The organism is Neobacillus sp. SAB-20_R2A (assembly GCF_049568635.1).
Classification (GTDB): Bacteria; Bacillota; Bacilli; order Bacillales; family Cytobacillaceae; genus Neobacillus; species Neobacillus citreus.
This window is the reverse complement of sequence record NZ_CP145895.1, coordinates 2093921-2209263: the sequence shown is the minus strand read 5'-3', so window position 1 is coordinate 2209263 and position 115343 is coordinate 2093921. Positions and strand designations below refer to the sequence as shown.

Sequence of the window (115343 nt, the reverse complement as noted above, 5' to 3'; positions counted from 1 at the left end):
CCAATAACGGTTGTATCGATATGACCACCCCGCATCATTCCAAAAGAGATAGAACTATCAAAAAAGGACACATGAGGCAAAACTGTTATCGGAGCTTTTCCGGCATTAACTAAATCAAGGTCGATTTGATCCGGACTAGGATCCGGTCCCACCCCAAGAATCCCATTCTCCGAGTGGAGCGTCACCAGACCTTGCGGAAGATAATCAGCAACTAGAGTAGGAATACCAATTCCAAGATTGACGATGCCTGATGTTAATTCTTGTGCACAACGCCATGCAATATACTCTTTCATTGATTTTCCCATTACAGCTCCTCCCTTTGAACCACAATATCTACAAATGCAAAAGGAGTGACAATCGATTCTGGATCAAGCTCACCTATTTCAACGATTTCTCCTACTTCAACAATTGTAAGATCAGCTGCCATTGCCATGATTGGATTGAAATTTCGAGCGGACTTCCTATATATGAGATTACCGGCCTTATCTGCTTTATAAGCCTTTATGATGGCAACATCGGCAAATATGGTTTGTTCAAGAACATATTCCCGCCCCTTGAAGGTCCGCGTCTCTTTCCCTATTGCGAGTTCTGTCCCAGCTGCTGTAGGAGTGTAAAAGGCAGGAACTCCTGATCCGCCTAAACGAATCGCTTCTGAAAATGTTCCTTGTGGTAATAATTCGATTTCTATTCGGCCATCCCGATAAGCCTGAACTACCTCTTTATTGGTAGTAAAATACGACCCAATCGCTTTCTTAATCCGGCCTTGTTGAAATAGAACATTCAAATTCGTCTCTTTTGTAATATTGTTGCTAATGATGGTCAGATCTTGAAGTTCCGCTCTATCGATTACTCCTTGCAGTAAATATTCCGGAACCCCTGTTGCACCAAATCCCCCTACTAACATAGTTGCACTCTTTGGAATTTGCTTAATCGCTTCGTCTACTGATAGAAATTGAACATTCGTCTTAATCGGATTCTCCAACTCAGAATGCAAATTTCTTCCCCCTTTTCATTAACAAGACCACTCTGACCTAGAATGGAGAAGTTAGATAATTTTAAAATTTTAGATATTTTAATTTTAAAATAATATATGATTTGAGTCAATCGTATAGATTTTAAAATAATATATGATTTTGACAAATCATATATTATTTATTTAAATCATATATTTTTTATTGACAATATTCTGAAATTTAATTATATTTTCAAATAAGAATAATATTTTCATAGATTAAATAGGAGATGAATCGGAAATGCGATTCAGAGGTATGTGCTTTCGGCAGAATTAAGTGAAGGAGTTGATATATTCTAGTTTTTAACAAACTTTAACTAATAAAAATAAACTGGTTGGCAAAGAGGCTGGCCCATAACATTATTTTACAGACTTTTAATGTCGGTATCAGCAATTATGCATCTTAGATTTTTTGGGCTCTGGACGAATATTTAATAGGGGGCTATATAATGCAAAATGCACAAAAAATTCAGGTAAGCAATGATGGTGTCACGCCTTTTGAGTTAGAAAAACCTAGCAAAGCGGAAATTTTCGGATATGGACTTGGGGATTTCGGCTATATTCTACTATGGACAATAGTAGGTTCATTTTTATCATTTTACTACACTGATGTAGCAGGTATATCGGCTGGTGTGGTTGGTACAATCATGTTATTTGCACGAATTTGGGATGGTGTAAGCGATATTGCCATGGGGGTTGTTGTAGACAAAACGAAATCAAAACATGGCAAGGCACGCCCTTACTTACTTTGGATACCGATCCCTCTCGCGCTTTCAACGATATTTTTATTTACCGTTCCTGATTTCGGAATGAACGGTAAGATTGTGTATGCGCTAATCACTTACAGTCTATTTATATTAATGTATACGATGTTAACAATTCCTTTTAAGACATTGCTTGGGCTAATCACTCAAGATCAATATTCCCGTTCACTGATTGGTGTCGTGGGCGCCCTTTTTATTCAGTTTTCCGCATTGGTTGTAAATGTTTCCACCCAGCCACTTGCTAGTTCAATAGGCGGACAAAAGGGATGGACGATTTCAGTAACTTTATTCAGTGTCATTTCGGTCATTATGCTTTTTCTCACATTTCGCTTCACTAAGGAAAGAGTCCTAGATACTAGTGCCTTAAATAAACAAAAGAAAGCTCCTTTTTCTATCACAATGAAAGCGTTATTAAAAAATAAATATTGGAGATTGGTAACTGCCTTTTGTATTATTTATTACATTCTTCTAGGTCTCGGAGGCTCTGAACTTTATTATGCTTCTTATGTTCTTGGCAGTCCGTCATATTTTTCCATCATCAGTATGGTCAAAACAATACCAGGTCTAATAATTCTTCTCCTCATAAGTCCATTCATCAAACGCTTTGGGAAGCGAAATACTGCCATTTTGGGTGCAGCACTTGTTGTCTTGTCTGCATTGATAAAATTTATTGACCCTTATAGTTTAACTTTCTTTTTGACTGGCAGCATGTTTTACGGTATTGCCAAAGGACTTTTTTCAGCAACGGTTTATGCAATGATTAATGACACCGCAGAGTATGGAGAATGGAAATCAGGAATACGTACAACTGGTCTTGTAAACAGCAGTGCAAGTTTCGGGATGAAAATAGGGACAGGTGTTGGAGCAGCCATGGTTGGCTGGCTACTAGCCTTTGGAGGATATGTTGGGAAGGCTGCCGAACAATCTGAATCGGCCCTTCAAATGATTTTCGTACTAAATATTCATCTTCCCCTTATCATTGGTGTATTTCTACTCATTATCTTATCGATGTATAAACTGGATAAGCTTTATCCAGAGATTATTGCTGATCTTCAAAAGCGTACATAAAAGCAGCTTAAAATAATACAAAAAAAAGTCCCCACTGGGACTTTTTTCTTGGTTTACTGGTACTTACATTACTTTTTACTCTAATTTAAGAATCTGCTAAATATCCATTGACCTTACAATTTCGGTTATTTTGGGAATTACCTCGAGTAAATGTTTTTTTGTCAGTTGTTCAGCTAATTCTCCATCTCGTTTAGAAACCGCCTTCAAAATTTCTTTATGATCATTAAGGGACTTTTGCATTGTCTCTTTATCCTGATAGTAAATTGGATACCTTGCTGCTAGACTAGTTATATCTTTAATCATTTTAACGAGCATTTGATTATTACTGTGTCTATATAAGGAATTATGAAAGGTTTCGTTTATATGAAAATACCCTTTAAAATTTTCCTCTTCACAAATTCCGATTGAATCCTCTATGATAAGTTCCAATTCTTTTATATGAGCATTTGAGATGTGTTCAACAGCAAGTCTTGTTGCTAATGATTCAAGATTGGCACGAATTTCAAAAATTTGCCTTACTTCATCTTCCGTTAAGCTAGTCACTGTTGGCCCTGCATGGGGATGCAATTTAACATATCCTTTTTGGGCAAGTCTCTGCATAACCTCGCGTACTGGAATTTCACTCACATTAAATTCTTTCGCGATTTGTGAAATGACTAATCTTGAACCAGGGCGAAAGACTCCCTTAACAATTTTCTCATGTAATTGTATATATACTTTATCGGTCTTTGTCATAGACATTGTCTTTGCCCTCGCGTTCTATAATAAATACTCGTTTTCAATAATAGAAAAATACTTGTTTTCACAACTATTATACAAAAATTTGTACAAAAGTAATATAGCTGTAATCGGATATTTACAAAGATTAATGAACTAATAAAGACGACTTATTTACTGTTTTTCTTCCAACTGTTTACTAGTTCGATCACCAATATTTGAATCAGTGATAATACAGTGGATCTCTAACACAGGGGCAATTTTGGACAAAGCGCGTTTTGTTTGTATGTTCCTAGAGATACTTATTATTCCCGAAGCAGTTAACACGCCTAATATAACCAAAATACATCCAATAATTTGAAATGCCGCTATTGGTGTTCCGGTGGCAAATGCAATAATCATTGTTACAACAGGAACAAGATTGAAAAATACAGAAGTTTTACTAGCCCCAATCTCCTTCATCCCCTTATTCCACCATAAATAACCCAACACACTTGTAAAGAAAGCCATAAAGGCAATCGCGCCCCATGCTTCAATTGGAATCTTTGATAATGGAACCGGGTTAGGCGAGAAAAAGGAAAGTGCGATTAAACTTATAGCACCAATTATCATTGTATAGGTGGTTGTAGATAGCGGAGTGGCATCCTTAATAAAACGACGGCTTAGTACACCATAAAGGGCCCAACACACGTTTCCAGTTAAGATTATGAAATCTCCTCCTGAAATAGCTAGAGTCCTAATGGTATGAAAGGAACCTTGTGTAATGACTAACATTACACCGAAAAATGCGAGAAATATACTTATTAATTGTTTCCCGGTAATTTTATTCTTTAATATTATTCGAGCAAAAATTGTTGTTAATAAAGGATTTAACCCCATTATTAATGCCCCATTAATGGGAGATGTATATTTTAGGCCTACAAAGAATAAAGCGTTGAATCCAAAAATGCCAATTATCCCGAGAACAATATAAACAGGCGCATTTTTCCTTAATTGGTTGATGTTTATCCCTTCAGTAAAAATTAATATCATGATCATCGCAGCGGCAGCCAAGCCAAATCGCCATGCTGCCGCGGATGTTGGTGAAAAATAGCTGACAGTATATTTTGCTAGATTAAACGTAACCCCCGTAAAAATTGAGAAGCCAAGTAACATCAGGTAGATTCTCATATTTTTCATTTGGCATCATCCTCTTTCAAAAGAGAATAATAGATATCTAATTTTTCTTTTGTCGCTGAAATTACTTCATCCAGCTCCTTTTTTTTCATTTCCATTTTCATTAAATGCCTAGTTAAAATCTCAATTCGGTTATTTAATGACGGGTTGAGTTCTAACGGATTAATATCTGTATTAATTTTTTCCATAACACAGCCGTCTTTCACAAATTCAATCATATCCTCCAAAGACATACCAGTATCCTTTAGGCTTTTTAAGAAAATCATGAATTGAATATCTGATGACGTATAATAACGACTTCCACCACTTTTTCGTTTGGGCGGTGGCAGTAACCCGATTTTTTCATAATACCTTAATGTGTAGGCGCTAATTCCAGATTGATCAGCTACTTCACCAATGGAAAACAATTACATCAACCCTTTCTATATAATTTAAAGCCAGTTTATAACTTAGAGCTAACTCTAAGTCAAGTAAATTTAAGGAAAAATTTTTTATAAAGTGAAATATAAAAATTGTAGTAGGGAATCAAACTTGTTTGGAGTGAACAGACATTTACAATGCCAAGGAGTCATGGATGTATACAAAAGGGTCCAAGAAACAGTAGCTGCCGGAAAACAGCTATGCCTCATGGACCCTCATACCTTTTTAGATTGCCCAATCACCATTCCGGAAGATTGGCACGATCGTACCGTCTTGTTTGATGCCGTCTATATTCATTTGGTTAGAGCCAATCATGAAGTCCACATGAACAGTTGATGTATTCATCCCGTTTTGCTGCAGCTCTTCCTGGCTCATTTTTGTTCCGCCTTCAATCGTCGTCGGGTAGGCCGAGCCGATTGCCAAGTGGTTCGAAGCATTCTCATCAAATAGAGTATTAAAGAAAATAATCCCAGATTGAGAAATCGGTGATGGATCCGGCACAAGTGCAACTTCACCCAGGCCTGTTCCGCCTTCGTTGTCGAATACCAACTTCTTGATGGCATCTCCACCTTTTTCAGCAGTGATATCGACAATTTTCCCGTCTTTAAAATGGACTTCAATTCCTTCAATTAACGTCCCTGCATAGCTTAACGGTTTAGAACTGCGAACTACCCCGTCCATGCGGCGAGTATCAGGAGCCGTGAACACTTCCTCCGTGGGCATGTTGGCGATAAATTCTTCTCCTTTTGGGTTTTGGCTTCCCGCACATGCCCAAATATGGTTTTTCGGCAGGCCGAGCGTTAAATCGGTGCCAGGTGCCGTATAGTGAAGTGCATCAAATTGGATTTCATTTAATTTATCAGCTTTTTCATTCAACTTGTCTTTATGCTCGTCCCAGGCAGCTATCGGGTCTTCTTCGTATACACGGCAGGTTTTAAAAATTTGATCCCAGAGGGCATCAACCTGTTCTTCAGGGGTTGAGAGATCAGGGAATACTTTGGCCGCCCATCCTGCTCCGGCAGCAGCAGCAACTGTCCATTTTAAATCGTCGTTCTGGGTCGCCTTACGTTGGGCATGGAAGGCCTTACCAGCAACCTTTTGATACTCCGCAACTTTAGCAGGGTCGACTTCATTCAACAAGCCCGGATCGCTTGAAAGAACGGAAAGACGGCTGACACGGTGGTTTAATACATGGTCCTCAGATTCCTGAAGTTCATAGTCAGGAATGCTGGTCAATACTTCCACCGGTTGATGCAAGTAATGTTCTTTTGTAATTTCGTCATCGGACCATTTGATAATTACCTTTTCAGCCCCCAGGGCATAAGCCTCTTTCGTGATGTGGCGGGCTAAAGGCGCTTGATCAACGTTAATGGTCATTTTCACCCAATCACCAGGCTGAACATTAATCCCTTTCGCCACTAAAAGCTTTGCATACTTATGTAGGTTTTCTTCAAAGTTAGGCAGCACTATTTATTTACCTCCTGAAATTATTTGTCTCGGTATTATAGTAGCATAATTGGGAGAAAAAGATGCAACGTGGGACTCTACAGCTGTTGGCACGCTGGCATTTTTATTGATTTTTGCTATCAGGTTCTTATTTTTTAAAAATAACTGCAAACTAACAAAAAACTAGGTTGAATTTTTAGGCAGATTTTTTGAATGTTACATAATATCTTGCTACAATATGATTATGTAACATGGATTAAGGAGCGTTTAGCATGGAATATGTTGAAGCATTAAGGGATGTTAAGCAAATCAATGCAATTAAGAAATATTTGAAAAAGCATTCCGAGCGTGATTATCTTCTCTTTGTATTTGGCATTAATACTGGGTTAAAAATTACCGAAATGCTTGAAATTAGGGCGGCCGATGTTTTAGAAAATGATCACACAGCGAAGAATTTTTATCAGTATTCACACCTCGATACTATGAAGGAGGTTTACCTTAACCAAAAGGTCAAAAAAGCCCTCCTCCATTTTGTCCAAACCAACCAACTGGACACGGAAGACTATTTATTCAAATCCAACAAAACAGAAAAGCCTATCACTCGCCAACAAGCCTATCGAATCATTCACCAGGCAGCTGAAGCCATTGGTATTGGGGGGAAAATCGGGACCAATTCAATGAGGAAAACATTTGGATATCATGCGTATAAACGCGGGGTGGCCATCTCTATTCTCCAAAAACATTTCAATCATTCAACCCCGTCTGAAACACTAAAATATCTTGGCATCTCTAAAGAGGAAAAAATTAAAACTGAGATTGATGTAAATCTATAATGTCAAAACCCGCTTAATCCATGAAGCAAATTTTTAGAGGAGGATTCAAAAAATGAACGTTCGCGAAATTGAACTCCCGGGAATTGGGAAAAAATTTGAAGTCATCACCAAAAGCAAGGATAAAATTGTGGTGATTATTCACGATGACGGCAGAAGGGATATTTATTATTTTGATCAAGATGATTACGAGGAGGCAATTGCCAGTACAACATTTGATGATGCCGAAGCACGACAGATAGCTGCAATTATCGGCGGAATGACGTATGCGCCAAAGGCATTGGAAACCATTGAAATGGCCTTTGATGAATTGGTTATAGAATGGTTTAAAGTGCAAGACGGGTCGGAAGCAGCGGACCAAACGATCGGGCAGCTCGATATCCGTCAATCCTATGAAGTCAATATCGTCGCTATCATTAAACAAAAAAATCACAAAGAAATTCATACCCCAGGACCTGAAACACTTTTAGAGGAAGGTGATACCGTGATCGTATCTGGACAGCGGATGCAAGTAAAAATGTTCGTAAAAGAAGTTCTCACAAGAAGGGACGGGTGATACTAGATGACTAACACTTTACTTTTTGAAGTTGGAACAGCTCTGGTCTTGGTTGCATTTACCGCCTTTCTGGCAAACAAATTAAAATTCTCCTTCATCCCATTTCTCATCCTTTTAGGGATGGCACTTGGCCCCCACGCCCCTGAAATTGGTATATTTGATTTCACATTTATTGAAAGCGCAGAAATCATCGAGTTCTTCGGGCGCATTGGTGTTTTGTTTTTATTATTTTATTTAGGAATTGAGTTCTCAGTCGGAAAATTAATACGCTCTGGGCGTTCTATTGTTGTCGGCGGGACCATTTATGTAGCGATGAATTTTTTCCTTGGCCTGATTTACGGGTTTGCTACAGGATTCCCGATAATGGAAACGTTAATCGTTGCCGGACTCCTAAGTGTTTCTTCAACTGCCATTGTGGCAAAAGTGGTTGTTGATTTAAAAAGAACCGCCAATTCCGAAACAGAATTGATTCTAGGAATCATTCTTTTTGATGATATATTCCTGGCGTTATTCCTCTCTGTCATGTCGGGCCTCTTGTTAGGCGGCTCAACTACTATATTAGGTACCATCATATCGGTTCTCATTTCTCTCGGTTACATGCTGCTATTTTTCGTTATCGCCCGTAAAGGTACCCCGGTTCTAAATAAACTGTTAGATATTAAATCGAATGAAATCTTTATCCTCGTCATCTTTGCTTTGCTGTTTTTTGTAGCAGGCTTTTCTGAAAAACTCCATGTTGCTGAAGCGATCGGTGCTTTATTATTGGGTTTGGCCCTTTCAGAAACAAAACATCGGGAACGAATTGAGCAATTGGTTATTCCCTTTAGAGACTTCTTTGGAGCCATCTTTTTCTTCAGTTTCGGTTTAAGCATTGACCCATTTAGCTTAGGCGGGGCCATATGGCTTGCTCTAGGTGCCGTGATTCTCACGATCATTAGTAACTTTGTAGCTGGAATGATTTCCGGGAGAAAAGCAGGTCTATCACACAAAGCTTCCTCCAATATCGGATTGACAATCGTTTCAAGAGGCGAATTTTCGATCATTGTTGCTAATTTGGGACTTGCCGGAGGGCTGATGCCTATTCTCAAACCCTTTACCGCAGTATACGTTTTAATTTTGGCGATCCTCGGACCGTTGCTGGCGAAGGAATCTAAGAATATATACAAATTTTTGAACAAGATATTCAAATGGGAGAACAAGGCAAAGAAACGACTCACCCCTGTCCCACAAAAGTCTGTAGAGGATCAAAACAACACCTTTTAAAGGAGGGCTCATAAAAGTGGGCATCGAGTTAGCAATTGCATTGTTAACATATATCTTATTGGTTGTCATGGCGTATCTTGTCTTTGTCTTATCTAGCGAGAAGGAGGAACGCGGCTCTCTCATTATTAACCAGGCCTATAACTACGCGTTTGCCATACTATCCTTCGGCATTCTTGTCGTCATTGCCTTGGTCAAACTGCCAAATGTCACGTTGAATAATCAAACAAAGACCTACTTAATTTTGGCGAGTAAGTTTATTTCGGTAATTACGCTTGGGGCCAGTGTTTTTATACTGAATAAACAATACAGAAGGTGATGATTAACAGGTTAAATAGGTATCTTTGGTGAAGATGAGATTTCTACTTTTATATTATTGGCTCATGAGGACAGTTTCGCCTTTGAATTTGCGGGACTTGTCTTCATGACTCACTAATGAAAGAATTTACTCTGTAGATCCGAGATGCTGACCCTTTATTTTTACCGTGTACTCACTTTTTAAACTTTTTTGAGCAATATAACTATTCTATTTTTACCTTTGGCATCCTCTCCAACACCTTGCGGGCAATATAACCGCTCTATTTTTACCACTGACCCTCTCTCAACACCTTCTCGGGCAATATAACCGCTCTATTTTTACCGCTGACCCTCTCTCAACACCTTCTCGGGCAATATAACCGCTCTATTTTTACCGCTGACCCTCTCTCAACACCTTCTCGGGCAATATAACCGCTCTATTTTTACCGCTGACCCTCTCTCAAGACCTTCTCGGGCAATATAATCGCTCTATTTTTACCGCTGACCCTCTCTCAACACCTTTTCGGGCAATATAATCGCTCTATTTTCACCGCTGCCACCCTCTTCAACACCTTACCAGGCAATATAACTACTCTATGTATACCATTGGCACCCTCTTCCACCATCCTCGGGGATAACCACGCCCCTTTTTCCCCCACAAAAAAAATCTGCCTCAAACAAATTGCGAGGCAGATTTTTTTAAACTTAAAGATCATTAATAACAATATAAGTTGCTTTCACCGGTCCATGCACTCCAACCACGAGGTTCAGCTCAATATCCGCCGAGTTGCTTGGTCCAGTGATAAAATTGATGCATGACGCGACGCGGCCCGTTTTTTCGTGGATTTCCCGCATTTTTTGAGCGGCCTGCGTCATTCTTGGGACTAACGAGCTCTTTGGAATAAGGACTACCGAAGCAGCAGGTAAAAAGCTTACAGTCCTCCCCTTATTCTCGTCACTAAATAAGACAGCTGTACCAGATTCAGCAAGCGTAACCTCACTGATTGTGATGCCAATATTGGCGTTTTCCGCTTTTGAAATGTTCTCTGCTCCTTTTGCAGGATCCCATTCAAAGACATCAATATTCTGTGATGGCCATTCTGACTTCATTAGGGAATTAAGGCCCCATTCCGTGAATCGCTCATCTCTCCAAGCCACAATTGGACCTCCGCCAAAATCAGCTACCACTCCATTGAGGGTAGAGCCCAAATTGATAAGATCAGTGGTATAAATCGTTGTATGAATCCTTTTACACTGCTCTTTTAACACCTCTAATAATTCATCCTGAGAAGCGTCTTTTAACACCTCATCCTGCGGACGGAATTTCCAGTGAGGGCGCTCAACTGGTGTGGTGATTCTTGAACGGCCAAGCTGTCCGGCAATTTTATTTAAAAATGCATCGCGATTTTGGATTGTACCAGTCATCGTTCTATTTGCCCCCCTTCTCGCGATTTTTAAACCAATCTCTGAATCTCTCTTTATTCGGTGCTGGGAATTCACGAATCTCTGTCCAGGCCTTCAATAGTCCGGGGCCCTTCGAGATTTTGTCCCCGACCGTAAATGGATTCATCGCCGTTGGTGCAATTTTTGAGCCAATTTTATATAAAGTCGGTGACGCTGCTCCTAAACCGAAAGCCTTCATGGCCAGCTTTTCCGAAATAGGTGCTTTGCCTTCCCTTTCCACGATCACTTCACGATGTTTATGAAGCAGGTTATGCAGCGGAATTTTTACAGGACAAACCTCTGTGCAGGCACCGCAAAGTGTCGATGCGTAAGGCAGTTCTTTGTATTCGTCATAACCGCCAAGCAATGGAGACAACACGGCCCCAATCGGTCCAGAATAAATAGAACCGTATGAATGTCCGCCGACATGGCGATAAACTGGACATACGTTAACACAGGCCGCACAGCGAATACATTGCAGGACGGATTGGAATTCCCCGCCTAGAATATTGGAACGGCCGTTGTCCACGATTACCAAATGAAACTCTTCAGGACCATCCACATCCATTTCCTCACGAGGCCCAGTCAACACAGTAATGTAACTAGTTAGTTTCTGCCCGACTGCACTCCTTGTTAATAAAGAAACGAGCACTTCCATTTCCTCGAAGGTAGGAACAATCCTTTCCATTCCCATCACGGTTATTTGCGTTTTTGGCAATGCGGTAACTAAATCCGCATTGCCTTCATTCGTAACTAGAGTAATCGAGCCTGTTTCTGCCACCGCAAAATTACAGCCGGTGATACCAATATCAGCAGAAAGGTATTCCTGGCGCAGCATTTGCCGGGCGTGTCCAGCCAATTCCACTGGTTCAGAGGATTTATTATAACCCAGTTTTTTTTCAAAAACTTCACGGATTTCCTCTCTATTTTTATGTAGAGCAGGAGCAACGATATGGGAAGGGGGATCGTGATCATCCACCTGGAGGATGTATTCGCCAAGGTCTGTTTCAATAACGTCGCAGCCTTCTTCCTCCAGCGCCTGATTTAAGCTGATTTCTTCGGTTACCATCGATTTCGATTTCACGATCTTTTTGGCGTTTTTCCGTTTAGCCACTCCACGAATATATTCAACGGCTTCTTCCTTCGTTTGGGCAAAAAAGACATGACCGCCCCGCTTTGCCACATTTTCACTTAATTGCTCCAAATAATAATCCAAATGCTCAAGAACATGCTGGCGAATTTCTTCGCCGTGTGAGCGCCATTCTTCCCAATTCCCCAGCTCCTCGGCCGCCAGGCGTCTCTTCAGGCCCATTCCGTCCTGGGCACTTGAAACCGCACCGCGCATAAAGTCATTATGGATTCCCTTATCAACACGTTCTTTAAATTGCTCATTGCCAATTTTCATAGCCATCCTAAAATCCCCCCATTTCTATCAATCTTGCAACAACTATTAACGGCTATTCAATACCTCAGCAATATGCAAAACCTTCACTGGTTTTCCTTTTCTATCGATACGGCCGCCGATATTCATGAGGCAGCCGGCATCTGCGCCAATCAAATAATCCGCACCGGTTTCTTCGACGTGGCACACTTTTTCATCGACCATTTGCTCAGAGATTTGTGCCATTTTTACAGAAAAGGTCCCGCCAAAGCCACAGCATTGTTCCTTGCCAGGCAACTCAGTAAAGTTTAAACCTTTTACATGTTTTAATAGAGTCATAGGGGCTTCCTTTACTCCTAGCAATCTCGTCATATGGCAGGAGGTATGATAGGTGGCATTCCCTTCAAATGTGGCCCCGACATCCTCGACCTTCAAAACATCTACAATGAATTGAGTAAGTTCATAGGTTTTATCAGCCAATTTCCTTGCTTTCGGTTCCCAAACAGGGTCGCCTTTAAAAATATGAGGATATTCCTTAAACATAAACGCGCAAGAACCGGAGGGCGATACGACATATTCAGCATCCTCAAACGTTTCAATCATCCGTTTCATGGCTTCCTTCGATTCTTTTACATACCCGCTATTATATGACGGTTGTCCGCAGCAGACTTGTGATTCTGGAAAATCTATCTCGCAGCCAAGCTTCTCGAGCAGTTCAACCGAAGATTTCCCTACATTGCCCTGAAACATATCAACCAGGCAGGTTGCAAATAGACTCACTCTCATTGTTGTATGCCATCCCCTTTATCCGAAAAATTTGTTAAAAATCGGATCTGTTTTTGTTTTATTATAATATATTTCAGTTTATTTTGAATTGTTATATGTGAAATTATTAACCTTATGTCGAAAAAGCCGCCTTAACGATACCGTGGCAGCTCTAATAGTTCTATTATTTTTGAACAATTTTCCCTTTTTCAGTGATAAAGATAGCCTTTCGGTTGTTGTAATCTTCCGTTTGAAAGAAGATTCTCGTAAGAACAGGTAAATGAATTGACTGGAGATAGGTTGCAAGCTTTTTAATATTTTCCATATAGATTTGTTGTTCTTCGGGAGTTTTCAAATACCAATCTTCTGGCAGATTGATAATCAATACACTTTGATAGCCCATATCATAATGAAGGGACCTGTATGTCGGTATATGTGGACCTACGTCCTCACTCAATTGACGGTCGATGATAAAACTGGATTGCTCTAGATGTGGAAACAGTTGGAGAATATATTCTTTGATGGGTTTAGCTTCAGGAGAATTCCACAAAACCGCGGGATACAAATCTTCATATCCTGAATTTGAATCGTGTGAAACAGCTACCTCAAAAACTAACTCAGGATTGCGTTTAGGTGCGGCCTTTGCATAATAGCCAGAACCAAGGCTATTATATTGCATACTTTTAATAGAAAAATCCATTTGATATTTTGCATCCAAATAAGAAAGCATCACCTGCTTTTGCTGGTATTTACCCCAAGGAGTTCCGTTAAAAATCGAATAAATGTAAAATCCTAATACTACAACCAAGCCGAAAAAAATAGTCATAACAATCTTACGAGACTTCATAAATTATCACTCCCTTTTTACCATTTTATTCGAGGCTGATTTCCTTAACAATAAAAAAAAGAAGACCCGACGAGTAGCCGGGTTTCAACTGTACTTTTATCTTTCAATCGCCTTTTGCAATACATAATAATAAAGAGATGATTGATCACTTTTCCTTAAGGATGTTGCCATCCAGCCATTATTAAAGTAATGGGTGAATACCTCCCGCGTCCGTATCCTCCACTCTAAGGCGAGAGACATCCGCTGGATTTTAATTTCCTGAATATTACCCGGAACTGGAACATATAAAAGCTCTGCCTTATTTCCGTAATCAAGGTGGACGGACTCTGGCACAGGAAATCCCAGCTCATCATAGATCACATTTATCAATCGTGGAACGTCACCAGTTTCGTTCACATCAGGGTCCACTTCAGCCTTTTCTTCGGCAATACGCCACTCCACTAGAAACCGGTCGGACGGCATGCCGGCATTAAGAACATCGGGCATATCCCCATAGCAATTTTCAATATATTTCTTACAAACCCCGCCTAACTTGCTTAAATTCAAATATCCGTTTACGGTTTCAAGCGGATCATATGTCCACTCAATATGCTTGTAGCCTTTTTCCAAGGCGACTTCCCGCTGCTTTCGTTTTAATTTTTCGCCAATCCCGATTCTTCTATAATCAGGATGAATCCCCATACTATGTGAGCATAAATAGACGCTCGAGCCGTTAAAGCCTGGAAAGCTGTATTGGAAACCGATTAGTTTTTCATTCAGGAAAGCTCCAATGACCAGCCCTCCGTTTTTTACTACTGCAACGTAATGGTTGACAGGCACGGGATCATCATCTGCCCAAACAATGCGTTCAAGGTTGGTGACTAAAGCCAGTTCCTCGGGGGTAGTTATTGTTCGTAAAGAAATCGGTTCTGTTATTTCTTTCAAAGATTTTCCTGCTTTCTATATATTATTTGCATACCCATAAGTTAATTTTGAGTATACCAAAAAGACTGAGCACGTGTCTCAGCCTTTTTTCATTTCTATTAGCAGGATATGGGATGTTTCATTTGCTTTAATTTGAATATCTTCTTCAACAATTTCCATGGCATCTCTCGTATTTAAAGAAAGATCATTGATTGTTGAGCTTCCTTCGATTTGTACCAAATAGGCTTGTCTTCCTGCACTAACTGGAAAACTGATTACTTTGCCTTCTTCAAGTTCCAATGAATAGATGTTTGCATCCTGGTTTATTTTGATTGGGGCGTCCCCTTCCTTATTTGAAACCATATGAAGCCACTGGTTGTGCCGGTCTTCCCAATTAAATCGGTAATCACCATAATTCGGCTCATGCCCCGCCCTATCTGGGAGAATCCAGATTTGCAAAAATCGTAATGTCTCGCTGCCAAGATTGTGCTCGCTATGGAAGACACCTGTCCCCGCACTCATATATTGGACATGGCCGCGGGTAACCGTATTTTTGTTTCCCATACTGTCTCCATGTGTAAGATCTCCATTCACCACATAAGAAACAATCTCCATTTCTTTATGGGGATGAAGATTAAATCCAGTACCGGGTGCAACCAAGTCGTCATTGATGACTCTCAACTGCCCGAAATGGATATTTTTCGGATTATAGTACTCTGCAAATGAGAAATGGAAAATACTATTTAGCCAGCCTAAATTACTTCTTCCCATTTTTTCGTTATCTAATTTTCTGAGCATATCATTGGTCCTCCTTCATTGTCTCTATTAAAATCTCAATTTAAATCATTTTGAATTCGAGATAATTCTAGTACTTTTCTTAGTGTTTGTCAAACTCGCCAAAATACTCACTTGATTTAAAATGGACGGATATAAAGACCTTCTTATTTTGAAAAAAACTAAATATATTGTCTTATAACCTTCATTAAAGGGGTGTGGACTTTCGTGAAAAAAATAGCTGTTGCCATTATTCATGGGATCGGCAGACAAGACAAGGACTTTGCTTCAGGCATGATTGGCATGCTAAAAAAGAATTTTGCCAAGAAAATAGGAAATTTGGTAACAGACCCTTCTTCCCAGCTGATATTCCAGCCCATACAGTGGTCAGAGGTTTTAGAGGACAGAGAGGAAGAACTTTATGAGAAAATCGTTTTGAACCACAAGTTGGATTATCAAAAACTTCGTCATTTTCTTATTCATTATATGGGAGATGTCATCGCCTATCAGCCTGTGGAGTCAGCAAAGCATAATTACGAAAGAGTCCATGAAAAAATTGCCGAAAATCTTCGTGAGCTTGCTAATAATGCCGGCGGGAATGCCCCATTATGCGTGATTTCCCATAGTTTAGGGTCGGTCATCACGAGTAATTATTTCTATGATTTGCAGTATAAAGAAAATGACGGCACTGTAGATGGGAGTCAATTTTCACCTTTAGAAAATGGGGATACAATCACGCTTTTTTATACATTAGGTACTACCCTTCCATTATGGAGTCTGCGTTATTTTAACTTTGACCAGCCCATCAAAATCCCTTCGCCCAAACTGAAGGAATTCTATCCCGGCTTAAACGGTGAATGGATCAATTTTTATGATAAAGACGATATTCTAGGCTATCCATTACGACCAATCAATGACATTTATAAAAATGCGGTTACTGAGGATAGGCAGGTAAACGTAGGAAATATTTTAACAAGCTGGAACCCTTTGTGCCATATGAGTTATTTTAGAGACAAGGATGTAATTGAAGGAATTGCGGATGGATTGGTTCGGACGTGGAGGCATATAAATAATCGGTAGTTTGTTTTGACTCGTAAATTCACTTTGTTTCATATGTTCGTGCGTTATGTGCCTTTTATAACGACCGGGACTTCTTCTTGTTTCCTCCTTCGGGCGTTATGAACTTCTCATAACGACTGGAACTTACTTTGGCTTCCGCCTTCGGGCGTTATGACCACTTCATAACGACCGGAACTTCTTTTTCCTTCCGTCTTCGGGCGTTATGAACCTTTTTATAACGACCGGGACTTCTTCTTGCTTCCTCCTTCAGGCGTTATGAACCCTTCATAACGACCGGGACTTCTTTTTGCTTCCTCCTTCGGGCGTTATGACCACTTCATAACGACCCGACCTTCTTTTTGCTGCCTCCTTCGGGCGTTATGACCTTTTCATAACGACCGGGACTTCTATTTCCTTCCTCCCTCGGGTGTTATGAGCCTTTCATAACGACCGGGACTTCTACTTTTTTCCTCCTTCAGGTGTTATAAACGTTTTATAACAACCGCAACCTTTATCGATAATGCTTGTTATCGGATAAAACAAATCAAAACTGAAAAAAATAAAAAATAATGTCAACATACAATTAAACAATCGGGGTAATATTCAGATGAATGAAAACCAAATTCAAGCCATTAAAAATCACGCCATTCCACTAAAAGAAATGAATAACTTCCAGCCGTTAATAGAGGAAATCAATCACCAGAAATATGTATTATTAGGAGAATCCTCACACGGGACTTCTGAATTCTATAAGATTCGGGCGGAGCTAACAAAAAGGTTAATCCAAGAAAAAGGATTCACATTTATTGCAGTTGAAGGTGATTGGCCGGCATGCCAACAGGTTAACCGCTATATCAAGGGTTACGATAACGAATATACCAATGCCCGCGAGGTTTTAGCCGCGTTTAACCGCTGGCCGACATGGATGTGGGCAAATGAAGAAATTATTGATTTGATTGAATGGTTAAAGGACTACAATCATAACCTGCCAACAGACCAACGGATTGGCTTTTATGGAGTCGATGTTTATAGCTTATGGGAATCGATGGACGAAATCATTAAATATCTTGAAAAAACAAATTCTTCAAGCGTCGAAGCAGCAAAAAAGGCATTCGCCTGCTTTGAACCCTTTAACCGCGAGGGGCAAATGTACGGCGTATCGGCTTCCTTTTATGCAGAAGACTGCCATGATGAGGTCATTAACCTTCTGACAGATATTGTGACAAACAAAAAGAAATATTCAAGCTCCGAAGAAGGCCAATTAAACCTGGAAGTTAACGCAATCATCACAGCTAACGCCGAAAACTATTACCGGACGATGGTCGTAAATGATAATGAGTCTTGGAATATCCGCGACAGGCATATGGTGGAGGTCATTACCAAAATCGGTTCCTATAATGGTAAAAACGCAAAAGGCATCATTTGGGAGCACAATACACATGTCGGTGACGCACGAGCGACTGACATGGCGGATGAAGGACTTGTGAATGTTGGGCAGCTATTAAGGGAACAGGAAGGACAGGAAAATGTCTATATTGTCGGATTTGGCACCCATCGCGGGACCGTTATTGCAGCAGATTCATGGGGTGTAGATTTTAAAAGAATAATTGTTCCTCCCGCCCAAAAAGGTAGCTGGGAGGACCTGATGCACGAAGCCGGAAATCATGACAAGCTACTTCTTTTCAACGAAACCATTCGGCAGCATTTTTCCAGCAGGATTGGCCACCGTGCAATCGGAGTTGTTTACGATCCAAGGTATGAACACTTTGGAAACTATGTACCATCAGTAATGGCGGAACGATATGACGCCTTTATCTATATATATTCTACAACCGCACTTGAGCCGCTCGCGGTCGAAAGAGTGTTTGTATAGGTTCACTTATTTTTTTGAAACATATGAAGTCTTATCCTTAATTATGTATTCAGTGATATTTAAAATAAGCGGAGGTTTTTCGGTTAAATTCCAGAACAGAGATCGGTTCGGGGTATATAAGCGGAGGTTTTCCGATTAAGCAAAGCAAAAATATGCATTTTGCGTTTTTTTGAGTCAATAGCCGGAAATTTTCCGTCTATTTAAGCTATTTTCAGTGCTATTTCATAATTAAGAGAAATTTCTCCGCTTATTTATCCAACTCGCTTTAGTGGCTAATGAACTTGTACAACTTACGGGTGCTAGTAAAAAAATTCAAGAAAGGCTTAGAGATATTTGCATCTCTAAGCCTTTTTACTATGATGTTTACTACTACAATTATCCTGTAAATTTTATGTAATTTGCTAAATGATTTGGTCTGCAATTTAACGTTTAGCACCTCACAAAAAACCTGTTACACCACGAGCGGCTCTTTATACAGTTGCGATATTATCTTGCCAACCAGCCGCCATCAATCGCCAGGATATGGCCATTCATATAATTAGAGGCGTCACTTGCAAGGAATACTACAACACCCATTAAGTCAGACGGGGCCGCCCAACGTGCGGCCGGGATGCGGGAGAGAATCTCGGCATTGCGCTTTTCATCCGCCCGAATTGGCGCTGTGTTGTCGGTCGCAATATATCCTGGTGCAATCGCATTAATTTGAATATTATATTCTGCCAGTTCGTTAGCAAACGCCTTCGTCAGGCCGGCAACAGCATGTTTGCTGGCTGTATAAGGAGGAACGAACTTGCCTCCCTGGAATGACAGCATGGAGGCAACATTGATAATCTTCCCGGATCTTTGCTCCACCATGACCTTCGCCACTTCTTGACTGAGCAAGTATATGGAATTAAGATTGATTTCCATTACGGCATCCCAATCCTCTTCCTTATACTCGAGGATAGGAGCACGGCGGATAGTACCGGCGTTATTCACCAGAATATCAATCCTGCCATATTCTTTCATACATTCTGCAGCTGCCTGCTTAACTTTTGCCCTGTCGCTTAAGTCCGCCTTGAAAAAGACCGCACGCTGTCCAGTCTCTTCGATTAGCTCCTTTGTTTCATTCCAATCTTCACTGCGAGACACTACAAAAAGATCGGCCCCGGATTTTGCAAGGGCAACGGCGTATGCCTGCCCAAGTCCCTTGTTCCCACCTGTAACGATGGCGACTTTTCCTGCTAGATTGAAAAAATCGAGAGAGAAGGATCTTAGATTATTCGTCATGTCATTAGCCTCGCTTTTTTATATTTTCATACTGCCGTAAAAACTAGCGCAAATCTTCCATTTTCACAAAATCCATGTCAGTGTATGTGATATTCTCACCGCACATACCCCAAATAAATGTATAATTGCTTGTGGCTGTACCTGTATGAATAGACCAGCTAGGAGAAATGGCCGCCTGCTCGTTTTTCAACACTAAGTGTCTTGTTTCATCCGGTTTACCCATAAAGTGGAAAACACGTGTTTCGGGTTCCATATCAAAGTACAGGTAGACTTCCATTCTCCGTTCATGGGTGTGGCATGGCATGGTATTCCAAACACTGCCCGGCGCAAGCATCGTTAACCCCATTTGCAGCTGGCAAGATTCACAAACATTTGGGTGGACATACTGGTGAATTTTCCGTTCATTTAATGTGCCCGGCTCGCCCGTTTCAAGGGGAACAATCTTGTTAATATCAATTTTGACTGTCGGATAGGTATGATGTGCTGGAGTCGAGTTGATATAGAATTTGGCCGGATTGTTTGCATCATTGGAACGGAACAGGACTTCCTTTGTTCCCTTGCCGACATACAGGCCATCTCTTCCCTGCATCTCATATTCCACCCCATCTAGAATAACCGCACCATCGCCGCCGATGTTGATAATTCCCAGCTCACGGCGTTCAAGGAAATACTCCACTCCAAGCTCTTTATCCAATTTGATTGTCAATTCTTGCTCAGCAGGAGTGACCCCTCCAAAAATCATCCGGTCATTATGTGTATAGGTTAAGTGGACCTGCCCAAGCTCAAATAGGGTTTCCACTAAAAACTCCCTTCTTAATTCTTCCGTTGTGTATTTCTTCATATCCTCGGGGTGAATTGCATAACGAGTTTCCATTATTCATTACTCCTTCATGAAAAATTTATTGTTTCAAAACCTGCCGGCCATTTGCCGGCAGGTTTTGTCAAACGCGGATTCTTCCTACTGTTAAGATACTTTGCAAACGTTAACATTTACCGTTTATCTATAGTCTATCAAAACTAGTAATATATGTAAACGTTTATTGTTAACGTTAACATTTTTCGATCATGTCAATAGAAATCCTTGCAAAACAAAAAAGAAGCCACCAAAAAATTGACAGCTCCAAAAAGCTTGATTTCCAAATTAGTTTAAGTACATTCGGAATCCAATGATGATTAGCAATACAGATAACATTTGAAGGACCACTTTACCTGGTATTTTTTGTGACAAAATTACCCCAAGCTGAGCACCAACCATAACGCCCAATCCTCCCCAGATGATCGTCATCCAATCAAAACTGCCATAATAAAGATGCAGAAGAACACCTGCAGATGAGTATATGCATAAGGAAAAGATGGATGTTGCTGTTGCCTGGTGAGTAGAAACATGAAACAAATAAATTAAAATCGGAACCAGCAGCCAGCCCCCGCCAATTCCCAAATAGCTTGAGAGAATCCCCATTATGAAACCTAAAGGAAGCAGCCATTTTGACTGAACAAGGGGAATATCTACTGATTCAATCTCTGCTTTATGTAAAGAAAGACCATCCCTATCTCCTTCTGAAATAGCTAGTTTTCTCTTTAATGTAACCGAGGAATTTTTCATCATTAAAAATATGCCCAGACAAACTAGAATACTCGCAAAAAGAATATAGAAAAAGTTCGAAGAGTATAATTGCAGCAGCCAAAATCCGATGAATGAACCAGGCAATGCTCCAAATGCAAGTGTCATTCCCATCCGATAATTTATCTGTCCTTTTCTGGCATACCCTACAACGCCGGATATTGCATTGATTAGGACAATTACCAAACCTGAACCAGCTGCAACCTCTGGTTTTAAATGAAAAACCATTAATAGCACCGGGACAAAAATAAATCCTCCGCCGGCCCCAACAATGGTTCCGTATCCTCCAGCAATGATTCCAATTAAGAGAAGCAGCAGGCCTGTTGAGATATCCATATTTATGCCTCCTTTAAGAACGAAAACCGGGAATAATAACATATTCCCAGTTTTTTATACTATTTAAATGGTTAGTAAACCTTGGGCATACATTTTCTTCAATTCTTTCTTATCAATCTTTCCAATTGGTGTTAGTGGGAACTGCTCCTGGAAATAAACCACTTTCGGCACCATATACTTTGAAGTGCGCTCCTTACAGAACTGAATAATGTCCTCCTCCGTGCAGTTGCTTCCTGCTCTTAGTGAAACAACGACACAGACCGCCTCGCCCCAATCCGGATGTGGAACACCAATACACGCACTCACGGCAACCGCCGGATGCTGATTGACGACCCGTTCAACCTCAGAGGAATAGACGTTCATGCCCCCGGAAATGATCATATCCTTTTTCCGGTCAACAATATAAAGATATCCATATTCATCCCACTTGCCAATATCTCCCGTGTAGAACCAGCCATCACGAATGGCTTCCTGGGTCTGTTCCGGCCTTTGGTAGTAGCCTACCAACATGGAAGGTGATTTTACGATAATCTCTCCCATTTCGTTTTGTCCCACATCATGCCCATTATCGTCAATTACTCGAACTTCAGTAAACAGGCACGGTTTGCCGCAGCTTTTCAAAACTTCCTGGTTATGGTGATAGGCCCAAAAGTGGGCACTTTTTGATAGCCTGGAAATAACGATATTACACTCTGTCATGCCATATTGCTGGCGCATAATCGGACCAAACACTTCGAAGGCTTCCTTAAGTCGCTTGGGTGAAATGGGTGAAGCACCATAAAAGATATTGCGCATGGAACTGACATCATATTCCATGGTTTTCACCTGGTCGAGAAGTCTGTACAGCATGGTCGGGACCACAAATGTAGTAGTAACCTGATATTTTTTAGTGGCCTTTATAAAATGTTCTGCATCAAAAGCACGCATGACATAAACATGGACCCCGGAAATCAGGGCTCTCCACAGCAGGGAGCCGCCCGCGTGAACGATTGGTGTACTTAGCAGCAGCCGGTCACGGTCATCAATTGGATCCTCTATCGCAGCAGACAGGATGCCCGCAGCCAAACCTGCCTGGGAATGCATGACGCCTTTTGGTGTACCTGTTGTCCCGCCAGTGTAAGAAAGAAGTGCAATATCTTCCCCTGCCGATACGGGGAAATCCAAATCTTTATTTTCCATAGGCCATTCGAATATCATAAATTTTTCTGGATAGTCGACACCAAAGCCCGGAAGCCCGATCACATGAACATTAGGATCATTTTCCTCTTCCAAGTATTCGAGAATGGTCGTAACATGCGGCTTAGTTGCCATGATCACCAATTTCGGTTTGGCTTCCCGCAAAATAAAACCAACTTCCCTTGTTCCCAGCTTTTCGCCGAGCGGGACTAAGGTTGCGCCAAGCCGCTGGACAGCAAGCCCAAAGATAACCGCTTCTAGGCTATTGGAAATAAGGGTAGCGATATGGGTCCCCCTTCTGGCACCTAAATTGTGTAAATAGGTTGAAACATGCTCTATTTTTTCTAACAGCTCCCGATAGGTTAGCGTTTCCTCAGACGGCAGTAATGTGACTGCCGGGAGTTCTGCGAATCTCCTTAATCCCTTAAGGAGCAATGCCTGAAAAGTCGTCTGCTGCATAATAAGTCGTCCCTCCACAAAAATTGAATTAATCCCTCAAAAGTTCCTTGGCAATTGTATTTTTTTGAATTTCCGAAGTTCCGGTCAGGATTCGGTACATTCGCGAGCTTCTGTACATTTTTTCAACCGGGTGCCCTTTCACCAAGCCTTGGGAGCCGAATATTTGAATGGCCTTATCGGCGACACGGTTATTTACTTCTGATGCAAACAGCTTTGCCATGGAAGCCCCTGCCCGCTCTTCTTCGCCCCGGTCGATTTTTTCCACCACATCATAGACCATGCTTCTGGCCGCATAGGTTTCTGTGGCCATTTCCGCAAGCATATGCTGGATTGCTTGAAATTCACCAATTGTTCGTCCGAATTGAACCCTTTTTTTGGCCTGTTCTACTGCTAAATCTAGAAGATGCTGGGCCATTCCTACGAAACTGGCAGCATGAGAGGCGCGATTCGTATTGATTCTCTTTAAGCCCAGCAACAAGCCTCTTCCCGGTGCACCGATAATATTTGCGGCAGGCACCCGACACTGATTGAAAAGTAATTCAGCATGAATCCGTTCTCCTGAAATCGGGACTTGGATGTTTCCGAGTTCAAAACCGTCATTTTGCGGTGTCTTTTTATCAACTAAGAAAGCTGTAATTCTAGGTTTCTCATCTTCTACTAATTCTTTTGCTATGACAATCGCAAAATCAGCATAAGGGGCAGCGCTGATAAAATGCTTTTTCCCTGTTAATATGTAGTCATCTCCAGCTCTTACTGCTGTTGTTTCAATGGCAAACGCATCTGAACCGGCATTAGGTTCTGTCAGCGCGAAACAGCATCCGATATCTCCGGCAACTACGGGAATGACATATTTTTCGATTTGCTCTTTTGTAAAGCTTTCGAGCATCTGGCCAATTCGGAGCGGCCCGCCGATTTCTCCAAGTACCTGGCCCCATAAAACAGCACCGGATCGGGCCAATTCCTCTTTTAACAGACAAAGGCCTTTTAAACTGATATCCTGGCCTCCATATTCCCTTGGCAGATTAATTCCATAGAACCCTAACTCTCTAGATCTTTTTCTGACCCACTTAATCGCCTCCATCGGGATGTCTTCTTCCGCATTTAGGCGCTGCTCTTGTTCATATGTTAGTAATTCATTTTGGATAAACTTGCGTAATTTTTCATGAAGTGTTTTCAAGTCGTCTCCCACAGTCATTAACATTTTCGGTCCCTTCTTTCAGAAAGAATTTTATTTAATATTTTAAATCTTAAATTAATTATATTTATAAATTATTTTTAAGTAAAATAACCATTTATTATATTTACTTAAATAAAAATTATATTAAATTTATAAAAAAAGCCCCCTATTTTTAAATAGGGAACTAGTATTTTAAGGTCGTCGTGTATACTTCAAGACATTTAATAAACTCTTTAGCTGCTTTGGAAAAGTGCTGTTTCTTTGAGCGCACATATCCGAGTTCCATTAAATCATGATGAAAATTCGTCAATGGAATGGGGACGAGCTCACCGCTCAGGTAATAAGGATCACTGTTGATCCCGATTTCATAGGAAAGGGTAATCGCCAAGCCTTCTGCAACTGTTTTCTTAATCACTTCTGTATTATTGGTTAAAAACAAAACATCCAGTTCTCCATATTTTGCGAAAAAATCATCGAGATAAGCTTTCATATTCGGCCCATTGTAAAAAACCAGGGTTTGATCCTGCAGTTCTTGCGGTGTGATACTTTTTTTGCCGGCTAAAGGGGAGTTCCTGCCTACAGTTACAACCACCTTTGCTTCCATCAGTTTGCAAAACTCCAGTTCGTCCTCTTTAGGATTTTCTTTAGGCATATTTAGTAACCCGATGTCTATTTTATTTTGCAGAACATCGTGGATAATTTCTTGGCCGCCTTTTTCATCAATGACAATTCTTACTTCGGGATACTTTTTCTTAAATAAAGCCAACGATTTGGGCAGGACTGTCAGAAACAGGCCCTGTGTAGAGGATAGGCGCAATTCTTTTTCAATTGTGTCCGAATGTGCCTGGGCGCTGTCCTTCATTTCCTCAAGCTTACTCATTACTTCATAGGCTTTTTGAATGATGTCCATGCCTTCCTCAGTCGGAATCGTCCCCAATCTCGACCGTTTGAAGATCTTGATTCCTAATTCTTTTTCAAGGCTCGTAATCGCCATACTGATACCGGCCTGGGAAATATGAAGACTTTCCGAGGCGTTAGAAATCGAACGTGTTTCGGCAACTTTAATGATATATTCCAATTGTTCAATATTCATGGATGATTCCCCTTCTGTTTCTCTTTCTAGAATCATACCGCGAATTGTAAGCCCATTCAATCAAAGAGTTTAAGCATAGCCTGATGGATTTGGCTTAATAGAATTAAATAGCCGCCGATTCATTTTTAAATTCCTTTGATGATTGTGAAGCATTATTTTTAATCGAAATGACAATAACCATTGCTAGTAGCGCTGAAATGACTAAAAACCAGAAAGCCGCATTATAGGAGCCTTTAAATAAACTAATGATCAAGCCAATTGCTGTTGGAGAAACTGCGCCGGCAATTTGACCGGCAAAAGTGACAACACCAGAGACCGAACCGGTAAGTTCCTTTGGTGAATATTTGATAATAATCGTATAAAGAACGGTTCCGAAAAACGAAAGAGCGATGGAATTTAACGTAAGATACGTAATAAACTGTGCGACTGACGTAGCATTTGCCATAAAGTATAGGAAAATTGCACATAAAAGTGCACCGGCAGCGGCCAAGTATTTCTCACGGCCGACCATCCATTTATCCAGTACCACTCCGCTCACATTAAACATAAAGAACCCAAGAATGTAAGGGATAGCCAGTAAACTGCCGGCGTGAACTAAATCCACTCCTTTTTCCTTTACAAGGTAGATTGGCATCCATGTAATCAATCCATAGTTAATAATATTAAATAAAAATTTAAAAGAGATGAGTTTCCATATGTTATCTATTTTTAATAACAGCTTTAAAGGAACCTTTTTTCGAACTTGGGTGACTTTCGTTTTGTGTGCTTCTTTAGGCTTTAAGATAAACCAAAAACCGATAGCAACAATCATGCCCAATATACCTGCGACCGAAAACATGCCTCTCCATCCGAACGAAGCGATCATCGCAGCAGCAAGGGCTGTACCTAGGATTCCGCCTATATTTTGCGCAGATAGGAAAAAGGAATTGGCCCGGCCGCGTTCTTCTTTAGGAAAGTTATCCCGGATGGTTGACATACTGGCCGGATAAAAAGGGCCTTCTCCCAATCCGAAAATAAATCGAATGAATAATAAAGATACAAAGGACCAAGCGAAACCGGTCATTAAGGTAAACAAAGACCAGCCAAACAGGGATAATGTAATCATGACTCTTGCACCGTACTTGTCCGTCATCCATCCGCCAAGCGGCTGCATGAGTGAGTAACTGATGAAAAATATACTGACCAGCAAACCAGTCTGAGAGGTATTTAGGTGGAACTCATCGCCTATTGGGATCACCGCTACGTTGATGGCGACACGGTCAAAAAAGCTTAAAACCATCCCTACAAATAAAAGACCGCTTATAATTATTTTCCGTTTTTTACTAGCATATATCTCCATTTCCACTCACTCCATTTTAAGTTCAGTTTAAAATACAACATTAGCAAACCTAGGGCCCACCATTCACTAAAACCGAGGCCAATAGGAAGCGTTTTCAATTTATAAATAATGACTAGCTAGTTGAACAAAGTTGATACGTCTGATTGATTATGTTAGATTAATAGTTGGAAATATTCTTAATCTTGGAATTAATTTTACCATAAAATAAATTTAAGAAAATTAAGTGATTATTATGATGATATAAATTAAATTGATAAATAATCATTCAATCAAATTTGAGTTGTGCCGGTTCCGCATAAATTTGGAACCGGCACATATTTAAATTTTTATGGTGTCACGATATTTACCTTAGGATCAAATTTATCCAGTAAAGATAAAAATTCTTTAAATTGTTCCTTGTTTCCCGTAACGGATACCTTTCCGGAAGCCTCCATTTTATCCAAATCTTCTTTTCCTAGAGCGATAAGATAGAATGTTACTCGATCTAATGCTAACGTGGCATCAGGCTCTGAAGACGTTTGGCCTTTCTTATAATTGACAACAGAGTTTCCTAAGGTAATCGTATAGTTCATTTTTAAATCTGTGAACGACACATTAAAAGTCATATTTTTACCTTCAGCCTTTGTTCCGTTTAACTTAATCGAGACTAAGTTTAGGAAATCATCCATCGGCATGTTCAGAAGCGTATCGAGATTCATCATGCCGCCCGAGCCTTTCGGTTCTGCCACTCCATTTCTTAGCTCCTGGGCCCCTGTCAGATAAAAGTTTCTCCAGACAGAGGATTCTGCCATATATCCTAACTGCTCATATGCTTTGGCAAGTAATTCTTTTGCTTCTTCATTATTGGGATTTGCCATCACCACATGCTTTAACACTTGCGCAACCCAGCGGTATTCACCTTTGGCGTAGTCTTGTTTTGCTTGTTTAAGGACATTTTTCTCGCCGCCCATGTATTTAACATATTTAGCCCCCGCTTCCTCCTGCGGCAACGGGTCCAAATCGGAAGGATTTCCGCTGAAATAGCCTAAATAATAGTTATATACCGCCTTAACATTGTGCTTTAGTGTCCCGTAATAACCACGATTCGCCCAAACCTGGTCCAGGCTTTCGGGCAGCTTTATTTTTTCGGCAATTTCATCCGCGGTGTAGCCTAAATTAGCCATATGGATGGTTTGGTCATGAATGTATTTATACAAATCACGCTGGTTTTTAAGTTGTTCGAACACACGATCTTTACCCCACGTTGGCCAGGAATGGGCGGTCACCATGGCGTCAATTTCTTCACTACCATATAAATCGATTGTTTCATCAAGTGCCTCTACCCATTTTAAAGTATCCCTGGTCTTGGCACCTCTTAACGTGTAAATATTGTGTAAGGTGTGTCCTGTATTCTCTGCTACTACCAGTGTTTTATAATCTTTAATATAGTAGTGCATTTCAGCAGGAGCTTCCGTGTTTGGTGTTAATAGAAACGAAAAAGTAATCCCGTCTATTACCATTGTTTGTACAGGATCCTTTATTTCTGCGGTTGGTGGCATATAACTAAAAGTTCCATTGCTTAATCCTGGTCCAATGCCGGACGTGACAAAACCTTGTTCATTGGCAGGCAAGAGATTGCCAAACATGTAGCCCGCCCGCCGGGACATGATGGTGCCTAAAAGAACGTTTTCACTTAGTGCCTCTTTATTGAATCCGTCCGGTACAATAATGGGAACTTTTTTTGGATCGGCAGCATATTGGGCTACCCCTTTAATTCCTCCGAAGTGGTCAACATGGCTATGACTTATGACAATGGCGCTAACTGGTTTTTTAGGACGATGTTGAAAATAAAGTTCCATTGCCGCTTTAGCCGTTTCCACGGTTGAGAGCGTATCCAAAACAATTAATCCTGTTTTCCCCTCGACAATGGTAAGAACAGACAAGTCTTGACCACGAACTTGATAGACTCCGTCGACGACTTTAAACAAGCCGGAAATATTTTGTAATTGGGCTTGTCTCCATAAACTTGGGTTTACCGTATGCGCTGCCGGGACATCCTCTTTTATAAACGAATACTGATTGCTGTCCCAGATCACATTCCCAGCTGGATTCTTTATTGGATCCATTTGTAAAGGCGCAATAAATCCTTTATGGGCATCTTCAAAATCTTGCCTGTTTGAAAAATCCAACTGGTTGTACACTGCCTTATTGGCCAGGATGGTAGTGCTAGATGCAGGCATCGGCTTACTTGTGTCAGCACTTGCATTAGTTGAACCTAGCAATAACATAAAAGCAACTGGAACCAATACCGTCCCTCTCATAAACGACTTTTTCGCCAATTTGTTATAACCTCCCCTTGAAAGTATCCTTCCTTCTAGCTGATACCTTAGTTTTTGAAATTATCTAAATTCATTTTATAATTAAAATATTTTTAAGTAAATTTACTATTATTGATAGTAACTTCAGTTTTGTTTATATATAAATTAGGTCACATTTGGATTCGCTGATAAAATGGGGAAATCCGCTGATATATTTTAGAATTCGCCGATATAATGGGGAAATCCGCTGATATATTTCAAAATCCGCTGATTTAGGGAGAAAATCCGCTGATATATTTTTTATATTCATGAGAAGGTATACCTTGATTTGATAGATACACGGTATTCTCTTGTATTTTCCTAAAAAAACAGCTTTTCAAAGAAAAAAGGGGCCCAAACTATTTCAATTTGGGACACCCTCTAAATTATTTTCGTTAAATTTTACAAATCCGCTAAACCTTTGAATAGTTCTACACCTGTCTCGATGATATCATCACGGAAGTTATACTCATAGCTGTGCAGATTCGGATATTCTTCCCCGTTGCCAATATACGTATAGGCTCCCTTTGTGAGTTTTGTGTAATGACCAAAATCTTCGGAACCGCGGAACGCTTCCTCTAGCTCAATCAAATCGAATCCTTTATCTTTACAAACCTGACGAATCTTATCGGAGCTTTCTATGTCATTCGCTGTTTCCGGGAATTCATCTTGGTATTCAAAGCTTACCTTTAGACCATACTTCTCCGCTTCCGCAAGCGCCACATCCTCAAGCTTCTTCTGAAGTTTATCCATTTCTTCTTCGTAAAGGGCGCGGATTGTCATTCTAAGCACACCTTTGCTGGCGTTAACACCGAACGCTTTGGTACCGATATCCACTTGGACAATCGTGCATAGAACAATACCTTTGTTCACAGCTGGATCAATGAATCCAGGAATCGCATCGATGACCTTGGCAATCGCAAAGGATGGATTGATTCCCTTCTCCGGTTCGCTGGCATGAGAAGGTACACCCTCCATATGTATGCTCATTCCCTTGGATGCACAATGGGCTGTACCGTCAATGACTAATACGGAATTGTGTTTAAAACCGCTCATATTATGCCAAGCAAAAATTTCTTCAATGTTATTTTCCTCGATAAAAACAGCACACTCTGCTGCACCGTCACCTGTTTCCTCCGCATGCTGGAATAAGAAGTAGACGTTGTTGTCGCAGCCCTTCTGATCAATTTCCAACGCAAATCCAGCAAGGGTTGCGGAGTGCCCGTCATGCCCGCATTTGTGTGACACTCCAGGAATTTGCGAACCGTATGGAAGATTAATAGTTTCCTCTATCGGGAGGGCATCAAAGTCCGCACGGAAGGCAACGTTTCTTTTTCCTACATTAGAGTGATAGATCGCATAGAACCAACGGCCCCGATCAACGATTTCAAGCTTTGTGTTTGCTTGTAGGAAATCAATTAAATGTTGTTTCGTCCATACTTCATAATTGGATAATTCAGGATGTGCATGTAGTTCATGACGAAGCTGCACCGCCAATTCAAGGTTTTTCTTTTCCAATCTGTTTCTCTCCTCTCCATTTAAGGACAAATCCCTAGTTTACATATTAGCAACTAGGGACCAGCCTTACACAGTACTAATATGAAAATTTGTGAGATTCATTATTTTATTTCTGTTTCTTTAATGTGGGCCTCTAAGAAAGGCTTGTAGTCCGAATCTTTCAGTTTTCCCTTTTTATACAAGATGGTACCAATAATGGCATACAAGACTAGCATTGGTGCTCCGATATAGAATGAAAATCTTGTATCAGGACTATAGGCCGTATAAGCGGCGATCGCAACTAATGCGATTAAACAAATAATGGTTGGAAGTGGATAAATATTCATTTTGAACTTTAGTTTGTCCACTGAGCCGCCATTTGCCACCAGCCATTTTCTGAATTTATAGTGAGAAAGAAAACTACCGAACCAGCCGAGTAACGTATTGAAACCAGCGATGGAGATTAACCAAACAAACACCTTATCAGGTGAAACGAAGTTTGTAATGAGAGAAACTTGTCCAAGGAACAATGTTAGGATAACCGCATTCATCGGGATCCCGCGTTTATTTACTTTACCCAAAGCTTTTGGAGCCTTTCCTTCTTTTGACAAGGCGACCAGCGTTCTGCTAATGGCATAAATCATCGAATTTGCCGCAGATGCGAGTGAAGTCAGAATGACAATATTCATAATTGCAGCAGCGCCAGGAATTCCTGCCAAACTAAACAGACCGGCATAGCCATTGTTTAAAACGCTTACTTCTTTGTAAGGAACGACCAATCCCATGACCGTCACGGTACCAACGTAAAAAAGCAATACCCGGAAGAAAATAGTATTGATGGCTTTAGGTACATTTTTTTGAGGATTTTCTGTTTCTCCAGATGCAGTAATAACGGTTTCAACCCCAAGATAGGACCAGATTACGCCAGTCATCATCAAAATAACTGCTGCAAACCCGTTAGGGAACATGGACTTGTCTGTCCAGTTGGATAATCCAATAAACCCTTGATGTCCAATCAATCCAAAAATCATTAACACACCAACAATTAAGAAGATAATAATAGCAACAACCTTGATGCCGGCAAACCAGTATTCGGCTTCCCCGTATGATTTTACATCGATTAAATTCAAGGCCAAGATCAGTAAAGAAATGATGATACAGAAGACAGTAGGAGGTACACTAGGGAAAAATTGATTTAGAATCATTCCTCCCCCAACGATTTCAGCACCAAGGCCGAGAAATCCGTTGATAGATAAATTCCAGCCTACCATAAATCCCAATACAGGATGAACAAAGAGGCCCGAATAGGATGTATAGGCACCCGGAACTGGCATGAAGGTAGACATTTCGCCTAGACCTTTCATTAAAACAAACACTAAAAGCCCTATCACTAAATAGGCAATCGGGCCGCCTAGGGCGCCAGCTTTCGAAACGACATTACCAGAAGCGAGGAACAGACCTGTACCGATTGTTCCGCCAATGGAAATCATCGTAATATGCCGCTGTTTTAAGCCGCGTTGAAGGTCATTGGTGTTATTTGCCATAGATTAATTTCCCCTTTTTTTAATTTACTAGTTTAATAAAATAAACCCCTTTCAATTTAAATACCTTTTCAAATATTCAGTTATTTGTATACTTTATATTATATATTTTATTTTTATCTGTCAATAAAAAAAAGATTCTGTCGAATAATCAACAAAATCTTTCAGGTTTTTCTTCTTATAGTGGCAGGTTTTCTACCTTTTTAGGGTTCCAATGGACTTCTTTCAATAATCTTTCCAATTCAGCCGTATCTTTACTTTTAAAAAGCTCCAGCATTTTTCGATGCTCATTATTGGTTTGCAATAGTTTTTCTTTCAAGCCTTCCTGTGAGCCGGCTTCCCCTAAATTTTTCAAAAATTTCTTTTCCCATTGAAGCAAAAGGTTGACTAAGCTTTTGTTGGGACAAACGGATAAATAGACACCATGAAAGGCTTCCTGCATCTTATCATACATTCGATAATTCTCGGTATTCAGCGCCAAATCAATGCTCTGTATGTAGAAATCCATTTCACTCAAGTGCTTCTCGGTTAAAAGCGGTGCAGCCAAGGAAGCAGCGAGACCATCCAATGCTCCGATGATAAAATAGGTTTCTTCAGCCTCTTCTTTTGTAAGACTTTTTATGACAAACCCTTTCCTTGGCACATTGTCAATCAGCCCTTCTGACGCTAGTTGGATGAGTGCTTCCCTTACTGGGGTCCTGCTGACTTGAAGGCTTTCGCAAATATTGTTTTCATTTAACTTTGCCCCTGCAAGCAATTTCCCACTGTTAATTTGATCCACAATATAATTATAAACATGGTCTTTCAGTGATAAATATTCCATAATTCATTTCTCCAATACATTCTTTATTATATATATTGTATATAAACCTGCGGAATAAGAAAAGACCCACGCTTTCCGCCCGGGTCTATCTCAAAGTACCAGCACATATTGAATTTGATTAGAAGAGATAGGTGTAATGGCCGCAACAGAATAGCCGATACTTAAAAGCTGCGATAAAGTTTCTGCACAGTTGAGTCGGGGAGGCTCAATCGGGGCGTGATAGCTTTTATAAAGCTGCAGGAATTGATTATTATTTGTACAATGAAGCAGGATCACATGTTTACCTGTCCATGCCTGCCCGATGATGGGGTGTATTTGCACTTCATTCATGTTTCTCATATTGAACACCTTTTCTAGTTGATACAATAGATTATGAATGATATCCAGTCCATTGTTCGCAATATGGATATTTAATAAAAAAACTGACTCCAATAGTTGAGTCAGTTTTTCCACCTTTATTTTATCCTGCCATCAAACAACAACCAAACCTAGTCTCTCTTTCGCTGCCATATACTCCTGATAAAGCTTGTCAACGAATTCTCCAGCACCGCTAACTTTATTAATGACGCCAATTCCTTGGCCAGAACCCCAAATTTCCTTCCATGCCTTAGGTTTCGAACTGCCGTCTGAAAAACTCATCTGAGACGGATCACTTTCAGGGAGCGCATTAGGATCTAACCCTGCCGCACGAATGGATGGTGCTAAATAGTTTCCATGAACACCTGTGAACAGACTGCTATAGATAATATCGTCAGATGTGGAATCGACAATTGCCTGCTTATACTCTTCTACAGCATTCGCTTCGTGTGTCGCAATAAATGGCGAGCCAATGTAAGCAAAATCGGCACCCATCGCTTGAGCGGCGAGTACAGCACTGCCGGTAGCAATCGAACCTGCCAAAGCCAGCGGACCATTGTACCATTCGCGGATTTCCTGAACTAAGGCAAACGGGCTCTTCACACCAGCATGGCCACCGGCACCTGCTGCAACAGCAATCAATCCATCCGCCCCTTTATCAACAGCCTTATGAGCGAATTTATTATTAATAACATCGTGCAGCACAATACCTCCGTAACTATGTATTTCGGTATTTACTTCTTCACGTGCCCCAAGGGACGTAATAATGATAGGAACCTTATACTTCTTGCACATTTCCACATCATGTTCTAGCCGATTATTGGACTTGTGAACAATTTGATTGATCGCAAATGGGGCTGCCGGCCGCTCCGGATGACGGGCGTTATGTGCCGCGAGCTCCTCCGTGATTTCGTGCAGCCATTCATCAAGAAGTGATGCCGGTCTTGCATTCAGCGCCGGCATGGAACCAACTATGCCTGCCTTACATTGGGCAATAACCAGCTTAGGATTACTAATAATAAAAAGTGGTGAACCAATTACGGGTAAACGCAAGTCCTTCAGTACTGTTGGAATATTGGACATTTTTTCTTGTCCCTCCATTCAAATTTTTAACATTCTACTAAATTTTAATTCTCCAAATAATGTTTATTTTCCTTCTTTTATTTTTAAAACAGATTCCGTCTCAAAATTTCCATCCTTTATGATTAATGCATTTAACTGGCCGTCGAAGGCACAGCCTCCATCGATTCCGATTACCCGGTTTGGACCAAAATAAACATTGTTTTGTTTATGGATTCTTCTTGTCGGGGTATGGCCAAAAATGACCGTTTCCGGATGCTGATATTCGTAAATAAATTCATCCCGAATATTTAGAAACTCCACTTTTGTCGTTTTTTCAAGCCCTTTTTTCGGATGGATTCCTGCATGGACAAAAACAAAATCCTGTTCCTTGATAAATAAAGGGAGAGATTGCAAAAATGAAATTTGCGAAGAAAAATGAGCTAGGATGATGTTTCTTATGTCATTTTCCTTTTTCATATCATTCAGCAATTCTGAGTATTCAACCCGCTCCATACCAAGTCTATGTAAACAGCTGTTTATCGTCGCTATTCCGCCAACCCTGCCATAATAAAAGATAATTTCTTTCTCAGCTAGCCATTGCAAAAACATATCATCATGGTTGCCAAGTAAAGCAGCAGCCCCTTGACTGCACCATTCTCGTACTCTATCAAGGACAGCCATACTGTCGTGGCCTGTATCAACATAGTCACCTAAAAAAATAACCTCTTCCGGTTGTGCATTAGTTTTTGTTAACAATTGATCCAGCTCCGCTGCACAGCCATGAATATCAGATATCACAATTTTCCTCAAGGTTTCACCTCATAAAAATCGACTTGTCCATTACATCTATAACAATTTAAGTTCAATAATAAGTATGGAAATTCCTTTGATATTCTTATTTTTATACGCACTTACATAAAAAAAAGAGCCCCTAAGATACTCGGGGCCCCGCAGAATGATGTTCTATGTGAGCTTTTTGCTTCAGTAATCTAAGTTTCTGGTTTCTTGTTAACAATCTCCAGAATGCTACCTTGAATACCATGTAAACCCCTCCCTCAAACCAATCATTTTCTTAAAAAATTTTTTATCGATTCCTCCGACATTCCTTCACGTTTTTTATTGTAACAAACTTCGCAGGTTATTAAAATTTAAAAATTCCGACTACTTAAACCCTTTTTTTACAAATTAATTCCTTATTCTATGTGGGACCTTCATCATAAGAATGAAAAAAACAAGAACTTTGTATGTGAGTGTCGAAATATACAACAAAGAAATTGATAAAATATGTCAATAGTGTGAATGGAATATTCAGCATTCACTGAAAGTTCTTGTCATAATTTCTCCAAAAGTCAGAAAATTGTACTAATTTCCCTGAAATTCCAGCATCTTTTTCGCTAAATTATAATTAATAGCACTTTACATAATTTTCTATTTTAAGATTATGATTTTAATAGATGAATAGTAAAGGAGGCGAACCAAATGGAATTTTCAGATCTGAACTGGGCTTTAGTGGCACCGCTTATTGGGATCCAGCTTCTTCTAATCATTATTGCATTGGTTGATCTTTCAAAAGTCGAGCAGACAAATGGCCCGAAATGGATGTGGGCGCTCATCACTCTTTTTATAAGTATTCTTGGCCCAATTTTATACTTCATCTTTGGCAAAAAACATTCATAACTAGCTTCCTTAAAAAGGGGTGTGTAAAAAATGAATATCATGGAAGTTAAGTCGTTGACCAAGGCATTCGGCAGGCATTTGGCCGTAAATGACCTGTCCTTTTCCATTGAGGAAGGCCGCTGTGTGGCGATGATTGGTCCGAACGGTGCAGGAAAAACCACGACGTTGGAAATGCTCGCTGGACTGCAAAAACCAACAGACGGAACTATTACATTTTTGGGTGTTGAAAAAACTGATTTTCGAGAGCACATCGGATATATGCCCCAGCAACCGGTATTTTTCCCATGGATGAATGCTGTTGAGTACCTTGTTTTTATGGGGGAGCTCTCTGGTTTATCCAAGACCAAGGCAGCAAAGCGTGCTGTGGAGTTACTTGAACTTGCGGGAATAGCCGGTGCCAAGAAACGTAAGATTGGCGGTTACTCTGGGGGAATGAAGCAGCGGCTTGGAATCGCCCAGGCATTGATTCACGAACCAAAACTGCTAATGCTTGACGAGCCGGTTTCCGCATTGGATCCCGTCGGACGCCGGGAAATTCTTGAGATGATGAAAATGTTGAAGGAGAACATGACGATTCTGTTTTCAACCCATATTCTCCATGATGCAGAGGAAGTTTGTGATGATGTGCTCATGATCCATAATGGCAAACTGGCCATCACTGGTTCTCTTCCCGATCTTCGCAAAAATTATCAGGAAGACGTCATTATTATTTCCGCGGCTGAAAACCTGGAAGGCTGGGCCCGCAGCCTTGAATCATGGGATGTAATCACAAAGGTCATCTCCAAAAATGAAACAGTGGAGATTTTTGTCAAGGATGTTTTATTAGCAAGAAGCCTGATTCTCGCTGAAATTACCGAAAAGCACCTTCTTATCACGAGCTTTACAGTAGGGAAAACCACACTTGAGGACCTATTCATGAAGGTGGTGGGAAAATGAAAACGTGGTTTGTTTTATTTCGAAAAGAATGGCTGGAAATGAGCCGAAATTATAAAGTAATCTGGATTCCATTGGTCTTTATGTTATTCGGGCTTATGCAGCCAGTATCAAGCTACTATATGCCAGAAATCATGAAAAACGCCAGCAACCTTCCGAAAGGAACAGTCATTAAAATACCTTTGCCTTCAAGTGGTGAAGTCCTTGCACAGACACTGGGACAGTTCAACCAAATGGGCGTACTCATCCTCGTGCTTGCTTTCATGGGGATCGTGTCCGCCGAACGGAGAAGCGGGGTTATGAAAACCATCCTAGTCAAGCCGGTAAGGTTTGCCTCCTATATCACAGCAAAATGGGTAAGTGCGCTGCTCCTGAGTGCGGGGTCAATCATTCTTGGCATGCTCTCAGCATGGTATTATACAGAGCTATTGATTGATGATTTCCCGTTTATCAATCTAGTAAAGGGAACCGGGCTTTATTTCATATGGATTTTATTTTTGCTTACATTCACGGTTTTCCTCAGCAGCCGTTTGAAAAGCAGCGGTCTTGTAGCCGCTTTTGCGCTTGTTTTTAGCATTCTTTTGTCTTTGTTGACCTCTCTTCTCGATAAATGGACGGAATGGAGCCCGGCACAGCTGACAAATGCCGCTGCCTCTCTATTGACAGCAGGAAAAGTAGAAGGTCCCTTCCTTCTCCCGCTTGGTATTACCTTTGCGCTGGCACTCGTTTTCCTTTATCTGGCATCCGTCCGTAAATAAAGCTGACACTCTTTTTCACTCTGATTTTACTTGTTAAAGCTTAATAAAAAGGTTGTCCTCATGGTTAAGGACAACCTCTTGTTTTTATTTTACGATCAGAACAGGACATGTTGCCTTCTGTACAACATAATGGCTTACACTTCCCAAGAACATTTCCTTCAGTCCGCTTAATCCTCTGCTTCCCATGACAATGAAATCGGCGTCATTCTTCCTAACAAAATCTATGATGGTTCCTGCAGGGTCCCCTTCCAACACAAAAGTTCTTGTTTTATTTGGAAGTTTAAGCAGCTTTTGGTTTATTTCTTCTCGGACAGGCTCAATCGCTTTAAGCTGAGACTCACGCCGATCTTGTATCGGAACTGCGTAATGGTAACCTAGGTAGTTTTCTGGTTGAATAACCATGACAACATATAATTCAATTTTTTCGTCTTGCTTTACTAGATTCATTGCCATTTTTAAAGCTTTTTTGCTTAATTCGGAATGATCGTAAGGAACCACGATTCTTGAATAATCAGTCAGCATTTTGTTATCCCCCTCGTTTTGGTATAAATACCATTTATTCACTTTCATTATATAATTTTTTCACACTTCCGATCGTGAGTGGATTAGAACATTATGTGAATTTTTTCATATTTTGCTGGAACATATTGTTCATTAAAATATAGAACTTTCTGTATTATGATAGATTTATTAATACCTATCTGCTTATAGGGGAAATGTCTATGCTTAAGAAAATTATTACAGCTTTGCTATCATTCTCATTTTTACTTTGTGGAAATTTTCCCGTATTCCTATTTGACATAGAAGAGGCAAAAGCTTCTTCCTATAATAGTCTAGGAGACCGGCCATTTATGGGCTGGAGCAGCTGGAGCTCGATCCGGAAAAAACCTACGGAGCAAAACATCAAAGATGCAGCCGATGTAATGGCTGCAAAATTCAAGTCGCACGGATACCAATATGTTAACTTGGATGATTACTATATGCTTGATTGGACCACCGCCGTTGATAAATACGGCCGGTGGGTGGTAGATTCAAAGAAGTTTCCAAACGGGATGAAAGCACTTGGAGATTATATCCACCACAAAGGCTTAAAGTTTGGTCTCTATGTTACACTAGGTATTCCAAAAGGCGCGGTGGATCAAAACACGCCAATTGAGGGAACGCCCCATCACGCCAAAGATATTGTGGATTTTAGTAAAGGGCAAAAAGTAAATTTTAATTTCAAGAATATGTATGCCATTGATTTTTCCAAGCCGGGGGCACAGGAGTATATTGATTCGTGGGCTCAGCTGTTTGCTTCTTACGGGGTGGATTATCTAAAAATTGATGGTGTCCGCAACCAGGATATTCAAGACGTCGAGGCCTGGGCAAAGGCGTTGAAGAAAACTGGAAGACCGATACATGTGGAGCTGTCCAATAATCTTGATATCAAACATGCTTCAACATGGAAGGAATTATCGAATGGCTGGCGGACCGATCACGACGTAGAGGCATATGGAAAGCTAACTCTCACAAATTGGAAAAAGGTGTCTAGAAGGTTTAATGATGCCGCAGAGTGGCACGAGCATGCCGGTCCTGGCGGGTGGAACGATTTTGATTCACTCAATGTGGCAAACGGGGTTAAGGATGGCCTGACAGAGGAGGAAAAACGATCTTATGTAACTCTCTGGGCGATCGCGTCATCCCAGTTTGTGATTGGGAATGACCTAACGAAGCTAGACGATTATGGGATCAGCCTGTTAACAAATGACGAAATTATTGGGGCCAACCAAAGTGGAGCGGCAGGGAAACGTTTATACAAAACCGCTGCCTCTCAAGTATTCTATCAAAAACTACCAGACGGTTCTTACAATATCGGACTCTTTAATACCGGACCATCCTCACAAAACGTAAGTGTGAAATGGGCAGATTTGGGAGTTGAGGGATCAGCAATGGTGCATGATATGTGGAGCCATCAGGATTTAGGCAGCATGGATTCAGGATTCACCACAGAACTTTCCACTCATGCTTCTCGTATGGTTCATGTAATTCCCACTTCCTTGAGTGGAAACCGATATACTCCCTATCATGCAAAAATATCGACAGTACCTGCTGCCCCAGATTGGGTAATGGTTGACAGGAAAGATCAAAATTCCGTTACGATTACTTGGAATCCCGTATATGGAGCAGAATCCTATACCGTCTATCGTAAAACCATCAATAGATTTGGATTCAGCAGCGGCTACACACCTATTGCAGCAAATCTAACAGAACCCAATTTTGAAGATAAGACAGCTACATTCCGTGCCGGTGGCAGTTATTCGTATGTGATAACCGGAAAGAATGCAATTGGAGAAAGTGCAAAGTCTCCGAAAGCTCAAACAGACAGCCAATCCTTCGTGCTTGTTGCCATTCCAATGATGTTATTTATTACTTTTATCATCTTATTAAAACTCTTTAGTATGATAAGGGACAAATATCAACTCTATAGAACAGCTTGATCTCAATACTAAAAGCCGCACTAAATGGTGCGGCTTTTATTTATGATGTTGCTACTCGATGGTTTAATTTTAAAATTCCACTTCTTCGCCTAAAATTTTTATCTTCGTTCCGTCTAATATTAACCGATCTTCCTCAGCTGCTACCATTAGTTCAACGCATTCAATAAACTCAAGTGGACTTACTTTCATTTCATACACCTCTTTTAGTGTTTTTTTTTCATAAATCCCTTGCAACCAAATCCTCTTCGCGTCACCAATAAAGCGCTTACATTGTTTTTAAAACCCAATTTCTACATTTTATTAACGTGTTTATATTTTAATTCTGTAAAATTTTTCTATTTCCTCTATTTTAGTTTGATTTTTCTAAAATTAAATTGTTCTAAACAAAACTAGTTCAATTGCCCTAATATCATGAATTACTCGTTTAGGAAATAGCCCCCATGTCCATAACAATACAGTATGAATAAATTGGAGGCAGCTCATGAGTTACGTGGATATTATTTTTGAACTGGTAGTTGGATACATTGCCCTTTTTATTACGGTGAAATTTTTAGGAAAAACGCAATTAAGTCAAATTACTCCATTCGATTTTATTTCAGCATTAGTCTTAGGCGATTTATTAAGTAGTGCCGTCTTTGATGATGGTGCCGGCATTTTGAAAGTCCTTCTAGCTATTGGTGTGTGGGGATTCCTTATTTATTTTACAGAAATGCTTACACAGAAATCGCGAAAATTACGCGTGTTTTTTGAGGGTAAGCCTTCGATGATTATTAACAGAGGGAAGATTGACTGGAGAGAAATGAAAAAGAACCGGTTAGATTTAGACCAATTAAAGCAAATGCTGCGTTCCAAAGACGTTTTTTCTCTCGAAGAGGTAGAGTATGCCATTTTTGAAAACAGCGGCGGAATTAGTATCCTCAAGAAGCCTGAGGCGGATACACCAACATGCAAGGATTTAAAAATCAAAGCGGAACAGAAAACAATTCCACTTACCATTATCAGTGACGGCGAAATTTTAGAAGAGAACCTTAAACAAGCCGGGTTAGATGAGAATTGGCTTTACAAGGAATTGGATAAAGGCGGAGTTAAAAATCCGAAGGAAGTCTGTTATGCTGAATGGCAAACAGGGAAGCCGCTTTTTTTTCAAAAATATTGATACTATTTTTAGAAAAAGGACCTCTAGGGGTCCTTCGGACAAAACTGCTTGAAATAGAGGGCAAAGTGTCCGAACCTGGGCTACCTTCGGACAAAACACCATGAAATTGAAGGCAAAGTGTCCGAACCTGGGCTACCTTCGGACAAAACACCATGAAATTGAAGGCAAAGTGTCCGAACCTAGGCAGCCTTCGCACAAAACATCCCACGAAAGACCGCAAATGTAACCGTTTTGGATATATTCTTTCAAACGTTCGGGCTCATATAAAAGGTATATGAACCCGAAAAGGCAGAATCTTAAATTGTTCCGTAAGATGGTATATAAGCTGTATATGCCACCGAAATGCGAGGCAATCCTTATTCCCTCCGAATTCTTGGTCCGGCAAGCACTAATAATCCGAAAATAACGATTAGAATACCAGCGCACAAAAAAGTATACATATTTGTAGCAGTATCAGGTAATTTGTGCCCTGCTGCAGTACCGGTCCCTCCATTATTATTAACCGGCTTTGTTACGCCGCCGTTCACGGCAGGAGCACTATCATCATATGTCACATGCAATTCAGTTACGGCCAAATTGCCAGCAGCATCCAGAGCTGCAATGGTGATTTTATTTGCCCCTTTTACAAGACTTACTTCCTGACTGAAAGCATTATTTGAATCTAAAGAAACAGGAGTATCATTTACTTTCACCACTGCACCGCTTTCACTGGTACCATTCACAGTGATTTTATCAGTCTTAGATACAAAATTGTCAGCAGGAGAGGCAATGACCAAAGCTGGCGCCGCATTGTCATACGTCACTTTTACCACTTTAACAGTTTGGTTATCCTGCGCATCCGTAGAAGTAATTTCGATGTTGTTTAATCCAGCTAAAAGGGTAATCTCTTGGCTAAACAAGCCCTCAGCATTTACACTTACATCCGTATTATTAATGGTTACTACACTGCCTGCTTCCGTACTTCCTGATACTAAAATCTTACTTTGATTTGTTAGGGTTAAATCAGCAGGTTCCGTAACCGTTAACACAGGCGCCGTCACATCCGTTTTCACCGTGAATGTCACTGTCTGTTTTTGCCCTAGTGTTGATGTATTATTGGCAGTTAAGGTGCTTTTAATCGTGATTGTGTATGTTTTTCCTAAGGTTAAAGGAGCCTTTGGACTGATAAAAATGTTCCGTTTCTCATTCGGATTTGAATTAGCGCCTTCATCTGGAATTCTATCAACGTTAATGGCAACCTGATTTTTATCGGTATCCTCCATCGTAATCGCATTTTGATTAATATCCCAAACGGTTGAGTTGACAACATTTTTATTAAAAACTAGTTTAATCATGTCATTGGGACCAACATACTGGTAACCATTAACACTTTTCCCGGTGGTAGAAACATTTTCCGTAATTGTAGTAAGGTACGCACCCTCAAAGGTTACCGGGTCAGTCCCACCACCACTGCCAGTTCCCCCTCCGCCTCCTCCAGCAGCAAAGGCTGCCGAAAAGCTGCTAAAAATAAGGCCAAGCATTAAAATTCCTGTAAAGAAATGTTTAAGAATTTTCATCTGGATTTCTCCTCTAAAGAAGGATTTGGAAATTGCTTGTAGCATGTAAAGCCTTCTGGGTTCCAACGGCGGTAGCGGCAGTTGTAGCAGGTCGTTACATTTTCATAAACGATCTCATCCTCAACATCCAGTCGAAAATCAGGGCAGTTTTTCGCCACGGAAACAGTCGTTTCAAATACTTCAGGCAGTTCAGCATTGCCCGAAAACAACTTTAAACCGTTAACTAACTTTAAATAAGAATTATTCATAAGTACCCTCTAATATTTTTTTAGCGTACCGCCGGCGCACGGCTGCCACACTTTTTTCTCGTCAACTTCGACTGCTTCCACCAATAATGCGGAATGATGGTTGAGATAAACACTTTTTAATTTTTCGCCTAGAGTGATTTGTTCTTCATCTTCCAAGATTAGTCCAGCCTCTGTCCGAACGATATCGATGGAAGTTTGCTCAAGGATTTCTTTAACGGTAACGGACTTTTGCGCCGATTTCAGCTTATGCTGGCCCTTAAAACGGCCGTCATTACCGGTCAACTTTAAGCCTACTCCCGCTAAAGCTCCAATCACACCCTGGCCGGTGCCGCCATGCTCGGATAAATGAATCGATAAACGTTCTGCAAGCTGGTAGGCATCATTCTTGGATAGAACCTCCCGTTTCGCTTTTAGGCCAAAATCAATAATTTCTTGATGCTGCAGCTGCGATATTCTTTCAGGAACGAAGATACACAACCCCGGGTCGGAGCCTTCCGCACTTTCCGTTTCCAATACATGAATGGCGCCTTCGATGACAGATTCCAGGCAGCCGTCAGCCAATTCAGCTGTGAAACACATCGAACTATTATGAGAGGTATAAGGCACATCCGGATGGATCAGCAATTGATGCCGGGTAATATTTCCGCATTTTCCAAAGCCATTTTCCTCGATAAACTCTGCAATCTCGGCTGCAATCGAGCCTGTCCCTTTGCTATCAATGTTGTCAGTATCATCAATACATAAATAGATTTTCATAGAAATCCCCGTTTCTAAAATTATTTTGGTGTACGCATGTCTTTTCCAGATAGAATTTTTTCAATCATTTCTGGCGCTGGATTATAATCGAAAAAATCTTTATAAAATTTTGCAGTAACTTCCGTCATGTCAGTGTCTTTAAATCGATCAGGATACAAGGTTTTTGCGGTCCAAAGTATCGCGAGCGGAGTTTCCAGTCCGCCCGGATGCCCCCAGCGGGAAACGCCATTCGGCATCTGATAAACCTTTTTGTTTTTCACGGCTTTTAAGGATTGCCAGGGCTTACTATTTAGGATGTAGTCCGCCACTCCGTCCTCGTTGACGAGAATGACATCGGAATCCCATAGTAAGATTTGTTCTAAATTGGCAAAATACTTATTCTCAATGATCTTTAAATTTTCGCCGGCGGAAACGTTGACCGCACCGGCGACTTTCATCCATTCTGCCGGCAAGGAATCTTTCGTGTCTGTTCTCGTCGCCTCCATCACAGAGTGATAGACCCTTACCCTATTTTTCTCAGGAATGTCTTTCACTTTTGCGGAAACCTGCGTTATTACCTCTTTGTAAAATTCGTTGAATTTTTCCGCCCGGTCGGACCTGCCAATCGCCTTTCCAATCATCGCAATCGATTGCTGCTGTTCTTTAATAGAATTGAAGTTAACAACTAAATAGGGAATCTTTAATTCTTCCAGTTTCCGAACTTCACCATCATTTTTTGCCAAGGATTCCTGAATAAAAATGACATCGGGAGCGGCATTGGCAAGCTCTTCGATATTTATTTTGTCACTTGTGTTTGGGACGAGCGCATCCTTAATCGCAGGGTTGATTTCCCCCAATAAGGTGTCGCGCTTAAGGCCGTTGTTGACCGCCACAATCTTTTTCCCTTCTCCTAGCATGGTGACAACATGTCCCGTATAGGCATATAGGCAGGCTATCCGGTTAATCTTTTTCGGCACCTCGACCGACCGCCCCATATAATCAACAACCGTAGTTTGGCTGCTGTCTTTACTTGCAGCCTTTGGGGCCTCAGCGTTGGAACATGATGTTAAGGCCAACAGTACTAGGATTATTACTAGAAAAATATGAAATTGATTTCGTCTTATCCGCACATCATCACCTCGTTGCTGCTACTTCAATCGGAATGATTCCTTTAACCTCTTTTTGAAAATCGGTCGTTGACGAAACTAACCTTGAATGAATTTGAAAGATTTTCAGCATATTGGCTTCCGTCAGGACTTCCGTTGGTGTCCCGACTGTTTCAAAAACTTGCTGGTTCATTAATGCCACCTTCGTGTTAATGCCGCTATTTTCAAAATAAAAGGCATGATTCGGAAAATGGGTGGCCATGATAATGGAAATATTCTTTTCATTTATCAATTTCACAATGGTTTCTAAAATAATGAGCTCATGCCGAAAGTCTAAATGTGCTGTCGGTTCATCCATTAAGATAATCGGGGTTTCTTGTGTCAGCGCTCTGGCCAGCATCACTAGCTGCGTCTGGCCGCCGCTTAATTGCGTATATGGTTTATCTCTTAAATTCATTAAACCTAACGTTTCTAAAGCGGCTTCCGCAATCATTCGATCATCGGCAGATGGCGGTGAAAAGGTTCCAGTGTAAGCTGCCCTTCCCATTAAGACAATATCAATGACCTTATAAGGGAAATTTTTCGTATGGCCCTGCGGAACATAACTGATATATTTGGCTAACTCGGCAGGTTTAAAACGGCTAATAGGCTGATTGTTTAAAAGAATCCGTCCTTCTGACGGCTTTAAAGAACCCAAGATACATTCTATTAACGTCGACTTGCCGCAGCCGTTCGGGCCAAATAAACAGAATATTCCCCCCGTTGCGATTTCAAAATTAATCTGCCTAAAAATATTATTTTTTCCATAATGAAAGCTTAAATCTTCCACTCTTAGAACTGTCATTAGACCCAACCCCCTGCTTTTCTTTTTAATAGATAAACAAAGAATGGGGCACCAATGATGGCTGTTAGAATCCCTAAAGGAATTTCGGAACCGGTTAATATTCTTGAAATACAATCAACGATCACGAGGTAACTTGCCCCCATGGATAGGCTTGCCGGGATGAGCAGCCTATTATCATTTCCTACGAGCATCCTGCTGATATGGGGGATGATTAGCCCTACCCAGCCAATAACACCGCTTACACAAACAGCCCCAGCCGTGGCTAATGTGGCGGATGCGATCAAGATACCTTTTAGAAATCTCAAGTTTATGCCTAATGCACGCGCTTCTTTGTCACCCATGGATAAAATATTAATCTGCCAGCGGATGGCTAGCAGGCCAATCATTCCGAGCAGCATCGGAATGCCCGCGATCATAATATCCTTGTAACTGGCTGAGGCTAAGCTGCCCATTAGCCAAAATGTAATTTTCGGCAATTGGTCGTACGGGTCAGCCCAGTATTTGACCAAGGAAATAAGAGACGAAAAAACAGATGAAACAATCGTTCCCCCAAGCACCAGCATGACCGCAGGAGTCGTTTTATAGGTTCTGGCAATAAAATAGCTTAAAATCACAGCAATAACCCCGAACCCGAAGGCAAAAATATAAATCATGAAACTATTTTTGAAAAGCAGGATCGCAAGCGCTGCCCCAAAGCCTGCGCCCGGACTGACTCCCAAAATACTCGAACTGACTAATGGATTACGGAAAACTCCTTGGAAAGCCGCCCCGCTTACAGCTAAGCTTGCGCCGACAAGAGCTCCTAACAAGGCACGCGGCAACCGAATATCAAGCACAACCGATGCGGCCATCGCCGTTGAACCGGTGCCGGACATGCCAAGTTTATGGAGTATCACTTTTAAAACAGTGCCCGCCGCCACTGGGTATCTTCCTAATAACAGCGAGATGAACATACAAAGAATTGGTGCGATGATTAAACTAGTAAGAAATATGTACTTCTTGATCTCCTTCACCTGCTCGCTTTTTTCTTCTTGAAATAAAGATAACTAAAGCCAAACGCGATTACAGCTAATAAAACAAGTAACCATCCGATGAATGAGCTGTTTGAAGCCCCTTGAGTTGTGGGACTTTCCTTTGTTTCCGCTGCTGATTTAACAGCTTTATAGGGTGTTGGTTTCTCTTTTTTCACTTCTTTCTCTTCGCTAACCCCTGCTTTCTCTTCAGGTTGTGTTTGTGATTCTGTTGTCGTATTTTGGTTTTGATCAGATGTTGACTTTTCATCTAAATTACTTGTGGTGTTGGCTGGACTTGTTGTGGTTTTAGATGTAGGTGATGTACTTGGGACTGCCGTCTGTGTTTGTGTCGTTGTCTCAGTCTTTGATACAGTTAGTGCTGTATTGGTTGATGGTGTTGGTGTTGTAGTATTGTTCGTGACTGGCGGTGCCCCTTCCGTTGTAAACGTAATTTTTATCACCTGCCCAGTCGTAACCCCGCTTTTAGAGGTAAGATTTGGACTAATTACAACCGAATAGCTGCTGCCTTGTGCCAGATTTGATTTAGGAATAAGAACAGCATCGTTTCTTTTTTCAAAATCAACTTGATCGTCGGCCAAAATCACATCTATTGGCACATTTGTACCGTTGGCCGCCAGCAGTGAAAAACATTTCAAGTTGTTATCACGGACTGTCATATTAACAATATTTTTGCTGAACGTTAATTTGATTTCCGGCTTCAGCGGCACACCGGTTGCTCCATTGGCGATAGAGGATGACACCAGCATTAAAGGTTCACTTTTTCCTCCGCCGGTACCATCGACTTCTGCAAAGGCATTTTGCCCATAAAAAAAGCTCAGCAAGACAACCAAGAAAAGAAGTATTTTTGCTTTCGAAAAACTCCCTTTTTTCCGTTTCATTAAAACTTTTTCACTCCTCTATCCTTTTTATGAAATGAGCACCTAGTACTTTAGCCCCTATTTAAAATCTATAATCATAGTTTAAAAGATGGTTAATAATACCATCTATGTATTTTATCACACAACTATTTAGTTTTGTTTAGTTTCGTTAAGTTTTGTTAGGATTCTGTCACAAATAGAATGCAAAAAAGGACCCCTAAAGGTCCCATTTCAAACGCCAAAACACTAAAACGCGTTTAAGCACTAAAGTATTAAACTAAAAAAATATTAACATTCAAAATCAACGACAATAATGTCTTCGACGCCAATTTCCTGTAAATAGGCAAAAACCTCTTGATGGGCCGGATGTGGTCCGTAGTTTTCCAAGGACGTTCTGTCCTCAAATCGGACCGTTAATCCAATTTCAAAACCTTTGCTCCTATTTGAAAAATTAATTCCTTGTTGTATATCCATAATACCGGGAATCACTTCTTTTAGCAGCAGGGTCCGGCTAATTGCCTCTTGCTTTTGTTCTATGGTTGTCTCTGGTGAGAATTTCAGTAATACAATATGTTCTACCATTACTGTTTCCCCGCCTTGCTGTTTAATTTTTCGCGATCAAAACCGGCAATTTGCTTGTATTGATTGGCGATATCCTGTAATTCCTGCTGGGAAATGACATCACTTAATTCGTCAAAACCATTAGGTGCGCGGTCTTCGACGATTTGCATGACCATTTCAGGCCCATTTTTCCGGTTTGCCATAACAATGTTGGCTGTTGGTTCTAATCTGGCTTCTTCATATGCCTTCAATGCCTGTTCTGCAGTCGGGTGTGCTAAAATAGCCTCTCCCAGGGCATCAGCATCCAAAATCGCCTGTGAAGCACCGTTTGAACCAATTGGATACATAGGATGGGCTGCATCTCCAAGTAAAGTGATACGTCCGAAGGTCCAAGCGGGAAGCGGATCACGGTCGACCATCGGGAACTCATACACTGCCTCTGTTTCCTCAATTAACTGCGGAACATTCAGCCAGCCAAAATCCCATGCTGCAAAATGCGGAGCAAACTTTTCCTTATCAATTTTCTTATTCCAGTCCGCACGGTCAGGCATTTCGTCTTTAATCGCCAATTCCGCAATCCAGTTAACTAAAGAGCTCCCTTTTGCTGCGGTTTCGGGACATACCGGATAGGCGACAAACTTTTGATCTTGGTAACCCGCCATGATCATGGATCTTCCGGTCAAAAATGGATCAGCTTCAGTAATTCCGCGCCATAAGATCCGGCCGCTGAATTTTGGCAGACCTTCTCTTGGATAAAATGTTTTTCGGACAACCGAGTGGATGCCATCGGCGGCAATCATTATGTCCGCACTGTAAGGGCCAAGAGACTCTCCTGTTTGACGATTGATAAATCGAGCCGTTACCGTGTCTCCAACCTGTTCAAACGATTGTAAATGATGCCCGGTTAAAACGGCATCCACCCCTAATTTTTGTATGACAGCATTTAACAGCAGCATTTGCAGGCGTCCGCGGTGAATCGAATATTGCGGCCAATGGTAGCCGGCAGCTTTGCCACGTGGTTCCTGCCAAATTTTCTTGCCGAATTTGTTAACATACATGAGCTCGGCGGTTGGCAGGCCAGTTTTTTCAAGTTCATCTGCGAGGCCTAGCTCGGTGAGGACCCTGACAGCATGAGGCAAAAGGTTAATCCCGACTCCCAGCGCTCTTATCGTTTCGACACTCTCGAAAACGCGGACAGACACTCCGGCCTGATTAAGTTTAAGAGCCGTTACAAGGCCGCCGATTCCGCCGCCGATAATGAGTGCGGTTTTTATCTCTGACATTGCGTTCCCTCCTATAAAATATACTGCTTTAGTATTTTGATATTTCTTAATTATTGCAACAAAATAAAAATATATCAATATATTTGTTCACCAGCCTGTACATACAAAAGACCCACTTAAAAGTGGGCCCGCAAAGGATTATATTAATACTTTATAAATATTCATATCTGTACTTTCTCGTCTTTTCCTAAGTTCTGGCACAATTCTCCGAACGTGTTCACTATTATCGTGCTGTCTCAAAGCCTCTTCATCTTCCCATTCCTCGATTGTTGCGAAAATGGCCGGATCGTTGATATCACCATGAAGCGTATACATGAAGCAGCCTTTTTCTTTTCTCGATTCGGTAATCACTTCACTCGCCAATTTAAGATATTCCTCAACATTTACGTCCGGTTTTAATTTAGATTTGCAGACAACTCTTATCATGTAATTAGCTCCCTTTTTATAAAAATTCTCACTAATTTTAGGCTTCTATTTGATTTTAGCATTTTTTAATAATAAAAGTTATCTACTTCTTTTGGGTTCAGTTGTAATTATTTTAGGTCAAAAATGATCATGACTGAAAACTAATCGCCTGTTTACCCATCTGAATCCATGACTCTTCAAAGCTATCTCTTGGAATTGTTTTATTTCCCTGCTCCGCTAATGGATCGTTGAGATAAACATAGTTTTCGTCATAGCCTACTAATAAAACACTGTGCTCTCTATAAGTAATTTGTACTTTCCCAGATGCTGTATCCCAAGTAGAAAATTCACTTTGAGGAAGTGATGCAAATCTTGAATTGGTGATGACCCACACAGGGGATCCTTTTATTAGCATATTATAAACAGAGTCAATATTTTGTCCTGTTAAATCTATTATTCTACCTGGCAAATATATTTCGGCTAAATCCACGATTGGCCCATGGTATACTCCATATCCCGAATTTTTAAATGAGTAAATATCGCCGACGAATCCGTCATTCGGATTTCCTTTCAAGCCATTTTGATCACGAAAAGGAATGGTTTTAATTTGTTTTGCTAGAGTCATTTTATCGACTGCCACACCTGCGTATTGAAGGAGCATGGCAAGGCTGGTGACTTCACATCCACGTGCCAGTTCCGGCATTTGCTGGATATGAGGAACATTGTTGATGATGATTTTTCCGTTTTGTGGTTGGATTTCTTGCTGGGTTTGTGTTGCATGCTGAATTTGGGTTTCTTGTTGCGTTTGAGTTTCTTGATGGGGCTCCGTTGCTGCCTGGACTTCATTTTCCTGAGATTCAACCGAGCTGGTTTCAGTTAAACCTGAAATCTTTTGTTCCTCTTCGTTTGTTGCTTTCGTTTCAGTAGTATTTTCTATTGTATTTGATGGAAAGTCGTCTTTTTGTGCTTCTGCATAGCTAACACTTGCGAGTATCCCCAATATAAAAATTACGGCAAAAATTTTTAGCTTCAATTTTGATTGGCCCCCGATTTCTCTCTATTTCCGCTTGGATGACCTTATTATGATAGGTATTCCTTAATTTTTTCTTAATAAAATGATGCATGAGAACCGTCCCCATGCATCATTTTTTTCTTATTTTTATTAGTTGATTTTCTAATACTGTGTCCGTGTCTAGGAGGTTTAGGGTTTTTAATTCTTCAATAGAAATGGCAAATTCTTTAGATATTTTGTATAAGGTGTCTCCTTTTTGGACTTTGTAGGTTTCGTATCCATCAAAGGAATGAAAGAATAGTATTTCTCCTTTCTCTTTTGCTGCATGTCCCCTATTTTTTGCGAGGATGCCGTTTTCCATTAATGTGTTGATGATTTGTTGTGCCCTAAAGGTATAGGAGTGTGCTTCAACCGCTTTTCGGCCCTGCTTTTGGATTTCGGAGCGTTGTTCTGGTTGATTCAGGTAGAATTTCACTTTCTGTATGGTTTCTTCCGGGGTTAGAGAGACTTCTAAATCTTTCCCTGGTAGGAAATTTCGCCTGACTCCCGGCGTATCCATGGTAAGCAGAAAGCCGCGCGACCCTAATATTTCGTAGGTCCGTTGGGTCAATAACTCAGGATAATTTTGCAAACCCAAGATAATTTTCGAGGAACTGTATACTTTATTTGCCTCCTTATAGTTTAGAAAACCGTGAATCCAGTCCTTCGGAATTTTTACGCCTAAATAATCATCCATCCTGTCCCAATTTGCTCCCCAAAAATCAATCCGAATATTCGCCTTAAGAAGCGGCTTAATTAAAATTTCTAACGACTGATGGCGAAAATGTTCTGGATACTTTTCTAAAATATCTGGATACGCATTCGCAACGATTGCAATCTCTGCTTCAAACTCTGGATGGCGGCTAATTGGATGGTGAAGGCTCTCCTCAAAGCCAAAATCTAAATGCTCCGAAGGAATACCTAATTGTTTATACGTGTCTACCTTGTCAGGGCTTAATGTAAAAACAAAGTCAGGCTGAATGGTTTTTACTAATGGAATGGACCAAACGTCGGTATAAGCGGGGTCTTCCACAGCCCAATAGACTAACGGAAGGTTATGCTTTGCCATCTGTTCACGGATGGTGATTTGTTTATCCTTTGTATGTTCCTCTCCCCAACCAATGGTAATGGCGAAATCGGGCCGAAAACTTTCAATCATATTAGATAGAACTTCCCTATTGATTGGACCCGAAATAAGAATGTCATGTCCGTGGGCCGTAAACCCCTTTGTTAGATTATTACTCCAGATTTCCCCACTTTCTATAAAAAGAATTCGCACCTTTTTCACCTATTTCTTTTTAATTTTTAAAAACTCATTCACGTTGATGATATCTGATTGGAGGCCATTTAATTTCTTGATTTCTTCGACACTGACGCCGAATTTTCTTGAGATGCTCCACAATGTATCCTTTGGCTGGATGGTATATATTTCATAGTTTTCCTTTAATGTATCCACATAGTGGATGAATCTCCCTGCCCCCGAACTTTCCGAGTCTTTTGGAAGAATGCCTGCCCCGATAAGTGTTTCGATGATAAATTCAGCCCGATGCTTGTACGAGTATTTTTCAACCGCTTTTATTCCGGCAGCTTTAACTTTCTTTACTTCTTCAGGATGGCTTAAATAGTATTTTACAAGATCAATGGTTTCTTTAGCTGAATTGCTGACTAACAAATCTTGGCCGGGAGTAAATAATCTCCTAATCTCAGATGTTTCATTTGTAAGCAAAAGACCGCCCGAACCAAGCACTTCATACGTCCGCTGGGTTACCTGGGTATCATGATTCTGGACACCTAGAATGATGCTTGCCGAACTGTACACCTTATTTGCTTCTGTATAGGGTAGAAACCCATGAATCCATTCATCGGGTATCTTCTTGCCAAGGATATGGTCCATTTGATCCCAATAACGTCCCCAAAAATCAATTCTGATATTTTCTTCTAAAAATGGAGCAAGAAGATCTTTAAGCGCTTTAAAACGGTAGTGGTCCGGCCTTTTTTCATAGAGCATTGGATAACCATTTGCCACAACGGCAATGGACACTTGATACGTATCATCTGAATTGTCGGGATAATGAACATCTGAATGATAGCCGAAATCCAAGTGCTCTGACGGAATCTTTAAGTCCCTGTAAAACTCCACTCTTGGGGGACAAATGGTAAATACAAAATCTGGTTCAATCGTCTTAATGAGGGGAAGTGAAAAAGTCAGCGTATAGCCAGGGTCTTCTGTTGCCCAATACACATGAGGAATGTTTGTGGGAGTGACATGCTTTCTGACCCACAATTGTTTTTCCTCTGTATGCTCGGCGGTATGCCCCATTGTAAATATTAAATCGGGTTGAAAGGTTGAGAGCATGTCAGGAATACTTGCCTCAGTCAACGGACCGGAGACCATGACCGTATGCCCAGCATCACGAAAGCCGTTCGGCAGACCATAAATCCACATTGGATTACTTTCTAAAAACAATATTCGCATTCTCAAACCCTCCCCTTTAAAAAGTTTAGTCCCATAGCATGTCACTTACTTTTACTAATTGATAGCCTTGTTTTTTGAGTTCCGGTATCACAAGCTCCATCGCCTCTGCTGTTGGTTTTCCATTTAAATGTGCTAAGACAATGTCATTACCCGTAAGGTTTGAAAAAATCCGTTGATAAATAAACTCTGCCGTTGGTTCCTTCCAGTCTAGAGTATCAATGCTCCAATAGATGGTAAAGGTGAGGTCCATTTCACCTGCTGCTTCCAGAAGGTTTTTATTCCAATAGCCAAATGGCGGCCGCAATAGTGGGCACCCTGTTGTTCCAAGGACTTTTTCAAAACTAGCGGAAGTGGACTGTAATTCTGCTTGAATCTCATGTTTCGATTGTTTTGTTAAATCTGGGTGGCTATACGAATGATTGGCTATTTCATGTCCGTCTGCAATCATTCTTTTAGCGAGCTGCGGGTATTTTTCTATCCATGCTCCCGTTAAAAACATCGTTGATTTTACATTGTATTTTTTTAAAACGTTTAGGATGTTTTCAGTATTTTCGGCACTGTCACCCGCATCAAATGTTAGAGCAATCATGTTATCATCTTTTAAACCTTTCGATATAAAAACCGAAGGCATTTTGTGGGAGTTGGTATAATCCTTTTCAATCTTTAACGATTGGCCGGCATAAATAAAATCTGAAGTTAATTGGTTATCTTGTTTGAGCTTTTCTAGTGAAATACCAAACTCCTTGGAAATCTTAGCTAATGTTTCTCCATGGCAGATTGTATATAGGTCATATTTTTCATAATCGAGATTCTTTCGTACTCTAATTTTTAGAGGCAGTCCGGTATCAATGATATCGGTGGTTAGGCTATTTAATTCCCTTAACCTAGCAATGGGAACTCCAAACTCTCTAGAAATAAGGGACAAGGTATCCCCATTTTGAACTTTATAGATTTCAAATTCGCCCTGTTGAAAAGTTGTCCTATTTTCCATTTTAAGAGTGTAAGTACTTTTCCCTTTGCTGAAGATTCCTTCTTTCTCTAAAACCTCTACCATAAATTTAGCTCTTTCTTTATAGGAATGTTTACCGACAGCTTCAAGGCCGGCTTGGCGAATTCTCTCTCTTTCTTCATGGTGCTGAAGAAGATGGGTCACGATTTCGAGTGTTTCTTCAGGTGATGATGATGTCAGTAACTCCCTTCCTGACTTGAAAAGCCGATTAATTTCCGGTGTGTTATTCGTAATAAATAGACCGCCTGACCCTAGGACTTCATACGTTCGCTGCGTCAATTGTGTTTGCAGGTTTTGCAGCCCAATGGTGATATCAGAGGAACTATACACTTTATTTGCATTCGTGTAATCAATATAGCCACGGATCCATTCCTTAGGGATCTCCACCCCCAAATGCGGACCCATGCTTTCCCAATTGTTCCCGTAGAAATTAATTTGAATATTGTTTTCAAGTAATGGTGTAATCAAGCTTTTCATCGACTGATGCCGAAAATGACTTGGAAAATAGGATAGCTTTTTTGGGTATCCATTGGCTACGATTGAAACTGGCGCATAATAGTTCGGGTCGACATCCACGGGGTGATGTACTTTAGGATGATAGCCGAAATCCAGATGTTCGGCAGGAATTCCTAGTCCCCGGTAGTAAGGAACCCGTTCCCGGCAAATAGTGAAAACAAAGTCCGGATGGGTTCTCCGAATATAAGGAATAGTAAAGATTTGTGTCGATGTCGGGTCTTCTGTAGCCCAGTACACATGAGGAATATTGCTATTTATGGTGCTTTCGTAAATTTTCTTCTGCTTTTCCACAGCGGTGTTTTCTGGTCCCCACCCCATCGTGATGATTAAGTTAGGCTGAAATTCGGAAATAAGTTTGCCAATATCGAGATTGTTGATTGGACCGGAAATTTTCACTTCGTGCCCTGCATCTATAAAGCCATTCGGTAATCCGTGAATCCACATGGGATGACTTTCTAAGAATAAAACGCGCATTATTTTCCTCCCACTCCCCTTTTGTTGCTGTTTGTCCATCATTTTTTTTAGCAGATTTATAAATAAACACACAAATCCAATATTGTAGAATCTAAAAGCATAGTATGCATTTTTTTGAAAAATGCATAGAGTGATTGCCCAATACGGGAAGAAATGAAATGTTTTTTCAGAAAAAGCAAGTCGGTTAGGAAGCCACCAATCTATTCATATCATGACATTAATACATGCGTTTTTATTATTTCAACATATATTAAATAATGATTAAATAAGCAAAGGAGACCACCATGGAGGATAATAAAAACTCGTTTCCCCTATATCATGGCAGCGAATCAATTCCTAAGATTTCTTTTATGGTAAATGTGGCATGGGGAAATCAATATTTAATAGACTTATTGGAATTGTTGAAGGAAAAAAATATTAGCCTTACTTTTTTTCTAGAGGGGAGATGGGTTGAAAATTTTCCTGAATTGGCACTCATGGTTAGAAATGCGAAACATGAGATTGGCAACCACGCCTATTCTCATCAGGATATGAGTACTATATCAACAGAAGAAATTCAAATGGAGATTACGAAAACCAATGAAATCATCAATAGAATACTAGGGGTTAGCCCTAAATATTTTACTCCGCCTTATGGGTCTTTTGATCAAAGAACGATTGACCATGCAGCGCAGCACAATATGACAACCATCATGTGGTCATTAGATACGATTGATTGGCGAATTGAAAATCCTGATGAGATTGTTGAGAACATAGCCCCTAACCTTAAGAATGGCGATATCATTTTAATGCACCCAACTAACTCCTCTTTAAAAGCACTTCCAGTTTTGATAGAAAAAGCTACCGAAAAAAATCTCCAAATTGTAAATATTTCCGAGTTGCTGAAGTCGAAGTGAGATTTTTTTAAATTTGGTAGAAAGGAGCCTGATTTTAATTAGATGAAAGATAAGGAGAATAAAAAATACCAATTATATATTGTGAACCCTTCAGACACACTTTGGGGAATATCGAAAAAATTCGGTGTTACAATTGACCAGCTAATGAAATTAAATAATCTAACTTCCGAAGAAATATTTTATGATCATGTCCTAAAAATCCAAGAAATTTTCGAAGATGATGTGTTTTTTGACAAAACGATTAGTGAGGTAATCCCTGATCAAATTCCTGGCGGAACGCAGGCCAAAAGGTGGGCTAAAGCTATCTTGGAATCGGCTCAAAAGCACCAAGTTCCTTTTCAGATTCTCTACAGCATCATGGTCACGGAAAGCCGTGGAAATCCCAATCTAGTATCTAATCGGGGAGCAATTGGATTAATGCAATTGCAAATTGAAACTGCGAATTTCCTTGGGGTTAACCCCTGTATTCCTGGGGAGTCAGTAGATGGCGCCGCTCGTTATTTAAAATCCCTTTATACTGAGTTTAATGATTGGACTCTCGCCATAGCAGCCTATAATTGTGGTCCTGATCGAGTAAAAAAATACAATGGAGTCCCGCCAATAGAAGAAACACAGAATTATGTAAAAAGTGTCCTTTCGTATTGTAGCGCTATCAATTGGGATGATCATTAGGAAGCTTTCTTAAATAGAATGAGGGGTAAATAACCCCTCTAATCTATTAAGCTCCCAATTTCAGCATGACAAGCATATAGGCTGAAGATAGAATGGTGATGATTGCGATGGCTATTTTCAATTGGTGAATTGGCACCTTCGTGGCGAAGCGTGCGCCAGTTACAATTCCGACAATTGTCCCTATCAGACTAGCGATAATTAACGAGGATGTATTTATCATACTTGCATGGGCGAAATATCCAAAAATAGACGGAATGGCAATGACGACGGAGTTTAGGAGACTGACCCCTACTGCCACCCTGATGTTGACCCCAAGACTTGCTAATAACGGCACTAGTAAAATAGGTCCCCCTGCTCCTGTCAATGAGCAAATGGCTGATGTAAGGAAACCGAGCAAAACAACCATTAATGAAGAATCGAGAATTTTCGAATGGTTATTACCATTTAATGAATTTGTGTTTTCTTTATTTTTCTTTAATAAAATGGATAATCCCGCTAACAAGACAAAAACATAAAGAAGTAGTTTTGCCAGGAAATCCGGTATCATCACATTAATTTGCACACCCAAAAAAGCGCCGGGCAGACTGCCAATACTCAAATAAAGTGCCAATTTTAAATCCATATTTTTAGATTTCCAGTAGGAATAGGCACCGATGATGCCTGAGACTGAAAAGGACAAAAAACTAAGTGCAAGGGAATCATGCACGGGCATATCTAAAACACCTACATAGATCAAAGGCAGCAGAAAACCAGAAATCCCCGACAACCCTAATAAAATTCCGATGATTAAATTGGAACCTATAACAAAACTCAATAGAAATAAATTAGTGTACATATTTACGACCTCAATTCCGCCAATCCAATTTGGCGAAAAATTAAATATTTGCCGTTACGGAAAGTTCCTATAGAGCAAGCTTGCTTTCATATTTTATTTTTCTTCATCGAGAGTAAGAACTTTTCTGTATTTCATTTATATTTTACCATTTACTAACACATTCGTTACATCATTACTGTTTACCGATTCGATTAGCGTGTTAGTTTATGTGGGCTGAATATGGGCGATTAAAAAACCAATGATAATGGGGACGGTTTTCATGCATCAAATTGATGCATGAGAACCGTCCCCGTGCCTCAATATACTCTTTTAGCACCTACATAATATTTCGCCCAGTACCCAGTATCTAATGGGTAGGCTGCAATCCCCTTTGATGTGGTGGCGGAAACAAATTGGTTGTCCCCTATGTAAAATCCTACATGTGAAATGGTTCCAGGTGTGTTAACAGCGAAGAAAACCAAATCTCCAGGCTGTAAATGAGACCGGTCAATGGCTGTCCCTGTATTATAAAGCCCTCCAGAAGTATTGCGGGACATTGTTACACCATGCTGATTGAACATGTAATAGACAAATCCCGAACAATCAAAGCCATTAGGTGTTACACCACCCCACTTGTAAGGAACACCGAGATATTTAGCTGTATCTCTGACCAATTCTTTCTTAACAACCGCGTGGTTAATGGCTGTATTTGTTGCTTCATTAATTGTCCCTGTCACAGGAAGACTGTAATCTGCCTGAAAGGTTTTGATCGCCTGTGTTGTTGGGGTATCGTAGCTTCCCGTCATAGTTGGGACGGTATAGTAGCCGAGGATCTGCAGGTTCTTTTGAACCGTTGCCAAATCGACACCGGGAGCTGCAGTTTGTACTGGTCCAGATGCTGGTGAAGCGGCAACAGGTGCCCCCGAAGCCGTTGGAATTATTAATACCTGCCCTACCTTTAATATGTCGCTTGTTAATTGATTCGCTTGTTTTAATTGCTCGGCTGTAATGTTATACCGCTTCATAATGGAATATACAGTATCACCTGGCACAACCGTATACTTCGTTTCAACTGTCTTGGCGGGAGCAGTTGGTTCAGTTATGACTGTAACCACTTCCTGTCCATTTGGAATGATTAGGGTCTGACCAATGTGTAGCATATCAATTTGCAAATCATTTGCCTTACGCAATGCATCTAGGCTTACCTTAAATTTCGCAGAAATCCCCCATAAAGTGTCACCTGCAACAACAGTATATTGATTAAACGCTGGTTCAGATGATGGTACTGGTGCAGGGGGCTGTGCGGGGGAAGGCTCTTGAACTTCGTTTGCTGCTTGGGGAATCGTTAAGATTTGTCCAACTCTTATTAGGTCTGATGTTAATTGATTACTACTTCTAAGTGCTTCAACTGACGTACCAAATCTTTTGGCAATTACAGACAAGCTGTCGCCCGAAACAACTGTATAGGTTGAAATAGCCTGGTTTTGGGCAGTAGGCGTTACCTCCCGGGCCTCCCCATTGCTTGGTTCACTTCCTATTAAAATTGGAATAATCAGTGTTTGTCCAATAAACGTGGCATCACTGTTCATGTTATTGGCTTGCTTAATTCCCTCAACAGTCGTTCCATATTTTTTAGCAAGAACAGTTAAATAATCCCCTGAAGCTACGGTATGAAACGCTTTTGGGATGATTAAAAGCTGATTCACCTTCAAAATATCGGAAGTTAAATGATTAGCTCTTTTGATATTATCAACACTTGTTCCAAATTTGACGGATAATCCCCAAAGTGTATCCCCAGATGCGACGTGGTAATAGATTGAGTCTGCGTGTGCCATCTGAGCTGGGGTGTTTCCGTTTGAATCCTCCGCATGTGCAGTAGTCGAATGATCAGTCAGTGGAATCGAAGCAGCTGCAACCCCTCCAAGGATTACCTTGATCAATGTTACTTTTAAAAATGGGTACTTATTATTTAGAATCTGCTTGGCCAAAGAGGTAATATCTTTTTTATCCTTAGGAACAGTCCCTAACTCACCTGCAAACTCCGTTAATTGACCATCAAAGTAGAGGATTAATTCAAACTCATCCTGATTGGGAGCGACTCTTCTAATTTCATATGTTTGTAAATTCTCCATGCGCAGCCTTCTCCTTTGCCTTAAATCATGTTTCAGGGGTATTCTTCGCGAAAAAAGTATAGAATACAACCCTAAAGGCATTTTTCCGCTTATTACCATATTCGAGGCATGGGGACGGTTCTTATGCATCAAAATGATGCATAAGAACCGTCCCCATGTTTCATTTTATTAAATGGAGGTGGTTAAGTGGAGATTAAAAGATATGAGCTGCTCCAAGAACGAGGCGGGGTTACGTTAGTGGTTTACCTCGATTCTTATTTGGAGGAGTTTTCGAATGAGCTGGGACCCTCGGATTTTAGAAAAAAGACTCTCCAAGTACAAATCAATCATTTAATTAGGGAAAGGTTCCCTTATTTAAATATTAATGCGGCCAAGGTTATGGCTGGTTCACTTTTGGTAACGACTATTTATTTTGGTTCCAACATTACGAAGGCAGGTGCAGAAACTACAATCGTTGGTCAGACTCAACAAACTGGCCAGTACGATGTGTATAAAGTCCAGGCCGGCGATAGTTTATATTCAATTGCAAGGAAGTTTAATGTAACAGTATCGTCTATTAAAACTACAAACAATTTAACTTCTGACACTATTTATGTAGGCCAGGTATTAAACCTGCCTTTTTATACATATACAGTCGTTGCAGGCGACACTCTATATTCGATTTCGAGGAAGTTTAACACATCCGTCGATAGTATTCGTTCTTATAATCAGCTTCCTAGCGATTTCCTTTCGATTGGACAAAAAATTAGGATTCCAAGGACTGTTGAGCAAACAACAGCTGCTACGCCAACGCCGACACCTGCTCCGGAACCCGCGCCTGCTCCAGCACCTGCCCCTACTGTGGACACTACCAAAACAAGTACGTATCAAGTAGCAGCGGGGGATACCTTATATCAAATAGCAAAAAAATTCGCCACTACCGTGGATACAATTAAAATTCTAAACAATTTAACTACTGAGAGCATTTTTATCGGCCAAATCTTAATTGTACCGCAGACGCAAACCGTTCAGAGCCCGGTACCAGTACAGACGCAGACGCCGCCTGCTCCAGTAACTACCACAACCTATACAGTGGCAGCAGGCGACTCTTTATCACTTATTGCCAAGCGATTTAACACGACTGTAGAGCAAATTAAAGCAGCAAATAAATTAACAAGCGATTTGATATATGTCGGTCAAATCCTAACAATCCCGGCTGGAAGCACTGCACCCGCCGATACAACAGCACCGGCAGCACCACTACTAAACCAAATCAGTACAATTACTTCAATCAACCAAGCAAGCGTACCCATATCAGGTTCTGTAGAAGCAAACGCAACCGTCTATCTAACACTATCAGATGGAATAAATTCACCAAAGTTATTTCAACTAAAAGCTGATGCCAGCGGCTGGTTTGAAACAAAAGTGGACACTTCCAGCTCACCAGACGGAACGATTACCATTACCGCTGTCGCAGCCGACCAGGCAGGAAACCGGAGTCTGGAAAGCCGATTAATTGTCACGAAAGATACCATTATCAATAAACCTGTCCTGGACAGTACCGTAAAGGTAACGATTGAGAATGTAAAAAATTACACCCTTTTTGGAGTAACTGACCCTGGAGCCTTCGTGGATTTGACCGTTTCAGACGGTGTCCATCCAAATGTAACGATGAGAGCAATTGCCAATGAAATAGGCGAATTTCGTGCAAATACCGATTTGATTTCTTTAAATGACGGGCAATTATCCGTCACCGCACGGGCTATCGATCCATCTGGAAACATTAGCGCCATTAGACAAACCACAATTACAAAGGACACTAGCCTGGATGCGCCGCTGATCGGAAATGCGAAAATAATTAACAGCCAAACAGCTACAAATTATTCGATATTCGGGACTGTCCGGCCGGGGTCAAAAGTAGACCTATCTGTTTCAGATGGGACTTTAGGCAATACCATCACAACAACTGCTGTTGCGAATGCCAACGGCGAATTTATTGCTAATGTGGATGTAACTGCCCTGAGGGATGGTGCCCTTAACATTTCAGCTGTGCAAACAAGTCCAACGGGAATCAAAAGCCCTTCTGGAAAAATGACTGTTGCCAAAGATACAAGTGCTCCCCTTGCACCAATTTTAAATAATAACAATTTTATTAATCAGGAAAACAAGAGCTCATTTTTGCTAAACGGAACTGGCGAATCAAATGCACAGGTGAACATCAAAGCCTTCGATGGTACAGGCAAGAGCGTTGAGTCAATCGGACAGGTGAATGAAACTGGTGGATACACCATTACCGCAGACCTGTCCAGCTTAAATGATGGCGATATCCGATTCGAAATCACCCAAGTCGACCAAGCCGGAAATAGGAGCCCATTTGCCGTCAAGACGCTGAACAAAGATACAATTGGTCCTGCTCGTATCCAATTTAGCCAGCCTCCAAGTATTTTTAGCGGAAACGTCAACACCTATAAACTCAGTGGGACTGTTGAACCGCTGATCACACTGGACTTGACCATTTCTGATGGTGTAACCAGCCTGGTTAAAACCACTGTAACAGATTCGCAAGGCAATTTTTCTTTGCCCATTGATGTAAGCGGCTTAAAGGATGGGGATATTACAATAGCCGTTCTGGCCACTGACGCTGCCGGGAACAGGAGCCAGCTTCAGCCTTTGACCATAACAAAGGATACAACTGCACCGGAAGTGCCAGTAACAACCGTGGCACCATATGTTAATCTGTTAAATCAGAATCAATTTTCTGTCAGTGGTTCTTCTGTGGAGGAAGGTGCTTCGGTTAAGATTACAGTTAGCGATGGAACAACCAATATAGCCAAAACCGCCATGATTTCAAACGGCAAATTTAATCTCAACTTTGATGTAGCCAGTTTGAAAGATGGAACCTTAACGCTGGAAATCATGCTGACAGATAAAGCAGGAAATGCAAGCATCGTTCAAACTTCAACGGTTATAAAAGATACAGTTGTTCCAAATCCAGTCGTATCCAAAAACGGCTTTGGGTTTGAAAATAAACGTCCAATCTATACGATGCTTGGCACAGCAGAATCCTATTCTGTCGTTTATGCAACCATTCGCAACACAAATGGTGCAGAGTTAATGAGCACGTCTGGGACAGCGGACGCGGAAGGTTTTTATACTTTAAAATTCTATCTTGACCAAACAGATATGACCGGCGCTGCGACGGCTTATGTATATCAAACGGACTTTGCAGGAAATATCAGCACCTTAGCCACGGTTCCACTATACAGCCATACCGCCGCAGCTGGCGAAAGCCTATTTATGATTGCGAAACGCTATAACACCACCGTTGACGCGTTAATGGCACTAAATCAGCTTACCAATAATGCCATACAGCCGAATCAGTTGTTACGATTACCCGTAACAGCGAGTGAAGTGGTCAATCTCGGCTATATGTATTTTGGCAATACCCAGGATTACGTTTCGATGGTGAACCAAACAGCCAGCTCCGTTAATACCGTGTCGCCGAGTTATTTTGATATCAATGCGAATGGTACCTTGAAATTGACCTACAGCTTGGACCCAACCTTTATTTCAGCAATGCATTTGCAAGGAATCCGCGTGGTCCCATTTTTAAGCAATCATTGGGATCGAAACATCGGCCGGGCCATGCTCGCCAATAAAGAGCTGGCTGCCCAGCAGATTGCCGATGCCATTGCCCGCTATAACTTGGACGGTGTCAATGTGGATATCGAAAATGTCACGGAAGTGGACCGGGCCAACTATACGGAATTTGTTCGGTTACTGCGGGAAAAGATTCCAGCTTGGAAGGAAGTTTCAGTGGCAGTTGCGGCAAATCCAAATGGCTGGACAACAGGCTGGCACGGCTCGTATGACTATAACAGCTTAGCAAAATATGCTGACTACTTAATGATCATGAGTTACGACGAAAGCTACCCCGGTGGAGCAGCAGGTCCTGTAGCCAGCAACCCTTGGGTAGAAAGGTCGGTTCAATATGCCTTCAATCAAAATGTCGCAGCTGATAAAATTGTCCTCGGCATTGCCCAATACGGACGATATTGGATTCAGGGGCAAACCTATGGAGGGTTTGGAATTTCAAATTGGCAGGTGGAGCAATTAATTAAACAATATAACGGAACGGTTATTTTTGATGAAGTAAGCAAAACGCCAAAAGCGATTGTTACCATCAGAGAAGGAGACCCCAAGCCGGTTGTTGGGGGAACTACTTTGACTGCCGGTACCTATACCATCTGGTACGAAAACGAGGAATCGATTCGTCAAAAATTACTGCTGATTAGTAAATATAATTTGCGCGGTGTTGGAAACTGGAGTATCGGACAGGAGAACAAGGAAGTGTGGAACAGCTATGCCACTACCCTTCCAACAACATTGGCTGTGGCCCTAGCTCCTCCAAATGCGGAGGCATCAGCGCCGCCTGTAGCTCCAACCTACATTTCTTATACAGTGGTTGCAGGTGATACTTTATATTCACTTGCGAATCTTTACTATACGACCGTTAGTCAAATAAAAGAAATCAATAATTTAACTTCGGACAGCCTTTATATTGGCCAGACATTAAACTTGCCGAATTCGACCAACGCGACGGCTACGAATACAGCACCTGCTCCTGCAGCACCTGCCACCATTACTATGACCTATACGGTAGCGGCGGGCGATTCTTTATCCGTCATTGCAAATCGATATAATACGACGGTGACAGCCATTAAAGATGAAAACCAGTTAACAACTGATACGATTTACGTAGGGCAACCCTTAAAAATCACGACAACAAACACGACACAAGTGAATTCAACAGTCATTACGTACAAAGTGGTGTCCGGTGATTCCTTATCCGCCATTGCGAAGCGGTATAATACCATCGTCACCGCCATTAAAGAAGTAAACGGCTTAACTACAGATACCATTTATGTGGGACAAACTTTAAAAATTCCAGCTCCCGTTATATAGGCAGATGAATGGGGACGGTTCTTATGCACCATTAAATGATGCGTGAGAACTGTCCCCATGTTTCACCGACTTTTATATTGTATGGTTTTCAGATTGAGTATGAAAAAATCCCCCATAATCAGATGAATCGCCTTCATGAGCTTTCCACAAAAAAACCTATAGAGTGACTTTTTTCAAAATGTCACTCTATAGGTTCCTTGTTATTACTTCGTGTCCTTGCTGTATTCCCGCATCTGCCCAACGTTTTCATCGTCATATGCAATTAACACTAAGCCTAATTCATGTTCAAGCTGCTTTATCTTTTCCTTCTGATTTTCTGTGATATCGGCTATTTGATACATAATCCCACTCCTTGTTTAAAAGAATCATGGGATTATTATCACCTTATCTATTGGGATTATACGATACAAGCAGCTACCTTACAGTTATAATCAATTTGCGGCTTTGCTATTCTTGTTGTTTAATTCGATAATATTTACCAGCTCCTCAATAATATCGTTTAACCTCATCATGCTTGTGTCTTTATTAAGGATTAGAGAAGTTTTATAAAGCAAAATTTCTTCTTGATCACTCATAAAAAAGCCTCCATTCGATGTAAGTTCCCAAACACCATTTTCTTACTTATATATGTAATTTACACCTATTATACAACAGACCATCTTTATATGTAAATTACATATATAAAATAATCTTGAAACACAGGGACGGTTCTTGCGTCTCATATTCTGACACATGGAAACCGTTCCCGTGTTTCACCCCTGTTTCAAAAAGGAACCTGCGTCTAAGACTCAAGTTCCCTCTACGATCTTATTTGCAGCTTTTCTCGCTCTCAAGAATCGGACTAGGTTTAAAACAATTACTTTTGAAACAGCGTAGGTTGGGACTGCCAAGACCATTCCGAGTACGCCTGCCAGGTTGCCAGCAGCCAATAAAATAATGATGATCGTTGCCGGGTGTGTATCCAATGATTTACCTAAGATCATCGGTGACAGGAAGTTCCCTTCTATTTGCTGAGCGACAAGGATCACGACAATAACTAATAAAGCTTTCGTTGGTGACTCAAACAAAGCAACAAGTACAGCGGGGGCACCGCCAATGATTGGGCCTACATAAGGAATAATGTTGGTAAAGGCAACAATGATCGCCAAAATTAACGCATAGGGCAAATCAATGATTAAATAACCGATAAAAGACAAGGTTCCGACTGCCAGGGCAACCATAACCTGCCCCTGGATGTAGGCAGATAATGTCTCCCCTGTTTCTTTTAAAATCTTTAGGCCTTCATCTCTGTAACCTGCCGGAATAAAATTTGAAACGGCTTTTGGAAAATTATGACCATCCTTAAACATATAAAATAATAGAAATGGTACTGTGACAAGAATAATAGCCAGATTGGTGACCATTCCAAACAAACCAAGTAGAGCGTTCGTCAGTGTTTTTGGCAATGTATTTGCATATTCCATTAACCGTTGCTGGATCGTGTCAATAATTTCGCTTTGGGTATCCCGAAAGCTTTTAAACTCTGAAGACTTAACCATATTTTTCAAAAACTCAGTAGTCTCATGAGCAAAGACCGGCAGATTATTGGCAAGGTCCGTCGCCTGTTTAGAAACAATCGGAACCAAGCTGCTAATCGCCAACACAAGAAGGCCAATAAACCCGACATAAATGATAAGGATCGAGGCGATTCTTGGCAGCTTTTTACGTTCGAGAAAATTCACTAATGGATTTAAAAGGAAATAAAGAAATCCAGTAATCAGAATTGGAAAGAAAACCGTTGAGAAAAAGACTCCTATTGGCTTAAACATAAAGGTAATTTTTGTTGAAACGAAAATAATCGATAAAATAAGCAAAATTTGAATGAGCCAGAATTGTAATTTTGATTTTGACACGGTTTGTACCCCTTGCCTCTATATTTGGGTTAAAGTATATCAAAGTATTGGAATAATATACAGTATATTCATAGGGATTTTAATCGTTTTTTCTATGTTCTTTTTAAAAATTATTGAAGATATAGGATCACCGAATCTACTTATCGCAGTAACTGCTCATAAAATTACAGATATGAAACCCTCCTTAATGAGCATTGGCCGGCTTCCTGCTGCAACTGGGGCGCATAGTGACTCAATTTTTTAATAAAATAGCAGGTCTCAGGAAAATGATGGATTAAAAATCGTAACGTTTCCTTATTTAATAGCTTGTTTCCTTTATATTTCATTGTCATAGCATAGATAAACCTGCTCATTTCGAGTGTGGTTTTCCCGACTTCTACAGCAAAATCTGTTTGTCTTGCAAACCCCGGCTCCTTGAACCGCAAATATCCTTTTAAATGATGATTCTGAACAATGAAAGCTTGATATTTACCGATATAGAGATCGGTTTGTTTGGAAACCATAATCTCAATTGGATCAATTAAATTTTTAAATAATACAGCATGACCGAGCTGATCCTCAAGCCACAAATCCATTAATTGGACGAGACTGAGAGGAACTGGATCTGAACCTTTCACGAAATAAGTTAAGATTCTTAAATATTCCTGGTTTTCATTTAATGTACCGTTAAGGTAGGTCGGGGACAAATTCAGGTTGACTGCATTCTCAATTCTAAGAGCCTGAAGAGCTCCCTCAAATTCGAAATATCCTTTCGCAATCGGCCAGACTCTTCTTGAAAACTCCATTGCTGAAGGATCATTATGGACAACATTGGGTGATACGAGGTCTAATTGTTTCAACAAATCATCAAACAACTGTATATACTGTTCAGCCGTTTGCACGTATTCAACTTCACTCACAGATAAATGATCTCGGACAAAATAAGCATGGTCGCGAAGTACTTCTAACCAAAATACATGTTCTTCCCATAATGAAATCATATCTCCCGCCCCTTTCTTAGTTGCCCCTCACAGTAAATGTTATTGTTGGGCCGATAAGAAATGAACCATAGGGCTTATAAAAATTCATTATTCCATCACATAAACAACTATGAAAAGGTAAAAATAGAAATATCAATATTTTTAAGGGAGAATATTTTCTTGAAAAAAGCAGATAAAACACTGATGATTTTCATGACCATTTTACCATGGCTAAGCATTTCGTTATTGGGCAGGAAAACACTTAAAAGATTTCTGCCAGGCGGCATTTTTATGAGCTTATATCTGATTGCAGAAGGAAGATTTGCGGAAAAGAAAAAATGGTGGTGGTTTCCTTATTCAGTCAAACCCAATGTTTTAGCAGAATTACCGTTAATATTGGGACCTTTTTTAGCTGGCTCCCTATGGATTTTAAAATTCACCTATGGAAAGTTTAATCTATACCTTTTGGTGAATATCATTATTGACTCCATTTTTACTTTCATTGGGTTGAATTGGTTAAAGAAAATAGGATATGTTTCTTTAGTAAGACTAAATAAATTCCAACTATCCCTCGTATTTCTAATAAAATCATTCGTACTGTATGGATTTCAAGTTGTCTATGAAAAATGCTTCCCTCAAAATGAAACATAGGGACGGTTCTTGTGCCTCAAACGCAAGAACCGTCCCAAGTTTGAGTCCGGCCACACTGTTCCCTTTAAATCCGCCGATTCAAACTCTGAGTGGGCTACCCTTTCACTTTACCAAATAGTAAGGTCGCCAGCCAATTCCCTAATAAAGCATAATAATCGATTGAACCGCTCCTTCACTGAACCCCCTGTAATCAGTCAAACCAAACATATTTTCACCTTACACATAAAAAGGCCTGACTCATATTTTGAGCCAAGCCCGGACTTCATTCTTATTTTTCAAAAATGGCATTGGATAATAGACGGAACAAGTAATCTGTATGATCACGGAATCCAGCTTCTAATCCGATTAGAGTTACGTCTTTATCCTGCTCCTTCACAATTATAGCCTGACCCTTGGCATCTGCTTTTTTATTAATCCAATGACCAGCCATAAAGAAATCATCATTACTTCCTAAACTAGCAATTACTTCATCATTGCCTGTACCAGTATACCAAACCGGGCGGTAAACAAAACCAAGATCATCCTGGTCATAACCGGCAGCTACCCCGGTTCCCGAATAATTTACCTTTACGATTCCGTTACTGTTAGATCCGGCGGTGTTAATTGTATCATCAGTAAGGCCCAGTGTTTTTGTTGCGTTCGATGCCCCTGCACCAACCGCAATATATTTTCCGCCATTACCTAAGAAATCATTAACATTGTTTTTAAAAGAATCAAATTGGCTAGCAGTTTGGAAGCCAAATTCTTTATTGGCAGCTGATAATCTATCTGGCAGGGAGATTAGACTTTCTGTTCCGCTATAGACAAATACATCAAATCCGCTTAAACCATTTTCAGCCACCTCAACTGGTGTCACTTCCGTTACGGCAAAACCAAGTCGTTTAAGGGCCAGCTTCGTACCGCTATGGGACTGCTGTTTCCCCATGCCGCCATCCTTCAAGATAGCCACTTTTAAGCTCGATAATTTAGCTGCATTAGCTGATACCTTTTCAGTGCTTCCCACTTGGAGGCCAGATGCCTTGACCGCAGAAGCAATTTGATTAGCTGCTGCCTCTACATAAAAGTCACCTTTTTCATCACGCTTCACAGATACCCCTTGCTGAAGTAGTGCATTTACTAGATTAACAGCTTTTACTGAACTATTTTGTATAACAAAAGGCCCTTTTCCGGTAACCGCCCCTTGTTCTGTAACCTGGTTAACTTTTGTTGTAACTACATTCACATCATTTTGCGTTGAAATAGCTTCAAAGCCCCAAAGCCCCGGTAAGCTCCATGCTGAAATATCGTACATAGCTGGTGTATCATTTGAGATGTCCTCACCATCCCATAGCATCGTGTTGGCTAATCCAGCCTTGGCTTGATCCATTTTTACTATATAGGTACCTTTTGGATAGTTTTTTCCATCAACAATGAAACCTTTTGCCGCTTGAACCACTTCAATATCGTTTTTCAGCAAATGATTAATGGCTTTATCCGTTACAGTTGGATCCTGTTCATTGACAGGCAGGATATAAGCTTTTGGGAAGAAGCCGTCCTTATGGAACGGATGGTCAAAGTTGATTCCGCGTTTAAACATTTCAATTTGATCGGTAATCATTGCCTGCTTATTCTCTGTAGCAAATTTCAGTGCGCCCATAATGGCATCATACTGCCAGCGAACACCATCCCAATCGTTGGTCGGTGCTTCTAATGTGTGACCATAGGCACCATGGTACATCGCATACATCGGAGTAAAAATTGGCGGATAGTCATCCCAGCCAGCGGAGTCATCGCGCTGCGGAACATAAACACCCTCCATGCTCTTATACAAATTACCTGTAAAACTAGCTTGATTGGCCATGATATTGGCTTCCATTGCTTCAGCCTGCTGATACGCCCATTTATTATAAAGATCATACTCATAGTTCGGATTATGCGGTGGTGTACAAGGTTCGATTAAGCCTTGATGGTTTGGAGCATAATTTTTCACATAACCATGTGTGTCAAGGAATACCATCGGATTCCATTCTTTAATCAACTCAACCGTTTCCTGCGTTTCCGGCTGTGATTGCGTGATAAAATCACGGTTTAAATCAATTCCTTCACCGTTAAAACGGGTAGCATTGACACGGCCATCAGGATTTTGGACAACATTAAAAATTAGTATATTGTTAGCTAAAATATCTTTTGTCTCTTGATCATCCTGTGTCGCAAAGCGTTCAATTAACTGAAGAACTGCATCGCTTCCTACAAACTCTGTTCCATGTATTGAACCATTGATCATAATCGGAACTTTAAAATCTGGGTTGGCGGCAATCCAGTCTTGAGCTTTGCTTGGATTTTTAAACATTTGTTTCCTTAAAGATTGTATTTTACCAAACTTTCCTTGTGTGGTTGGGTCTGCAATGGTGACAACATAAAGAGGATTCCCGTCTGCTGATGTTCCACGAACTTCAACCTTCACACGGTTGGATTGTTTCTCAATATCTTTTAGCTTTGTGCCAATTTGCGAGAACTTAACAAAATCATAGTTCTCACTATTAAACTTGCTCCCATCTTGTTCTTCGTATGTATTAATGTTTGTCCACTTTTGACCTTCCGCATAACCAGCTGAAAATGGCACAGTGGAAACTAGACTAATAATCAACAAGCTTGCTGCAGCTTTTTTCTTTTTGTTCTTTTTCATTGATTTACCCCCTAATTTTGTATATTTACTATCTTTATTGTATTTTTATTCTATTATCAACAAATGAAATTAACATCCTACCATTTTCCTGAATTGTAAGTTAACGGAATAGGATTTAGTATCTATTATTATTAAACAGGCGTTTCCGCTGCTTAGCACCATTAATGTTTGGGCAAGGAGGGTATAATTCCGTAATTTACCATCTAGAAAAAAAGGAGCCTGAGTCTAAGACTCAAGCTCCTCTACTGATCTGGATGCAGGCAGCAAATTCCCTCACATTTAAATCAAGCACTGGAACACTGGATTCCTGTCTCAAATATCAATCATTCAACCCAATTATTACTATTGCAAAAACAATCCATCCCCTTATAGTCATCGCCATGCATAATAGGTAAGTTAATATATAGGAGAGTATATATAATCGTAGTTAAATAAATAGATAAGAAGATATTTTCCACTCCAAACACCTCATTAGTCTTTATTACTTATAGATTCAAACTATTTACTGAATGAAATTTTAATTCCGATTTATGTACTAATTCGATTTTATAATAATCAGCAGAATCAACTTCTTTTATTTCGCAAAAACCCGAAGTGTACTCATAAAGGAGAATATATTTTTTATTATTATAAAGAACGTTTTGATTTAACATTAATACAACTCCCCCTAATCAGTTATTGGTACTCATTTTATTGTATAAGCGGTTTATTAAGTAGTGATTGATTTTATGTAAAGGTTTATTAAAAAAGCTTGGTTTAGGAACTACTAAACCAAGACTTTTTTTAGTTATTCATTTTATTGAGCAATAGCCATTGGCACTAATTGTTTAATGCGCTCTTCCGCTTTATATTCAAATGGTTTCGGAAGTGTTTTTACAAAGTTAACAGTTCCCTGAAGATCTTCTGGGCCAACTTCTAAATCTGTTGCAAGATCTTTAATACCATATTTGTTATTTTGCAATTCTACTGCATTCACTTGTGAGGAAAGCAGCGGCACTGAGTTTTTCTTTTATTCATTCTAAATCACCTTTCTTGTGAAAGAAGTTTTTGAGCAGATTTTACTAGACTTACGTTAGTAGTTTAACAAGCTAATATTTAATCCTTGTATTCATTGTGTTAATTCAGTGTAAATTTGCGCTCTTTACAAAAATTTTACATAGGATTTATAGGGTTTTATTCATTTTTGGCAAATTCTATACATAAGAAACCTAAAAGGGGGAATTCGTTTATGAAACGTAAAAGAACCTATTTTATGATTGAAGATTTGGTGTTTGAAGTTGGGAAACCGGAAATTCCGGTAAAACATATAAAAAAAACACAGGTTAAAATCGAAAATGAGGAATATAAAGAATTAAGAAAAGAATTCAATGAAGATGTTTATCTTATCGTAAAGACACCTGATGGGTGGGTAATTTCAGAAAAAGGAGTAACATAAGTTATTTTTTAACATAAGAAAAAAAACTAGATAATTCATCATTATCTAGGTAATTCATCCTTATAAAATCTCTCTTTTCAGAGAATTTTTAAGCAATTTAATTTCTCCATTAGTTTTAGGAACTAATTCACTAATGTTTTCATATTTTTCGTCCCTATTTGGATTGGTTAAATCTTCAATCACATATTCCTTAAACGAGCAGCTAAATAGTTTACGCGCGATTCTTCCTTTTTCACCAATTAGGTTGAACCAGCTTTGCGCAACATAAAAAGGGTTCGTTAATATTCTATCAATAATAAAAGAAATGCTGTCCTGTTCTTCCTCTGATGTAAATTTTATTTTTGAAGAAAGGGCTAAGATAAAATAGTTTTTCGACTTATCTACTTCCAGTAATTGAAGATGGTACCTCTCACGCTGCTTTTCATTGAAGCCCTTTAGTACCGTTTCGATACTTTTATCAATATCTATTTCAAATTTACCCGCATCTCTCCAGCACGATATTCGTGGATCAAATAAAGACAGTGTTAGTATATAATATGCTGCATAGTTTTTGTGATCAAATACTTCATTGCGTTTTTTTTCATCTTCCGGTACAACAATAAATTTTTTATAGTCTGCAAAAAAATGATCCATCATATCATACACCTTCTTTCAAACCTTAATAGAATGATTGTAAACAGTTTTTCTCCTTATCTTTCAACATATCTTTTATATTTCTTTTTAAAAACTTAAATTCCTGCTTATTATTACATAAATCCACATTAATCATGGTTTTTACTAAAAAAGTCCTATCACCTGATCAAAAAATGTCGTAAGAAGGAGTAACAAAATAATCCCGATGGCATTTGCCATCGGGATCCTCTACCACTTATTAAATTACTTTTTCCTCCAAGCTCAGTTCGCCTTCCCTGTTACGGGAAAATAATTTGGCAAGGGCTTCTGGCAAGGCAATCATCGCCGGCAAAAAGACCGGAAGCAGGATAAAGCATAGGACGACAAGACCTGTGATGACGGCTATTGCCAATTCACCCAACAGGATAATTCCGGATGGCATTAGTGTAGCAAAGGTGCCACCGAGTATAATGACTGCCGATATAATGACTCCACCTGTATGTCTGGAAGCCAAAACGATTGCCTCTTTTGGCGACAGATGTTGATATTCCTTATAGCGCATCATTAAGAATATGCTATAGTCCACTCCCAAGGCTACAATGATGATGAAAGAGAAGAATGGAACAAAGGAAGAAATACCGGCATATCCCAGCCAATCTATGAAAATATAGTTAATGATAAACATTGCAGTATAATAGGCTCCTAAAAGGGACGCAGTAATGAAAACTGGTGTCCAGAACGAACGTATGACTAAGAACAAGACAAGTAATACTCCGATAATGACGATTGTGGTTGCTTTATTCAAGTCACGGCTCAAGATATCGTTCATATCATTCGTTGTGGCGCTTGGTCCTGACACACCCGACTTGGCATGTGAAAGATTTGTGCCTTTTAGTCCATTGGAAACAGCTTTATTGATCTTATTGATTGTGTTTAAAGCATCTTTAGAATAAGGGTCATTCTCTAACACAATCGTCATCTTCGTAATTTTTCGATCATTGGACATGAACACGTCTAATGATTTTTTAAAGTTTTCATCCGTCAATGCTTCCTTCGGGATAAAGAAGGTTTTACTTGTATTAAACTGTGTTAAGAAACCATTCGTCTTTCCTAAACCGTCAGAAATTTGTTGTAAACCACCGTTTACTTCTGATAGCTTTTGTCCAAACGTACTGAATCCATTGAGACCTGCTACAAGCTGCTGCTGACCTGACTTCATCTGGCCAAGTCCATTGGTGACACTATTCATATTAGTTACGATTGTACCTATTCCCGACGAAGCTTTCCCTAGGCCATCTTCCAGCTTTTTCAAACCATCCGCCATCTGGGATAAGCCGCTGCTCATGCTGGCAAGATTATTATTTGCTGTAGCAAAACCAGCCGTTACTGCATTATAATTTCCATTTAATGTGTTGATTCCTTCAGGTGTAATTTGACTTAAAGACAATGATACCTGATCAATTGTTTGCTTTAGTGCTAGGTAATTGGTGTCATTACTCGAATTTGAATAACTGCTGCCTAAAGCATCCACCATGGTCTGCATTTGCGTGAGTGCGCTTTTTACACCAAGTAGTGCCTGTGCTGCACCTTGGTAGTGGGTTCCCATCTCAGCGTAGCCAGCCTGCATTTTTCCATAATTATCTGCTAACACCGCTACTCCACTGCTCATCTTTGACAAATTCGTTTGGATGGCAGCAATGCCGCTCATAATCGTTTGGGAGTTGCTTGATCCACCATCTATTCCGGATTGGATTTGCTTTAATCCATTTGTTAGGGCGGTCATACCTTCTTGAAGCTTTGCTGTACCATCCACCATTTGGTTAACCTGTGAAAAGTCCGCAGATCCCAATTTTTCTTGAGCAAGCTTCAAGCCATCATTTATTTGATCCACACCATCTTGAGTTTTTGAAATACCATCCGTTACAGACCCCATTTGACTGTCGACGTAAAAACCAGCAATTGGCTCTCCTTGAGGTTGTGTTGCTGAAGAAACCTGCTTAACCCCATTAATACTCTTGAGTCTCTCAGTCAAGTCATCAATGACGGCAAGTGACTCATTATTATCTAGTGTTTTATTATTTTCAATGACAACAGTAGCTGGCATTGCCTGGCCTTTGCCAAAATGGTCCGCCACAATATTAAATCCTTTGGAAGAAGGATATTTATTACCAAGTTCTCCAATGGTATCAAAGTTGAGCTTTTCCTGATGTAAATACACCATTGGCCCTATGATCAAAAGTAATACAACGACTGTTATAATAGGATGCTTTGTTCCAAAGGAGGATGTTTTCCCCCAGAACTTGTTTTCCTTATGGCCCAATACATTCTTTGAAGGCCAGAAGAGCTTCTTGCCTAAAACTTTCATAATAAATGGTGTTAAGGTCAAAATTTCAAGCAATAGTATGGTTACACCTATCACGACAACCACACCGGATTTATAAATTGGTGATTCGGCAAAAACGAGAGCAAGAAACGCGATAAATACCGTTAGAATACTATACGCAATCGTTTTACCCGCCGTTTTATAGGTGATTACGATGGAATCATCAATCGAGTTACCATGGGATAGTTCCTCCCTAAATCGATTGAAAAGAAGGATGTTGTAATCTGTACCGATACCAAAAAGAATGAGTATAAGAAGCATTTGGGTCAGACTTGTTATCGGAAACCCTGCTTTATCAATTAATTGAGCGGCGATTCCCATCGAACATAAATAGGAAAAGGCTACTGCTATTAAGGAAATAAAAGGTGTAACTACTGACCTGAATGCAAGGATAAGGACAACTAAAATAAAAATAACGGTCAATGCAGCACTCTTCTCGACTCCTGCTTGTGATGCCTTCAAATAATCATTATTGATAAAATCTTCACCGCTAAGATAATATTCAACAGGTACTTTACTAAGCTTGCTGTCTAGTTGTTTTTTTATATCATCAATTTCTCTTGCTTTCTTATCGAGCTTGAAGCTCACCATCAGTGTGGTACCATCTTTAGAAATTAAAGAGCTTTTTGCTTCAGGTATACTGAAAGGATCAATCATGTTTGCAATACCCAGCTCTGAGCTGTCATCGCTTATGGCCTTTACAGCATCACCAATTTTTTTCATGTCATCAGTAGAAATTTTATGTTTATCGTAAAAAACGATAATGTTGTTCGTACCTTTAGTGGTCTCCATCTTTTTCAGGATCTGGTCTGCGATGGCTGAAGGACTGTCATTACTCGTTCCTTGCTGTCCTTTTTGTCGCAATATGGCATTGATATCCGGTTGAATGGCCGTAAGCAATATGGTCGCAATTAACCAAATGGCAAATATTGCCCAACGTCTTTTTATGATTGTTTTCACCTTGCAGCTCCCTCCCATGTTGTTTTTTAATGCTTAAGTTCCCTGTTGGTTTCTCTCGGAAAGTATAAAACATCAAAAAATCCTTTTTCACAATAGTCACTATAGCAAGGTGGAAAGATGGGTTCAAAGAGCAAAAAAGAACGAGCGTGTTAAAATAATACATTTAAAGTAATTTGTATTATTAATTCACCACCTGATTAAAGATTTCGAACAACTCGTCTTTCTGGTAATTATATTCTTTACTCATCCAATTCTGTAAAATGGTCATAAATGAAGTGGCATATAAGTCACAAATGACATCAGGATACTTCGACTGATTGATCTTTTTAGAAATGGGATCGTTTTCTGTTTTGGAATGTTCCCGTATAATATCACTTGCAATTTTCACCATGCTTTTGAATAAAATATGTCCATCAGACCCTAATAAAGTATTTTCAAATAACACGGAGTTTTTTTCTACATAATCAACAAGTAGTTTAAATGGGTCAGCATTCGATTTTTTATTCAACTGAATAATCTCTTCAGATAAATGATAAATAAAATCCTTGAGTAAACTGTATTTATCTTCATAATAACGATAAAACGTGGTGCGATGAATTAAGGCATCATCACATATTTCCTGAATCGTGATGGACGAAAATCGTTTCGTTTGCAGAACATGAATAAAGCTCTGGATGATTTGGCGTCTCGTGCGTTCGGTTGTATAGTTCATAGTGCACATTCCTTATATAAATTTTTTTAAGGATTATCGAAATACTATCGAATTATATTGTACGTACTAGTTATACTAAATGGCAATTTCACAAACAAAAAATCGGTATTGGATGAATCCTCTCACCATTCTTTTGGAGAATTACCTTGTTGCTCAAAAACTTTTACAGGGCTAAAATAATATTTATATTAATTTTTTGTTGATAATTAAATGGGAATAGAATGAAAGAATTTACAACTCAGTATTTTATAATGAAGGAACATGATGTAATTGAATATGTTAAAACAATGCTAACTTTTCAATCGTGATGCTGACCTTACTTGTAAAGGGAGATTGCTGGCAAACTGTATGAACTCTTCAATAGTTCTTGAAACGGATTGGGTCTCCATATTTTTCACCTCTACATGTTTTTCCAAGGCTGAAGCATTGTTTTTAACTAGCTTTTGAACCAAGAGTATAGCATTTTAATATTATATAAAATTATCAATAGATAGCAAGACAAGAATGGTCCGCTTAATTGTTATGAACTAAAAAAGGCCATAGGTATATTCCCTAAGAGCCTGATAACATTTTATAAGTATTCCTTTAATTAATCAGCGAACTCATGTAAGACCAATGCTGATAATTTAATTCCCTCCAAGAAGTCAGATATAAAAATATTTTCATTTGGGGCATGGTTTTTCGAATTGGAGTTTCCAACTCCAAAACCAACGGAAGGAATTCCGAATTTTTGACAAAGCTTATACATTGGACCTGTACCTGCTTGGGATCTTAACACCTGCGGTTCTTTATTATAAAATTTGGTTGCACTTTTGATTACTTTATCAACAAGTGGATCCGTTATGTTTGTAACAGCAGCGCGCTGGCCTTTTAATGGAATAATTTCAATATCTTGAAATCCATGCTTATCCAAATGTTTTCTCAGTAGTGTGAGTATTTCTCCGGGATCTTGTTCTGAAACTAATCGAAAGTCAAGTTTCACTTTTGCTTTCGAAGGCAAAACGGTTTTGGCCCCTTCGTCTGTATAGCCAGATTCAATCCCACATATAGTGCACGTGGGCTGATAAATAAGCTTTTCCTTTAGGGCAAAACCTGTTAAATGATTTACATAATGCTTAACACCTAATTGTTCTAGTTCCTCTTTCTCTAGATATTCAATTCCTTCTGTTAAAGCTCTTTCTTCGTCCGTTAATGGCAAGATGCGATTATAAAAGCCATCGATGAGAATCTCTTCTTTTTCGTTTTTTAATGTGGAAAGTGCCCAAACTAATCTCCATGCAGGATTTTCAATAATTGCTGCTTTGGCGGAATGTAAATCCGTATTGGCACCTTGTGCACAAAGTTCGACATAGAGCATCCCCTTACAACCGAGGCTAATTTGAAGGGTGCCATCAATCGATTTAAACCCATTTTCCCAAATACACCCATCTGACGCTATCATCTCGACATGATTATCGGCAAACCATTCTAGATTCGGGCTTCCTACTTCTTCTTCGCCTTCAATAATAAACTTTATGTTCACAGGGAGTTCCCCATATACCTTTTGATAGGCATGAACGGCACAAATTCTAGATAATAACGTTCCTTTATTATCAGCCACTCCTCTTGCAAATAGTTTCCCTTCCCTTATTTCCGGAGAAAAGGGAGGGCTTTCCCACAATTCAACCGGATCCTCAGGCTGTACATCATAATGATTGTAAAATGACAAAGTCTTTTTCTTAGAACTATTTAATTCACCAAAAATAATTGGATTTCCGGGAGTTTCAATAATTTCGACTTTTGCATTTAAATCATCTAAATGATTTTTTACTAGATTAATGGTCTCTCTGATAACTCTATTTTGTACAGCTACACTTGGCTGTTTGCATAATTCAATTAACCAATCCAAATACATGTCTTTATGATCTTCTATAAATTGATACACTTTTTCCATTTGTAATCCTCCAAACGATTGTTAAATAAAACAATCAGTGGATTTTACCAAAGTTCCACTGATTGCCTGTCATGTTGAATTTATTATTTTATGTGACGACTTATTGATCGTAATGGATACTATGAATTCGTTCTCTTTGTAAGCAACGGTTCTACTACATTCTCAATCCCCACAAGACCTAATACTGTTAAGAATAGTTTCTGTACTCCAAAATAAGCGTCCTTTGGATCGTAGAATTCATTTAAAGTGTGATACCCTCCTGAATCTCCCCCTCCGCCAAGCGTAACGGCTGGAATTCCTAAATAAATCGGAATATTGGAGTCCGTACTTACAGCAGCGGTTAAAAATGGTTCAAATCCGAGTGCTGATGTGGCAGCTGCGGAAGCTTGCACGATAATGGAATTAGGACTTTGAGAACCTGCAGGGCGATCCCCGACTTGTTCAATATTAACAGTTATATCATTCGATTTTGCCCAGCGCATATTCTCTTCTTCCACTGCTTGATGGAGAATATTTAATAATCTTTGTTCCAATTTTACTAACTCGTCTTGCGCGTTAGAGCGTATATCAACTAGCATTTCTCCCTTTTCTGCAATGGTATTAACGGATGTTCCTCCATTAATGACCCCTACATTAAAGGTAGTTTTGGGATCCGTTGGAGTCTCGATATTAGCGATTCTTGTAATGGCTCTGCCCATTGCATGGATGGGACTTGGAGTTCCAAAGTCTCCGAAGCTATGACCACCTGGTCCTTGATAAGTGACTTTATATCTTTTACTGCCTGTACCTAAGAAAGTAATTCGATTAGCTTCCCCAGGTTCAATGGAGATAAAGCCATCAATATCCTTTCTATTCATAAACAATGCCTTGACGCCGCGCAAGTCACCTAGCCCCTCTTCACCCACAGTTGCACCAATAATCAGGTCACCTGCTGTTTGAATATTAGTCCTATTTAATGCCCTGGTCAAGGAAAGAACAACAGCCAGTCCTCTTCCATCGTCTGCAATTCCAGGAGCATACACTTTTCCATCAATTCGCTTTGCTTTCGTATCTGTTCCATCTGGAAAAACAGTATCGAGGTGTGCACAAACAACTAATTTGGGACCGTCTCCACATCCCGGTCGGATTCCAAATACATTTCCCACTTCATCTACTACAATATCCCGAATTCCAAGCTTCTCTAATTTATCTTTGTAGTACCTGCCTCTGTTATCTTCCATAAAAGTAGGTGCTTCGATGTTTGTAAGTTCAATTTGTTCTTCTGTTGTGTTGTCATTGTCTTCCCTTAAAAAGGAAAGTCCTTCCTTTACTTTGGAATCAGAAAGTAGTGCTTTATATACACGGTCAACCTGTTCACTAATGATCGATTTTTCCATGACTGTTTCATTAAACATTCATTAAATCCTCCATTTTGTTAAATTTATTTAATTTAAATATTGCTTAAAAAATTCCACTGTTCTCGTATGCAGAATGATATGATTTTCAATCTTTTCAGTTTGATGTCCCTCATCTTCAAATACAATTAAATCTACCGTTTGATTACGGTTCACCATATCCCTTACGAGCTGTTCAGCTTCACTGACAGGAACTCGAGTGTCATTTCTACCGTGCACAACTAATAATGGTGCTTTGATTTTATCCGAATGATTCAGCGGTGCAATTTCCTCAAAGAATTCACTATAGACCTCAAGTGAACCATATTCACATTCTCTTAGGTACCGTCTCCACTCACCTGTATTCTTTAAGAAAGTTTTAAAATTTGATATTCCTACAATATTTACACCGGCAGCCCAGAGGTCTGGATAATGTGTGACAGCAGCAAGAACCATAAATCCACCATAGCTTCTTCCCATAACCCCTATTTTCTTCGGATCGACTCCATGTGATTTAATCAAGGCTTTTACTAACCAAGCAAGATCTTGAACTGAATCCATTCTTTTGTCAGCATCATCAAGCTTTAGGTATGCCCTGCCATAGCCATTACTGCCGCGAACATTGGGCGCTGCAACAGCAAAACCTTGGCTAACTAAATATTGAATAACAGGGTGATATTCAGCCCTTGTCTGGCTTTCTGGGCCACCATGTACATAAATAACTGCTGGCTTATTTACGTCATCACCTTGGTTATAGAAAAAATAAGGAATCTCTATTCCATCAAACGATTTAAAAGAGCATAACTCTGCATCTTTGCATTTTTGTCCAATTCCATTACCATCTCCTACAAAAGTTAACCTGGTCAAAATCTTAGAATCTACATTATACTTCCATATATCCCCTGGAGAAGTTGGTGTTTTTAATGAAAATACGAATTCCAAACTATTTAACCATGAAAGAGAATTAATGACTCCCTTAGGAATATCATCAAGAACAACATGCATGTTGGAATTTGGAAAATAAAGACCTAATTTGGAAACACCGCCTTGATTAATCGTAAAAGCTAGGGTTTGGTTAGTGGGCGAAAGTACTGCTTCCTCCATGTCACATTTTGGAATTTGTAGAACTTTCTCCATTTTTCCCGGGTTCGAGAAGGAAAATTGACACAGGTGGAGGGTGTCTTCATTAATATCAGTCAGTATGTAAGCTTTATCTTTTTCTTTTGTCACAGCAATTGATTTATATCGAGCAAGCGAATGCGCCTTGCCAATTCGGTATTTTGCTTTTGTTTTCACATTAATACAATAGATCGCGTTATCGATATTTGTTTCTTGAATGCTAACAAGTAAATTCTCATGATCAATCCAATTAAGAGGTGTGCAATACCCATCATTGGTAAAGATTGTATCAACTTCATTAGTTTCAATATGAATGACAAATACATCAAAATACCCTGGATGACGACGATTACTAGAATAAGATAGATATTCACCATTTGGTGAAAAGCCCCCAATATAATGAAAATGATCGGTGGAATAGACCAGTTTCTCCAGAATCCCTTCATCAGCTTTATACAGATATAATTGTTGTTTCTCATTACCCTTAAAATCTACACCCACCACAACTTTACCGCCTGCCGGAGAGTGACAAACATCTATTACTCGATCTTCTGTTTCTATATAACGGACAGGTACCTGAGTACTATCTAAAGTCCATACTTGGGGAAGCCCTGTTATTTTTGATATAAACGTAAATCTTTCACTTCCCGGAATTACCTTTGATTGATAAGCGGAATTCACCGTTAAGAAGCTTATCAATTCTTTATCTTGAAAAGACACATATCTCATCCTCTCTTTTCACACATACGCTCCAGTCACTAATCATATAAATGGCAGGCAATAAAATGCTCCTCTTGCAATTCTTTCTTAATAGGTTTTTCTATTTTACAACGATCCATGGCATATGGGCAGCGTGTATGGAAAATACATCCTGAAGGCGGGTTCAATGGTGATGGTATTTCACCTTTTAGTGTAATTCTTTCTCTTTTTATTCTCGGATTAGGCGTCGGAACTGCCGACAGCAAAGCCTGAGTATAAGGATGTAATGGCGTAGCAAATAGCTTATCTGTCGGAGCTTCCTCCATTAATTCACCTAAATACATGACACCGATACGATCTGATATATGTCGAACAACGCTTATGTCATGGGCAATGAATAAATATGTCAATTTAAATTCTTCTTGGAGCTCCTGCATTAAATTAATGATCTGCGATTGAATGGACACATCAAGCGCTGACACAGGTTCATCACAAATAACTAATTTCGGATTGGCAATTAAAGCACGCGCCATTCCTATTCTTTGTCTTTGACCACCGGAGAACTCATGCGGATATCGGTAATATTGTTCAGTTTGCAACCCTACCTTTTGCATGATATCCATCACTTTTTCAGTATGTTCTTTTCGATTTCCAATTGAATGTATTATTAATGGTTCTTCTAACGTTTTCCCAATTCTTTTTCTCGGATTTAAAGAAGAATAGGGATCTTGAAAAACCATTTGTATTTCTTTTCTAATTTTCCGAAGGTCTCTTCCCGACTGTTGAAAAATATCTGTTCCATTGTAAACAGCACTGCCACCGGTAGGCTCGGTTAATCTCATAATGGTCCTGCCTGTTGTGCTTTTTCCACAACCAGACTCCCCAACAAGCCCAAATGTCTCTCCTTCATATAATCGGAAGGAAACATTATTTACCGCCTTAACATAATTTTTTGTTCCGCCAAGCCTGCCTAAAGGACCTCTAACAGGAAAATACTTTTGCAGCCCTTGGATATCTAGTAATATATCTTTCTCTTTATTAACTTGTAGGGACATGACCATCCTCCTGTTCCTGTAAGATTTTCTCAAAATTCCAGCATCTCACTTTTTGGTTACCTTTATATTGTTGAAGTTCGGGAGGATGATTGTTGCACATTTCATCGGCATAGGAACAACGGGCTGCGAATCGGCATCCTTTTGGTACATTATTGAGTGACGGCACCATCCCTTCAATAACGTGTAATTTTACCGAGCGGTCGCCATCTATCTGCGGAATTGATTTAATTAATCCTTTGGTATATGGATGGAGTGGATTTTCAAAAAGATCATGGACGTCTGCTTCCTCAACGATTTGTCCTAAATACATGACGACAACTCTACTGCATAACTCCGCTACTACACCTAAATCATGAGTAATAAAAATAACTCCCATATCAAATCTTTTATTTAGATCTGAGATCAAATCCAGAATTTGCGCCTGAATGGTTACATCTAAAGCCGTCGTTGGTTCATCAGCAATAAGCAACTTAGGCTGGCATGCGAGAGTCATCGCAATCATTGCACGCTGCCTCATTCCGCCAGATAGGTTATGAGGATATTCATGAACCCGTTTTTCAGGTGACGGAATGCCTGTCAGACGGAGCATTTCAACAGCCTTTTGATAGGCTTCTTTTTTGGAGACCCTTTGGTGTAAAAGAATCGCTTCGGCAATTTGGAAACCAATGGTAAGAACAGGATTTAATGAACTTAATGGATCCTGAAAGATCATAGAAATATCATTACCCCGAACCTGCTGCATTTTTGATTTTGATAGTTTTAATAAATCGACTTCATTATTAAAAAGGATTTCTCCCTCATATTGAACTAAATTTTTTTCATCAAATAATCGAAGGATTGATTGTGAAGTCACACTTTTCCCACAGCCTGACTCCCCAACAACGCCAAGTATTTCCCCTCTTTTAACGCTGAAGGAAATTCCATCGACTGCTGTAACCCGTCCCCGTTCTGTATAGAAATGTGTTTTTAAATCTTTAACTTCCAACAGTGATGTTGAACTCATCCTTTCCCCTCCAATTCTCCAAGATTACAATTCCTCATTTTCGCTTTTTTCCTTTCGTTATGTGAGGATCAATCAGATCTCTTAACCCATCACCTAATAAATTCAGTCCTAAAACAGAGAGGACAATTAATATTCCTGGAAATACAGTCATCCACCACGCGTTAAAAATTACAACTTTCCCGTCATATAATATATTGCCCCAGCTTGGATCAGGGGCTGGAATTCCAGCTCCTAAGAAGCTCAAAGCAGCCTCCGTAATAATGGCATCAGCAAAAATAAATGAAGCTTGAACAACAAGTGGTGATATGGTATTAGGCGCAATATGAAGTGCAATAATTCTCCACGTACTCGCACCTTGGGACTTGATGGCTTCAATATATGTTTCTTCACGAATGATTAGTGCCGTTGAGCGAACAACCCGCGCTACATTTGGAATAAAAACAATCGTTAGGGCAATAATAACATTTTGCTGCAATGGGCCTAGTGCTGCCATTAAAGCAATAGCAAGCAGGACCCCAGGTATGGCCATTAAGCCATCACATATACGCATAAGAATATTGTCTAATAGTTGATAATAGCTAGCCAATAAACCGATAATTAGACCGAATAAACAAGCGAAGAAAGCAACGGCCATTCCAACGCCTAATGAGATACGGGCACCATATGCAATTCTAGAAAGTAAATCCCGGCCAAAATTATCCGTTCCTAACAAATGCTCACTGCTTGGTGCCTTTAATCTATTTGTCACTTCCATTTCATATGGTGTGTGTGGTACTAAAAGCGGACCCAATAGTGCGATTAAGGATAGAAGAAGTATGATAATACCGCCAGTAACAATGGCTTTATTTGATTTAATTCTTTGGAATAATAATCGTCTTTGTTCACTTTTTAGCTTTTGTTTTGTATCTATAATCGTTGAACTGACTAATTCTTTTCTTTCAAGTACACTCATTTTTTTCTTCCCTCCCTCTTACTTTTTATCCAGCCTCACTCGAGGGTCTATGACACCATACAATAAGTCGACTAATAAATTGATGACGACATATACACAGGTAACGAAGAGAACAACTCCCTGGATCACCGCATAATCTCTTCTTTCGACTGAATTAATAATCAATTGCCCGATACCAGGAATATTGAAAATAGTTTCTGTTACAACCGCTCCTGCAATTAAGGCCCCAAAAGTTTGCCCGATTACTGTTAAAATAGGGAGAAAAGCATTTTGAAGTGAATGTCTAAAAATAACTAATCTCTCCGTAACACCCTTAGATCTTGCGGTTTTGATATAATTCATGTTCAATACCTCTAGCAAACTAGACCGGGACATTCTAGCAATTAGTGCTGCGTGCATAGCACCTAATGAAATAGAAGGCAATATGAGGTATTTCAAGTGTTCCCATAATCCGGCTTGAATAGGCCGATAACCAGCCACTGGTAACCATTGCAGCTTAACACCAATTAATAGTACTAAGAATAAACCAAGTAAGAAGCTTGGAACACACATCCCAAGCAGGGAAATACCCATCACCGTTCGATCCACACTTGTTTCTCTGTATACTGCTGCTAGAATTCCAAGCGGAATTGAAATGATTAATGAAATCGTTCCTGCTAATACCGCTACAGAGATAGTAGGTATTAAATGACTAAAAATTGAATTCAAGACTGGTTCCTTCATAAAGTAAGACATACCCAAATCACCCTGAAGGGCATTTGTTACCCAAAGAAAGTATTGTTCAACAATTGGTTTGTCCAGTCCAAGTTTCCCTCTAAGGTCTTGTATTTGCTGGTCAGTTGCTTCCTCTCCTAACAATATCGCAGCTGGATCTCCTGGTGTTATATGAATAATAGAGAATATAACGATAGAAACTACAAATAACACAGGAATTAGTGAGAGGACACGATTAACTAAGTACCATTTCATTTTTCTACTCCTTTATTGATAATCGTGATTCCATCAGCGGAAATAACCCCGCCACTCCCGCTGATGGTTAGTCATCCAGACTCTCTCTACTAGATTTAAGTAGGATGCCTGGATCTTTCACTCGATTATTTTATTTTTTTCGCATTCCATAGAACTGGACCTTTTTGGAATACTTTAAAATTCTTAACCTGCTCATTCGTTGTAAGAATGGATGCGTAGTGTCCAAATAGTGTATGCGGTACATAATCATTCCACATATAGCTCTGTAACTCAGCCCATTTCTTCTTTGCCTCTTCTTTTGTTTCTGCCACCCTAATGTCTTCTAATGATTGTGTGATTTTTTCATCGTTCGTCCAGCCTGGGAAACTAGGATTTACAACCAATAGTTGGGACGGAGTTGTGACATATCCAGTAGCGACAATCATTGCGTCCCAATTTTCCGGATTATTCCGTTTTTCCACTAATGTTGGCCAATCGTAAATTTCCAGTTTTACTTTTACACCCATTTTTTCAAGTTGCTCCTTAATTACAACTGAGGCATTGTATTGGTGATCGTAATCTCTTGTAGAATATAAGACTACCTCTTCTCCGTTATAGCCTGCAGCCTTTAACATTTGCTTGGCCTTCTCAACATTAGCCTGATTGTAGACTTCTTTCCCAGCATTTGTTGCCCAATTTTTTTGACTTAAACTCATATATCCAGGGTCTAATTTAAACAATTCTTTACTTCCAAAACTCGCCAGCATAATGGCATTCGCATCAAATCCCATATTGACCGCTTTTCTCATCTCAGGGTTTGTAAAAATTCCTTGTTTCTTGTTATAAGCAAGATTTAATGTACCAGTGTCGAAAGTGGCATAACTTTTTAAATTAGGCGTATTCTTTAATTGGTCATAATTATCAAATGGCATGTTTAGGGCAATATCGTATTCCCCAGTCTGTACCCCTGCCATTCGAGTAGATGAATCAGTCACAATGTAGTAATATACTTCGTCAATATATACTTCTTTTTTCCCAGACATCCCACTAGGCTTCTTATCTGAAGGAGAGTAATCAGCAAATTTTTCTAAACGGATATATTGGTCTTGCTTCCATTCAGCAAATTTAAATGGACCTGTACCTATATATTCTTTGACACCATCTTCTCCTGCATTTTCAATAATCTCTTTTGGCATTATGGCTGGAAATTGCCCCCTTCCAGCCATAATATCAAGAACATCTGTTACTGCCCTGCTAAGCTTTAGATTTACAGTATATTCATCTACCGCCTCAAATTTAGCTCCTTCTAGCAGCAACTTTGCACGTGATGATTTTTCCAGCCATCTAGTCATCGAAGCTACAACATCATCCGATGTCATTTCCTTCCCATTATGAAACTTTACACCTTTTCTTAATTTAAAAGTATAAGTAAGTCCATCTTCACTTGTTTCAACAGATTCTGCCAGCATCGGTACAGCCTGTTCATTTTCATCTTGCGTTACGAGTGTTTCATAAATATTTCGCGAAACCTCAATTGCATCTGATGATGTAGTTAAATGTACATCAATCGTAGGAGGCTGCGCACTCATCGCTATTTTTATGACGCCTCCCGCTTCCCCTGTTTCCTCTGTCGCTTCTTTCGAACTTGATTTATCAACAGATGTATTGCTGCATCCAACAATTCCAAAGATGAATAACAATGCTATTAAACTTCTAACTATTTTCATTTTTTAACCTCCACTTTTATTTTGATATATATTTTTGGAAACCCTTCTCCACAATAATTTATAGATTTATATTCATATCATTGATGAATCTTCCTGCTTCTGCAAATTCAGTTTCTAATCTAATTTTTCCAACGTTTCCTTCAATATCAATAATCGTTCCATATGGCTCAGAAAGCTTAGCTAACTGTGTTAGTATATTTATATTTTCAGACAGAACAGGCCAACCACGTTCGTACCGTTCTTGTCCATATCCTAGCTCAATCGGGTAAAGCAGAATTTCCGTTACTTGCTTGCCCTCCATTTTCCAAACCGGAATAACTGATTCCCAAATTTTGTGATTTACACCAAATCCAATTGTGTTGTTTCGAGTTCTATTATCTAGCGCATCTGCCACATTGTTTGAATGATCAAGCTGATACTTTTCATAAAAATCAGCTGGTAAATGCGATACTGTCTCATTTTGAAAAATAAAGTTTCCTAGACTATAAAAAATCGGTTTATTTTGATAGATTTCTATTCCTCTAAGGATATGTGGTCCATGGCCAATTACAGCATCTGCCCCTTCCTCAATACACTTTCTGGAAAACTGTTCAATAAACTCTGCTGGCCTATCTTTATACTCCCCTTTCATTTCGTGCGCATGAATACTAACTAATACATATTTAGCTTGCCTTTTGGCTTCGTTAATCGCTTTCAAAATTCTGGACATATCCTTATCCATAGGAGAGGTTGATTGTCCTTCCTCTTCGCTTTCCTTGAATAAATACTGACCAAATTCAAATAGATCATCATTTCTTTTTGGCTGAAATCCTTCTTTAATACTTAGATTGCGGGATGCATTGATGTTCACTTTAGAAGCTATTTCTTTTAATGTTTGCAAATTCTTAGAGGCTACTTTGTATGTTGTTTGAAAACGGAGTGGATTAATACCGGGTCTACCTGCCATGTCAGGACGTTGTTCACCTGCAACCCAAGTCTCGTGAAAGCTGGATGTTGCAGCAACTAATGCAACACGGCCGCCTTCAGTCTCCAAATATCTTGGCTCGCAGGCACTTGCTAAATTCATTCCTGCACCAGCATGTACGAATTCATGTTCATTTAAATACTTTTCCGTAGCTTCTAAACCTTTAAAGGTATAATCAAGCGTATGATTGTTGGCCCAAGCAATAAGATTAAATCCATAATCCTTGATATCCATAAGCACAGCTGGAGGTCCCATTGCCCATGTCCCACCACTTACAGCTCCAGGAATTCCCTCCTGATTATGTACAGTTACTTCAAGATTCGTAAACCGAACGTCAGCGCTTTTTATAACAGATGAAATGTTACGAAATTGATCATCCTTAGCTGGAATTCTCCTGGTAATAAAAGAATCTCCAGATGCAGCAAACGTAATTTTTTTCAACCTATCCTTCCCTCCCCTATCCATTTTACCTAGACTTTTTAACTAGTCTTTTTATTCTCTTTTTCTGTTAGCTGTGGTAAAATTTATTTAAGGAAATTATCCTTATTTATTCCCTTAATAGTATATTATTGGATTTGAAATTATCAGTCAATTATTATTTATAAAAAGAATCAGAATATTTTTCGATATAATGAGGTGGGTTGTATGAAAACAAGAGTAGGAATTGTAGGACCCCTTGATTCAGTTAGTCTAATTTCAAGTGTTGCCGAAGAATTTTCGGATCGTATTATCACAAAGCCTTACATTTATAAGAAATTAGAGGAAACAGAGGAGATAGTAAAACGTGCAAAAGATGATGTCGATGTCTGGCTGTTTTCGGGGCAGGCACCCTACGCAGTTGCACAAAATACATTGGAGAATTTAATCGGATTTTACCCTCACTTAAACGGGTCAAGCTTATCGAAAGTACTGCTAGATATCGGATATAAGGACCATAAAAAACTTGACAGGCTAAGTATTGATACGATTCCTTCAGAGCAAATCTATGAAACTTTCTCTGAAATGGAATTAAAGTCGGAAAACCTAAAGTTAAACCCCTATAATGGATATAAACGAACAGATGAATTGATTGATTTCCATTATCAGCTTTATAAGAGCGGCCAGGTAGATAATTGTATAACCTGTATCCGCTCTGTGTATGAAACACTGAAAGCGATGAATGTTCCTGCCTATCGAGTAAAGCCCACAAAAATGGCGATAAGAGGAGGAATTTTAAAGGCCTCACAAAAAGGAGAAATTATTCAATTCAAAAGTTCACAAATTTCAGTGTTAATTCTTCATATTTTTGAAATGGACAAACTAATTGGAGAAAACTGTGCATCATATGAATCTCATCGACTTATTTTAAAGCTGCAGGATGTCATTATCGATTTTGCAGAGAAAATTTTAGGGTCTTTTATCAACCAAGGGAATGGAAAATACTTCATTTTTTCTACTAGAGGCGCATTAGAGAAAAACATCCAGAAGGAAATTCCTATATTTCTTGAGAAAATAACTGTCATCTCCCCTCTATATGCACATATAGGAATTGGTTATGGAAAAACAGTATTTGGGGCAGAACAAAATGCTTACCTTGCACTCAATTATGCCAAGCAATATCAAAAAAACACCATCATGCTAGCAGTTGAAAATGGTGTTATCGAAGGTCCCTTGCAAAGCGAAAAAAGTTTCACCTTCAGCTATCGTTCTGATGACACCATATTTATTAATAGACTCAAGCTTGCCGGTGTCAATATTAGCACTTATAACAAAATACTCTCCATTCAAGATAATCATGAACATAGATCAATAAGTGCTTTTGAACTAGCAAAATGGTTAGATATGACTCAAAGGAATGCCAGGAGAATTTTAAGTGATTTAGAAAAAAATAAATTAGCTAAAATTGTGGGTGAGGAAGCACCAGTTCAAAGGGGAAGACCAAGAAATATCTATAGAGTAGGATATATTGAGGAAGACATGCCGTCTTTAGGAAACTAATTAAAGGGAAGCAAGACATATTAGTCTGCTTCCCTATGTAATACTATCCAAAAAATAGCTTACGGCGCCTAACCAGCGGACTAATAAAATAACTTAATAAAACATTCACCTAAAACGGAATCTCCCCAAAGCAATTCTAAATGATCTTTGTCCCTTACTGGTCCAACTCCTTCAGGAGTACCCGTAAAGATTAAATCTCCTTCCCCTAATCCAAAGTTTAGAGCAATGAAATCAATTATGGCCTGCAAATCAAAGATCATATTTTTTATGTTCCCTTGCTGTACCGTTTTCCCATTTATAAGAAGAGAAAAATCGGTCTTCATCATTTCTTCTATCCCTGGAAAAAAGATGAATTTGCTCACAATAGCTGAGTTCGGAAATCCTTTTGCCAATAGCCATGGCTGGCCTTTTTTCTTAAGTTCACTCTGAACATCCCGTAAGGTAAAATCGATGCCCATGGCCATACTGTCGACTATTTCCTCTACTCTCATCCCTTTTTGATAGGACTTTCCTATCCTTATCACTATTTCTGTTTCAAAATGGATAGAACCTCGATTTCCAGGCAGTAAAATTTCCTGACCAACAGCTTCCGCCAAGGCATGAGTAGGTTTGGAAAAAATAATTGGGGACATCGGCACTTCATTTTGCAGTTCCTTAGCATGCTCAGCGTAGTTTCGACCGACGCAGTAGATATTAGAAATCTTATTCATGACAATCCCTCATTTTATAGTAATTATTAAAACTTACTCTTACATCAACTATACAACAAGGAATCGCTTAAAACATGCTCAACCGATATTTTCTTGACAAAAGTTCTAGAAGTTTAAGTCCAGCCACACTGTTCCCTTTTTCATCCAAAGCGGGACCGAAAATGCCAATACCAAATTTACCAGGAACAGACCCCATGATTCCGCCTGATACCCCACTTTTAGCCGGGATGCCTATTTTTATGGCGAATTCACCGGAGGCATTATACATTCCGCACGTAACCATAAATGTTTTGCAAATTCTCGCTACATCGTCAGGCATAATTCTTTTTCCGTTAAGTGGATCAATGCCATCCATTGCAAAAATCATCCCAATTCTTGCTAAATCCAAACAATTCATTTCCAACGCACACTGTTTGGTGTATAAATCTAATAATGTTTCAACATCCTCAGTAATGATTTTATGCTGTTTCAAAAAATAACAAAGCGCCCGGTTTAAGTCAGCCGATTCAAACTCCGAGCGTGCTACCGTCTCACTATAGCCAATGGCAGGGTCGCCTGCCAATTCCCGGATAAAGCCTAATAACCGATTGAACCGCTCCTCTACTGAATTCCCTTTTATCATATTAGTTACGACAAGTGCCCCGGCATTGATCATCGGATTTAATGGCTTGGCTGGAGCCATGGTTTCCAACTTTGCAATTGAATTAAACGGGTCACCGGTTGGCTCCATCCCAACCCGTTCAAACACGTAGTGAAAGCCATTTTCTATTAAAACCAATGCTAAGCTAATAACCTTTGAAACACTTTGCAAGGTAAACTTTTTATCAATATCTCCTGCAGAGATACATCTTCCGTCTGGATAGTTTATCGCAATCGACAACGCATGAGGATTTGCTTTACCCAGCTCGGGAATATAATCTGCGACTTTTCCATCTTTTGTACACCTTTTTGCTTCTTCCACTAATCTCTTTAATTCGTCACTTGATTGACATGGCATTATTCATCACCCGTAGTATATGCACCTTTAAATTTATTTTTTTGATAAGCCATTCCATTCTATTCGATACAAATCATGTCTCCGGTCACGTAATTGCCGCATCGAACCGGAATTCCGCGAGCGTCTCAATTTCTCAAGGTCAACATCGCCAACCACGACGGTATCAACGTTCGCATCACATTCCCCGACAATCCCGTCCCTTGCGAACTCAAAATCGGCCGGCGAGAAAATGCCAGATTGTGCATATTGAATATCCATGTTTTCTACATGGGTTAGATTGCCCACAGTTCCGGCAATACAGGTATAAACTTGGTTTTCGATGGCACGGGCCTGGGCACAGTAGCGTACGCGAAGATAGCTTTGCCGATCTTCTGCACTAAAGGGGACAAAAATAATATTGGCGCCCTTTTCAACTAAAATTCTTGAGAGTTCAGGAAACTCGATGTCGTAGGATACCTGGATTGCAACTTTTCCACAATCTGTATCAAATACATTGATCTCATTTCCTTCAGCGATTCCCCACCACTTTTTCTCGTTAGGTGTCACATGAAGCTTCGATTGTTTTTCAATCGTGCCGTCCCGGCGGAAAAGAAAACCGACATTGTAAATATCTCCATCTTCTTCGATAAAATGAGTTCCGCCGACAATATTGATGTTATATCTTACAGCAAGCTGCGTAAACAGTTCTATATATTGATCTGTAAAGGTCGAAAGCCTCCTTACTGCCCGGTCTGGTCTTTTTTCTTCAAGAAAGGACATCAATTGGGTCGTGAATATTTCTGGAAACACCGCAAAATCGGAACCAAAATCAGCGGCAACGTCCACATAATATTGCACTTGTGTACTGAAATCCTCATAAGAGTCAATTTTCTTCATCATATATTGGACGGCGCAAATTCTAACGGGGAATGATGTACGATAAATACGCTTTGATTTGGGCCGATAATCGACATTATTCCATTCCATCAAGGTGGCCATTGAATCAGACGCTTTGTCGTCTGGAAGGTAGCTCGTATTAATCCGTTTAATTTTAAAGCCTTGCAGAAGCTGAAAGGATAACACAGGATCATAAATGTTATGCTTCTCCACTTCCTCCACATATTCACGTGCAGTCATTTCACCCTTGTATTTGTGATAGTTTGGGATTCGTCCGCCAATAATGATACTTTCTAGATTTAAACGAACGGCAAGCTCCTTTCGAGCCTCATAAAGACGATGGCCTAATTTCATCCGCCGATATTCAGGATCGACCATCACTTCAATGCCGTATAAATTAAGTCCACTTGGGTCGTGATTCGTGATATACCCATGGTCTGTAATGGTGTCCCAGGTGTGCTGGTCGTCGTATTCGTCAAAATTGACGATAAGACTTGCACAGGAACCTACGATTTTACCCTCGTATTCCACACAAATCTGACCCTCAGGGAAAATTCGAATATGGCTAAGCAGTTGCTCCCGCTTCCATGGGTCCATGTTGGGGAAGCAAACTTTACCAAGCGCAATAATATCATTTATGTCTTCAATATGGATGTTGCGAATCTCAATTTTCTTCTCGTATTTTGACATATCTGTTTCTGACATGGTTTTCACAACCTTTTCTTATTGGAACGTATGTAGTTAATCTATTTACATGCTTTTTTAACTTAAAAGGGTGCATATTAAATTTTTTCCTGAGTTGCGTATTTCATACAATAGTGTGACATTGCCTTAACTAACGTTGAAAAATCAAAAAAATAATGACTAAAGTCATATATCACTGTTGACGAAGGTGACTATATTCGAATTTCCGGTGACCTTATAATCAAGTTGTAAATAAGAAAAACAAAATGAAATTGAAAATAAGCTTACCAGAAAAGGAGAATGAAAAATGAACGGATTAGCAATGTATGGAATATTCTTTGTAATTTTTGGATTGGTATTTTGGAGACGTACGAGGGCGATGGTTCGTCCGGTTCAAGGGTCGGGGATCAAAATATTGCTCCCGATGGTCTTTTTACTTCCGGGGTTTTCCGCACTTTTACAATTTCAATTGCACTTAAAAGTTTGGGAAGTTGGCGTTGCAGCTTTAATCGGAGTATTGCTTGCAGTTCCGCTTATTTTTACAACCAACTATGAAATTCGTCAGGACGGAAAGATTTATGCACAAAAAAATAAAGCCTTTTTTATTGCACTGATTTCCGTTCTCGTAATTCGAATCGCTTTAAGACAATTTATTTCCGGCATCGATCCATTCAGTTTAAGTATGCTTTTCTTTACAGTTGCTGTTGGCTATGTCGTTCCATGGAGAATTATTTCCTTTGTTAAATTTAGAAAGGTAAAACAGTCACAAATGCTCGGCGAAGAGATCATAACGATTAGAGCATAACTTTTTCTTAGCAATCTGGGCACGACATTTTATCAATGAATGTCGTGCCCAGATTATTTTATTCATCTCGTCATTTTTCAAAAAGCACCTATTTTTCTGCCCTTAATTATTTTTGGGATAAGGTAGATGGGACATGGGAATAATGAAAGGTGTTCGTGAAAAAAATCACAGGAAAGGAGAGATTTACATGCCACAAGGAGCTACGGAAACAAGCACCTTAAAGGTTGGTGACCAGGCACCTGATTTCACTTTGGAAGCACATGGCGGCCGCAGGGTTACTTTGAGCGAATTCCGCGGAACAAAAAATGTATTTCTTTGTTTTTACCCACTAGATTGGACCCCCGTTTGAGGCGCGCAAATGCCTTCTTACGAGGATGATTTACCTCGTTTCGAAGAGTTCGATACCCAGGTCTTGGGTATTTCAGTAGATAGTGTCCACAGTCATGATGCTTGGCAAAAATCAATTGGCGGTATTTCTTACCCGCTTTGTTCCGATTTTTATCCGCATGGAGAAGTTTCGGAAAAATATGGAGTCCTTCGCAAAAACAAGGGCGAGGCTGCATATGGGGCTTCCGAACGTGCCCTGTTTATCATTGATAAAGAAGGTATTGTTCAGTGGATTGATGTCCATCCACTTGATCGGCAGCCTGATAATGAAGAGTTGTTTGATGTACTAAGAAAGCTTTAAATGATTTTAAGAGAGTATAAAATAAGGAGGATGGGTATGGAACTCTCAAGAAAAGCCATCCCATATACACCTAGCAGTAAACCGCTTCATGAAATGACCATTATGATTGTTTCAACTTCTGGCGTCCATTTGAAGGAACAGGAACCTTTTAACACGAATCCCTCAGAAGGAGATGCGACCTTCCGCATTATTCCAGGAGATGTTGATTCCAAGGATTTAATGGTCACCCATGCAGCCCCAAAGGAGCATTATAATACAGATGCTCCTAACGAGGATATTAACTGCGTTTTCCCTATCGACCGCCTACGGGAAATGGTTGATGATGGAGACATCGGCGGAGTGGCAGAAAAACATCTAACCATGATGGGCTATTCCATGAGATTGAATAAAATTAATAATGAAACCATTCCCGCGCTGGTAAAAGAAGTCGTCCGTTCCAAAGCGGATGCAGTACTCTTAACTGCCGGCTGACCGCTCTGTCATCGCACTGTAGTTACAGTGCAGCGCGGCATTGAATCACAGGGAATTCCGACAACATTAATTACCTTGGACGTTGAACAATCCAGTTTGATGAGACCGCCTCGTGCAATCCATCCAGTTGGATTCGAATTCGGCCATTCATTGGGAAAGCCTCATGATAAAGTAACACAAATGAAAGTATTACTGGCAGCACTGGCAGAGTTAAATGAAAGACAAGAGCCAGGGCACATTCATGATGCGCATTTTCCAACATATAATTGAATCGAAAAAGGGTCCGCAGATGCAGGCCCTTTTTCGTTTTTTTCGAAGTTTTACTTCGAACTCCAACTTGTTGAATTCAAGCATTGCGATTAACCGGGATTCGGACACTCCCTCCCTTCTTTCAATCGGTTTTGTCCGAAGGTTGCTCTGGTTCGGACACTTTCTCCCTTTTTTCAATGAGTTTTGTCCGAAGGTTGCTCTGGTTCGGACACTTCCTCCCTTTTTTCAATCGGTTTTGTCCGAAGGTTGTTCAAGTTCGGACACTTCCTCCCTTTTTTCAATGAGTTTTGTCCGAAGGTTGCTTAGGTTCGGACACTCCCTCCCTTTTTTCAATCGGTTTTGTCCGAAGGTTGCTCAAGTTTCGGAGACAAAATTAAAAATTGCCGAGAAAGAGACCCTTTTCTCGACAACCTAAGCCGCCACAAATGACGGCTTTACATTTTAGTGTTGAACCTGCTTTTGCTGCTCCATTACCTTCTTGTGTGAAGGAAGGAGGAAAGTAGCCAATAAGTTTGCGATTGCGATAAAGAACACGAGAATAAACACAAGGTGCATACCATGAGCGAGAGCCTCTTGAATCAACCTCATGACGTTTGCAGGAAGTTTATTGACAGCTTCTGAGCTTAAGAGATTGTTAATATTGCCTCCTCCGCTCCATGCTCCGTTTGAATGTTCTTTTCCAAACTGAATGAGTGAGTTGTTAAAAATAGTTCCAAACACTGCAATTCCCACCGTTTGTCCGATTGACCTCGTAAATGAGTTAGAAGCGGTTGCCGCCCCACGCATTTGCCAGCCTACTGCTGCTTGAACAAGTACAGTTGTCGGGGTTGTCGCGTACCCCATACCAAGACCGATCACAATCATAATTCCCACAAAATACCAATATGAGGAGTCAAGTTCCACTGCCAGTAACCATGTTCCGCCAAGGGCAATCAATACAGCACCAATGACGGCAGTTAACTTTGAACCGATTTTGTACATATAACGTCCGGCAAACGTGGCACCTAAAGGCCATGCAATCGACATTGGCATCAGCGTAAGCCCTGAGCTTGTCGCACTATGTCCAAGAATAGTTTGAATCCACATTGGCAAATAAACATTCACTCCTATAAGTACAGCACTTGCCAAAAAACCGATAAAATTTGAAACAAGAATGACTGGAATCTTGAATAACGATGGCGGAAGCATCGGTTCCTTCACCTTGGTTTCAATATAGCCAAAAAGCACAATAAAGATCACCGCAACAGCAAACAGCATATAAATTGTAGCTGAATTCCATGCATACTTTTGCCCTGGACCCGCATTTAGTAATGCATATAAAAGAGTCGAAATCCCGATCGTAAACGTAACGGCTCCAAGATAATCAACTTTACGTTCCTTTTTCAATTCAACTGTTTCGTGGAAGAAGAAGGTGATTAAGACTATGGACACTAACCCAACCGGTAAATTAATGTAGAAAATCCACCGCCAGCTGATTTGGTCAACGAAGAAGCCGCCTACCAATGGACCGAGAAGTCCCGCAATTCCCCAAATTGAGCTAAACACTCCCTGCATTTTTGCACGCTGTTCACCGGGGTAAAGGTCCCCGATAATCGTAAAGGTTAACGGCATGACCGCCCCTGCTCCAATTCCTTGAAAAGCACGGAACCAAATTAATTGATGCATCGTCTGGGCAGCGCCTGACAACATCGATCCAGCTACAAACAAAATAACCCCTGTCATAAAAACTTTCTTTCGGCCGAATAAGTCAGCTAATTTTCCATAAATCGGTGTTGTTACAGAAGTGGTGAGAGTATAGATGGCAAACACCCAGCTGATTAATTTTAACCCGCTAAGGTCACTGACAATCCGCGGCATAGCGGTACTGACAACCGTGACATCAATGGCGACGAGTAAAATCGCAACCAGCATCGCAACAGTAACCATTTTACGATTCGTAGTTGTTTTTGGCATGTTTCATATCTCCTTATAATTTGCAAAAATCAAGAAAATCCCTTATTTGTCAAGTTGTTGACTAAAATAGTGTAAGTTATCATTGCATTTTAGTCAATAACTTGACTAAAATTATAAATAGTCAATATAACGGAGGTCTATATGGAGAATTTAAAAACAAACATTACTTTAGATTTCATGAGAATATCCAATCTTTTAAGCAGATATGGAGCAAAAATGGTCGCCGATGTTGGATTGACAAGCATCCAGCAATGGGTGATTCTGAGAACGATCATTCAAAAGGGAAGTATTTCCATCGGTGATCTAAAAGAAGAAATGCTTGTCACGAAACAAAATATGACAGGGATGATCAACCGCCTGCAGCAATCCAATTTAGTAACACTATATCAAGACCCTGAAGATAAAAGACGAACTCGTGTGAATATCACTGAGGAAGGACACCGAGTCTATGAGCAATTGAGTTCGTTACGAAATGATTTTAATGCCCAGACTTATCATATTTACAATGACCAAGAAATCGTGGTGTTAAGCGATTTGCTTGGCCGGCTCGTGGAGCATTTGAAAGAGGATTAATAGAGCCTGAATAAAAAAAGACCGCAGGTGCAGAAACACCGTACAGTCTAAGAAATTTAAAACCTATATTATTTGAATAGAGCCAAACTCACCGTGAGGATGGTTTACTAATTTATATCTTCTGTATTCAGATTCTAGCTTTCTTAGTGTCATTCCATAAAGGTTTTGATCTTCTTTATTATATACGTTAAGGAAAATTAGTTTATTAATAAGTTTTTGTCGCTTTTTTTCGTCGTTATTTCTCATTAGAAACACTCCTTTGATTTTACAAAAAGCTTACAATAGCCGTTGGTTGATAAATTCATTATAAACTGATAATTCCTATCTGTAAAGTATGAATTAAAAATTTGTTTAAGAAAGGGCACCACCGTTCTGGTGTTGCACCAAATAAAAGACCGGGTGTTGAAGTGACCCCCTAAGGTTGGACTAATAGTTCAACCTTAGGGGGTCACTTCATGTACCGGTCTTTTTATAAAGTGGATTAGTGAGAATCCTTCATCTCAATGGTGTTCTGAGTTTGTACCTTAAAGTACTCTCCTTTTTTCATGCTGATATGGCCTGATTCATAGGGCTTATTGTCAATGGTGAGATATACTTTTGCCGTTTGATAATATTGACCTACTGTATTGACAACGCTTTGAAGAAGCATTTCTTCATATGCTGCTCCAGCAGACATTTCATCCCTAAAGGCCTGATTCAAATCGATATACACGATTCCATCTTGGTTTAAATATAAGCTGTTAATCTCCGTATTTTTCGAAAAAACAACACCCAATTGATTGTTTATTGGCTCCTTGTATGCCTGCGCCAGAACTTTCCTCGTAATGTCATTGGTATAAAACTTTATTTGCTTGCTTTTAATATAAAGCTTTCCGTCATCAATATTCGGGTAAAAAAAGTTTATGTTCTGCACCAATGGCACATTATCCTCTATTTTAGTTAGTGTGGAGGATATTTCAGTACCGCCAGATACAAAAATAGATTTAACTAAACCTACGTTTTTAGCATAATAATCAATGGTTTTATCTTTTGTATTTTTTGTGGTAACTTCGATTGCTTTATAGTTCCCTGTTGGCGTTGTAATATCTACTGCCGTATTCGTGATTGTTCTCACTCTTCCATCCTTTAATGTCCAAGTAGTCCCCTTTGTTAATGGGGTCATCAAAATGACTTCTTTTTCATCATTGCTAGCTTTTAACAGATTTTCTCTGTAGTAGGTTTCTCCTTTTGAGAAGACTTTAGTAAGCTTGCCATCCTTAAGTTCCAATACATTGACCAAAACGGTACCGCCATTATCGATTCTTTGTTGAACTTTTTCTTCAGAAATATAATCATTGTAAACATTATAAGAGGCAAATTCGTTTCCTGTTCCTTCATATATATATCGATTATTTTTCTTCATTGGATAATAATCATTAATGGTTTCTGAATTTGTCGTTGGTTCTTTATTACCCTTATTATTGTCGGAAGTGCCATTATTGTTCTTATCATTATTGTTGGCGGTGCTATTCTTGCTGTTGTTATTTTCGGCGTTGTTGTTTCCGATTTGAATACCGCAACCTGCAAGGTTTCCAATCAAAATAACGAAGGCAAAGAAGACAATCAGCTTTTTCATATCAATATCCCCTTTTCTATTTCAAGAAGAGCCATATTACAAATCCCCCTTTCTTTAAAGTATTCAATTTTGCTTTCAAATATAAGCCTTTTGGGGTAAAGCAAAGGGACGGTTCTCGTGCATCAAAAAAATGATGCATGAGAACCGTCCCCGTGTTTCATCCACTGGTGTTGGTTACCTTCTCTTTTGATAAAGCTTGTTTAAATTGCTCGATTAGGATTGGAACAATTTCAAAGGCGTCGCCGACAATTCCATAATGACAGTTCTGGAAAATCGGGGCTTCTTTGTCCTTATTGATGGCAATGATTAACCCGGAGTTTTTCATTCCGACGATATGTTGAATCGCACCGGAAATTCCAATCGCAAAATAAATCTTTGGCGTTACCGTCACACCAGTTTGCCCGACTTGATGGGCGTGGTCAATCCAGCCCGCTTCTACTACATCGCGGCTCGCGCCAACTGCACCTCCAAGTGTTTCCGCCAATTGGTGGATTAACTGAAATCCTTCGTAACTACCTAACCCTTTTCCGCCCGCAACAATGATATCCGCTTCGTCGATTCTTACTTTCTTTACCGTCGCCTTAACAATTTCCAAGACTTTCGTGCGAATATCTTCTTCCTTTAAAGCTATGGTCTCTTCCACTATCTTACCTGTTCTCCCTGGCTGTGGAGGCAGCGCCTTCATGACTTTGGAGCGAACCGTCGCCATTTGCGGCCGGTATTTTTTACAAAGAATGGTTGCCATGATATTTCCGCCGAAAGCCGGCCTGCTCGCCAATAGCAACCCTGTATCCTCTTCCACATCGAGTTCCGTCGTATCCGCCGTCAAACCTGTCGGCAGGTCGGTGGCTACCGCGCTTGCCAGGTCTTTTCCGGTCGACGTGGCCCCAAATAGGATAATTTCTGGTTTATGTTTATCGCTGCATTCTAGCAGTGCCTTCATATAAGATTCTGTCCGGTAATGTTTAAAGATGGGTTGGTCATAGACATACACGGTATCTGCCCCGTATTCAAATACTGTGTTTGTTAAATGCTTAACATTTTCTCCGATTAAAATACCCGCTAATTCTACTCCCCGTTTGTCTGCCAGCTTTCTTCCGGCACCCAAAAGTTCAAGGGATACGGAAGCAACCTCTCCATCTTTTTGTTCTATAAATACCCAAACACCTTTGTAATCTTGGAAATCCAATTACAGCCCCTCCTTTGTTTCAAAGAGTTCTTTCTTTTCAAAAAGGACAGAGAGCAATTGCTCTACTTGTGCCGTTGGGTTACCTTCAAATAACGTTCCCCCAGATGGTTTTTGTGGAGCCCATACTTTGGAGACAATTGTTGGCGATCCCTTCAAACCAAGCTGCTTAATATCTACATCCTCTAAGTCATCAACCGACCAGATATGCGGCTTGTATCTAGCAGCCTTTAGCATGTTTGGAAGCGGAGAGTACGGCACTTCATTGATTGTTTTCTCAACGGAAAACAAACATGGTAATGTGGATTTTACGACTTCGTATCCATCCTCCAACTTGCGATGGACAATGGCATATCCTTCTTCTTGATTGATTTCCTCTACCTTGTTCACCGAAGTAAGCGGTGGAATATCAAGCCTTCTTGCTATTCCAGGTCCGACTTGCCCGGTATCTCCATCGATGGACATTTTTCCGCAAATAATCAGATCTACTGGCTTCGTTTTGGAGATTTTTTCAATCGCCTTTGTTACGGCATAACTTGTTGCCAATGTATCTGCCCCCGCAAACCGGCGGTCCGTGATTAAATAACCTTCATCAGCGCCTATTTCAATGCACGTTTTAATCGCGTTAACCGCGGGAGGCGGCCCCATTGTCACAACGGAAACATGTCCTCCATACCTATTCTTTATACGAACCGCCTCTTCAACCGCATGGGCATCATACGGATTCAAGATTGCAGGCGCCGTCCTCCGGTCCATCGTGTTTGTTTTTGGATTCATCTTGATAATTTTGGTGTCAGGTACTTGCTTAATACAGGCTACAATGTGCAGCATTTAATCCCTCCTTTTATTGTAAAAGCAAATGGCGGTGCCATTACTTAACCTTCTATATGAAACTCTCGGTTCTAAAAAGCTTTTCACCCGTTACCATTACTTTATTAACAGAGATGTCCTAACATTCGAATTTTCGGATAAATATCTTAATATTCCTCGCTGATTTTTGGATTCCAGGATGTCTTGCAAATTTCAAGGCTCTTAATATTCTTAAATCAAAAAAACGGCAGGAGAAATCCATCTCCTGCCAAGCTATCATTCTAAATGTTTATTTGTTGTTTTCGAAAATATTGTAGAAAAGAGCCCAGTTAACAAGCTCCCTCTTCTATTCTTTTTAAAATAAAAGTTCATTTTTTCTTATTCTTTTGGTTCGAATTTTTCGAATTGCTATTTTTGTTATTGCTATTTTTAGATGTTGCATTGTTCTGCTTTTTGTTGTTGTTTGATTTTTTTGCCAACAATATCACCCTTTCGAAAGATTTGACTGGAGCGTAATATAGAATATTCATGTCCAGAAAAAAATCTCAACAAGGGCCAAAAAAAGGCGGTCAGCCACCTTTTTTAGTCAGTCCTAATTTGGTACTAATAGACCAGTTCTGGGGCTTGCGTTACTAATTTAAATTAATCCTCCATATAAAGTTACACTGGCCCATTTCCTTAATTCCCTCGATTATCAACCGAACCCTTGTCCCCCTTCATGAATATCCTGTAATGAAGGAGAAGTAATTCATTGCGATATAGTTTGTGACGATGCAGGTAATTGCACTGTAATTTGCACACCTAACGACAACGGCTAATGTTTTGGTTTTTACGCTCCCAAAGAAATCAATTTCAAGCGCTGATTGATTGTAAACGAAGTATTTAAAAAGCAACAATTAATATCCTATTAATCTATTAATTTTAAGGAGAGTGACTCTATGCAAATCACCATCGGCCATTTGAACCCTCCTGGTTCATCTTACGATCAAGGGGCCAAGGTGTTCAAACAAATCTTAGAGAGAATGACAGATGGGCAAATAAAAGTAAGAATAATTTCTGGACTTAACCTAAGTGGCATTGAATTAATTCGTGCGGTGCAGACAGGAGAATACGATATCGGCATCACGTCTTCGAGCAGTTTAGGAAATCTTGTACCTATAGTGAATGCGTTCGATTTTCCTTATTTATTTCGAAGCCATGAACATGCCTACCGGGTATTGGATGGTGAAATTGGTGATTTTGTAAATGAAGAAATTAACCTCATTGGGTTAAAAAATTTGGCCTGGTGGGAAAACGGATATCTCCATATTACGACGGCTGACACAGCCATTATTGAACCGGAGAATCTACGTGGGCTGAAAATCAGGACCTTAGATAATCAAATTCACCGTACACTATTTCGCGTTTGGGGAGCTATCCCTGTTTCTGTCCCTTATCCTCAGCTTTATGAAGCTTTAAGGAATGGAACCGTGGATGGCCAGGAAAATTCTTTGGGAAACATTGTTCCGAACAGGTTCTACGAGGTTCAGCGTGAATTAACATTAACTGGACACATTTACAATCCTGCTTTATTTGTAATGAACAAAGGAAAATATGACCACTTTTCTTTGGATATAAAGATAAAAATCTCCGATGCTTCAAGAATTGCTCGTGACTTTGAAAGGGACTTTTTAAGAAGAAATAATCCGATTTATTTGCAAATAGCCCATCAAAATGGAATGCATATTCTCACGGAGACAGATATTGATTTCCCGGCTTTTGTGCGTACTTCAAGAAAAGTTTATACTCAGCTGGGCGAGCCATACAAATCAATTCTCAGAAAAATTAGGGCCTTGTAGGATTCTTGCAAGCCCTTTTTTAGTTTTATGTAACGCAGATTTATGGACATACGCTTGGGACTCTCACTTGATTTTAATCCAGTTGGGCGGGACTGCTTTTGAAGTGTAGCGAACCGACCAGACCTTGCATCCCGATTTTTCATAAGTCTGTAGAGTTACAGAATACATGCATAGCCGATTGATGCCTCGAAACATACTTATTATTAGTAACCCAGAAGCGCCAAGGATAGTCCTTAGCATCGCCGGAATTTTCAATGCCAATCCTTTTTCCAGCTGATATACTTTCCGGGCAGAACCCTTGGGCCACATATAAAGGGGGAATCGTTAGCGGACGGCCATAGTCCTCCATTGAAATTCCCAATGATTTTGTAAGTTTTCCAGGTCCGTTTGTAAGTTGGGACTGATCTTCAATGCCTCGCCTCTTTATCATAAGCCCGATGCCATAAATAGGTTCCAGTGCACGAATCAAAACTGCTTCAGGTTTTTCTTCACCTCCGCTGACTATATTGAAAAGGCAGTGTGTATGCATTAGATACGTATAGGCAAGGCCAGATCGTTGGAACATCACCTCTGTTCTTGGAGTGCGTCTGTTGTTATAGCTATGCGCAGCCCTATCACCAGGACCCATGTAAGCTTCTGTTTCTACAATATATCCGGCCGCAATACCTTCATTCGTTTCTTTTACTACGAGGCATCCGAGCGAAGCCTTTGCCAGTTCAAGAGTAGGCTGTTCATAAAATGCCTCGGGTAATGGAACGATCCCTTTATCAAATTCCTCCAATTTGTATGCCTCCTTAAAAGATTTTTAATATTCATTTTCCTATCATTCCTTAAAATTATAGACTTAAAAAGCATTTCTTATTTATATAATAATATGATTCAGTAAGTTTCAGAAAACCTTTTACTCACTAGTGTTTTTTTAGCATTTCAAAAAATTTGGCACCAGAAGCAGGCGCTTACGAGGTAAATGGTACTATCCTTATCTGATTCCCCAGCCTTAATTGGTACTATTAGAAACACTCTAATCATATTTTTATAAAAGGAACTATCAGAAAGGAGTGTATATTTGGGTGAAAAAAGTTAAGATTCGTTTACAGCCGATTGTAAGTAAAATCAATTTGCCCACTGTTTTGAAAACAGCTATGCTCCCGGGGGACTCAACAGAAAACTTATTTATTGCAACCCAGGTAGGAGAAATCTTTTACATAGGAAACGGTGCTATCAGGACTTTTTTAGATATTCGCTCACGAATTATAAAACTAGGTGCTTCTAGAGGCGGCTATGATGAACGGGGTTTGCTGGGGCTTGCTTTTCATCCGCAATTTTATTATAACGGTCTGTTTTATCTCCACTATTCAGTAGCTGAAACACAAGGTCCAGGGGCTCTTTCTAAACATTTTAGTCCTAACCCATGTGACCCCGCAACCTTAAACCTAAAGTGGATCAATAGAGAAACTCAATATGATCATATTGATACAGTCGAAGAATGGATTGTACAATCAAATAGGCAGCCTCAAAAACGACGGACATTACTTAACGTAAGAAGACCATTTTTCAATCATAATGGCGTCAATAGCTTAAACTTTTCACCTGAAACAGGAAAACTAGTTTTAACAACCGGAGATGGCGGAGCGGGCTATGATCCATTTAATTTAAGCCAGAATAATATGGAAATAGCCGGAAAAATCATAGAAATTGACGTAGTTAAGAATACATTTGTCGATAGTCCACCCGTAGTCACACGATTTGATGAACTTCCTGCATCTATTCAGGAAACACTTACGGTCATTGCCAAAGGGGTTCGCAATATACCTGGCATTCAATTTCAAAGGTTTTATAATCAATATATCAAATATGTAGGAAATGTCGGGCAGGACCTGGCAGAGTCGATTTTTACATTCGTTTATTATAAACCAATACCGGTTACTCAACTTGTTCAAACTGCTTTAAGAAACACCGAACTAGACCAAGAAGGATTTATTAACTTTGGCTGGCGTGGGTGGGAAGGTGCTTTCCCTACTTCGATTATAACGGACTGCTCTGGAAATCCGGACCTGGACGAGAAAACAATTGCTTATTACGATGAAGCAGTAAACACTTCAGTAAAGCGTCTTCCACCTTTAACTAGTTATTATCATAAAGATCCCCGCCCCGATAAGTTTGGAGGGACTTCTCTGACGGGAGTCCAGCCCTATATGGGAAATGCCATCCCCAATTTAACGGGAAGCGTCGTGTTTACCGACCTTGCCCGAGGGCCAGAATCTCAACCTCCGGTTAGAGGAGTTTTAGCTTATACTAGGGTAAGAACAGATGGTAAACTAAATGATTTTAGTGTTATTGAAACCGATTATAATTTTGGTCCTCAATCTGCCTACTATGTTAGTTTGGGAACGAATCTGGACCAAACCAGACTATATTTAGGGGTTAATGGCTCTATGAAAGTCACTGATTTTAACCAAGGTAGTGTTTTTGAAATCGTTACATGAAACAAAGAATAACCCAGCTACTGCCGGGTTATTTTTTTGTTTAATCGTTGTCTATAAAATAGATTTGGAAAAACCCTTCCATATTTAGTTCATAATGTTTTCTACCTAAATTCAAAAAGTTATGATATACCAATAACATAGATGTTCAAAAAAATATACATAACCACGGGGGAATCAAAAGACATGACGGTTCTACAAATTTTAAGTTTAATAGGAATCGATATTTTGTTATCGGGTGATAATGCAGTAGTTATCGCATTAGCTGCCAGCAAAGTGCCACCTCATTTGAGAAATCGAGCCATTTTCGGCGGGACATTAATGGCTATTGTGTTAAGGATTGTAGCAGCAACAGTGTTAATTCAATTTCTAGATTTACCGTTCGTGCAATTAGTGGGCGGTTTAATCTTGTTACGGATCAGTTACAATTTAATCGCACATAAAGAAGAAGATGACCCGAATATCAAACCATCAGATAAAGTTTGGGGTGCAATTAAAACGATTGCGATTGCTGATTTCGCCATGTCTATTGATAATGTGATCGCGTTATCAAGCGTTGCAGAAGGAATTCTGCCGATTGCTGTTGGAATTGCCATCTCAATCCCAATCATTATTTTTGGCAGCAAATTATTAACGAGCTTAATGGAGAGATATCCAATCATCGTTTATGCGGGTGCTGGATTATTAACCTATGCTGCTGGTAAAATGATGGTTGAAGATAAAGGATTAGAAAAGTTCCACATCTTAATTCCGGATTCACTTCATTTAGTTGTTCCAATTGCGATGGCGATTTTTTTGGTAGTAGCAGTGTTCTTAAAGAACAACTTGGCAAAAGAAGCAAAAGCCACCATATAATAATGAAAAGCACCGTTCAATTCGGTGCTTTTTCAATGCTTTGACTTGCCTAATATCATTCCATTTCATTATAATGGTAATATAGGAAAATATATAATTTCTTAAAACCCTTTTATTCAATGCCATTATCACTGCAATAATTCTTCTAAGAGCTCTTTTACATTCTCATTTACAATTATTATTTTCATTCTCCTCTACTTTTTTTTGAACAGCTAATATAATAGTCCGGGTTGCCTGGATCATGATTTTAGTATTTCTCAAATATTTAATTTTTCCTCTTTATCATGAATTTCACAAATCAAACTTAGACTTTACTTACATTACCTATGAAACTTCATTATTTAGTACACCTTTTCATAATTACGAGAAGTTTCTGGTTGCCGTAATATATTTTTCCTTATTTGCTAGACTTATATCATTCAAATTAATTCGAAATTTTCTTTAAATTTTATTCATTATTTGCTTTCAATTTGTTTCATGGTTTATTATAATGATTACATAATAATTATTATAATTCTAGTTTAAGACTAGATATATAATTATAATACTTCTAAACTTATACAAAAGGAGAGATTAATAACATGGATGCTAAAAACAATGGAACTGGCCAGGGATGCCCTTTTCACGGCGGTGCTACAAGTGTCAAATCTAGTGGTACGTCAACTCGAGACTGGTGGCCAAATGCGTTAAACTTGAATATTCTCCATCAGCATGACAGAAAATCCAACCCAATGGGTGAAGAGTTTGATTATGTAGAAGAATTTAATAAATTGGACTACGCTGCTCTTAAGCAGGATCTTCAGACTCTAATGACAGACAGCCAAGATTGGTGGCCTGCTGACTATGGACATTATGGTCCATTCTTTATCCGTATGGCTTGGCACTCCGCAGGTTCTTATCGTACTGGTGACGGCCGTGGCGGCGGCGGAACTGGCAACCAGCGTTTCGCTCCACTTAACAGCTGGCCTGATAACGGTAACCTTGATAAAGCACGTCGCCTGCTATGGCCTATTAAGCAGAAGTATGGGAACAAGATCTCTTGGGGCGACTTGATGATTTTGGCAGGTAATGTAGCGATTGAATCAATGGGCGGCAAGACATTTGGTTTTGGAGGCGGCCGCGCAGACATTTGGCATCCAGAAGAAGACATCTATTGGGGAAATGAAAAGGAATGGCTAGGTGATAATCGTTACACAGGCGAACGTGATCTTGAGAATCCACTTGCTGCTGTTCAAATGGGACTAATCTATGTTAACCCAGAAGGTCCAAACGGCAAACCAGATCCGCTTGCTTCAGCTCACGACATTCGTGAAACGTTTGCACGGATGGGAATGAACGACGAAGAAACAGTAGCACTAATTGCTGGCGGACATACTTTTGGTAAGGCACATGGTGCAGGAGATGCATCCCATGTTGGTCCAGAACCAGAAGCTGCTCCTATTGAAGCACAAGGTTTAGGTTGGTTAAGTACATACGGCAGCGGTAAAGGCCGTGACACCATCACCAGCGGTCTTGAAGGTTCTTGGACTGCTAACCCAACACAGTGGGATAATGGTTACTTTGATCTATTATTTGGATATACATGGTGGCTTACAAAGAGTCCTGCTGGTGCCTATCAGTGGCTTGCTGTAGATCCTGCCGAGGAACACCTTGCTCCAGATGCGGAGGATTCATCAAAGCGTGTACCGACAGTGATGTTCACTTCAGATATGGCATTGCGTTATGATCCAATCTATGAAAAAATTTCTCGTCGTTTCCATGAGAATCCAGCAGAGTTTGCAGATGCATTTGCCCGTGCCTGGTTCAAACTAACACACCGTGACATGGGCCCTGCTTCAAGATATCTAGGTCCGGAAGTTCCAGAAGAAGAACTTATCTGGCAAGATCCTGTACCTGCTGGTAATTATGAATTAACAGATGCTGATGTAGCTGAAATTAAAGCAAAGATCTTAGACTCAGGACTTACAATCAGCAAGCTAGTAACAACTGCTTGGGCTTCTGCTAGTACCTACCGTGGCTCAGATCATCGCGGCGGTGCAAATGGTGCTCGAATCCGTCTTGCCCCACAGAAGGATTGGGAAGTGAATCAGCCGGAACAACTAGCACAAGTGCTACAAGTACTTGAAGGCATTCAAAAAGAGTTAGATAAGCCAGTCAGCTTGGCCGATTTGATTGTATTAGGCGGTAGTGCCGCAATCGAAAAAGCTGCACAAGATGCAGGCTTTGATGTAACGGTTCCTTTTGCTCCGGGACGCGGCGATGCCACACAAGAGCAGACGGATGTAGAAAGCTTTGCGGTACTAGAGCCGATTTCTGATGGTTTCCGTAACTATCAGAAGGGACATTTTACTGTAAGTCCAGAAGAGCTTCTAGTAGACAAGGCACAACTACTAAACCTAACTGCTCCAGAAATGACTGCCCTAATTGGCGGCTTGCGTGTTCTAGGTACAAACTACGGCGGTACACAGCACGGTGTATTCACTGAGCGTGTAGGACAATTAACAAACGACTTCTTTGTTAACTTGCTTGACATGGGAGTGCAGTGGAAGCCTGTTGGAGCAAACGTCTATGAAGGACGTGATCGCCAAACAGGTGAAGTAGTTCGTACTGCAACTAGAGTGGACCTAGTGTTTGGTTCAAACTCCGTTCTACGTGCTATTGCTGAAGTTTATGCTCAAGATGATAACAAGGCAAAGTTTGTGAATGACTTTGTCGCTGCCTGGGTCAAGGTGATGAATGCTGACCGCTTCGATCTTAAGTCTGCTGAGCTTAAGAAAGGTCAATTAGCAGCGAAGTAAGTTTATAAAGTAAAGAGACCGCCGTCAAATCGACGGCGGTTTCTTTAGGATGTTATTACAGAATGTTGATTTCACTGTGTTTGAAAAATAAACGGAAAAATTCCGTTTAAATTGGGAAATACCCATATTTCCTTTAAAATAAAGGAAGATTTTCCGTTTATATGATCCAAATCTTTAAATTTTGTCTTATTCAGAGAAGTTAATCGGAATTTCTCCGCTTATATCTGCTTCTTAAGCTTCCTCTATATACATTAGCCGGAAATTCTCCGCCTATAATTCTCATACCTACACGAAAATCAACAATGAATAATTACAGAGCCTTTTGTTAAAAAAATACTTATTTGCGGTACTGCGAAGGAACCGAACCCACCCCACATAAAAATCCTTATAGATCAGTTTACCTATTTAGTTCCTTCACTTTAATAGGCTTCTTTGTTTCCTTGCTTACTTTGATAATCTCCCCGATAATACTGATGGCAATTTCCTGTGTTGTCTCTGAGCTAATATCCAATCCAATCGGAGAATGGACCTGCTCCAAAAGTTCTTCGCTTACCCCTTCGTTTTTTAGTTTTTGGAGTATAGTAATAGTTTTACGCTTGCTGGCGACCATGCCAACATAGGCAATTGGATATTTTAGTGCCGTATTTAATACGATATCATCACCATCTTTTGTTACTATTACCACATAAGACTTTTCATTTGGGCTTGCTTGGCGTAAAGCCTCTCCAATATCCTCATGTACAAAGATGTTGGTTGCATTAGGAAAGCGTTCCTTTGTCGCATAACCAATCCGGTCATCGACTACGCTGTAAGGAATTTCAAGGAAGTCAGCAAGCGTTGCTAGCGCATGCGCAAGATGACCGGCACCAGCCAAAACGAGTTCCGGCCTGCTTTTATACACTTCAATAAACACCCGCAACGTGCCGCCGCAGCTCATTTGAATTCCATCTTTTGCATGTCTATTCAATTTGTATTCAACGATTTTCGATTGCCCTTTTTCAAGCGCCTTGACGCTTTCTTCGATGATATAGTGTTCGGCCAATCCCCCTCCGACAGTACCTTCAATCGAACCATCACGGTATACAATCATTTTTCCAACATGCCTCGGAGTCGAGCCCTTTGATTCAATTATCATAGCAAGTGCAAAGGTTTCGTTTTGACGGTTCAGCATGGCCACTTTTTCCATTAATAGCATGAGTAGCTCCCCCCTTTATTGAAAAGCTATTTTTTAAAAGATTTTTGTTTTTCCTAATTAATGTATAACCGAAAAAGAATTCCTATCTGCTTTTATAAACGACGAATAAAATGGAAAAATTCTTTGTCTTGTGCACATAGGGCCTTTCTATGTGGTCGAACTCTTCTTTATTCACTGGTTCGGGCGCATAGAGCCTTTCTATGCGACCGAATGCTTCTTTAAATCACTGGTTCGGGCGCATAGGCCCTTTCTATGTGACCAAATGCTTCTTTAGATCACTGGTTTGGGCGCATAGAGCCTTTCTATGCGACCGAATGCTTCTTTAAATCACTGGTTCGGTCGCATAGAGCCTTTCTATGCGACCGAATGCCTCTTTAAATCACTGGTTCGGGCACATAGAGCCTTTCTATGCGACCGAATGCTTCTTCAGATCACTGGTTCGGGCGCATACAGCCTTTCTATGCGACCGAACTCTTTAAAAAATCATGGTTCCAGTCGCATTAGGCCTTTAACTGCTTCCGAATACTCTATTGAAAAAATTAATTCGGTTGATATTGCTTCAAACTAAGAAAATAACGTAATAGATTTAAAGCTACTTTTTTTCTATAGATAGCTGTCGAGCGCTGATCATCGATTGGCCGAATGATCTTATCGAAGGCTGCCACAACCTCAGCGATGTCTGTATCTGCTAATGGTATGGTTTTTCCAATCAGCTTCTTCTCAATATCAATGGAACGGACCATCGTTGGTCCGACCGCTCCAAATGCAAAGCGGACATCCTCGACTCGAGAATCATTGACCCGGATAAGTCCTGCAAACCCTACTTTAGCAATAGCATCTGCGTTGCGGTTGCCGACCTTCTCAAACACAACATGTGAACCTTCTTCGAGCACGGACGGCAAGATAATTTCAGCCAAAATTTCATTGTGTTGACGCCCAACCCTTCGCACCCCTTGTATAAAATCGCTAATCGCAACGACCCGATCACCATTAACGGACCGCAGCAAAAGCTTGGCATTGTACACATATAACAGTGGCAGTGTGTCACCGGCCGGAGAAGCGTTACAAATATTTCCTCCCAACGTCCCTCTGTTTCGAATCGCCGGTGCTGCAATCGTTTTTATTGCGTTCTTTAAGGGAAGCGGGATTAACGGTTCCTCAAGTAATTCACTATAAGTACAGCAGGGACCGATATGGAGGTCCTTTTGATTTCGATACACACGTTTTAGTTCGGATAGTTGGTCAATAAAAACAACTGGGTTTGGAATTTTCGGGGGGACTCCCCTTCGACTTTTGTGAAGGACCATAACATCGGTTCCTCCGGCAATGATAGTACAGGTTTCTTTATTCAATTGGCTCAACGTTTGGTCTAAACGATCGAAGCGATATGCGGTTATTTTTTCTGCCATAAGCCGTCCCCTTTTTTCGCTGCTAGGTTGATCGCATCCACAATCATATTGTAGCCGGTGCACCGGCACAGATTTCCGGAAATCCCGTCCCGAATTTCAGCCTCTGAAGGATGAGGGTTTTTGGATAATAATGCGGCACTGGCCATGACCATCCCCGGAATGCAGTAACCGCATTGCACGCCTCCGGCACTGGAATAGCTCTCATCCAAAATCTTAAATTGTTCCGATTCCATGATCCCTTCTATCGTTACAATATCAGCTCCATCAATCGAACCAATTGGAATAAGGCAGCTGTTTTGCAGAAGATTATTGACAAACACACTGCAGGCTCCGCATTCTCCTTCACCGCAGCCTTCCTTTGTTCCGATTAACGCAAACTCATCTCTTATAAAATCTAGTAATCTTGCTGTGGGAGGGGCATCCGTTTCTACCAATCTTCCATTAAGCCTAAATTTTATCAACCATGTTCACCTGCTCTCATTCATAGACTTTCGATTATGACTTCCGGTGTAATAGGAATTTGCTGAAAAGACGTTTGCAGTGCATCCTCAATCGCCGCTTGAACCGCTGGAGCGCCGCCAATTAACGTCAATTCTCCTGCACCCTTCGCCCCGTATGGACCATCCGCATAAGGATTATCAAAGACCTTGCTTTCGATGGAAACCACGTCCATGGAAGTCGGAGGACCATAATCCGAAATGCTCTTTTGTTGGATTCTTCCTTCCTTTGACGTCATCTTTTCTAAATACCCGTACGCTAACCCTTGAGCCAAGCCGCCGTCAATTTGGCCTTTCATAATCCGGTCATCGATGACCTTGCCCACTTCATAATTGCCGTATACTTTTTCCAGCTTTACATTGCCTGTTAACGTATCCACTTCCACTTCTACGATATTAACGCCCCAGGAATAAGCCGGGTAGGCATCCCCCGTAAAGGTCTTCTCATCCCACGGAATCATTTCACGGTGAACATAGTTCTCCACTACTTCCTGTTCCACTCCGGTTTGCCACTGTGCCTTCAGTTTTTTCGCAGCGCGTTCAAGCAATTTCCCGACAATCATGGTCGTCCGGGAGGCTACGGTTGGACCGGAGTCTGGAACCTCTTTTGTATCGGGGTCAGGGTACAAAACTCTGTCAAACGGGAGATCGAGTGCTTGGGCCACAATTTTACTCAGCGTTGTATAAATTCCTTGTCCCATATCAGAATTGGAGATCTTTAGTATAACGTTGTCATCCTTTGATTTAACCAGCTTGACTGTTGCTTTAATATGATCTCTTTCCCCGCTGCCTGTAAATCCGCAGCCGTGGAGGAACAGCGAAGTTCCGATGCCCTTTTTATAGCGCAGATTTTGTTGATTGAAACGCTGGAACTCCCCTTTTTTCTTTTTAAAATCTGACGCATTAAGCAAATCCTCAATCATGTCTTCCATTAAGATTGGGTCGCGGAATTGGCCTTTGGTAATGGTGGGGTCTCCTTGTTTGACGAGGTATTTTCGTTTATATTCAAGTGGTTCGATGTTTGCTAGTTTACTAAGATGTCCCATATGACTTTCGATTCCGGCAAAACTTTGCGGAGCTCCAAACCCTCTGAAGGCCCCATTTGGAACGGTATGGGTCTTCAAGACGTATCCTTTTGCATGAAAATGTGGAATTTTATAAACGCCTGCGCTGTTTAATAAGGCACGCTGCAGCACGACTGAGCTCAATCCAGCATTTGCTCCTCCATCAAGAAAGACATCCACACACATGCTCAAAATATTTCCTTCTTCATCAATAGCCGTTCGATATTTGAATTTGGCCGGATGCCTTTTCGTC

General features: G+C 40.1%; 100 protein-coding genes and 1 pseudogene (2 of these 101 running past the window's edge). 27 read left to right on the top strand and 74 right to left on the bottom strand.

Annotation, left to right across the window (positions count from 1 at the left end):
- Both V5M37_RS10890 and V5M37_RS10885 read right to left on the bottom strand, forming a co-directional pair.
- Positions 1 to 305: the beginning of a 3-oxoacid CoA-transferase subunit B gene (locus V5M37_RS10890; protein WP_423801937.1), read on the bottom strand. The gene continues 370 nt to the left of window position 1, outside the view; 305 of the gene's 675 nt are visible here — the first part of the coding sequence; the start codon lies at positions 303 to 305; the stop codon falls past the left edge of the window.
- Positions 305 to 994 carry a CoA transferase subunit A gene (locus V5M37_RS10885; RefSeq protein WP_423801936.1) on the bottom strand — a complete coding sequence of 230 codons (690 nt, stop codon included), beginning with the start codon at positions 992 to 994 and terminating at the stop codon, positions 305 to 307. The genes V5M37_RS10890 and V5M37_RS10885 overlap by 1 nt, the downstream gene beginning before the upstream one ends.
- A 467-nt stretch (positions 995 to 1461) precedes the next feature.
- On the opposite strand from V5M37_RS10885, the gene V5M37_RS10880 reads away from it, so the two are divergent.
- Positions 1462 to 2844, top strand: coding sequence for an MFS transporter (locus V5M37_RS10880; protein WP_423801935.1), 1383 nt, complete (start codon positions 1462 to 1464; stop codon positions 2842 to 2844).
- Between the two features lie 96 nt (positions 2845 to 2940).
- Here the strand turns inward: V5M37_RS10880 and V5M37_RS10875 are convergent, their stop codons facing one another.
- The 4 genes and pseudogenes from V5M37_RS10875 to V5M37_RS10860 form a co-directional block, all read right to left on the bottom strand.
- On the bottom strand, positions 2941 to 3585 hold the full coding sequence (locus V5M37_RS10875) for a GntR family transcriptional regulator (protein WP_423801934.1): 645 nt from the start codon (positions 3583 to 3585) through the stop codon (positions 2941 to 2943).
- A 267-nt stretch (positions 3586 to 3852) separates the two neighbouring features.
- Positions 3853 to 4740: pseudogene (locus V5M37_RS10870) on the bottom strand (DMT family transporter); the annotation flags it as partial.
- Positions 4737 to 5144 carry a MerR family transcriptional regulator gene (locus tag V5M37_RS10865; protein ID WP_423801933.1) on the bottom strand — a complete coding sequence of 136 codons (408 nt, stop codon included), beginning with the start codon at positions 5142 to 5144 and terminating at the stop codon, positions 4737 to 4739. The pseudogene V5M37_RS10870 and the gene V5M37_RS10865, both read right to left, overlap by 4 nt.
- A gap of 238 nt (positions 5145 to 5382) precedes the next feature.
- Positions 5383 to 6627 carry an aminopeptidase gene (locus tag V5M37_RS10860; protein WP_423802600.1) on the bottom strand — a complete coding sequence of 415 codons (1245 nt, stop codon included), beginning with the start codon at positions 6625 to 6627 and terminating at the stop codon, positions 5383 to 5385.
- Positions 6628 to 6875: 248 nt separating this feature from the next.
- Here V5M37_RS10860 and V5M37_RS10855 point away from each other — a divergent pair, with 248 nt between their 5' ends.
- Genes V5M37_RS10855 through V5M37_RS10840 form a run of 4 tightly spaced genes read left to right on the top strand, consistent with a single transcriptional unit; the run spans position 6876 to position 9568 of the window.
- Positions 6876 to 7436, top strand: coding sequence for a tyrosine-type recombinase/integrase (locus V5M37_RS10855; protein WP_423801932.1), 561 nt, complete (start codon positions 6876 to 6878; stop codon positions 7434 to 7436).
- A gap of 52 nt (positions 7437 to 7488) precedes the next feature.
- The gene (locus V5M37_RS10850; protein WP_423801931.1) at positions 7489 to 7989 is read left to right on the top strand and encodes a cation:proton antiporter regulatory subunit; all 501 of its coding nucleotides are present in this window, start codon (positions 7489 to 7491) and stop codon (positions 7987 to 7989) included.
- 6 nt (positions 7990 to 7995) lie between these two features.
- Positions 7996 to 9252: a cation:proton antiporter gene (locus V5M37_RS10845; RefSeq protein ID WP_423801930.1), complete on the top strand. Its 1257-nt coding sequence runs from the start codon at positions 7996 to 7998 to the stop codon at positions 9250 to 9252.
- Between the two features lie 16 nt (positions 9253 to 9268).
- Positions 9269 to 9568 (top strand): hypothetical protein, encoded by a 300-nt coding sequence (locus tag V5M37_RS10840; RefSeq protein WP_423801929.1) that lies wholly within the window; start codon positions 9269 to 9271, stop codon positions 9566 to 9568.
- A 683-nt stretch (positions 9569 to 10251) separates the two neighbouring features.
- On the opposite strand, the gene V5M37_RS10835 is transcribed toward V5M37_RS10840, so the two are convergent.
- The 6 genes from V5M37_RS10835 to V5M37_RS10810 form a co-directional block, all read right to left on the bottom strand.
- Positions 10252 to 10971 (bottom strand): LutC/YkgG family protein, encoded by a 720-nt coding sequence (locus V5M37_RS10835; RefSeq protein WP_423801928.1) that lies wholly within the window; start codon positions 10969 to 10971, stop codon positions 10252 to 10254.
- 4 nt (positions 10972 to 10975) lie between these two features.
- A complete protein-coding gene (locus V5M37_RS10830; protein WP_423801927.1) occupies positions 10976 to 12400 on the bottom strand; it encodes a LutB/LldF family L-lactate oxidation iron-sulfur protein in 1425 nt (474 codons plus the stop codon).
- 39 nt (positions 12401 to 12439) lie between these two features.
- A complete protein-coding gene (locus V5M37_RS10825; protein WP_423801926.1) occupies positions 12440 to 13156 on the bottom strand; it encodes a (Fe-S)-binding protein in 717 nt (238 codons plus the stop codon).
- 163 nt (positions 13157 to 13319) lie between these two features.
- Entirely contained in the window at positions 13320 to 13982 is a 663-nt protein-coding gene (locus tag V5M37_RS10820) for a hypothetical protein (protein ID WP_423801925.1), read from the bottom strand.
- A gap of 96 nt (positions 13983 to 14078) precedes the next feature.
- Positions 14079 to 14906 (bottom strand): GNAT family N-acetyltransferase, encoded by an 828-nt coding sequence (locus V5M37_RS10815; RefSeq protein WP_423801924.1) that lies wholly within the window; start codon positions 14904 to 14906, stop codon positions 14079 to 14081.
- A gap of 78 nt (positions 14907 to 14984) precedes the next feature.
- A complete protein-coding gene (locus tag V5M37_RS10810) occupies positions 14985 to 15683 on the bottom strand; it encodes a pirin family protein (RefSeq protein WP_423801923.1) in 699 nt (232 codons plus the stop codon).
- Positions 15684 to 15887: 204 nt separating this feature from the next.
- On the opposite strand from V5M37_RS10810, the gene V5M37_RS10805 reads away from it, so the two are divergent.
- Positions 15888 to 16739: a chemotaxis protein gene (locus V5M37_RS10805; RefSeq protein WP_423801922.1), complete on the top strand. Its 852-nt coding sequence runs from the start codon at positions 15888 to 15890 to the stop codon at positions 16737 to 16739.
- Positions 16740 to 17325: 586 nt separating this feature from the next.
- Positions 17326 to 18591: an erythromycin esterase family protein gene (locus tag V5M37_RS10800; RefSeq protein WP_423801921.1), complete on the top strand. Its 1266-nt coding sequence runs from the start codon at positions 17326 to 17328 to the stop codon at positions 18589 to 18591.
- A 486-nt stretch (positions 18592 to 19077) separates the two neighbouring features.
- Here the strand turns inward: V5M37_RS10800 and kduD are convergent, their stop codons facing one another.
- From kduD to V5M37_RS10730, 14 genes are all read right to left on the bottom strand, one after another.
- Positions 19078 to 19860: a 2-dehydro-3-deoxy-D-gluconate 5-dehydrogenase KduD gene (gene kduD, locus V5M37_RS10795; protein ID WP_423801920.1), complete on the bottom strand. Its 783-nt coding sequence runs from the start codon at positions 19858 to 19860 to the stop codon at positions 19078 to 19080.
- Between the two features lie 43 nt (positions 19861 to 19903).
- Positions 19904 to 20734 (bottom strand): 5-dehydro-4-deoxy-D-glucuronate isomerase, encoded by an 831-nt coding sequence (gene kduI, locus V5M37_RS10790; protein WP_423801919.1) that lies wholly within the window; start codon positions 20732 to 20734, stop codon positions 19904 to 19906.
- Between the two features lie 267 nt (positions 20735 to 21001).
- Positions 21002 to 21817 carry a sulfite exporter TauE/SafE family protein gene (locus V5M37_RS10785; protein WP_423801918.1) on the bottom strand — a complete coding sequence of 272 codons (816 nt, stop codon included), beginning with the start codon at positions 21815 to 21817 and terminating at the stop codon, positions 21002 to 21004.
- Positions 21818 to 21880: 63 nt separating this feature from the next.
- Positions 21881 to 23452: a class I adenylate-forming enzyme family protein gene (locus V5M37_RS10780; protein WP_423801917.1), complete on the bottom strand. Its 1572-nt coding sequence runs from the start codon at positions 23450 to 23452 to the stop codon at positions 21881 to 21883.
- A 28-nt stretch (positions 23453 to 23480) separates the two neighbouring features.
- A complete protein-coding gene (locus V5M37_RS10775) occupies positions 23481 to 24653 on the bottom strand; it encodes an acyl-CoA dehydrogenase family protein (RefSeq protein WP_423801916.1) in 1173 nt (390 codons plus the stop codon).
- 160 nt (positions 24654 to 24813) lie between these two features.
- On the bottom strand, positions 24814 to 25722 hold the full coding sequence (locus V5M37_RS10770) for a LysR family transcriptional regulator (protein WP_423801915.1): 909 nt from the start codon (positions 25720 to 25722) through the stop codon (positions 24814 to 24816).
- Between the two features lie 103 nt (positions 25723 to 25825).
- Positions 25826 to 27061 (bottom strand): MFS transporter, encoded by a 1236-nt coding sequence (locus V5M37_RS10765; protein ID WP_423801914.1) that lies wholly within the window; start codon positions 27059 to 27061, stop codon positions 25826 to 25828.
- Between the two features lie 326 nt (positions 27062 to 27387).
- The gene (locus V5M37_RS10760) at positions 27388 to 29379 is read right to left on the bottom strand and encodes an alkyl/aryl-sulfatase (protein ID WP_423801913.1); all 1992 of its coding nucleotides are present in this window, start codon (positions 29377 to 29379) and stop codon (positions 27388 to 27390) included.
- A 420-nt stretch (positions 29380 to 29799) separates the two neighbouring features.
- Positions 29800 to 30915 (bottom strand): M20 metallopeptidase family protein, encoded by a 1116-nt coding sequence (locus tag V5M37_RS10755; RefSeq protein ID WP_423801912.1) that lies wholly within the window; start codon positions 30913 to 30915, stop codon positions 29800 to 29802.
- 101 nt (positions 30916 to 31016) lie between these two features.
- The gene (locus tag V5M37_RS10750; protein WP_423801911.1) at positions 31017 to 32438 is read right to left on the bottom strand and encodes an amino acid permease; all 1422 of its coding nucleotides are present in this window, start codon (positions 32436 to 32438) and stop codon (positions 31017 to 31019) included.
- A 175-nt stretch (positions 32439 to 32613) separates the two neighbouring features.
- Positions 32614 to 33258 carry a GntR family transcriptional regulator gene (locus V5M37_RS10745; protein WP_423801910.1) on the bottom strand — a complete coding sequence of 215 codons (645 nt, stop codon included), beginning with the start codon at positions 33256 to 33258 and terminating at the stop codon, positions 32614 to 32616.
- Between the two features lie 90 nt (positions 33259 to 33348).
- Positions 33349 to 33711: a hypothetical protein gene (locus V5M37_RS10740; RefSeq protein ID WP_423801909.1), complete on the bottom strand. Its 363-nt coding sequence runs from the start codon at positions 33709 to 33711 to the stop codon at positions 33349 to 33351.
- An 18-nt stretch (positions 33712 to 33729) separates the two neighbouring features.
- Positions 33730 to 34698 (bottom strand): NAD(P)H-dependent flavin oxidoreductase, encoded by a 969-nt coding sequence (locus V5M37_RS10735; protein ID WP_423801908.1) that lies wholly within the window; start codon positions 34696 to 34698, stop codon positions 33730 to 33732.
- Positions 34699 to 34761: 63 nt separating this feature from the next.
- Positions 34762 to 35487 carry a metallophosphoesterase gene (locus tag V5M37_RS10730; RefSeq protein ID WP_423801907.1) on the bottom strand — a complete coding sequence of 242 codons (726 nt, stop codon included), beginning with the start codon at positions 35485 to 35487 and terminating at the stop codon, positions 34762 to 34764.
- A gap of 669 nt (positions 35488 to 36156) precedes the next feature.
- On the opposite strand from V5M37_RS10730, the gene V5M37_RS10725 reads away from it, so the two are divergent.
- The 3 genes from V5M37_RS10725 to V5M37_RS10715 are packed head-to-tail and all read left to right on the top strand — an operon-like array spanning position 36157 to position 38045.
- Positions 36157 to 36354 carry a PLD nuclease N-terminal domain-containing protein gene (locus V5M37_RS10725; RefSeq protein WP_423801906.1) on the top strand — a complete coding sequence of 66 codons (198 nt, stop codon included), beginning with the start codon at positions 36157 to 36159 and terminating at the stop codon, positions 36352 to 36354.
- Positions 36355 to 36384: 30 nt separating this feature from the next.
- Positions 36385 to 37290 (top strand): ATP-binding cassette domain-containing protein, encoded by a 906-nt coding sequence (locus V5M37_RS10720; protein ID WP_423801905.1) that lies wholly within the window; start codon positions 36385 to 36387, stop codon positions 37288 to 37290.
- Positions 37287 to 38045: an ABC transporter permease gene (locus tag V5M37_RS10715; RefSeq protein WP_423801904.1), complete on the top strand. Its 759-nt coding sequence runs from the start codon at positions 37287 to 37289 to the stop codon at positions 38043 to 38045. Before V5M37_RS10720 ends, V5M37_RS10715 begins: the two co-directional genes overlap by 4 nt.
- An 84-nt stretch (positions 38046 to 38129) precedes the next feature.
- On the opposite strand, the gene V5M37_RS10710 is transcribed toward V5M37_RS10715, so the two are convergent.
- Positions 38130 to 38567 carry a universal stress protein gene (locus tag V5M37_RS10710; RefSeq protein ID WP_423801903.1) on the bottom strand — a complete coding sequence of 146 codons (438 nt, stop codon included), beginning with the start codon at positions 38565 to 38567 and terminating at the stop codon, positions 38130 to 38132.
- Between the two features lie 200 nt (positions 38568 to 38767).
- Here V5M37_RS10710 and V5M37_RS10705 point away from each other — a divergent pair, with 200 nt between their 5' ends.
- The gene (locus V5M37_RS10705; protein WP_423801902.1) at positions 38768 to 40525 is read left to right on the top strand and encodes an alpha-galactosidase; all 1758 of its coding nucleotides are present in this window, start codon (positions 38768 to 38770) and stop codon (positions 40523 to 40525) included.
- A gap of 481 nt (positions 40526 to 41006) precedes the next feature.
- Positions 41007 to 41681: a YetF domain-containing protein gene (locus tag V5M37_RS10700; protein ID WP_423801901.1), complete on the top strand. Its 675-nt coding sequence runs from the start codon at positions 41007 to 41009 to the stop codon at positions 41679 to 41681.
- A 356-nt stretch (positions 41682 to 42037) separates the two neighbouring features.
- Here the strand turns inward: V5M37_RS10700 and V5M37_RS10695 are convergent, their stop codons facing one another.
- The 14 genes from V5M37_RS10695 to V5M37_RS10630 all read right to left on the bottom strand — a co-directional run bounded on the left by V5M37_RS10695 (position 42038) and on the right by V5M37_RS10630 (position 55836).
- The gene (locus V5M37_RS10695; protein ID WP_423801900.1) at positions 42038 to 43237 is read right to left on the bottom strand and encodes a hypothetical protein; all 1200 of its coding nucleotides are present in this window, start codon (positions 43235 to 43237) and stop codon (positions 42038 to 42040) included.
- Positions 43234 to 43485 carry a hypothetical protein gene (locus V5M37_RS10690; RefSeq protein WP_423801899.1) on the bottom strand — a complete coding sequence of 84 codons (252 nt, stop codon included), beginning with the start codon at positions 43483 to 43485 and terminating at the stop codon, positions 43234 to 43236. Before V5M37_RS10690 ends, V5M37_RS10695 begins: the two co-directional genes overlap by 4 nt.
- 9 nt (positions 43486 to 43494) lie before the next feature.
- A complete protein-coding gene (locus tag V5M37_RS10685) occupies positions 43495 to 44241 on the bottom strand; it encodes a hypothetical protein (protein WP_423801898.1) in 747 nt (248 codons plus the stop codon).
- Positions 44242 to 44261: 20 nt separating this feature from the next.
- On the bottom strand, positions 44262 to 45350 hold the full coding sequence (locus V5M37_RS10680) for an ABC transporter substrate-binding protein (RefSeq protein WP_423801897.1): 1089 nt from the start codon (positions 45348 to 45350) through the stop codon (positions 44262 to 44264).
- Positions 45351 to 45354: 4 nt separating this feature from the next.
- Positions 45355 to 46170, bottom strand: coding sequence for an ABC transporter ATP-binding protein (locus V5M37_RS10675; RefSeq protein WP_423801896.1), 816 nt, complete (start codon positions 46168 to 46170; stop codon positions 45355 to 45357).
- The gene (locus V5M37_RS10670) at positions 46170 to 47183 is read right to left on the bottom strand and encodes a FecCD family ABC transporter permease (RefSeq protein WP_423801895.1); all 1014 of its coding nucleotides are present in this window, start codon (positions 47181 to 47183) and stop codon (positions 46170 to 46172) included. Before V5M37_RS10670 ends, V5M37_RS10675 begins: the two co-directional genes overlap by 1 nt.
- Positions 47180 to 48082 (bottom strand): Ig-like domain-containing protein, encoded by a 903-nt coding sequence (locus tag V5M37_RS10665; RefSeq protein ID WP_423801894.1) that lies wholly within the window; start codon positions 48080 to 48082, stop codon positions 47180 to 47182. The genes V5M37_RS10670 and V5M37_RS10665 overlap by 4 nt, the downstream gene beginning before the upstream one ends.
- Positions 48083 to 48349: 267 nt before the next feature.
- Positions 48350 to 48643: a Dabb family protein gene (locus V5M37_RS10660; protein ID WP_423801893.1), complete on the bottom strand. Its 294-nt coding sequence runs from the start codon at positions 48641 to 48643 to the stop codon at positions 48350 to 48352.
- Complete coding sequence (locus tag V5M37_RS10655) at positions 48643 to 49905, bottom strand: flavin-dependent oxidoreductase (protein WP_423801892.1); 1263 nt, start codon at positions 49903 to 49905, stop codon at positions 48643 to 48645. Before V5M37_RS10655 ends, V5M37_RS10660 begins: the two co-directional genes overlap by 1 nt.
- Before the next feature lie 138 nt (positions 49906 to 50043).
- Positions 50044 to 50331, bottom strand: coding sequence for a putative quinol monooxygenase (locus V5M37_RS10650; protein ID WP_423801891.1), 288 nt, complete (start codon positions 50329 to 50331; stop codon positions 50044 to 50046).
- A 127-nt stretch (positions 50332 to 50458) separates the two neighbouring features.
- Positions 50459 to 51343 carry a C39 family peptidase gene (locus tag V5M37_RS10645; RefSeq protein WP_423801890.1) on the bottom strand — a complete coding sequence of 295 codons (885 nt, stop codon included), beginning with the start codon at positions 51341 to 51343 and terminating at the stop codon, positions 50459 to 50461.
- Positions 51344 to 51452: 109 nt separating this feature from the next.
- Complete coding sequence (locus tag V5M37_RS10640; protein WP_423801889.1) at positions 51453 to 52640, bottom strand: glycosyltransferase family protein; 1188 nt, start codon at positions 52638 to 52640, stop codon at positions 51453 to 51455.
- A gap of 9 nt (positions 52641 to 52649) precedes the next feature.
- Positions 52650 to 53837: a glycosyltransferase family protein gene (locus tag V5M37_RS10635; protein ID WP_423801888.1), complete on the bottom strand. Its 1188-nt coding sequence runs from the start codon at positions 53835 to 53837 to the stop codon at positions 52650 to 52652.
- Between the two features lie 25 nt (positions 53838 to 53862).
- Entirely contained in the window at positions 53863 to 55836 is a 1974-nt protein-coding gene (locus V5M37_RS10630; protein ID WP_423801887.1) for a polysaccharide deacetylase family protein, read from the bottom strand.
- Positions 55837 to 56120: 284 nt separating this feature from the next.
- On the opposite strand from V5M37_RS10630, the gene V5M37_RS10625 reads away from it, so the two are divergent.
- Together V5M37_RS10625 and V5M37_RS10620 are read left to right on the top strand one after the other, a co-directional pair.
- Positions 56121 to 56732, top strand: a complete 612-nt coding sequence (locus tag V5M37_RS10625; protein WP_423801886.1) for a polysaccharide deacetylase family protein — start codon at positions 56121 to 56123, stop codon at positions 56730 to 56732.
- A 42-nt stretch (positions 56733 to 56774) separates the two neighbouring features.
- A complete protein-coding gene (locus V5M37_RS10620; protein WP_423801885.1) occupies positions 56775 to 57404 on the top strand; it encodes a lytic transglycosylase in 630 nt (209 codons plus the stop codon).
- A 46-nt stretch (positions 57405 to 57450) separates the two neighbouring features.
- Here V5M37_RS10620 and V5M37_RS10615 read toward each other — a convergent pair whose 3' ends face one another.
- Together V5M37_RS10615 and V5M37_RS10610 are read right to left on the bottom strand one after the other, a co-directional pair.
- Complete coding sequence (locus tag V5M37_RS10615) at positions 57451 to 58239, bottom strand: sulfite exporter TauE/SafE family protein (RefSeq protein WP_423801884.1); 789 nt, start codon at positions 58237 to 58239, stop codon at positions 57451 to 57453.
- Positions 58240 to 58535: 296 nt separating this feature from the next.
- On the bottom strand, positions 58536 to 60350 hold the full coding sequence (locus tag V5M37_RS10610) for a LysM peptidoglycan-binding domain-containing protein (protein WP_423801883.1): 1815 nt from the start codon (positions 60348 to 60350) through the stop codon (positions 58536 to 58538).
- A 186-nt stretch (positions 60351 to 60536) separates the two neighbouring features.
- On the opposite strand from V5M37_RS10610, the gene V5M37_RS10605 reads away from it, so the two are divergent.
- Positions 60537 to 65294: a LysM peptidoglycan-binding domain-containing protein gene (locus V5M37_RS10605; RefSeq protein ID WP_423801882.1), complete on the top strand. Its 4758-nt coding sequence runs from the start codon at positions 60537 to 60539 to the stop codon at positions 65292 to 65294.
- A 203-nt stretch (positions 65295 to 65497) separates the two neighbouring features.
- On the opposite strand, the gene V5M37_RS10600 is transcribed toward V5M37_RS10605, so the two are convergent.
- The 4 genes from V5M37_RS10600 to V5M37_RS10585 form a co-directional block, all read right to left on the bottom strand.
- The gene (locus V5M37_RS10600) at positions 65498 to 65635 is read right to left on the bottom strand and encodes a hypothetical protein (protein ID WP_423801881.1); all 138 of its coding nucleotides are present in this window, start codon (positions 65633 to 65635) and stop codon (positions 65498 to 65500) included.
- A 90-nt stretch (positions 65636 to 65725) separates the two neighbouring features.
- Positions 65726 to 65869 (bottom strand): hypothetical protein, encoded by a 144-nt coding sequence (locus V5M37_RS10595; protein ID WP_423801880.1) that lies wholly within the window; start codon positions 65867 to 65869, stop codon positions 65726 to 65728.
- A 213-nt stretch (positions 65870 to 66082) separates the two neighbouring features.
- Entirely contained in the window at positions 66083 to 67186 is a 1104-nt protein-coding gene (locus V5M37_RS10590) for an AI-2E family transporter (protein WP_423801879.1), read from the bottom strand.
- Between the two features lie 164 nt (positions 67187 to 67350).
- Positions 67351 to 68166 (bottom strand): DUF2935 domain-containing protein, encoded by an 816-nt coding sequence (locus tag V5M37_RS10585; RefSeq protein ID WP_423801878.1) that lies wholly within the window; start codon positions 68164 to 68166, stop codon positions 67351 to 67353.
- Positions 68167 to 68325: 159 nt separating this feature from the next.
- Between V5M37_RS10585 and V5M37_RS10580 the strand changes: the two genes are divergently transcribed.
- Positions 68326 to 68796 carry a hypothetical protein gene (locus V5M37_RS10580; protein WP_423801877.1) on the top strand — a complete coding sequence of 157 codons (471 nt, stop codon included), beginning with the start codon at positions 68326 to 68328 and terminating at the stop codon, positions 68794 to 68796.
- Between the two features lie 268 nt (positions 68797 to 69064).
- Here V5M37_RS10580 and V5M37_RS10575 read toward each other — a convergent pair whose 3' ends face one another.
- The gene (locus tag V5M37_RS10575; protein ID WP_423801876.1) at positions 69065 to 71461 is read right to left on the bottom strand and encodes a M14 family zinc carboxypeptidase; all 2397 of its coding nucleotides are present in this window, start codon (positions 71459 to 71461) and stop codon (positions 69065 to 69067) included.
- Positions 71462 to 72257: 796 nt separating this feature from the next.
- A complete protein-coding gene (locus V5M37_RS10570; protein WP_423801875.1) occupies positions 72258 to 72458 on the bottom strand; it encodes a hypothetical protein in 201 nt (66 codons plus the stop codon).
- 231 nt (positions 72459 to 72689) lie between these two features.
- Here V5M37_RS10570 and V5M37_RS10565 point away from each other — a divergent pair, with 231 nt between their 5' ends.
- Complete coding sequence (locus V5M37_RS10565) at positions 72690 to 72896, top strand: hypothetical protein (protein ID WP_423801874.1); 207 nt, start codon at positions 72690 to 72692, stop codon at positions 72894 to 72896.
- A gap of 60 nt (positions 72897 to 72956) precedes the next feature.
- Here the strand turns inward: V5M37_RS10565 and V5M37_RS10560 are convergent, their stop codons facing one another.
- The 12 genes from V5M37_RS10560 to V5M37_RS10505 form a co-directional block, all read right to left on the bottom strand.
- The gene (locus tag V5M37_RS10560; protein WP_423801873.1) at positions 72957 to 73532 is read right to left on the bottom strand and encodes a hypothetical protein; all 576 of its coding nucleotides are present in this window, start codon (positions 73530 to 73532) and stop codon (positions 72957 to 72959) included.
- Between the two features lie 235 nt (positions 73533 to 73767).
- A complete protein-coding gene (locus tag V5M37_RS10555) occupies positions 73768 to 76851 on the bottom strand; it encodes an MMPL family transporter (RefSeq protein ID WP_423801872.1) in 3084 nt (1027 codons plus the stop codon).
- Positions 76852 to 77032: 181 nt separating this feature from the next.
- Positions 77033 to 77563 (bottom strand): TetR/AcrR family transcriptional regulator, encoded by a 531-nt coding sequence (locus V5M37_RS10550; RefSeq protein WP_423801871.1) that lies wholly within the window; start codon positions 77561 to 77563, stop codon positions 77033 to 77035.
- Positions 77564 to 78152: 589 nt separating this feature from the next.
- A complete protein-coding gene (locus V5M37_RS10545; RefSeq protein ID WP_423801870.1) occupies positions 78153 to 79496 on the bottom strand; it encodes a M20/M25/M40 family metallo-hydrolase in 1344 nt (447 codons plus the stop codon).
- A gap of 119 nt (positions 79497 to 79615) precedes the next feature.
- Complete coding sequence (locus tag V5M37_RS10540) at positions 79616 to 80890, bottom strand: M20/M25/M40 family metallo-hydrolase (RefSeq protein ID WP_423801869.1); 1275 nt, start codon at positions 80888 to 80890, stop codon at positions 79616 to 79618.
- Between the two features lie 30 nt (positions 80891 to 80920).
- Positions 80921 to 82708 (bottom strand): S9 family peptidase, encoded by a 1788-nt coding sequence (locus V5M37_RS10535; RefSeq protein ID WP_423801868.1) that lies wholly within the window; start codon positions 82706 to 82708, stop codon positions 80921 to 80923.
- 38 nt (positions 82709 to 82746) lie between these two features.
- Positions 82747 to 83742, bottom strand: a complete 996-nt coding sequence (locus V5M37_RS10530; RefSeq protein ID WP_423801867.1) for an ABC transporter ATP-binding protein — start codon at positions 83740 to 83742, stop codon at positions 82747 to 82749.
- A complete protein-coding gene (locus tag V5M37_RS10525) occupies positions 83726 to 84745 on the bottom strand; it encodes an ABC transporter ATP-binding protein (protein WP_423801866.1) in 1020 nt (339 codons plus the stop codon). Before V5M37_RS10525 ends, V5M37_RS10530 begins: the two co-directional genes overlap by 17 nt.
- A 34-nt stretch (positions 84746 to 84779) precedes the next feature.
- Positions 84780 to 85697 (bottom strand): ABC transporter permease, encoded by a 918-nt coding sequence (locus tag V5M37_RS10520; RefSeq protein WP_423801865.1) that lies wholly within the window; start codon positions 85695 to 85697, stop codon positions 84780 to 84782.
- Between the two features lie 18 nt (positions 85698 to 85715).
- Entirely contained in the window at positions 85716 to 86666 is a 951-nt protein-coding gene (locus V5M37_RS10515) for an ABC transporter permease (protein WP_423801864.1), read from the bottom strand.
- Between the two features lie 125 nt (positions 86667 to 86791).
- Positions 86792 to 88372 (bottom strand): ABC transporter substrate-binding protein, encoded by a 1581-nt coding sequence (locus V5M37_RS10510; protein WP_423801863.1) that lies wholly within the window; start codon positions 88370 to 88372, stop codon positions 86792 to 86794.
- Between the two features lie 58 nt (positions 88373 to 88430).
- The gene (locus V5M37_RS10505; protein WP_423801862.1) at positions 88431 to 89777 is read right to left on the bottom strand and encodes a CapA family protein; all 1347 of its coding nucleotides are present in this window, start codon (positions 89775 to 89777) and stop codon (positions 88431 to 88433) included.
- A 204-nt stretch (positions 89778 to 89981) separates the two neighbouring features.
- Here V5M37_RS10505 and V5M37_RS10500 point away from each other — a divergent pair, with 204 nt between their 5' ends.
- Entirely contained in the window at positions 89982 to 91313 is a 1332-nt protein-coding gene (locus tag V5M37_RS10500) for a hypothetical protein (RefSeq protein WP_423801861.1), read from the top strand.
- An 80-nt stretch (positions 91314 to 91393) separates the two neighbouring features.
- On the opposite strand, the gene V5M37_RS10495 is transcribed toward V5M37_RS10500, so the two are convergent.
- The 3 genes from V5M37_RS10495 to V5M37_RS10485 all read right to left on the bottom strand — a co-directional run bounded on the left by V5M37_RS10495 (position 91394) and on the right by V5M37_RS10485 (position 94601).
- Positions 91394 to 92023 (bottom strand): fumarylacetoacetate hydrolase family protein, encoded by a 630-nt coding sequence (locus V5M37_RS10495; protein ID WP_423801860.1) that lies wholly within the window; start codon positions 92021 to 92023, stop codon positions 91394 to 91396.
- Between the two features lie 67 nt (positions 92024 to 92090).
- Complete coding sequence (gene glsA / locus V5M37_RS10490; RefSeq protein ID WP_423801859.1) at positions 92091 to 93020, bottom strand: glutaminase A; 930 nt, start codon at positions 93018 to 93020, stop codon at positions 92091 to 92093.
- A 33-nt stretch (positions 93021 to 93053) separates the two neighbouring features.
- Complete coding sequence (locus tag V5M37_RS10485) at positions 93054 to 94601, bottom strand: GNAT family N-acetyltransferase (protein WP_423801858.1); 1548 nt, start codon at positions 94599 to 94601, stop codon at positions 93054 to 93056.
- Positions 94602 to 94887: 286 nt separating this feature from the next.
- On the opposite strand from V5M37_RS10485, the gene V5M37_RS10480 reads away from it, so the two are divergent.
- The 4 genes from V5M37_RS10480 (at position 94888) to V5M37_RS10465 (ending at position 96814) form a co-directional block, all read left to right on the top strand.
- Complete coding sequence (locus V5M37_RS10480) at positions 94888 to 95385, top strand: CcdC family protein (protein WP_423801857.1); 498 nt, start codon at positions 94888 to 94890, stop codon at positions 95383 to 95385.
- 133 nt (positions 95386 to 95518) lie between these two features.
- Entirely contained in the window at positions 95519 to 96073 is a 555-nt protein-coding gene (locus tag V5M37_RS10475; RefSeq protein ID WP_423801856.1) for a peroxiredoxin, read from the top strand.
- Between the two features lie 36 nt (positions 96074 to 96109).
- Positions 96110 to 96544 (top strand): glycine/sarcosine/betaine reductase selenoprotein B family protein, encoded by a 435-nt coding sequence (locus tag V5M37_RS10470; RefSeq protein WP_213116163.1) that lies wholly within the window; start codon positions 96110 to 96112, stop codon positions 96542 to 96544.
- A 27-nt stretch (positions 96545 to 96571) separates the two neighbouring features.
- Positions 96572 to 96814, top strand: a complete 243-nt coding sequence (locus V5M37_RS10465) for a hypothetical protein (protein WP_213116164.1) — start codon at positions 96572 to 96574, stop codon at positions 96812 to 96814.
- Positions 96815 to 97255: 441 nt separating this feature from the next.
- Here the strand turns inward: V5M37_RS10465 and V5M37_RS10460 are convergent, their stop codons facing one another.
- The gene (locus tag V5M37_RS10460; RefSeq protein WP_423801855.1) at positions 97256 to 98767 is read right to left on the bottom strand and encodes an MDR family MFS transporter; all 1512 of its coding nucleotides are present in this window, start codon (positions 98765 to 98767) and stop codon (positions 97256 to 97258) included.
- 141 nt (positions 98768 to 98908) lie between these two features.
- Here V5M37_RS10460 and V5M37_RS10455 point away from each other — a divergent pair, with 141 nt between their 5' ends.
- Positions 98909 to 99340: a MarR family winged helix-turn-helix transcriptional regulator gene (locus tag V5M37_RS10455; protein WP_213140606.1), complete on the top strand. Its 432-nt coding sequence runs from the start codon at positions 98909 to 98911 to the stop codon at positions 99338 to 99340.
- Between the two features lie 63 nt (positions 99341 to 99403).
- On the opposite strand, the gene V5M37_RS10450 is transcribed toward V5M37_RS10455, so the two are convergent.
- The 4 genes from V5M37_RS10450 to V5M37_RS10435 form a co-directional block, all read right to left on the bottom strand.
- A complete protein-coding gene (locus V5M37_RS10450; RefSeq protein ID WP_378581262.1) occupies positions 99404 to 99586 on the bottom strand; it encodes a Fur-regulated basic protein FbpA in 183 nt (60 codons plus the stop codon).
- A 235-nt stretch (positions 99587 to 99821) separates the two neighbouring features.
- Positions 99822 to 100955, bottom strand: a complete 1134-nt coding sequence (locus V5M37_RS10445; protein WP_423801854.1) for a GerMN domain-containing protein — start codon at positions 100953 to 100955, stop codon at positions 99822 to 99824.
- 157 nt (positions 100956 to 101112) lie between these two features.
- Entirely contained in the window at positions 101113 to 102144 is a 1032-nt protein-coding gene (locus V5M37_RS10440; protein WP_423801853.1) for an electron transfer flavoprotein subunit alpha/FixB family protein, read from the bottom strand.
- Positions 102145 to 102972 (bottom strand): electron transfer flavoprotein subunit beta/FixA family protein, encoded by an 828-nt coding sequence (locus V5M37_RS10435; protein ID WP_213140610.1) that lies wholly within the window; start codon positions 102970 to 102972, stop codon positions 102145 to 102147.
- A 917-nt stretch (positions 102973 to 103889) separates the two neighbouring features.
- Here V5M37_RS10435 and V5M37_RS10430 point away from each other — a divergent pair.
- Entirely contained in the window at positions 103890 to 104789 is a 900-nt protein-coding gene (locus V5M37_RS10430) for a TRAP transporter substrate-binding protein (RefSeq protein ID WP_423801852.1), read from the top strand.
- A gap of 139 nt (positions 104790 to 104928) precedes the next feature.
- Here the strand turns inward: V5M37_RS10430 and V5M37_RS10425 are convergent, their stop codons facing one another.
- Positions 104929 to 105570 carry a DNA-3-methyladenine glycosylase gene (locus tag V5M37_RS10425; RefSeq protein WP_423801851.1) on the bottom strand — a complete coding sequence of 214 codons (642 nt, stop codon included), beginning with the start codon at positions 105568 to 105570 and terminating at the stop codon, positions 104929 to 104931.
- A gap of 289 nt (positions 105571 to 105859) precedes the next feature.
- Between V5M37_RS10425 and V5M37_RS10420 the strand changes: the two genes are divergently transcribed.
- The 3 genes from V5M37_RS10420 (at position 105860) to katG (ending at position 110925) form a co-directional block, all read left to right on the top strand.
- On the top strand, positions 105860 to 107275 hold the full coding sequence (locus tag V5M37_RS10420; protein WP_423801850.1) for a PQQ-dependent sugar dehydrogenase: 1416 nt from the start codon (positions 105860 to 105862) through the stop codon (positions 107273 to 107275).
- A gap of 183 nt (positions 107276 to 107458) precedes the next feature.
- Positions 107459 to 108127: a TerC family protein gene (locus tag V5M37_RS10415; RefSeq protein WP_423801849.1), complete on the top strand. Its 669-nt coding sequence runs from the start codon at positions 107459 to 107461 to the stop codon at positions 108125 to 108127.
- A gap of 581 nt (positions 108128 to 108708) precedes the next feature.
- A complete protein-coding gene (gene katG / locus V5M37_RS10410; protein WP_423801848.1) occupies positions 108709 to 110925 on the top strand; it encodes a catalase/peroxidase HPI in 2217 nt (738 codons plus the stop codon).
- A gap of 397 nt (positions 110926 to 111322) precedes the next feature.
- Here the strand turns inward: katG and V5M37_RS10405 are convergent, their stop codons facing one another.
- The 4 genes from V5M37_RS10405 to V5M37_RS10390 form a co-directional block, all read right to left on the bottom strand.
- Positions 111323 to 112120 (bottom strand): XdhC family protein, encoded by a 798-nt coding sequence (locus V5M37_RS10405; protein ID WP_423801847.1) that lies wholly within the window; start codon positions 112118 to 112120, stop codon positions 111323 to 111325.
- A gap of 539 nt (positions 112121 to 112659) precedes the next feature.
- Entirely contained in the window at positions 112660 to 113529 is an 870-nt protein-coding gene (locus V5M37_RS10400; RefSeq protein ID WP_423801846.1) for an FAD binding domain-containing protein, read from the bottom strand.
- Positions 113514 to 113990: a (2Fe-2S)-binding protein gene (locus tag V5M37_RS10395; protein WP_423801845.1), complete on the bottom strand. Its 477-nt coding sequence runs from the start codon at positions 113988 to 113990 to the stop codon at positions 113514 to 113516. The genes V5M37_RS10400 and V5M37_RS10395 overlap by 16 nt, the downstream gene beginning before the upstream one ends.
- Before the next feature lie 20 nt (positions 113991 to 114010).
- A protein-coding gene (locus V5M37_RS10390) for a xanthine dehydrogenase family protein molybdopterin-binding subunit (RefSeq protein WP_423801844.1) crosses the window boundary here: on the bottom strand, positions 114011 to 115343 show its 3' portion. The gene runs 806 nt beyond the window's last position; only the last 1333 of its 2139 coding nucleotides appear in the window; the start codon falls outside the window, past its right edge; the stop codon is at positions 114011 to 114013.

Coding starts and splice junctions, on each gene's coding strand:
- V5M37_RS10880 (WP_423801935.1), top strand. CDS start 1,462: ATGCAAAATGCACAAAAAATTCAGGTAAGCAATGATGGTGTCACGCCT.
- V5M37_RS10875 (WP_423801934.1), bottom strand. CDS start 3,585: ATGTCTATGACAAAGACCGATAAAGTATATATACAATTACATGAGAAA.
- V5M37_RS10855 (WP_423801932.1), top strand. CDS start 6,876: ATGGAATATGTTGAAGCATTAAGGGATGTTAAGCAAATCAATGCAATT.
- V5M37_RS10850 (WP_423801931.1), top strand. CDS start 7,489: ATGAACGTTCGCGAAATTGAACTCCCGGGAATTGGGAAAAAATTTGAA.
- V5M37_RS10845 (WP_423801930.1), top strand. CDS start 7,996: ATGACTAACACTTTACTTTTTGAAGTTGGAACAGCTCTGGTCTTGGTT.
- V5M37_RS10835 (WP_423801928.1), bottom strand. CDS start 10,971: ATGACTGGTACAATCCAAAATCGCGATGCATTTTTAAATAAAATTGCC.
- V5M37_RS10830 (WP_423801927.1), bottom strand. CDS start 12,400: ATGGCTATGAAAATTGGCAATGAGCAATTTAAAGAACGTGTTGATAAG.
- V5M37_RS10825 (WP_423801926.1), bottom strand. CDS start 13,156: ATGAGAGTGAGTCTATTTGCAACCTGCCTGGTTGATATGTTTCAGGGC.
- V5M37_RS10820 (WP_423801925.1), bottom strand. CDS start 13,982: ATGAAGTCTCGTAAGATTGTTATGACTATTTTTTTCGGCTTGGTTGTA.
- V5M37_RS10810 (WP_423801923.1), bottom strand. CDS start 15,683: ATGCTCAGAAAATTAGATAACGAAAAAATGGGAAGAAGTAATTTAGGC.
- V5M37_RS10800 (WP_423801921.1), top strand. CDS start 17,326: ATGAATGAAAACCAAATTCAAGCCATTAAAAATCACGCCATTCCACTA.
- kduD (WP_423801920.1), bottom strand. CDS start 19,860: ATGACGAATAATCTAAGATCCTTCTCTCTCGATTTTTTCAATCTAGCA.
- kduI (WP_423801919.1), bottom strand. CDS start 20,734: ATGGAAACTCGTTATGCAATTCACCCCGAGGATATGAAGAAATACACA.
- V5M37_RS10785 (WP_423801918.1), bottom strand. CDS start 21,817: ATGGATATCTCAACAGGCCTGCTGCTTCTCTTAATTGGAATCATTGCT.
- V5M37_RS10780 (WP_423801917.1), bottom strand. CDS start 23,452: ATGCAGCAGACGACTTTTCAGGCATTGCTCCTTAAGGGATTAAGGAGA.
- V5M37_RS10775 (WP_423801916.1), bottom strand. CDS start 24,653: ATGTTAATGACTGTGGGAGACGACTTGAAAACACTTCATGAAAAATTA.
- V5M37_RS10770 (WP_423801915.1), bottom strand. CDS start 25,722: ATGAATATTGAACAATTGGAATATATCATTAAAGTTGCCGAAACACGT.
- V5M37_RS10765 (WP_423801914.1), bottom strand. CDS start 27,061: ATGGAGATATATGCTAGTAAAAAACGGAAAATAATTATAAGCGGTCTT.
- V5M37_RS10750 (WP_423801911.1), bottom strand. CDS start 32,438: ATGGCAAATAACACCAATGACCTTCAACGCGGCTTAAAACAGCGGCAT.
- V5M37_RS10745 (WP_423801910.1), bottom strand. CDS start 33,258: ATGGAATATTTATCACTGAAAGACCATGTTTATAATTATATTGTGGAT.
- V5M37_RS10735 (WP_423801908.1), bottom strand. CDS start 34,698: ATGTCCAATATTCCAACAGTACTGAAGGACTTGCGTTTACCCGTAATT.
- V5M37_RS10725 (WP_423801906.1), top strand. CDS start 36,157: ATGGAATTTTCAGATCTGAACTGGGCTTTAGTGGCACCGCTTATTGGG.
- V5M37_RS10720 (WP_423801905.1), top strand. CDS start 36,385: ATGAATATCATGGAAGTTAAGTCGTTGACCAAGGCATTCGGCAGGCAT.
- V5M37_RS10715 (WP_423801904.1), top strand. CDS start 37,287: ATGAAAACGTGGTTTGTTTTATTTCGAAAAGAATGGCTGGAAATGAGC.
- V5M37_RS10710 (WP_423801903.1), bottom strand. CDS start 38,567: ATGCTGACTGATTATTCAAGAATCGTGGTTCCTTACGATCATTCCGAA.
- V5M37_RS10705 (WP_423801902.1), top strand. CDS start 38,768: ATGCTTAAGAAAATTATTACAGCTTTGCTATCATTCTCATTTTTACTT.
- V5M37_RS10700 (WP_423801901.1), top strand. CDS start 41,007: ATGAGTTACGTGGATATTATTTTTGAACTGGTAGTTGGATACATTGCC.
- V5M37_RS10695 (WP_423801900.1), bottom strand. CDS start 43,237: ATGAAAATTCTTAAACATTTCTTTACAGGAATTTTAATGCTTGGCCTT.
- V5M37_RS10690 (WP_423801899.1), bottom strand. CDS start 43,485: ATGAATAATTCTTATTTAAAGTTAGTTAACGGTTTAAAGTTGTTTTCG.
- V5M37_RS10685 (WP_423801898.1), bottom strand. CDS start 44,241: ATGAAAATCTATTTATGTATTGATGATACTGACAACATTGATAGCAAA.
- V5M37_RS10675 (WP_423801896.1), bottom strand. CDS start 46,170: ATGACAGTTCTAAGAGTGGAAGATTTAAGCTTTCATTATGGAAAAAAT.
- V5M37_RS10665 (WP_423801894.1), bottom strand. CDS start 48,082: ATGAAACGGAAAAAAGGGAGTTTTTCGAAAGCAAAAATACTTCTTTTC.
- V5M37_RS10660 (WP_423801893.1), bottom strand. CDS start 48,643: ATGGTAGAACATATTGTATTACTGAAATTCTCACCAGAGACAACCATA.
- V5M37_RS10655 (WP_423801892.1), bottom strand. CDS start 49,905: ATGTCAGAGATAAAAACCGCACTCATTATCGGCGGCGGAATCGGCGGC.
- V5M37_RS10650 (WP_423801891.1), bottom strand. CDS start 50,331: ATGATAAGAGTTGTCTGCAAATCTAAATTAAAACCGGACGTAAATGTT.
- V5M37_RS10635 (WP_423801888.1), bottom strand. CDS start 53,837: ATGCGAATATTGTTTTTAGAAAGTAATCCAATGTGGATTTATGGTCTG.
- V5M37_RS10630 (WP_423801887.1), bottom strand. CDS start 55,836: ATGCGCGTTTTATTCTTAGAAAGTCATCCCATGTGGATTCACGGATTA.
- V5M37_RS10625 (WP_423801886.1), top strand. CDS start 56,121: ATGGAGGATAATAAAAACTCGTTTCCCCTATATCATGGCAGCGAATCA.
- V5M37_RS10620 (WP_423801885.1), top strand. CDS start 56,775: ATGAAAGATAAGGAGAATAAAAAATACCAATTATATATTGTGAACCCT.
- V5M37_RS10615 (WP_423801884.1), bottom strand. CDS start 58,239: ATGTACACTAATTTATTTCTATTGAGTTTTGTTATAGGTTCCAATTTA.
- V5M37_RS10610 (WP_423801883.1), bottom strand. CDS start 60,350: ATGGAGAATTTACAAACATATGAAATTAGAAGAGTCGCTCCCAATCAG.
- V5M37_RS10600 (WP_423801881.1), bottom strand. CDS start 65,635: ATGTATCAAATAGCCGATATCACAGAAAATCAGAAGGAAAAGATAAAG.
- V5M37_RS10595 (WP_423801880.1), bottom strand. CDS start 65,869: ATGAGTGATCAAGAAGAAATTTTGCTTTATAAAACTTCTCTAATCCTT.
- V5M37_RS10585 (WP_423801878.1), bottom strand. CDS start 68,166: ATGATTTCATTATGGGAAGAACATGTATTTTGGTTAGAAGTACTTCGC.
- V5M37_RS10575 (WP_423801876.1), bottom strand. CDS start 71,461: ATGAAAAAGAACAAAAAGAAAAAAGCTGCAGCAAGCTTGTTGATTATT.
- V5M37_RS10565 (WP_423801874.1), top strand. CDS start 72,690: ATGAAACGTAAAAGAACCTATTTTATGATTGAAGATTTGGTGTTTGAA.
- V5M37_RS10560 (WP_423801873.1), bottom strand. CDS start 73,532: ATGATGGATCATTTTTTTGCAGACTATAAAAAATTTATTGTTGTACCG.
- V5M37_RS10550 (WP_423801871.1), bottom strand. CDS start 77,563: ATGAACTATACAACCGAACGCACGAGACGCCAAATCATCCAGAGCTTT.
- V5M37_RS10545 (WP_423801870.1), bottom strand. CDS start 79,496: ATGGAAAAAGTGTATCAATTTATAGAAGATCATAAAGACATGTATTTG.
- V5M37_RS10540 (WP_423801869.1), bottom strand. CDS start 80,890: ATGTTTAATGAAACAGTCATGGAAAAATCGATCATTAGTGAACAGGTT.
- V5M37_RS10530 (WP_423801867.1), bottom strand. CDS start 83,742: ATGTCCCTACAAGTTAATAAAGAGAAAGATATATTACTAGATATCCAA.
- V5M37_RS10525 (WP_423801866.1), bottom strand. CDS start 84,745: ATGAGTTCAACATCACTGTTGGAAGTTAAAGATTTAAAAACACATTTC.
- V5M37_RS10520 (WP_423801865.1), bottom strand. CDS start 85,697: ATGAGTGTACTTGAAAGAAAAGAATTAGTCAGTTCAACGATTATAGAT.
- V5M37_RS10515 (WP_423801864.1), bottom strand. CDS start 86,666: ATGAAATGGTACTTAGTTAATCGTGTCCTCTCACTAATTCCTGTGTTA.
- V5M37_RS10510 (WP_423801863.1), bottom strand. CDS start 88,372: ATGAAAATAGTTAGAAGTTTAATAGCATTGTTATTCATCTTTGGAATT.
- V5M37_RS10500 (WP_423801861.1), top strand. CDS start 89,982: ATGAAAACAAGAGTAGGAATTGTAGGACCCCTTGATTCAGTTAGTCTA.
- V5M37_RS10495 (WP_423801860.1), bottom strand. CDS start 92,023: ATGAATAAGATTTCTAATATCTACTGCGTCGGTCGAAACTACGCTGAG.
- glsA (WP_423801859.1), bottom strand. CDS start 93,020: ATGCCATGTCAATCAAGTGACGAATTAAAGAGATTAGTGGAAGAAGCA.
- V5M37_RS10485 (WP_423801858.1), bottom strand. CDS start 94,601: ATGTCAGAAACAGATATGTCAAAATACGAGAAGAAAATTGAGATTCGC.
- V5M37_RS10480 (WP_423801857.1), top strand. CDS start 94,888: ATGAACGGATTAGCAATGTATGGAATATTCTTTGTAATTTTTGGATTG.
- V5M37_RS10470 (WP_213116163.1), top strand. CDS start 96,110: ATGGAACTCTCAAGAAAAGCCATCCCATATACACCTAGCAGTAAACCG.
- V5M37_RS10460 (WP_423801855.1), bottom strand. CDS start 98,767: ATGCCAAAAACAACTACGAATCGTAAAATGGTTACTGTTGCGATGCTG.
- V5M37_RS10455 (WP_213140606.1), top strand. CDS start 98,909: ATGGAGAATTTAAAAACAAACATTACTTTAGATTTCATGAGAATATCC.
- V5M37_RS10450 (WP_378581262.1), bottom strand. CDS start 99,586: ATGAGAAATAACGACGAAAAAAAGCGACAAAAACTTATTAATAAACTA.
- V5M37_RS10445 (WP_423801854.1), bottom strand. CDS start 100,955: ATGAAAAAGCTGATTGTCTTCTTTGCCTTCGTTATTTTGATTGGAAAC.
- V5M37_RS10435 (WP_213140610.1), bottom strand. CDS start 102,972: ATGCTGCACATTGTAGCCTGTATTAAGCAAGTACCTGACACCAAAATT.
- V5M37_RS10430 (WP_423801852.1), top strand. CDS start 103,890: ATGCAAATCACCATCGGCCATTTGAACCCTCCTGGTTCATCTTACGAT.
- V5M37_RS10415 (WP_423801849.1), top strand. CDS start 107,459: ATGACGGTTCTACAAATTTTAAGTTTAATAGGAATCGATATTTTGTTA.
- katG (WP_423801848.1), top strand. CDS start 108,709: ATGGATGCTAAAAACAATGGAACTGGCCAGGGATGCCCTTTTCACGGC.
- V5M37_RS10405 (WP_423801847.1), bottom strand. CDS start 112,120: ATGCTATTAATGGAAAAAGTGGCCATGCTGAACCGTCAAAACGAAACC.
- V5M37_RS10400 (WP_423801846.1), bottom strand. CDS start 113,529: ATGGCAGAAAAAATAACCGCATATCGCTTCGATCGTTTAGACCAAACG.